Genomic DNA, 113025 nt, shown 5'->3' with positions numbered 1-113025 from the left:
CACGCGCAGCTTTGGCAATGACCGGCGCAGCACCTGTACCGGTACCGCCACCCATGCCGGCAGCGATAAAGCACATATGGCATCCCGCCAACGCGGCCTTGACCTGCTCAATCGTCTCTTCTGCCGCAGCACGCCCGACTTCGGGACGCGAACCAGCGCCCAGACCCTGCGTGATATCGGGCCCCAGCTGAATGCGATATTCCGCCGGAGATGCATTAAGCGCCTGGGCGTCGGTATTGGCGACGACGAAATCGACGCCCTCAACCTTTGCCCCGATCATGTTTGCGACAGCATTACCGCCTGCACCGCCGATACCAATAACCGCGATCTTCGGCTTTAATTCATCAACCACGGGTGGACCGATATTGATGCTCATGACTTTATCCCCCTAGCCTTGATTGGCTTGTTAGAAATTTTCATGCTTCTGACACAAAACAAAACCACACACACTCGAAAATTAACCTTTTTGCACAGCTTTCTGTTAAAAGTTCTCTCGAATGGCCCGTTTTATCCGTTCAAATAGATTCGGCATACCGCCTACCATGTGCTCGCCATGCAATTCATAGCCCGATTTTAGGTCGACACGGTCAAATGCCGCGTATTGGATCAAGCCAACCAACGTCGAAAAAGCAGGGCCGGAATGCGCTTCGGGAATACCGCTAAGGCCTGAAGGTTTTCCGATACGGACTGTGCGACCCAGCGCTCCTTGCATATGTTCGGCAATCCCTTTCAGTTCCGCTCCGCCACCTGTCAAAACGATCTGGTGGCTTGAAGGACCGGAAAACCCCAACGCTTTCAATGCGCGGCCAATTTCGCCAACAATACCGTCAACCCTCTGGCACACGACGGCGTTTAACTGCGCCTTGGTGATTTTAGATGCATGGGCTGCGGCTTCATTGCCGTTTTCATCTGGACCGACGTCAAGAATTTCCTGATGATCGCGCGGGCTGGTGAGTGCGGACCCATGAAAACACTTCAACCGCTCCGCCTGTGCGCGCCGGATGCCAAAAGCGGAGGCAATATCATCGGTGATATCGGAAGCACCTTTTTGTATAGTCTCCAAACCGACTAGCATTCCGCCAATAAATACAGAAACGTTTGTTATCGAAGCCCCAAACTCGACCAATGCGACACCAAGCTCCCGCTCTTCCGAAGTCAGGCACGCAAATCCGGTCGCTATAGGCGCAACAACAATTGCCTCGACATCCAGATGCGCCGCACGAACAGTCATATCAATATTTCTGACGGGGGATTGGTCCGCTAGAACGACATGTATATCCACGCCTAATCTATCGGCATGCAAACCTACGGGATTTGCAACACCGCCAACACCATCCAGCGCATATAGAGTTGGCTGGATATGAAGCGGCATCTTGCCACCTGTCTGAATATTGGCTCTTCCCGCCTGTAAAAGCTGGTCCACATCATCTTGTGTGATGCGGTCACCACCTAATTCGATTTCAACTGGCGCCAGCAGGCTGTCGAGACCGCCAGACGACATACCTACCCACACACGCTCAATATTGATGCCAGCTATGCGCTCAGCTTGCTCGACGGCATGACGAACCGACAATTCCGCTTGCTCGATATCGGCAATACAGCCGCGTGTGACACCACGGCTTTCTCTTTGTCCCGTTCCAAGAACCAATAGCTCGCCGCTATCAGTTTGTCCGGCAATAAGCGCCGATACTTTCGACGAGCCGATATCAATTGCCGATATCAATTTTTCAACACGAGCCGCCTTCATGCTTGTGTTCCACCATTTTTGGATGCGGCACCACTGGTTTCTGCCTTAGTCGGCTCCGATTTTGGAACTTTACGGAAATAGGCACGTTCAGGGTCACGGAGGTCAAAATGGATGATATCGCGCCCCAGTAATCTGTGAATCCCATCCATGCGGGCAAAATTCAATAAAGCCTCGGCCGCAGCTTTTTCCCCTTCGGGCAAAGCTAGTGTTTCGCCGCTTTTGAAGCGCAAGTCCCACCGGCGATTACCGATCCAGCTTGCGCCTGTTACTTGTGATTTCAAGGCGCTTGCCTTGTCTAACAAAATGTTCAAAGCGACCGTATGTCGGTTGGCATCCGCGCCTTCCAGTATCGGCAGATCCCCCCCCTCATCAGGATGGACATTTTGCAATATCGCACCCTGCGCGTCGATCAGCGAAAATTTCCCATCATGTCGCCATATTGCGGCCGGTGTCCGCTCGACAATTTCGACGGCTAAGGTGTCAGGCAATCGGCGCGAAACTCGGGCGTCTTTTATCCAGCCATATTGCATCAAGTCTGCACGCACCTTGTCGATATCGACAAGTGGCATTGCCCTATCTTTTTCGGCCAAAACCAGATCATAAACCTTCAACTGGTCAACCCGCTCCATGCCGGTAACTTCAACCCGCTGCACCTGAAAACCAGCCCGCGCGGCCAGTTCCGAATATTGGAGATATGCTGCTGTTGTAAGGCCGGTCCATTGGGCAGCGGCAAATGCCAATATTGTAAGTGCTGCGATAATTAGCCATGTTGCTGCGCGCTGAATATCGGCTTCGGAAAATGGCAACGCCCGAAATGCACGATCAATTACCGAAACCTGTTGCACTTTTTGCCGAGGCCTTGGTGACTTCGCGTTACGTTTCTTATTTGTATTTCGAGTATTAGTGGCCATTATGCCAACGCCTCTTTAACGATCATGTCGACCAATTGTTCATAACTGATTCCAACATATTTTGCTTGCTCGGGTACTAGGCTAAGCGGGGTCATTCCGGGCTGTGTATTGGTTTCCAGCACAAAAATGCCCTCAAGGCCCAGTTCATCATCCCAGCGAAAATCAGTACGCGACGCGCCTTTGCACCCCAATAGCCTATGCGCTTTCAAGGCAATATCCAGCATCATCTGCGCCACATTTTTGGGTATTTCAGCCGGGCACACATGCTCGGTCAGGCCATCGGTATACTTTGCATCGAAATCGTAGAAGCCGCTCTTAGGTTTCAATTCTGTAACGCAAAGGGCTTTGTCGCCCAAGACCGCCACTGTCAGTTCGCGGCCTTTAATAAAAGGTTCAGCGAGTAATGATTCAAATTCCTGCCAAGGCCCAGTCGAATCCCGCGATATCGGGTAACCATAATTGCTGTCCGTCTTGACAATCGCAACGCCGACCGAGCTACCTTCGTTGACTGGTTTCAATACATATGGCCGCGGCAATGGATCGCCGGAATACAGGCTTTCACTGGCAACCATCGTTCCTTTGGGCATGGGAATTCCGGCTGGCACCAGTCGCTGTTTTGTAAGCTCCTTGTCGATGGCGATCACCGACGTTACCATACCGCTATGGGTGTATTTGATGCCCATCAAGTCCAGCATTCCCTGCACGCTGCCGTCTTCGCCGGGCACACCGTGCAATGCATTGAACACGACATCGGGGCGCAAGGCGGTTAAAACCTGCGCGACATTGCGATCCATATCGATGCGGCTGACCTTATATCCGCATTTTTCCAAGGCATCGGCAACGCCATTTCCGCTCATCAAAGACACGGGCCGTTCGTTCGACCATCCGCCCATCAGAACCGCTACATGGATCAGCGCGCTCATTTCGACACACCAATACGCTGAATTTCCCATTGCAGATCAATGCCCGATTTTGCCTTTACCCGGCGGCGGACTTCTTCACCCAATTCTTCGATATCGGCGCTGGTCGCATCGCCTGTGTTAATCAAGAAATTGGTGTGCTTTTCCGAAACCTGCGCGCCGCCGATTTGCAAACCACGACATCCTGCTTCATCGACCAATTGCCAAGCCTTTTGCCCATCAGGATTTTTGAAGGTCGAACCACCGGTTTTGGAACGAAGCGGCTGCGATGCTTCGCGTGATTCTGAAATACGGTCCATTTCTGCCTGAATATCCGCAGCAACACCGGGCCTGCCTTTAAACCGTGCTGCTACAACGATTGCGCCTTGCGGCAGTTCGGAATGACGATAGCTATAATGCAGGTCTTCGACATTAAGCGTGGCAAGGCTGCCGTCGCGCATCACCACGTCGCAATCGACCAGTATATCCTTCACCTCGCCGCCATAAGCGCCGCCGTTCATCCGGACAAAACCGCCTACCGTTCCGGGAATGGAGCGCAGGAATTCCAGACCGGCAATGTTATTGTCCCGCGCAGTCGATGAAACCAATATGCCCGATGCACCCGCTTCGCATTCAAGAATGAGTTCATCACGCAAGGCAACTTTTGCGAATGCCTTGCCCAAACGAACAACGACACCCTTCACTCCGCCATCCCTGATGATCAGGTTTGAGCCGAGGCCAAGCGCCATGACCGGAATTGCAAGATCAAGCTCGCGCAAAAAGCCCTGCAGGTCGGCGCTGTCCTTTGGTTCGAACAACCATTCGCACGTTCCGCCGGATTTGAACCAGACCAACGGAGCCAGCGCAGCATGTGGCGTCAGTTTGCCCTGAACCCTGGGGATGGCGACGACGGTCATCCGCGCGCGGCCGCTATGGCGTCGGCCAGACCCGCTGCCCATTTCGTGATGTCACCCGCCCCCAGGCAGACCACCATATCCTTGTCCTGCACGATTTCGGCCAGTTTCTGTGCAAGATCCGCCGCATCGGTAACGATTGCTGCGGAACGATGTCCGCGCGCCTTGATGCCGTTGACCAGTGCTTCTGAATCGATGCCCTCTATCGGTGCTTCTCCAGCGGCATAAACCGGAGAAATGAAGACCACATCGGCGTCGTTGAACGCCTGCTGGAAATCTTCCATATGGTCGCGCAGTCTGGAAAACCGGTGCGGTTGCGCAACTGCAATCACCTTGCCTTGGGCACCTTCGCGTGCCGCCGATAACACCGCCCGGATTTCAACCGGATGATGTCCATAATCGTCAATGATCGTGACGCCGCCGACCTCACCGACTTTCGTAAAGCGCCGCTTAACGCCGCCGAATTTATCGAAGCCATGGGCGACGGCACTGTCGTCCATCCCCATTTCGAGGCCAACCGCGACTGCGGCCAATGCGTTCTGCACATTGTGCCGTCCAGGCATGGGCAATTCGATCCCGGTGATCGTGCGTTGTGATCCGTCGCGCGAACGGATGACCACGTCAAACCGATTGCCGCCGGGAAAGGGCGTAACATTTTCCCCGCGAATGTCTGCCTGCGCGGAAAAGCCATAAGTTATGATCCTGCGATCACGGATTTTCGGCAAGATCGCCTGCACTTCAGGGTGGTCGAGACACATGATTGCCGCACCATAAAAGGGTACATTTTCGACAAATTCGACAAAGGCGTCTTTGATGGCGTCAAAACCGCCATAATGGTCGAGATGTTCCGGATCGATATTGGTGACCACTGCAATTGTGCCGTCGAGCCGCAAAAAGCTGCCGTCGCTCTCGTCCGCTTCGACCACCATCCAGTCGCTTGCCCCAAGACGGGCGTTTGAGCCGTAGCTGTTGATGATACCACCGTTGATAACGGTCGGGTCTATGCCGCCGTGATCGAGCATGGCCGCAATCAGGGAAGTTGTCGTCGTCTTCCCGTGGGTCCCCGCCACGGCGACTGTATTTTTGAGCCGCATCAGTTCGGCAAGCATTTCGGCACGACGCACTAACGGTATCCGGCGCTCCAAAGCTGCGTCGCGCTCCGGATTACCGGCCTTAACAGCGGTCGAAGTCACGACCACAGCCGCATCACCCAAATTATCGGCGCTGTGGCCGATCATCACTTTGATGCCCAGTTTTCGGAGGCCATCGATAACATAGCTATCGGCTATATCTGATCCTTGAACCGTATAGCCAAGGTTGTGCATTACTTCAGCAATGCCTGACATACCGATACCGCCAATACCTACGAAATGGATTGTGCCAATGTCGTTTGGAACACCCTTCATTGTGCAGTATCCTTGGCGAGTGCAGGCGACGGCGCGAACGCCGACGTCTGTTCGGCCTTAGACTTGATGGTATGCATGATCGGCGCTTTACCAAATGATTCGACCAGGTCAGCCAAGTCTGAAACTGCCTGTGGTCGTCCGCAAGATTTCGCCGCTTTTGCCGCATTTTCCAATGCACCCGGTTCCAGTGCTATTTTCTGGATTTGTTTTGCTAGTTCCACCGGTGTAAAACCGGCTTGTGCAATTGCGCGTGCGCCACCTGCGTGCACCATTTCTTTAACATTATAGCTTTGATGATTATCGGTCGCACTAGGTAACGGCACCAAAATCGCCGGACGACCCGCACAAGTCAATTCGCCAATGGTCGATGCCCCCGCCCGTGATATCACCAGATGCGCCCACCCCAACCGCGCGGGCAGGTCTGGCAAATAAGTGGCGAGTTCTGCCGGAATGTGATGGGTGGCATAAGCTTGACGTACGGTTTCGATATCTTCGGCGCGGCATTGCTGCGTTACCTGAAGGCGGCGGCGCAGGTTCAGCGGTAGACGGGCAAGGCCATCGGGTACTACCTCTGACAATATTGTCGCCCCTTGGCTACCGCCTGTTACCAGTACGCGGAAGATGCCATCGGCCGACATCGGGGGATATGGCTGATCGCGCAACGCCAAAACCTCTTCGCGCACTGGGTTGCCGATCAGATGAACTTTTTCCTGATAGCGCGGTGATAGGCGCAAAATGTCGGGGTAAGAAGTAGCAATGGCGTTGACTTGACGCGCGGTAAAGCGATTGACGCGACCTAGAACGGCATTTTGTTCGTGAATTATCGTTGGTATTTTTTCCGCAAACGCACCCAACAACGCGGGAAATGCTGGATAGCCGCCAAAACCGATGACTGCGCTGGGTTCAAAGCTGTCATAAAGACGGCGCGCCATGAGCCGTCCTTCGGCTATAGCCCGAACACCGGGAAGCCAACTTCCGGGGCTTTTCGTAATTCGGCCAGCGGGCAATAAATGTGTCGCAATCTTGTCCGGTACACCCGGTATTTTTGCGCCACGTTCATCGGTTATCAGGGCGACATGGTGGCCGCGATTCAGTAATTCCTGCCCCAAAGCGAACGCCGGGATCAAGTGACCGCCAGTACCGCCAGCAGCGAGGACATAATGCCGTGAAATACTCATGGCATCTGTCCCTTCACCATATAGGCCGAACGGTCAAGATACGGGTTGCGCTTCGTCAGTGCCAGTATGAGACCGCAAGTTATCGACAAAGCCAAAATCGATGAGCCACCATAGCTAATGAACGGCAATGTCATGCCTTTCGACGGAAAGACGCCCAAATTGACCGCCATATTTATCATCGCCTGCCCACAGAATTGGGCACCCAGTCCGGTCACTGCAAGGACAATGAATTGATCTTTCTCATCAAGTAGCCGAATTATAATACGCACCAGAATCGCAAAATATAATAAAGCAATAACCATGCACGCCATTAGCCCGAATTCTTCGCCGATAACCGAGAATATATAATCGGTATGCCCTTCGGGTAACGTATACTTCTTTGTACCCAACCCGGGCCCCACGCCAATAAACCCACCGCTGGTCAAGGTAGCCAAAGCCATTTTATCGTGGGTCAAGCCTTCCGTCCCAAAAATCCATGCATCGATTCGCTGTGTTGCGACGGGGTAAAAATTATAGGCAAGGACCAAGCCAACAGCGCCACCAATCACCATCGCCCACATGCGTGATGCGGAAACGCCTGATACCATCATCAAGGCAAACCATGTGCCTGCAAACAAGATTGTCTGGCCCAAATCGGGCTGCGCCATCAGGAAAATGCAGACCAGACCGGTTCCGATACTGCTCAGCAATCGTACAGGAAGACTTGGGTCTTTTAACCGCCAACTAATGACCCAAGCCATTGTCACCGCAAAAAAAGGCTTCAGAAATTCGGACGGCTGAAGTCCGGCTGCGCCGGTTCCGACCCATCTTTGCGAACCATTCACTTCCCGACCGATCACAGGCACCAAGGCAAGCAAAACAAAAAAGATGCAGAAACCGATAACCGCGAACCGGCGGGCCTGTTCGCGCGGGTACATTGATACGACCAGCATCAACGGGACACCGACGACAACCCACATCAACTGACGATAAAAGAAGTATAGCGAATTAAGCTGGGTCGTGGACGATGATAGACGTTGCGCCCCGGCGGGCGATGCGGCTGCGACTGACAAAAGGCCAATCGCGATGAGCACCATCATCAACGCAAGAAGAACGCGGTCCAATTCCCAGAACCACACACCTATCGGAGAACGGTCGCCACGCCCCAGACGATTTGCAAAACCGATTTTGCCCGTTTTGGCGGCAAGTACCCAAGGAACCTCGCTCCGGTCTCCGTTCATAACGCCTCTACAATCGCTTTGAACGCGTCGCCACGCGCTTCGAAGTCTTTGAATTGATCAAACGACGCACACGCAGGTGACAACATGATAACATCGCCGGCCTGCGCTTGAGCCGCAGCCGAATGGACCGCGGCGCCCATCATTTCGCTGCTTTCCACTGGAACATACGGCGCCAGTAATTTTGTAAACAACGGACCGGCCTCTCCTATGGTGTAGGCTTTGACAACATGACCGAAATTGGGGATGCATTCATCAAGATTTTCGCTTTTCGCCAACCCGCCGACTATCCAATGAATACGGGGATAAGCCGCCAATGCAGGTGCGGTCGACGCCGCATTTGTGGCCTTGCTGTCGTTGACAAACAAAACTCCATTCCGCTCCGTCACCACTTCCATACGATGGGCCAAGCCCTTGAAACTGCGCAAGGCTGCTCGACATTGTTGTTCGGTTAAACCAAGTGCTTCCGCAATCGCAACGGCAACCGCGACATTTTGCAGATTATGCGGCCCTTGTAGCGATGGCCATTCCAACTGGCCGGACAGCCTATCAGGATTTGCCAAATGGACAAAATCCCTTCCCCTTTGTGCGGCGACTTCGTCGTAAATTCGGGCCGTATCTTCATCACCCTTACCAAAAATCGAATGTTGCTTGGCAGTTTGCATTTCAAACAAACGCGCCTTCGATCGAATGTAGGCCTCATATCCATCATATCGATCCAGATGGTCTGGCGACAGATTGATAAGCGCGGCGGCGTCACAGGCAAGGCTACGGGTGATGTCAATCTGGTAACTTGACAGTTCAAGAACATATACGCCACCCGCAGGAAGCGGTGCCTGTGACAAAATTGGCAGACCGATATTACCACCCATCCGCACAGGCAGTGCAGCGCTTTTCAAAAGATGGTGTACCAGCGCAGTGGTCGTCGATTTACCGTTCGTTCCGGTAATCCCTACAACGCGATGTGGGGGCAAATCCGCCCGAGCCATTGCAAACAATTCGATATCGCCGATTAACGGAATACCTTCCGAACGCGCCTTATCCGCAATGGGATGACTGTTGACCGGCACGCCGGGTGACACGACGATCCCCGCATATCCCGACAAATCTGCATCCAAAGGATCGGAAATTTTTGCAATATCCGCAACCTTGGCGCGTGCGCCTTCATCATTGTCCCACGCCAGAATTTCCGCACCACCTGCAGCAAGCGAACGCGCCGCAGCAAGGCCCGAGCGTGCGAGGCCCAACAGAGCAAATTTGCGGTTTCTAAAGGCCGGACTGGTAATCATCTGAGCTTGAGGGTTGATAGACCCGCAAGCGCCAGAACGAAAGCCACAATCCAGAATCGGATGACAACAGTAGGCTCTGACCAGCCAAGCTGTTCGAAATGATGATGAATAGGCGCCATGCGGAAAATGCGCTTACCGGTGCGCTTGAACCAAAATACCTGAATAATTACCGAAAGGGCTTCGACAACAAATAATCCGCCGATAATGGCAAGCACAAATTCGTGATGCGCTACAACCGCAATTGCGCCGAGCGTACCACCGAGTGCAAGACTTCCGGTGTCGCCCATGAATACTGCTGCCGGTGGGGCGTTAAACCACAGAAAAGCGAGACCTGCGCCGACAATAGCGCCACACAGCATCGCCAAATCACCTGCGCCCAGGTAAAAGGGAATGCCAAGATAGGCGGCATATTTGGCGTTACCCACCATGTACACAATCAGCATGAAAGCGATGGAGGCAATAATCACTGGCATGGTTGCCAAACCGTCCAGGCCATCGGTCAGGTTAACGGCATTACCGAAGGCCACGATAACAAAAGCCCCGAACGGTACATACCACCAGCCCAGATCAAGCACCGGACCATTTACAAAGGGCAGATAAAGCATACCGCCAGACTGCCAAACGATCAAAGACACCGCGACCCCGGCAATCGCAAATTCAAGAAGCAAGCGCACTTTGCCCGAGATGCCTTTGTGACTGCGCTTTTTCACTTTGTCATAATCGTCCATGAACCCGACAATGCCAAAGCCCGCCATCACCAACAGACACGCCCACACATATATGTTTTCCAAATTCATCCATAAAAGCATCGATGTAGAGATCGCAATCAGGATCATCAGGCCGCCCATCGTCGGCGTTCCTACCTTTGCCAGATGCGTTTGTGGCCCATCGCTGCGAATGGGTTGTCCCTTTCCCTGACGGACGCGCAGCATCCCGATGAATTTAGGTCCGATCAGCAAGCCGATGACGAGCGCCGTTGCAACGGTAGCCCCCGAACGGAAACTTAAATAACGCAACAGGTTCAGGATACCGGGAAACCCTAGATATTCTGCCAATAAATAAAGCATTAGCTTTTCCCACCCACCAAGCCGCTGACAATGGCCGAAAGTCCCATGCTATTGGAACCTTTGACCAGAACCGTATCGGAAACACGTAATTCGCTATTAAGAAGCTCAAGCGCTTCAAGTGCAGAGGCGCAATGCGCGATTTCTTGAACACCGTCGACCCCTGCACGCAACTTCTCGGCGAGAATTTGCATCTCTTCGCCGACCAAAATTGTAAAATCGACTTTTGCGGCGGCCAATGGTTCTGCAAGGGCCAAATGATATTCGGGGCTTTTAATACCCAATTCCTTCATTGTACCAAGCACTGCAATTTTGCGGCCATTAACTTTACCGAGTTCGGAAAGTGTGGCCGACATCGACGCAGGGTTCGCGTTGTAGCTTTCATCGATAAGCAACGCGGTTCCTTGTTGAACTGCAATCTGGTGCCTTGCACCTCGCCCCGCAAGCCCGCCCATTTCAGCCATTGCCAAGCCAGCGGCTGCAAGGTCGCCGCCAACGGCTTCGACCGCCGCTAGTACCGCCAAAGAATTCGATATCCAATGCTCCCCGGGTTGCGACAGACAATAACACATCGTCGCCCGGGACAATTTTGCGGTTATCAGCGTTTCTCCGCTTATTGTGGACACATGATCCAGCAATCGCACATCCGACTTTTCGGAAAAGCCAAAGCCAACAGTACTTTTCGCATATTTTCCTGCTGCTGCATTAAGGCGATCAAAATGCACATTATCGCGCGGGATAATTGCGACACCGTCGTCAGTCAGACCTTCAAAGACTTCTGCCTTGGCATCAGCAATACCACTTTCATCCTTGAAAAATTCAATATGCGCCGGGGCAATGGTAGTCACGATGGCGCAATGCGGACGAACGAGCGCCGTAAGTTCGCGCAGCTCGCCTGCATGGTTCATACCCATTTCAAAAACACCATATTCGGTATCGCGCGGCATTCGGGCCAAGCTGAGTGGAACGCCGACGTGATTATTGTAGCTTTTGACGGAACGATGCGCCTTGCCGCGGGAGGATCGATCCAGCGCCGCAAACAAAGCTTCTTTTGTTCCCGTCTTTCCAACCGATCCCGTGACCCCGACAACCCTGCCCTGCATTCGCACACGCGCCGCACGCCCCAAGGCTTGCAAAGCCTCGAACGTATCTGTCACCAGAATATGGGGGAAATCGACAGGTGCACTTACAATTGCCCCGGCGGCACCATTGGCGAATGCTTTTTCTATGAAAAGATGTCCGTCAGTAGCCTCGCCTTTTAACGCAAAAAACAAGTCGCCCTTGCCGATTTCACGCGAGTCAAACGCCACGCCGTCTGCATCAAAAGCGGCCGACGCAGTTCCGCCTGTCGCCGCCAACAATTCTGCATGATTCCAAAGCGGCATCACGCGGCGCATTCTCGCGCGACTTCGACGTCGTCGAACGGCATCACTCGATCCATGATGATCTGGCCTTGCTCATGCCCTTTGCCAGCGATCAGAACAATGTCGTCAGGCTCAGCATGTTCGATTGCAAATGCAATGGCGTAGCGGCGGTCACCAATTTCATGGGCGCCGGAAGCGCCAGCCATTATATCGGAACGTATCAAAGCCGGGTCTTCGTTGCGCGGATTGTCATCAGTGACTATCGCAATATCGGATTGAGCAACGGCGATGGAACCCATTTCCGGCCGCTTACCCTTGTCTCTATCGCCACCCGCCCCGAAAACCGTTATTAACTTCCCTTTGGTATGGGGCCTCAACGCGGCAATAGCGGCGCTCAGCCCATCTGGTGTATGAGCATAATCGACATAAACAGGCGCGCCACTTTTGGTTATAACCGCCCGCTCCAGTCGTCCGCGCACAGGTTGCAAGCGGGCCAGATGGCCAAGCACATCCTCGACATCGCCGCCGCTGGCCATCACTATACCGGCCGCTACCAAAACATTGGCCGCTTGATAAGCTCCGATAAGCGGCAGCTTAACCTTGGTGACGTCTCCCTGAATCCGCAATTCAAGTGATTGCCCCAATTGAGTCGGTTGGCGGGATAATAATTGGATGCCTTTGCCTTTTTCGCCGACGGTGATGAGGCGTATTTCCCGCTTTTTTGCCCGCGCAATAACCTTATCAGACCATATATCGTCGGCCCAGATCACAGCTGTTCCATTATCGTCAACAACTTCATCGAATAGCCGCATCTTGACTTCGAAATAGTCTTCCATCGTGCCGTGATAATCGAGATGATCCCGGCTCAAATTGGTGAACGCTGCGACTGATACAGGTACCCCTTCACTGCGATATTGCGAAAGGCCGTGGCTCGAGGCTTCGAATATGGTGTGTGTTACACCTTCGCGCGCCAGACCTGACATGTTCGAAAGAAAGGTAACTATATCCGGCGTAGTCAGACCGGTCTTTGCCTGATCGGATGCCGTTGTTATTCCCAACGTTCCTATGGACGCGGCATGATGCCCTGCCATCCGCCACAATTGTCGTGTCAGTTCGGCGGTAGATGTTTTCCCGTTGGTGCCTGTGACCGCTGCTATGGATTGAGGAAAAGGCTGGAAATATTTGGCCGCCAATTGGGCAAATGCGCGGCGGGGCACTTCGTTTGCCACATGCACTGCGCCAATCACTTGCGCTTCAGGCCGCGCGACAATTGCTATCGCGCCTGCGGCAATAGCATCTTGAATAAAATCCTCGCCATTAAATGCCGCGCCTTGAAAAGCGCCAAAAACGGTTCCCGGCGCAATTTTTCGATGGTCAATGGCAAAACCGGTAACGGTTTGTTCGGCGGCTGCACCGTCCAGTTCGGTCAGCAATTGTCCCAGCCGCATTATTATTCTCCCTTTGCCTTCCACAATAAAGGCATCAGTTCGGATACATCAACATCGCGCTTCATATCGGGAATGATACCCAATAGCGGCCCGATCCGGGTAATCGTTTTCTGGACTACAGGCGCGGCGGTATATCCCGCCGTGCGCTGAAAACTTGCTTCGGCGGTCCCTTTAGGTTCGTCAAGCATTGCAAGAACAACATAGCGCGGATTATCCATCGGGAATGCAGCCGCAAAAGTAGCTACGACGAGGCTACGATTATATCCGCCCACACCGGGCTTTTCCGCCGAACCTGTCTTACCCCCGACACGATATCCCAAAGCATCGGCTTTCCGTCCGGTGCCATCCACCACAATCATCCGCATCAATTGACGCATCCGCGCGCTGGTCGCGGCTGAGAACACCCGCCTGCCTGGGATTTTAGCGTTAGCCTTTGTCTTGAACATGGTCGCGGGCCGGTAAATCCCGCCATTGACCATCGCGGCATAGCCACTCGCTAGATGTAGCGGGGTGACAGCGATACTATGCCCATAACCGACTGTCATATTGGTCAGGCGACCCCAGTTTTTGGGATAAATGGGCATCGCTTTTTCTGCCAGTTCAATGTCGGGGCGTATATTGAAATGCATCGTCCGCAACATGGCATCCATCCGCTTAGCGCCGAGATTGTCGGCAATTTGCGCGGTTACGACATTGGAGCTGTGGATCAACGATTCCGGCGTGTTAAGCCAGCGACCGGAAGGATGGGTATCCCGGATTTTGAACCCGCCAATCGCCAAAGGCTTGGTCGCGTCGTATCTAATCGACAAATCACGCACCGTACCCGCATCTAGCGCCGCCGCCACGGTCAATGGCTTAAATGTCGAACCGAGTTCGTAAACGCGGTTCGTTACATTGTTTGTTTGCCGAGAGATCGGATAGCGACCATTTACAATTGTTTCACCCAAATCGGGAATATTGGCGAAAACGGGGCGATTGGGGTTGAAGGTGGGGAGTGTTGCCATTGCCACCACCTCGCCAGTTGCAACATCAAGTACAATTCCAGCCGCACCTTTTGCACCGTTGGACCGCATCCCCGCCAGCAATTCGCTCTCCAAAGCCGCTTGCACCCGCACATCGAGTGCGAGATTGAGTGGCTTTGAGCGCGTTGCTGGATTTCGCAGATGATCGTTCATCACGCGCTCCATGCCCATAGCACCTTTCCCGTCGCGGTTTACGAAACCAAGAACATGGGCGGCCATATCATGCTGCGGATAAAGCCGGGTGGCTTCACGTGGGAATTCGATTGCGATTTCGCCCAAGTCGTGAACTTGTCGCACCTGCTCGGGCAAGGCCCGCTTACGCAGATAGCCAGGCTTATCAGCGATCAGTTTCGAATAAAATTCTGCGGCTGTCGTGTCGGGAAAAATTGCCGCAAGCTGGCTTGCCAGTTCTTTTCGGTCACCCAGTAACTGGTCAGGCTTTACCCAAATAGCGTAGCCATAGATGCTGCGCGCTAACGGGACACCATTTCTGTCCACAATATCCCCACGATCGGGAACATATTCGGTATTGGTAGCGCCATATGCACGCGTACTTTCGAATAAGGCCAAAGTGGCCAAACGCCCGATAAGCAAAAGAACAAACAAACCGAAGGCTGCCAGTAATAAAAGCAACCGCCAAAATCCAAGCGCCGCGAAGGGCGGGGTGCCGACCCCGCTTTTCCTTGTCGTTGTTCGGGCGGCCAATATTGTCATCGACCGTTGCGCTCCCCGTCAGCTTTTGCCGCGATATCGCGCATAAAATCATCTGACAGCAATTTTTCATCCATGCGCGCCAGGCGCTCGGTACGGCTCTGCTGCGCCTTTGGTTTTTCAATTGAAAGCACAGGCTTTTCGACTTCGGATTTTTCAAAATCAGGCTCAGGATCGAAAGCTGCAGCGGAACGTGTTCCGCCCCCTATTACACCCGAAGGGTGTTCGCCAACCGCGACCATTACGGGTTTTGCCTCGGGCATATCGGAACTCAAGCCGGCGAGCGCCGCCTCTCCATCAACAAATTGCGCCGCTGTTGGCGGGGCATAGCCATAAAGCAGTTCGTTCCATTCTTCGAGCTGCTGCAAGCTCGCCCTCGTGCGGATTTCCGCCTGAAGAAAGCTGATTTCGCGCTTTGTATCCAAGATCTGCCGGTCAACCGCGATCAGGTCGCTGTGCACCGCGGCGACGTTCAACGACAATGGATAAAGCAGGATAGCCACCATAAACACCAGCGCCAACCAGCCCAAATTTTTCAATCGTTTCATGGCGAGGCTCATGCTGCCAATCCTCCTTCTGCCCAAGCGGGCGCTGCTGTTCGGGTGGCAGATCGCAATGTGGCCGACCGTGCCCGCGGGTTTTGATTGATTTCGAATTCCGAAGGCCGAACCGCTTTTTCGGCTTTTTCAAAAGTGGATGCAGGGCCGGCACTTGCGACCACCGGTATGTGCCTAGACCCTGCACCCTCCGCGCCACTACGGCGGCGCAGAAACTGTTTGACGATCCGGTCTTCAAGGCTGTGAAAAGTCACCACAGCCAGACGACCGCCCGGCTTTAGCATCCTTTCGGCAGCCTCCAGCCCGTCCGTAAGTTCATCGAGTTCGCGATTTATGTGGATGCGTATCGCCTGAAAAGCGCGCGTCGCAGGATCTTTCGGCGCGCCCGGCTTATGCCCGACCGCTTTGCGGACAACGGCCGCCAATTGCGCCGTTGTCTCTATCGGACGCGCAGCAACAATGGCCCGTGCGATCCGGCGGGAACGATGATCTTCACCAAAACGATAAATGATATTGGCAATTTCGTCTTCATCGGCGTCATTTACAAAATCTGCTGCGGTCATGCCGTCTTGCGCCATACGCATGTCGAGCGGACCGTCCTTCTGGAACGAAAAGCCACGTTCGGCGCGATCTAGTTGCATGGATGACACACCGATATCGAGGACAACGCCATCGACTTCGGCGATGCCGTCAGCCAGCAGCACTTTGTCCAAATCTGAAAAGCAGGCCGAGTAAAGGCGCAAAGCACCTCCACTACGGCCTGCAAGGTCTGTACCTTCGGACAACGCGTCGGGATCACGGTCAAACGCGTAAACGCGTGCGCCGCCTGCCAGTATTGCCTGGCTATATCCTCCTGCACCAAAGGTACCGTCCACAATCTCTGATCCAGGGGTGATGGCCAGAGCGTGAATGACTTCATCCAGCAAAACGGGAATATGCGATGGCTGCGCGTTCATTTGTCGCGCTTCCCGGACTGGGAAAGCCAGTATATCAGCTCATCCTTGACCGCATTATAGCCATCAGGCGCTTCGGCAAGGAAGATGTCGGGATTCCAAAGCATGAAATGGGTAGTGGCGCCGAAGAAAAACGCGCGATCTTCGATTTTACCGAAATGCCGCAGCATCGGGGAAAGTACGAACCGGCCACTGGCTTCAAAGTTTGTTTCAAAAATTGAGGAAGCCGTAACCCCCGCCAGCTCGCGATCAAATTCCACGCCACGGCTTAATGCGCTCTGCCATTGCGCCTCGACATCTGCACGTAATTTCAAACGTTCAGCGCCACCAAATCCTATCAGGCAGGGATGCTTGGGATGGCGGGAAATGCAAACCGAGTTGACTCCGCTCGAAGCCTGAACGCTATCGCGTAACTCTGCAGGTATGGTCGCACGGCCTTTGGCGTCGACTGTCGACACCCCTGAACCTGCATAGACCACCAACGCTGACACGACTTCCACCCACCCTCAACTTCAGGGCGCAGATTAGCGATCACAGCGACAGGATATCGCCATGCGGACGTGCGAACGACCGAAAGAATCAAGAATCCACCCCTTGGATGACTGGGCATACCAAGGGATTTTATGGATGAAAAGAGGGAATTTATGGATCGCTTATCGAAACTAGGCATATATGTTTGTTTTTATTAGATAAATATAAATTTTCCTCTGTTTTTTCTTTCCCCGACTTCTAAATCCGGATGAAAATATTTTCGCATCATTTGTTCTTGCTTTCGGTTGCGTTTTGCAGGCTCGCAAGAAGGTCCATGACCCATTTCAAATTCGGGAATTCATCGGTTCCAGTTACTTTACGGACCCCCTGCCCCTCCCAATAAACCGTATCGAGCAGATCGGCATCAGCGACAAGCAACGCCCTGCCATTACCCACTTTGCAGTCCGCCAATATCCTTCGGTTCAAAATTTCGCAGGTCCCACCAACGCCACCGGCTCTTTCAAGCCATTCACCTGGAGTCTGCGTGCGAAGCGTTAATCCATTGACTTCAAACAAGACAACCTCCTGCTGTTCGGTCATGGGCAGAACAAGTTCCACGCCCCAATGCGAAAATAGGGGGGATAGCAAGCTGGTAAACAGTGGGCGTCGCTTGTCACCGATAGGATAGAGGCTCCCCCATTGCAGGGCCGGGTCGGCAAAGATCAAAAGCCGCCCACCCGAACGGACCCAATTGTCGAGAGTTAAAAGTTCTGCCGGGGTCAACGCCCGGGGTTGCGCCAAAACAAGCACATCAAATTTCTGCGTGCCCAAATTGTCAAAATTATCCAGCGGGGTGACGTCATACTGACGCTGTAAACGCACAAAAGCCGGGTGCGCTTTTGCACCCTTGGCCAGGTCCGCTTCGATGCCGCCTTCGCTCCATTGCAACGGTAAAGTGGTCATCAAACCGACAGCGGGTTTCATGCCGGTTTCTTCGGACTCGAAATACCGCATTGCCGACAGGAAAAAAATGAGCCCTAAAACGATCAATAGCCCGACCAACAACCGCTTTTGTGCACCCGCTGGCGCCAATTTGGATAGGTCGGGCAGTGACATTTACGGTGCGCGGCTGGGGACTTGTCTAATCGATTGTGCAGGTTCTTCTAAGGCTTTTTCAGCACCATCGTCTTTGGCGACAGGTGTCACGCCAAGTTCGGCAAGCGGCTCATCCGGTGGCGCCAAAGGATCAATTTCTGCTTTGGCGTTACCAGCGGCCACAGCGTCAGGTCCGGTTTGAACCCGATCCAGCACCATATTTGCTAGACTGACAAACAGAAGCACCACAACCAACCCGATCACCCCGACCTGAATGCGTTGCATGGCTGATTGGCGAGGTTCTACCATGAGCGATCCTTTTCGTGAGATTGTTCAACGAAGAGCTTCATATGGGAACGATCGTCTCAATTTTCCAGTTGCCAAGGCATTGGCGGCAGGTTTTTCGATTGCATCCAGTCCGGATTGTAAATCGTGGAGAGATAGCGAAAGCCGGTGTCACACAATATTGTAGCGATCCGTGCATCCGGTCCCAATTGTTTACCCAAGGCGACCGCTCCGGCTACGTTTATCCCGGACGATAACCCGAGGCATAGCCCTTCTTCGGACAGCAAGCGGCGAACCCAAAGCATCCCTTCTTCATCAGAAATGCGAAACTGTGTATCTATTGGCGCGCCTTCGAGATTGGCCGTGACCCGACCCTGGCCTATGCCTTCGGCAACCGAGCTACCTTCTGCACGCAGTTCACCGATGGCGTAATAATTATAGAGTGCAGCACCGTGCGGGTCGGTCAAAGCAATGGTCACATTGTTGTCTTTGGCCTTCAGTCCCATTCCAACGCCTGCAATGGTTCCGCCCGTTCCTGCAGCGCACGTGAACCCGTCTATCCGCCCGTCCATTTGAGCCCAAATCTCTTCGGCGGTGGTTTCGATATGTGCTTTACGGTTTGCAATATTATCAAATTGGTTCGCCCAAACTGCATTTTCGGTTTCTTCGGCAATCCTGCGGGATGTGTGGACGAAATGACCCGGATTCGAATATGGCGCCGCCGGAACGAGAACCAATTGCGCGCCCAATGCGCGCAGCGTGTCTTTCTTTTCCTGCGACTGGGTTTCAGGCATTACGATGATCGTTTTATACCCCAACGCATTGGCCACCAGTGCAAGGCCGATGCCGGTGTTACCGGCGGTCCCCTCGACAATTGTGCCGCCCGGCTTCAAAAACCCCTGCTGTTCAGCATCACGCACAATGAACAATGCAGCGCGATCTTTTACCGATGCACCGGGATTTACAAATTCACATTTGCCGAAAATGTCGCATCCCGCAGCTTCGCTTGGTCCGCGCAGCCGAACCAAGGGGGTGTTTCCGATAAGTTCAAGGGTGTTCGGTAAGCAAGTCATAATGGGGCTAGCTAAAGATCTTCAGGGACAACCGCAAGCGGCACTGTGGCCGAGTGGGCTTGGGAAAAAGGCGCGCGTATCATTTGGATGCAAACAATCGGCAAAATGGGTCGTTTCGTCGAATTCCGATTTTGTGTATTGTTATACTATAACATAGTGCGTATTCGTAAGTGGATTTTTCTCGTAAAATGGTATTTTTCAATGACTTTAACGCGCATCGCCTTTTATCCGGTAAGTTTGGCTGCCCTCTCTCTGGCACTTGCCGTCCCTGCGTTCGCACAACAAGACGCCGCTAACACCAGCGAAGACGATTTTCATACCGATAAAGAAATCGTAGTAACCGCACCTTATATCGAACGCCTCGATATCCTGTCCGGAACATCGGCCTTATCTGGCGAAAAATTGGCAGCCGAAACGCAAGGTCAGATCGGCGATATGCTCACACAAATTCCCGGTGTTTCGGCCACAAGCTTCTCACCCGGCGCTTCAAGGCCCGTTTTGCGTGGTTTCCAAGGCAATCGCGTCGCTGTTTTGACGGACGGTATCGGAAATATTGATGCTTCCAATACATCTGCCGACCATGCCGTAACAATTGACGCGCTGACAACCGAACGTATTGAAGTCCTGCGTGGCCCCGCTGTTCTTCTGTTCGGTGGACAGGCTGTGGGTGGCGCGGTCAATGTTATAGACAAGCGCATACCGCGCGCCGTCCCTGAAGAGCCCGTCCATGTGGATGCGTTGCTCGGATATTCGACGGTTTCAAAGGAATATTCAGGTGGCGCATCAATTGATGTTCCATTTTCGGATCGGTTTGTTGCCCATGTCGACGGCAGCTACCGCAAGTCAAAAGACCTGCGCATTGGTGGATATCTGCTATCGCCCGAACTGCGCAGCGAAGCTTTGACTGTAGCCGCCGACGAGGCAGCATTGGGCAATGTCGCAGAAGCTGCCAACGCCCGCGACTGGGCAGATTTCCGGGGCCGGCTGCCCAATAGTGGCGTCGAAACATTGTCCTTCGGCGCGGGTGGCGCGTTTATCGACGATGGTGGCAACCTTGGCATTTCATTCAATGTGTACGACACCGTTTACGGTATTCCCGAAAGACCGGAATTTACAGAACCAGTGGGTGGTGAGGTCAGCATAGATCTTCGCCAGTACCGTTTTGATCTTCGTGGTGAAGTGGAACTGGGCGAAGGGCTGTTCGACAAGGCGCGGATCCGTGCAGGCTATGCGGATTATGTCCATAAGGAACTCGAAGGTTCCGACGTAGGCACCACATTCTTCAGCGAAGCAATCGAAGCGAGATTTGAGCTGACGCAGAATAAGCGCGGTGGATGGCGCGGCGCCAGCGGCCTGCAATTTCAGACCCGCGATCTCGAAGCCGTTGGCGACGAAGCATTTTTGCCACCGACAAGATCAAACCAGCTGGGTCTGTTTACCCTGCAGGAATTTTCAACGGGCAATCTGGATGCCGAAATAGCCGTTCGATTTGACGATGCGCGGCTTGAAGCCCAGTCTTTAGGAATTGAAAGGAAATTCAATAATATATCTGCAGCATTTGGCATCGGATATAATATCGGCGACCTCAAAATTGGTAGCAATATCTCGCGCACGGGTCGCGCGCCATCTGTTGAGGAACTATATTCCGACGGACCTCATGTTGCCACACAATCTTACGAGGTAGGGGATCCTGCTTTACGCAGCGAGCGGAGCTGGAACGGCGAAATCTACGCACGCTATGATAGCACACGCTTCGACTTTACGACGACCCTGTATGCGAACCGGTTTAGCAGTTTCATCTTCGAAACCGATACCGGCAATATCGTCGATGACTTGCCCGAATTCGTCTATTTGCAACGCAAGGCGCGGGTTTGGGGCGTGGAGGCCGAAGCCAGCGCGCAGCTGGGCCACGCTGCGGGGTTCGATGTCGTTATAGATGGTGTCGCCGACTATACCCGCGCAACCATCGAAGGTCAGGGCCCTGCCCCGCGTATTCCGCCACTCCGCCTGCTGGGCGGAATTGAATTGCAAAGCGGTAATCTGGATCTGCGGGGTGAAGTCGAATGGACTGACAGCCAGAAACGAACGGCCAGCTTCGAAACACCGACTGATGGATTTAATATGGTCAATGCCGCCCTTACCTGGCGACCATTCGGAAGGGGAAAAAACATCAGTCTGATTGCGGCAGCAAACAATATATTCGATGTTGAAGCGAGGCGCGCCGCATCCTTCACCAAGGATTTTGTTGCACTTGCGGGACGTGATTTCCGTTTAACGGCGCGCTTCAGCTATTAATTTTACGTAAGCCTCTGTTCAGTTTGACAAGTGCAAAGCTTACGTCTGTCAACCAGGAGAAATTTCATGCGTAAAATAGCAACGGCAATCCTCATTTCTGCTTCAATTCTTTTATCGGCCTGCAACACCGTAAAGGGGCTTGGCGAAGATATTGAATCTGTTGGCGAAGCAGGTGACCGCGCTATTTGAACCTGGATTAAACCTTCGGCCGGGGCGGAACAAATGGCGTCGGTTCGAGTTGATTATGCTGGTCCCCAAACCAGGACATAAACAACCATGGAGGTTTCAATGCGTAAACTCGCAACTGTAATTCTATTATCGGCATCTTTATTCGCTGCGGCGTGCAACACTGTGCAAGGTGCGGGCGAAGACATTGAATCGGTTGGTAAAAAAGGTGAAGAAGTTATCAACTGACGCTTAAATGCGGATCACTCAGCGACGGCCTCGGATGCTTCCGGGGCCGTTTTTGCGCGGCCTCTATGGGTAATCCAGATTGCTATGATGGCCAATTCATACAAAATGCATAAAGGGATCGCGAGCAACAGTTGGGAAACAACGTCGGGCGGGGTCAGCACCGCTGCAATGGCGAACGCGCCGACAATCGCATAGCGCCGCCCACCCCTGAGCTGGGCAAGAGTAATAATCCCTGCCTTTTCAAGTAACATAAGCAATACGGGCAGTAAGAAAGAAATTCCGAAGCCGAAAATGAACTTCATCACGAAATTGAGATAATTATCGACGCCCGGTAGCGCCTCCTGCTCCACACCGCCCACATTACCGCCGAAACCAAGCAAATAATTCAGCGCCACCGGTATCGCCAAATAATAAGCCATCGCTGCGCCAAGTATGAATAACAACGGAGTGGCCAGCAAAAACGGCAAGAACGCACGCTTTTCCTGGGCATATAGGCCAGGCGCTACAAAGCGCCACAACTGGGTCGCAAATACCGGAAAAGAGAAAAAGGCAGCGGCAAAGAATGCTACCTTTATTTCCACAAAAAATGCTTCAAAAATAGCGGTATATATGAGTTTTGTCTGACCAGATGCCAACAATGGCTGTACCAGGAAACCGAAAATCGGTCGGGCGAAATAAATCGACACGCCAAATGTCACGGCAAGTGCCAAAAAGCTCCACAACAAACGGGTCCGTAGTTCGATCAGATGATCGAGTAAGGGCATCTTGCTCTCGTCAAGATCGCTCATGATTTAGATGGCGCTTCGACGTTTGCAGCGGGATTCATCGGCAATTCCGGTTGCGCGGGTGTAGGATCGTCACCGACAAGTTCGGAACGCGGGTCAGCCGGATGTTCACGCATGATGCGTTCATTTTCGGCTTTCCATTTTTTTTCGAGCTCTTCGAGTTCCGACTGTCGGACCATTTCATCGAAGCCGGACCGAAATTGTGCGGCAAAACCGCGCGCCTTGCCGACCCATTTGCCGACCACGCGCAACAATTTTGGTAGATCTTTTGGCCCGATGACAAGCAGCGCGACCAGCACGATAAGCAGAAATTCCGATGACGCGACGTCAAACATTCCAGACCCCCGGCAGCGAGGGCAAGATAAACGCCGATACCATCTGCCTTAACCTTGCGTCTTGTCAGTCTGCTTTTCAGCGTCGATAACTGTTGTCGCACCGATTTGCGGCGGCGCTTTGGGTGCTTCATCCTCTTCGGTCATGCCTTTTTTGAAGCTTTTAATGCCCTTGGCCACATCACCCATCATGTCGGAAAAACGGCCCTTGCCGAACAATAGCAGCACCAAAATGCCGACAATCAGCCAATGCCAGATGCTCAATCCACCCATTTCATACTCCTAACGGGGACGTCCCCGGCAAGGGCAGCAAATACTGCCTGTTCACGCTCATACAGCATTTAGTCATTGTCTTCGACAATTTCCAGTTCGCCATCACTTTCTTCGCCGAATTGCATATCACCCAGCGCCATATCGATAGGATCCAGCAGTCCAGCAGCCTTCAAATCATCAATACCCGGCAGATCTTTGCGTGAGGTTAACCCGAAATGCGTCAAAAACCCCGAAGTGGTTGCGTAAATCAATGGCCTTCCCGGTACTTCACGACGACCGGCCGGCCTGACCCAACCGGCTTCCATCAATACATCAAGCGTACCTTTGGAAATCTGCACGCCCCTTATAGCCTCAATTTCGGCGCGACTGACCGGTTCATGATACGCAATAATCGCGAGTGTTTCGACAGCGGCACGGCTGAGCTTGCGCGTTTCTTCACGTTCACGGCGTAGCAAATGGGCCAAATCCGCCGCAGTCTGGAAATGCCAGCTATTCCCGCGCTGCACCAGTTCGATGCCTCTCCCGCCATAGTGCTCACACAGCTTGTTTAACGCCGCCGGAACGTCAACAGTGTCCCCCACATAATTGCGGATATTTTCTGCCGTCATTGGATGCTCTGCGGCAAATAAGGTCGCCTCTACCGCACGGACATCGGGGTCAAGTTCGATCATCATGCTTTCAACCTTATCTTCAACGGGGCGAACATGGCATCTTGCTGTAAATCGATTGTGCCACGTTTTGCCAATTCCAGTGCCGCAACAAAGCTTGATGCCAACGCAGATTTTCGAAGTGCCGGCTCGGCATGATCTGGAAGAAACGATTCTATCGTGGTCCAATTTACCGCAAGGCCAATCATCGATGAAACGCGATCCAACGCCTCTTCCAGCGTCATAACGGCTCGTTTTTTGACCACATGGAATACTGGCTGGCTGCGGGCTTTGATTTGGCCATAAGCGGTTATCAGGTCGAAATAGTCACATTCCCATGCACGGGCTTTCACCACGCGCAACCCCTCGGGTAAAGCGCGCACAAACACATCGCGTCCCACCCGATCCCGTGCCATGAGCCGCGCACCGCTTTCCCGCATGGCATTCAATCGTTCCAGCCGAAGTTGCAGCCGCATCGCCAATTCTTCTGGTGACGGGTCGATTGTCGGGTCCTTTGGCAACAACAAGGACGACTTAAGGTACGCCAGCCAGGCAGCCATGACGAGATAATCCGCTGCTAGCTCCAGCTTGAGTGTTCGCGCCTGTTCGATAAAAACAAGATATTGCTCCACGAGCGCCAGAATTGAAATCGCACGCAAATCGACTTTTTGGTTGCGCGCCAAAGTCAAAAGGAGGTCAAGCGGCCCTTCCCATCCGTCGATATCAATCGTCAGCACATCTGCAGCACGCTCGTCCGCCTCGCGAAGCGTAATATCTTCTTCAAAAAGCCCGTCGGCGTTCATGCCGCACCGGTCGCCCCGTGTGTCAGCTTGGCGTCGGTATCTGCCAAAGCCAATAATCGATCCCGCTTATCCAGCAAAAACGCTAACCGGTCGGCATCAAACTTCATGTTTGAACCCGTCATCGCACGATCCAGCCGCGCCCGTGCTGCGTCAGTAATTTCCGGCAACCTTTCCGCAATCGCGACCATTTCGTCAAAGCGCCCCCAGCAATTCAAGGCAAGATCCAACCCGGCCGCCACGCAATTCGCCGCCCGCGTCGGCACATCGCCGGTAAGGGCGTTCATATCGAGGTCGTCGCTCATCAACAGGCCGTCAAAACCGATATTTTTCCGGATGATATGTCCAATAACGTAAGGCGACATCGTGGCGGTATTCTGGTCATCCCAAATGTCGTAAACGACATGGCCCGTCATCCCCATCGGGGCCTTGTTCAAGGTGCGGAAAGGTTCCAGATCCTGCTCCAATTCCTCTTCGCTCGCATACACATGCGGCAAATCATGGTGGGTATCGACGACCGACCTGCCTTGGCCGGGCATATGCTTGACCACGCCAATGACGCCGCCTGCGGCAAGTCCGTCGAGAATTGCCTGCCCCAATGCGGCGACCCGCATGGGATCGCTTCCCAGTGCCCGGTCACCGATCGCGGAGTGGGTGTCGGGGACGCGAACGTCGAGGACAGGCAGGCAATCGACGTTTATGCCGACCTCCGCCAATGTCAGCGCTATCGCTTCGGCATTGTTCCGCGCCGCTTCGATCGCCGTTAACGGGGCCAGATCATATAATGCGTCAAAGGCCCCGCCAGCCGGGAAATCGGGCCATTCCGGCGAACGCATCCGCGCTACTCTGCCGCCTTCCTGATCGATCAGGATCGGCACGTCTTCGCGTCCGTGCAACGCCCTGATACTGTCGGTAAGCGCAAGAAGTTGAAGCCGATTTTCGATATTCCGCTTGAATAATATGTAGCCCGCAGGTTCGACATCGCGAAACAGACGCAATTCTTCGTTCGTAAGTATCGGACCCGAAAGGCCAAAAATCACCGGCTTCATACCATCGTTGCTAAGCCGTCGGCGCGATCAGCGCAAGTTTCACACCAGCAGCTTGAACAGTTTAATTGTGCATAACCGGTCTACACACAGTACCGCGTATCAAGGCCAAGGGTCACTACCCTAACGAACGATGAGACAGTTTTCGCCCGCCGCCTTTAGCTTGGCACATAATTGCTGGGCTGCGGCGGCATTGGCGGTCACGGCCTGTAAGCGGAATATCTTGCGGCCACCTTCAACGCTTGCTTCGGCGATGCGTCGGTTGGTCCCCGACAGAAACCCAAAGCGTTTGCCAAATGCAGCCCACGCAGCTTCCGCCTTTGCGGTATCGCCAAATGCACCGAGTTGCACCATAACTGCGCCGGCGGGCGCTGCATTATTTGCTGCTGGTTTAACTGCGGGCGATGACGCCACAGCCAATTTGGGTTCAGCAGCCTTTGGTTGGGGTGCCAACGTGGCCCCTGTTTTCTGCCCTTCACTTGCGGCAAAGGCTGAGTCGCCCTCGCCTTCGAACGTTTTGCCGCCTGTTTCCTCTGGCTTTGCCTTATAGTCACCTTTCGGTGCAGCAATCAATTCGCCCTTGCCAGCCGGAGCGCCGGATTGATTCCGCTGCGCCCAATATATTCCGCCCACAATCGCCGCAAGCAACAACAAGCCGCCCAATACCATAGCGGCAACCTTTAACGGCGATGCCCCCTCATCGTAATCGTAACCGTCAGCCGTCTCCAGCCAAGGCAACCGGTCCGTTTCGTCCAGACCTAGCCCATCGTTACTCCGATTGTCGTTGGTTTCATCGCTCATGCCAAATTCCCCAAATTTCCAACTATAGCTACATGCTGTTTGCGGCTTCTACGCCCATTAAGCGAAGCCCGTTGCGGATAACTTGCCCGATATTCGCCGCCATGAAAAGCCTTGCCCCGGTCAATGCAGGATTCTGTGCCAATATGAAGCGCTTATCCGGCTGGTCGTTCCCCAAATTCCAATAAGCGTGAAATGCCGCCGCTAAATCGCTGAGGTAAAAGGCGATGCGATGTGGCTCACTTGCTTTGGCGGCCGCTTCGACAATGCGCGGGAAATTCGCAGCTTCGCGAATCAAGGCTATTTCTTCATTCCCGAGTAAGTTCAAATATGTCGCATCGCTTTCCATTCCCTCTGCTTGCGCTTTCCGCAGCGTAGATTGGATACGGGCATGAGCATATTGGACATAGAATACCGGATTGTCTTTTGAAGCTTCGACCACTTTGGCAAAATCGAAATCCATCTGGGCATCGGATTTGCGCGTTAGCATCGTGAACCGGACGACGTCTTTGCCGACTTCTTCCACCATTTCCGATAAAGTAACAAAACTGCCCGAACGTTTGGACATTTTGACAGGCTCACCGCCGCGCAGCAAACGGACCATCTGGACCAGTTTCACGTCAAACTGCACTTTCCCTTCGGTCAGCGCATTCACAGCCGCCTTGATCCGTTTGACCGTACCGGCATGGTCAGCCCCCCAGATATCGACCATAGCGTCGACGTTGCGGCTTTTTTGATAATGATAGGCGAGGTCAGCACCAAAATAGGTCCAGCTGCCATTGGATTTCTTGATCGGACGATCCTGATCGTCGCCAAACTGGGTGGACCGGAACAACGGTAACGTTACCGGCTCCCAATCCTCAATTTCCTTGCCCTTTGGCTTTTCCAATTCGCCGTCATAGATCAGGCCACGTGCACGCAATTCAGCTTCGGCGGCATCTGCTTTCCCGGCATCATGCAGTTCGGCTTCCGAAGAAAACAGATCATGATGAATTCCGAGCAAAGCCAAATCGGCTTTTATCATCTCCATCATGTCGGCAACCGCAGATTTGCGGAAGAGAACGAGCCATTCGCTTTCCGGCGCATCCAGAAATTGATCGCCGAATTCCTTCGCCAGCCTTTGCCCGACTGGAATCAGATAATCGCCTGGATATAGCCCTTCTGGAATTTCGATGTCTTGCCCAAGTGCTTCGCGATATCTCAAATGCACAGAACGTGCGAGCGTGTCGACCTGTCCGCCGGCATCGTTGATATAATATTCGCGGATGACCTTGAATCCGGAATATTCCAGCAATGACGCCAGCGCATCGCCGACAACGGCACCACGACAATGCCCCATGTGCATGGGACCTGTGGGGTTGGCAGAGACATATTCGACATTCACCGCTTTCCCGTCGCCAATATGCGACCGGCCATAATTTTCGCCCGATTGACCAATGGCCCGCAATTCATCGATCCATGCCGATGGATGAAGGCGTAAGTTCAGGAACCCCGGACCTGCGATTTCAACCCCGGAAACCGCATCCAGTTTCGCAAGTTCAACCGCCAATATCTCTGCCAAAGCGCGGGGATTGGTTCCGGCCGGCTTTGCCAGTACCATTGCGGCGTTGGTCGCAAGATCGCCATGTGTAGTGTCGCGCGGAGGCTCTAACGTTACATTGCTGCGGTCCAAGTCTGCGGGCAGAGAGCCTTTTGCAACCAAAGCGTCAAGCGCATGATCCACATGCACCGCAAATTTTTCAAAAAGGGTCATAGTCTGTGCCTTTGGCGAAGCGCCGGTTAGCGCGTGACGTTGTAGCGCAGTTGCTCTTCGGTCAGTTGAAAACCGATCAGCATTTCAAAACTCGAACGAACGACCGCGGCGCGCACCTCTGGATCAGTCATTGGGTCAAGCGCTGCATCAGGATCACCCGGCTTGCGTTTTTTGGTGATTTTCTGAACGATTTCGGCGGGCAAGCGAGCGGAGTTTCCATCCACATAGCTTGCCGCCTGCGCCGATGCGGACGCTTTTGACTGGCCGTCTGCAAACTGTAACGTCACTTGTCCAACCCGTTTTGCAACGACGGCGCTGCCGCCTTGTACTACAGTTGAAAAATAAGGGATTGTTACTGTTCGGTCGCCTCGTGGGTCATTGCGGCGTGCCTGCACATCGAAGCTAGCCTGCGAATAAATCTTTTCACCGCTGCTGTTGCAGGTCGGACGGACATTGGTAATCGTTGCAACGACATCAATCGCACTCGCATCCTGATTACCTGCGGCGCTAAACAGGGTAACGTCGCCAGTTCCATCGGGAACCGCAACCGTCGGGCACCCGGTTCGCGTCACACTGATTCCAACGCCTGAAGATAAATCAAGTTCCCCATCCTTGGCGCATCCGGCAATTGACGCCATCATCGTGCCCGCAACAAGGATTTTGACCACAAATTTCATACAGGAATATCCTCAGGATTCTTATTAGGTTCCGCTTAACCGCGTTTCTAAAAGGTCCTTATCCATCCGTTGCGATGCACGCAACAGGGGAAAGGTCTTGGCGGATGCCGCGACATTACCTAAAGGACATTGCCGATGACTGAACAAATTCAAGCCAAGCGCCCCATGAAGCTTCTCCTCGCCGCACCGCGCGGCTTTTGCGCTGGCGTCGACCGTGCAATCAAAATTGTGGAGCTTGCTCTCGAGCAGCATGGTGCTCCTGTTTATGTTCGTCATGAAATTGTGCACAATAAATTTGTCGTCGACAGCCTGAAAGCCCAAGGCGCAGTATTTGTCGACGAGCTCGACCAAATACCGGATGGGGGGCATGTCGTCTTTTCCGCACATGGTGTTCCAAAATCGGTCCCTGCAAATGCGGAAGAACGCGGCCTTGCATATCTGGACGCGACCTGCCCGCTCGTATCAAAAGTTCACCGCCAGGCTGAACGACAGGCCGAAGCCGGGCGACATATTATTTTTATAGGCCATGCAGGACATCCGGAAGTCATCGGAACATTTGGACAGGTTCCTGCTGGATCCATGACGCTTGTCGAAACCGTTGATGATGTTGCAACATTGGAACCTGAAAATGCCGGCAATCTGGCGTTTTTAACACAAACTACCCTGTCTGTTGACGATACCGCAGAAATTGTCGAAGCGTTACAGCATCGCTTTCCTAATATTGTCGGCCCCAAAGGCGAAGATATTTGCTACGCCACATCGAACCGCCAGAATGCCGTAAAAGCCATAGCCAGCGAATGCGACCTGGTATTGGTAATCGGCGCGCCCAACAGTTCCAACTCGGTACGCCTCGTCGAAGTGGCCACCCGTGCCGGTGCCAAGGCGCATCTTGTGCAGCGGGCTGATGGTATCAGCATGAGCTGGTTCAATGGCGTTAATACACTCGGCCTGACAGCGGGCGCTTCTGCCCCCGAACTGCTCGTGCGCGAGATAATTGATGCCTTATCGAACCATTTTTGCCTGGATGAACAGCAAGTCACGACCGCAGAAGAAAGCATAATCTTCAAATTGCCTCGTGAACTGGCCGGCTCGGAGGGCTGAATTGGCGGTTTATACGCATTTGGGACCGGAACAGGTTTCAGAATTTCTTTTGCAATATGACGCTGGTGAACTGATCTCCTTAAAAGGAATCGCTGAAGGCGTTGAAAACAGCAATTATTTTCTGGAAACAACTAAAAATCGTTTTATTTTAACGCTTTATGAAAATAGAGTTGATCCGGCTGACCTTCCTTTTTTCTATGCGTTGTTGAAGCATCTTCACGACGCAGGGTGCAAGGTTCCACGCTTTATTGCGGATCGTAATGGCAAATGGCTGCATGAAATCGCTGGGCGCCCCGCCTGCCTTATCGAATTCTTGCAAGGCGTTTCGGTTACGCAACCTAATCGGTCGCAGGCAGAGGCGACGGGTGCCGCCTTGGGCCAGATGCACACGGCGCTGGCTGATTTCCATCTTATTCGGCCAAACAGTCTGGGTATCGGTGCGTGGCGTGCATTATCCGGTCAATGCACCTCTTCGGGGCTGGATGGCATAAGCACCGGCCTGTCCGGACGGGTCGAGGCTGAGTGCGATTATCTGGAGCGTTATTGGCCCAAGACCCTGCCTGTCGGCGCAATCCATGCAGATTTATTTCCGGATAACGTCTTGATGCTGGGCGATAAGGTTACCGGGCTAATCGATTTCTATTTCGCGTGCACCGACTTTTGCGGATATGATTTGGCCGTCACCCACAGCGCCTGGTGTTTCAATTCGGATGGATCAACTTTCCATCCGGATTTGAGTGCCGGCTTGTTAGCCGGGTACAACCGCCAGTTTGCGATGGATGTACCAACCCGGGACGCTTTGCCATTGTTTCTACGCGGCGCTTGCTTGCGTTTCTTGCTGACACGCTGTTACGATTGGATAAATACACCCGCCAACGCAATGGTTACCCGCAAAGATCCGCTGGCTTTTCTGCGTCGGCTGGATTTTTATAGCGATAAAGACAATATATCAGCTATTTTGGGATGATGGGGGCCGGAATTGAAGCAGGTAGAAATATTTACCGATGGGGCGTGCAAGGGTAATCCTGGCCCGGGCGGCTGGGGCGCAATCGTTCGCTATGGCTCAAGGGAAAAGGAAATTTCAGGCGGGGACCCCGATACCACCAACAATCGAATGGAAATGTGGGCCGCGATCCAGGCGTTAAATATTCTGATCGAACCTTGTCGTGTGCGGATGCACACAGATAGCAAATATGTCCTCGACGGTATCACCAAATGGGTCCACGGCTGGCAGAGAAACGGGTGGAAAAACGCGTCAAAACAGCCTGTTCGCAATGCAGATTTGTGGCATGATTTGATCGAAGCCGTCGCCAAGCACGAAATTGAATGGATTTGGGTCAAAGGCCATGACGGTCACCCCGAAAATGAACGCGCCGACCGCCTCGCAAGCGATGCTGCGGAGGCTGCGCGCGCGCTCTAAATCCTATTCGGGGTCGCGAACTTCAGCGCCGGGGCCATTCTTCAAAATCGACTCAATGGCGTTTTTTGCACCAGCCTTGCTTGCATAGCCTTCGGTCCAGAAAATTGATTCATTGTTATATTTGAAATAGGCGACATGCTCGCCTTTCTTATTTTTTTTGATTTCAAAGTAATGAGCCATAGATCCTCTCCTCTTGACCAGCCAATTCGAAGCTTAGATATCCCTATCCCGGTCCAATTTTACGGCTATGGAAACCACTTTTGATCCGAGCACTCGATAACATTAACAATGACGCGGCATATGCCAAGTAAATCAGTGTAAACGATCAGGAACATACTCGATTGCGTTTACCCCGGCTGGCGGGACTACTGTGTCAACGATCATCGATGCCGCGAGCTTCGCCGTCGCTGGTGCGGTCTGGATGCCAAAACCACCCTGCCCCGCCAGCCAGAAAAACGCTGCATTTTTTGGATCAGGCCCGATGACCGGTTTGCGATCGGGTGCAAAGCTTCGCAATCCCGCCCATTTATGTTCAACGCGGTGAATTTCCCAATCCACGACCTGTTGCAAACGGTCAATCGCAAGCGCGACGTCGATTTCCTCAGGTGCGGTGTCGCACGCCACTGTTGGTGTTTCGTCATGGGGGCTTAACCACAATGTACCGCCGCTGTCGGGCTTGAAATAGAAACTGCCGTCAAGCCCGATTACCAGAGGCAAATTGACCGGTGCCGCAGGCGATACCGACAATTGGGCAATAGTGCGGCGATAAGGCTGGATGCCAAGTGGGCGGACTTGAGCCATTTTGGCAACTTCGTCGGCCCAGGCGCCTGCTGCATTTACCAATATGTCAGCGGTCCAGTTCATGCCCGCCGCCGACACATGCCAACACCCGGCTTTCCACTGAACCGATTGCACACGGGCGTTACATTGCAAATGGATGCCGTGCCGTTTTGCCTGCCGCAGATATGCGCCATGCAATCCGCCGACATCAATGTCGCAACAGTCAGGCTCCCAAAGTCCCGAAATCCAATCGGGCAATAATCCGGGGACATGTTGCTCGATACTTGCCCGCCCCAGCCGTTCAAACCGGACGCCACTGTCGGCAAAGTCGGACAATAATGCATCCGCAAGCGATTGATGTCCTTGCGTTCCCAGATGCAGCGCGCCACGCGGGTGCATAAGAGGTCCATCATGGAACTGTGGTGCGGGATTTGCCAAAAACGAACCGGAGGCAGTGGTCAGCGGCTGTACGGATGGCCCGCCATAGCTTTCATCCCAGAATGCGGCCGAGCGGCCCGTTGAATGATATCCCGGCTGCGCCTCTGCTTCGATCAACAGAACAGATTTGAACGCGGATATTTCGGCGGCAAGGCTTGCGCCAGCAATACCGGCACCGATAATAGCTATATCAAAATCCCTCATTTCAGCGGCGCATAGTGGTCCAGGAACATTTGGATGCGTTCAATGCACTGGTCGCGTACTGCATCCGTCTCGCGCAGCAATTCATGCGCGGCTTCTTTTCCGAATATCAGTGTTTCCGAATGCGGAAGCCGTTTGCTGTCCTTGATAACCCGAGGCGTACTGACCAATTGGTCGGCGATCGTTGCCATTAACAGCACCGGCGTTTTGACCGCTTCAAGCTTGCCCGGTTCATCAAGTGACCGGATTGATGCAATCGCCCGCTCGATCCAGTGCCAGCTGGGCGGCCCCAATTTCACTTCGGGTCGCAATATCCACCATGCAAGCTCATCTTCATATCTGTCTTTATCGCCGGTCAAAATGTTGCCACGGACGTTCATGGGCGACATCGGCTTTTCGTTGACTTTCCACGCAGGCGTTTCTGCCCGCCCGATTATGCACATCAATTTTGCAAAGGCATGGTTTAGCGAAAGCGGCAATCCGCCGGTCTGAATGCCGAGCATCGGCGCACTCAGCAAGACAGCGTCAGGATCAAAAGCCTTTTCAACAAGCGCACGCATCGCCAGATGCCCACCCATGCTGTGCGCCAGGACAACATGGGGGCCCGGAGTTTCGGCTTTCCAAATTCCCCAAAAATAACGCAGATCGGCGATCCATGTTGAAAAATCGTCAATATGGCCAACATGCGGATCATCCAGCAATCGGCCCGACGCCCCCTGACCACGCCAATCTATCGACGTCACCCGCCAGCCAAGCGACGCAAAATAGGCCAATGTTTCGAGATATTTTTCATAATGGTCGCCGCGCCCGGGCAAAAACAGCAATGATCCCCGGGGCTCCCCCAAACCTTGCCAGTCAATCCGCCTGATCGGCCAGCCGTCCTGTGCTTGCCATAAGCTTTCAGTTGCATCGGACGGGATTGCGCGTCGGTTTATCTCAAATTTCTGGGCGTGCATGGTTACCTTTTAGCAAGCTTTGATGGTTAATGCTTGGCAAATGACTAGTGAAACACTCGCTTACGCACTCCTGGGGGGATTGGCAATTGCGCTCGTCGTCTCGGTCTATACAGACGTCAAATATCGTCTTATTTTCAACAAGATAACATTGTCTATCGCGCTCGCCGCACCTGCTTATTGGTACGCGACAGGGGGATTTACTCCCCTTGCAATAGGCGTGCATCTGTTGACCGCGACGATTGTTTTCATCTTCTTTGCAATTGCCTTCCGATTTGGCGCGATGGGCGGCGGAGATGTCAAGCTTTTCGGGGCCTTAGCCTTATGGTGGCCTTGGGTCGATGTCATCCGAATGGTGCTCTATGCTTCGATACTAGGGGCCGTGGTAACCATTGCATTTGTGATAATTCACAACGTGAAACAACAAGATGGGCGCGTTCGCGTGCCATATGGGGTCGCAATCGCCTTTGCTGGCTTATGGATAGCAGGTGAACGGATTTTTAACCATTTTACGTGAAATAGCATTCTTCAAACAGGGGACCTTTCAGGGGACAGTTCGTCATGGATAGGAAAAAAGTTATCTTGCTGGTGGCCGCGCTTTTAATAGCAGCCATTACCGCGTTTCTTGCGCGCAGCATGTTCACCGGAGCGGCAGCGCCCACAGCGGCGGCGGCCAAGCCGGTCGAAACCGGACCCAAGGTCATGGTCGCGACGCGGGCATTGCCGGTAGGTACAATCATCAACGCTGAAAGCTTCCGCTATCAGCCTTGGCCAAAAGAACTGGTGGAAGACGCCTATTTCATTGAAGGTCCGGGGGCCAGCGAAGGTACTGATGGCGCAGCAGCAGCTGGCATCGCACCCGATGAACTGATCGGCACCGTTGTACGCAACGCGATTACTGCGGGCCAGCCGATTACAAAGGGATCTCTCGTAAAACCCGGCGACCGCGGATTTCTTGCCGCGGCCCTTGGACCTGGTATGCGCGCGATTACGGTGCCTGTATCGGCGCTGACCGGTGTTGCCGGATTTATTTTCCCCGGCGACCGGGTTGACCTTGTCCTGACGCAAAATATCGCTGGTCCAGGTGGACCACCGCTTAAAGTGTCGGAAACAATATTACGCAATATGCGTGTTCTTGCGACCGACCAACGTTCAACCAACACGGTGGACGAAGCAGGCAATACCGTTGTCCGCAAATATAAGTTGGTCACAATGGAAGCAACGCCATCAATTGCCGAGCGGATTACCGTCGCGCAATCACTGGGCACAATCAGCCTGTCGCTGCGTTCACTTGCCGATAATGCCGCCGAGTTGGAGCAGGCCTTGGCCTCTGGCGAAGTAAGCATCCCCGAAGGCGCGACCGCCGAACAGGAAGCCGCTATCATGAAAAAGGTCGCACAGCGCCCGATTTCAGGAAAGAGCACTTACACAACAGGCGGTGACGTGTCGCGGTTCCAGCGGAGCAGCATCCCTGCACAAACCCCGCTTGCAATCGCCTCGGAAAATGTCCGCATCCAAAGGCAAGTCCAGAAAGTCGTCAGTTCACAGACGGTCCGCGTGTCACGCGCAGGCGCCGAAACTGTGGTTGACGTAAGCCGGAGACAGTAACATGAAAATGATATCAACAATCAAATCCGGCTTTGCGGCGGCAGTGCTTACCGCAGCCCTGGGCACAACATCACTGGTTGCGATACCCGGCGTTGCCCTCGCACAATCAGCCAAGGATGCGAAGCTTGTCACCTTGGCGATAGGCCGCGGGCAACAGATCAACCTCAGCTCGACCATCACAGATGTGGTTGTCGCCAATCCAAGCGTAGCCGATGTCGAAGTAAAATCTGGCCGCCAGATTTACATTCTTGCCAAAGGCCCGGGCGAAACGAGCATCGTTGCAACCGATGCCGCTGGCCGGACGGTCTATTCCGCAACAGTTCGCGTTGGCGCCAATCTTGACTCGATTGACCAGATGCTGGCGGTGGCAATGCCCGATGCCGATATCAAGGTCACCACAATGAACGGCGTGATCATTTTGACCGGCACCGTGCAGCAGCCTGAAGAGGCATCTGAAGCCGCCGATCTGGTTTCGGCGTTCAGCAGCGGTCAGGCAAAAATTATCAACCGCATCAAGACAGCGACACCATTGCAAATCAATTTGCAGGTTCGCGTCGCCGAGGTCAGCCGTTCGCTTTCCAAGGAAATTTCCGGCAATTTGCTGAGCGGCAAACCTGGCACAAATGGTTCGGGTGATCCCTATTTCTTCGGCCTCGGCCGGGGTCGCGATTTTACAACGGGGACAACAGTAACCTTTCCAGAGGGAACCACCACCGTCGCTGGAATTGGCAAGTTGTTCGGAGTTGACGTGGAAGCGGCTTTCGATTTGTCCGAACGGGCCGGTTTGATTTCAACGTTGGCCAACCCTAATCTGACCACGGTTTCAGGCGAAACCGCCGAGTTTCTGGCTGGTGGGACTTTTCCAGTCGTAACGTCGTCAGACAATGGTGTGTCGGTTCAATATCAATCTTATGGCGTCAGCCTGACCTATACACCGATCGTGTTATCCGATGGCCGAATTTCGCTGCGTGTCCGTTCCGAAGTATCTGATATTTCCTCGCAAGGTGCGGTGCGGGTCGGCGGACTTGAAGTCCCCGCGACTACGACCCGTATGGCCGAAACAACCGTCGAGCTGGGTTCTGGCCAAAGCATGATGATCGCAGGTTTGTTAAGCAATCAGTTGAACAGTTCGGTCGACAAAACACCAGGTGCCGGCGACATTCCGATTTTGGGCGCTTTGTTCAAATCCAATGGTTGGCGTCGCAATGAAACTGAATTGATGATCGTCATTACCCCGTATCTGGTTAAACCAGTGTCGGATAGCGAGATCAAACTGCCAACCGACGGCATCCATTCAGCAAACGATGCAGAACGCGTCCTGTTGGGCAAAGTTCTCGACAAAGACGGTGACAAAAGCCGGCCTATGCCGACCATCGCCCCGGCACCTTCTGGTGGCCCGGAAATGGGTTCGGTCAGTGACGCAGCGCCGGCATTGCCGCAAAAAGGTGACAAAGCAAAAGCGCAAGCCGCGGTTTCAGGCCCCGGTTTCAGTTTCGACCAATAATCCCAGTTCAGGAGAATGACTATGCGTAACATGAAATTCCTGACTGCAGCCGCCGCCAGCATAACATTGGCTGGATGTGCTGCAGGCTCGCTGGGAACGGCCAACACATCGATGTATTCGGTGCACCAACCTGTCGTCGAACGCACCAATTATGCGATTGATCTGAACAGCGATGGCGGCGGCATTTCTTCGGCGGAGCAAACCAGATTAGGTGAGTGGTTTGATGCATTGCAATTGGGTTATGGCGACCGCGTATCGGTCGACTTTGGCTCTGCTTATGCAAACCAATCCGCCGCCAAACTCGTCTCGAAAGTTGCAGCCGAGCGTGGCGTACTGCTCGACGAAGTTGCCCCTGTAACCGCAGGGCAAGTGGCGTCTGGCATGATGCGCGTTATCGTGACCCGTTCGAAAGCATCGGTGCCATCGTGCCCCGATTTCACGACCGATCATGACCGCAATTATAACGCCAGCAACCACAGCAACCACGGCTGCTCGATAAACAGCAACCTGGCAGCGATGATCGCCAATCCAGAAGATCTGGTGCGCGGACAAGAAAACAAGCGGCTTGATACCAATAGCGGCAAAAGAGCGGTCGACACCTACCGCGCCAAAACCGGAGGCAACTAATGAACGCTCCTTGGAAATCCGGCGTCGCCGGAACTCGTGACCCGATTAACGCATATGTTTGCGATGACCTGACGTTAGACGTCATTCGCGGCGTCTGCGAAGAAATGGGCTGGAGCCAGGACAAGGCCTATAAGGGCGGTCTACGCAATGCAATCCAGTCGCTTTCGGTCTCCGCCAGCCCGCAGATATTGCTTGTTGACCTGTCGGAATCTGGTGACCCGATTTCCGATATCAACAGCCTGGCTGAGGTGTGCGAGCCCGGAACGATTGTTATCGCAGTTGGCCAAGTCAACGATGTGCGCTTGTACCGTGACTTGTTGATGTCGGGACTACAGGATTATTTACTGAAGCCATTGAGCCCCGATGCTTTGCGCGATGCTTTTGCCAACGCACAAACCATATTGAACGCACCCAAGCATGAAGAACATTCGGCCGATCGTCCGCATGTTTCGACCGCCGTTATCGGCACACGTGGCGGATGCGGTGCTTCAACAATCGCAGCTTCGCTCGCCTGGACATTCTCGCAAGGGCAAGGCCATCCGACAGGATTCCTTGACCTCGATGTCCATTTTGGCACCGGCGCACTTGCGATGGACCTTGAACCAGGCCGCGGCCTGACCGACGCCATCGACAATCCCAGCCGTATTGATGGATTATTCATCGAACGCGCGATGATAAAGGCGAATGACAAGCTCTCGATCCTCTCGGCAGAAGCGCCGATGAGCAGCCCTGTGCTGACCGATGGAAGTGCTTTCTATCAGTTACAAGAAGAGTTCCGCGCTGCTTTTGAAAACACGGTAATCGACATGCCGCGGAGCATGCTGATCGCTTATCCGCATCTGATGCAAGACGTGAATATGGCAATTGTCACGACTGAACTGACATTGGCTGCCGCGCGTGATACCATCCGTGTTCTGGCATGGCTTAAGCAAAATGCCCCACATTGCAAAACGATTGTTGTCGCCAACAATGTACAAGCCGCCGCACTTGAAATTAGCCGCAAGGATTTTGAAGGCACAATTGAACGCAAAATTGACCTCCTGCTTCCCTCGGACCCTAAAGCCACGGCGCAAGCCGCAAAAGTAGGTCAACCGATTGTGCAGGCCGTGCGTGGTAGCAAACTGTCAATTGGTATTGTCAATTTAGCCGATATGATTGCCGGCAGTGCCGCCGAAGTTGCTGAAGCGGCACCGCAAACGGAAAAATCAAAAAAATCCGTTATGTCTGGTTTCAAGTCGCTGTTGAAAAAGAAATAAACCTCATGCAGTTCGCGGCGTCGATGTTCGGTGCCGCGCCTGCTGATACCGTCGGGCTGAGCAAACAATGATGCAAAATCTTATACTTGCGACAGGTTTCATGCTGGTTCTGGTCCTGATCGCGCTCGCTTTCATTGGGCCTAACATAGGTAAGGCTACCACACGCCGCCTCGGTGCGGTAAAGATGCGTCATTCCGACAGCGCAGATGCGCGTGTCGAACAACAGATGCGTAAGGCTTTGGCCGCGCGTCGTCCGATGATCTTTACCGACGGTCGGAACATCAGCAGAGCCGATAAGTTGAGATTGCGCCTCGCGCAGACCGGCAAGAACTGGACATTTCAGCAATATTTGTCGGCTTCGGGCAGTATCACTGCGCTTGTTATGATTGGTCTGTGGATCAAAGGTGCCCCCCTATATCTTTCTCTTTTCGGCGGTCTGATGCTGGGCGCTGGCCTGCCGCATTTTGTCGTCAACTTCCTGATCGCAAAGCGGATCAAGAAGTTTACGACCAATTTCCCGGATGCAATTGAATTGCTCGTGCGCGGCCTGAAGTCCGGCCTGCCCGTTGGCGAAACGCTGGGTGTGGTTGCAAGGGAAATACCCGGACCTGTTGGTGAAGAATTCAAGATGGTCACCGAAAAAGTCCGCATCGGGAAGTCTATGGAAGACGCGTTGCAAGAAACGGCGGACCGCATGGGGACGGCGGAATTCCAGTTCTTTGTCATTACGCTTGCCATCCAACGCGAGACGGGTGGTAACCTGGCCGAAACGCTGTCCAATCTGGCCGATGTGCTTCGTAAACGCGCACAAATGAAGCTCAAAATACGCGCAATGTCGTCGGAATCGAAGGCATCGGCCTATATCGTCGGATCGTTGCCATTTTTCGTTTTCGGCATGGTCTGGTCGGTGAACCAGAATTATCTGGCGGGTTTCTTTTTCGAACCAAGGCTGATGATCGCTGGAATGATCGGCATCGTATGGATGTCGATTGGTGCCTTTATCATGGCCAAAATGGTCAATTTTGAAATTTAATGTTGGGGGCGGGATAAAGAAATGACCAATCCGGGTGGACCTCAACTTTTAGGCATCGATGTCTTGTGGGTTGCAACGATGTTGTCGGCTGTTGCCGCCGTTGCCGTGATTTTTGCGATATATGCAGCGGTAACCGTTCGCGATCCGATGGCAAAGCGGGTCAAGGCGCTTAGTGACCGGCGCGAACAGCTCAAGGCCGGTATTACCGCCACAACATCCAAAAAGCGCGCAAAGCTGGTCCGTAAAACCGAGACCACGGACAAGATGCGCCATATGCTGTCAAAGCTTCAGGTTTTGCAGGAAGACCAGATAAAAATTGTGCAGCAGAAACTGGCGCAGGCCGGTATCCGCCGCAAAGAACTCGCGGTGACCGTTATTTTCAGCCGCCTTGTTCTTCCCGTTATCTTTGGCGGCGGCGCTGCGCTGTGGATTTATGGCCTCGGCGGAATGTCTGATTACAGCACGTTCAAACGCTTTGGCGCATTCGCCATCCTAACCATTTTAGGGTATAAGGCCGCGGATATCTACCTAGGTAACCTCGTTCAAAAACGCACCGATGCAATCCGCAAAGGCCTGCCCGACGCGCTCGACCTGCTCGTTATTTGCGCGGAAGCAGGCTTGACGGTGGACACATCATTCAATCGCGTGGCCAAGGAATTAGGTCGCGGTTATCCCGAACTGGGCGACGAATTTGCCCTGACGGCTATCGAACTTGGTTTCTTGACTGAACGTCGTATGGCCTTTGAAAATCTGGCTTTCCGCGTCAAACTGGATTCGATCAAGGGCGTAGTCACAACCATGATCCAGACCGAAAAATACGGAACGCCACTGGCTTCGGCCCTGCGCGTACTTTCGGCGGAATTCCGCAACGAACGCATGATGCGCGCTGAAGAAAAAGCAGCGCGCCTTCCGGCCATTATGACGATCCCGTTGATCCTGTTCATCTTGCCGGTGTTGTTCATCGTTATTCTGGGACCAGCCGCCTGTTCGATTGGCGACGCCTTCGCCAAGAAATAAGCGGGTCGCATAAAACCTCTCTCCCGCCTGCGGGAGAGAGGTGATAGCGAAGATAGGCGCGACTTAAGTTTTCGTCCGCACGACCTGTTCGATGGCTCCAAAAATACTGTGCCCTGCATCGTCGCGCACTTCGATCCGGATTGTGTCGCCATCTTTCAGAAAGGGCGTCGTCATTTCGCCGGTCTGAATTTTTTCCACCATGCGGACCTCCGCGATACAGCTATAGCCAAGCCCGCCTTGCGCGACCGGCTTTCCCGGTCCGCCGTCTGTATCGCGATTGGATACCGTGCCCGACCCGATAATAGATCCTGCACCAAGGTTACGGGTCCTCGCCAGATGCGCGATCAACACACCAAAATCGAATGTGCAATCATCCGACGCCACAGCCCGGCCCAAAGGTGCATCATTCAGATCGACCATCAATGGACGATGCAGCTTTCCATCCCGCCAGAAATCGCCAAGGCTGTCAGGAGTTACAAAGACCGGTGAAAGCGCGCTGGCCGGTTTTGACTGGATAAAACCAAAGCCCTTTTCCAGCTCCGCAGGAATAAGGTTCCGCAGGCTGACGTCGTTAACCAGCCCGACAAGACGGATATAAGACACAGCATCCTGTGCCGAAACGCCGCGCGGTACATCGCCGGTTACGGCCACAATTTCGGCCTCCAGATCACAACCCCATTCTTCATTGACCAGCGATATGTCATCTCGCGCGCCCAGAAACTCGTCGGATCCGCCCTGATACATCAACGGGTCATGCCAGAAACTGGCGGGCAATTCTGCCCCTCTTGCTTTTCGAACCAGTTCGACATGGTTGACATAAGCGGAGCCATCCGCCCACTGGAAAGCACGCGGCAAAGGCGCTGCGGCATCATGTTCGTGAAAGCGTTCGCGCGGGATCGCGGCATGTTCCAGATCAGTGGCGAGCGCCTGCAACCGGGGGACGGTTCGATCCCAATCGTCCAATGCCGACTGCAATGTGGGCGCGATATGCCCGGCATCTGCACACCAAGCGAGGTCATTTGAAACGACGACCAGCTTGCCGTCACGGCCCGATTTTAACGACGCGAGTTTCATATGTTACCTCTCCTATTTTGCCCATGATGCCTGCAGTTTACCAAGGCGGCAACCATTTGTAGGGGCGCCTTATTCGCCCCCCGGTTCGATATGGAGCCAATCTGCGTGTTTCGGCGCTTTTTTCGTCCGGTCCCATTCATCCAGCATGGCCGCGGCGACTGATTGCAATTCGGCATATTGTACTTCGGTACCTATGTCACAGGCCAGTTCCAACCGGTGGCCATTAGGGTCGAAAAAGTAAATTGAGCGGAATATGCCGTGATAGGTTGGCCCGAGCACGTCGACCCCCTGAGCTTCGATATGTGTTTTTGCAGCCTTTAGCATGTCAAAGTCGGCAACCTTGAACGCGAGATGCTGCACCCAGGCAGGCGTCTGTTCGTCACGGCCCATTTCGGGCTGGTTGGGCAATTCGAAAAAGGCCAGCACATTGCCCCCGCCGCAGTCCAGGAATATGTGCATATAAGGATCATAGGCCCCGGTGGACGGCACATAATCTTCGGCAAAGGCGTTGGTGTAGGTAAAACCCATGACCCGTTCATACCAGTCCACCGTCGCCTTGGCGTCCTTGCACCGATAGGCGACATGGTGAATGCGTTCCGATTTGAATGGTACCGTCATTGCGATGCCTCCAAAACGCCGCGATCAATCTGGTCGCGTTCTATGCTTTCAAACAGCGCCTTGAAATTGCCTTCACCAAACCCTTCGTCGCCGCGGCGCTGAATGAATTCAAAAAATACAGGGCCGATCTGCGGCTGCGCGAAAATCTGCAGCAACAGACGCGGCTGCCCGCCCTCGGTTGTGCCATCGAGCAATATGCCGCGCTTTTGCAAGGCATCGGCGGGCTGACCGTGCCCCGGTAGGCGTTCGTCCAGCATCTTGTAATAGGTTTCGGGCGGCGCTGTCATGAACGGCACACCCAGCTTTTGAAGATTATCCCAGCAGCCAATCAAATCATCACAAATCAGCGCGATATGCTGGATTCCTTCGCCATTATAGGCGCGCAGATATTCCTCAATCTGCCCGCCGCCGGCCTTGCCTTCCTCATTCAATGGAATGCGTATCTTGCCGTCGGGGGCCGTCATCGCGCGGCTCGTCAAACCGGTATATTCGCCCTTGATGTCGAAATAGCGGATTTCGCGAAAATTGAAGATACGCTCATACCACGCCGACCAATGGGCCATACGTCCGCCATAGACATTGTGCGTAAGATGGTCGATTTTCTGGAAACCGGCACCAACCGGATTGCGGACAATGCCCGGCAAATATTCAAAATCGATATCATAAATCGACAACGCTTCGGGATACTCGAGCGTCGCATAACGGTCCACCAGATAGATGAACGCGCCGCCAATGCCCTTTATCGCGGGAATGCGTAATTCCATCACGCCTGTTTTGCTTTCCACCGGCTCCGCACCGCGCGCCAATGCCTCATCATAGGCCTTGGCGGCATCCTTGACGCGAAACGCCATCCCGCATGCCGATGGACCATGTTCGGCGGCAAAGAACGCGGCGGGGCTGCGCGGTTCATAATTGGCGATCAGGTTAATCTCACCCTGCCGCCAGAGCTGCACATCCTTGGAACGGTGCGACGCGATATGGCTGAACCCCATGCCTTGGAAAACAGGTTCAAACACGCCTTTTTCGGGCGCGGAAAATTCCACAAATTCGAAGCCGTCTAGGCCGAGGGGATTTTCAAACAGATCGGTCATTGGTCGCTCCGGTTATGGAAAAATGTGGCAGGGAGTGCTTTTGAATTTTAGTATCAAATGAAACTATTTTGCACAAGCGGTTTCAGCCCAGTTCTGCAACCCGCGCCCGCAACTGGGCCAGCATATTTTCCAGCGCCCGCGCTTCGCCGCTGCCGAGTATTTTTTCAAGCTCTGCCTCGACCGACAAGGCGAGAGGAACGATCTGGTCATAGAGTTCGCGGCCGGTTCCGGTCAGCGCCAAATGGTGCGAACGTCCGTCTGCGACATTGGGCGCACGACCAATCAGTGCACGATCTTCCAGTGCCTTTGTTGCGCGGTTTACGGTCACCTTGTCCATTGCAGTGGCTTCGCACAATTCGCGCTGCGTTGCCGACACCCGTTCACCCAACACCGCCATTAACCGCCATTCCGGTATTTTCAGGGCAAAGCGTCCGCGATAGGCACGGGCGATAAGATCGCTGATCGCGTTCGAAGTGATCGACAATTGATAGGGCAGAAATTCTGCCAGCTTCAGTTGCTGCTTTGTCCGCGCCATTAAAATTCCACCGAAATCCCTGCCCAAATTGTTCGCGGCATCGCCCTTTCTATTACGCCATCGGCGGCGATTGCTGCATCCACTTGCGTATCGAACAGATTTTCGCCGCGAAGTTCAAGCTGGATTTTCGTGCCGAGCCGATAATAAAGCCCGCCATCGATCGTAAACGCGCTGCCCAAGCGGCGGCTGTTGACATCATCTTCAAACTGCCCGCTGACAAAGCGACCCGACAAATCGGCACGCACCTTTGCCCCGTCATAGCCAATGCCCAGATTTGCAAAATGCCTTGGAACCTGCGCGGGGCGCAATCCGTCAAGAACAGCCGCATTTCCGGTTGCTTTAACCTGTGCATCGACAAGCGCATAACCTGCCCGGACCCAATATGAATTGGCAGTGTAGGAGGCTTCGATTTCCAGCCCCTTACTGTCGATAGCATCAAGATTGCGGCGCTGACGAAACACGCCGCCCGCGGCGACAAAACCGACACCGGGAAAATTGCCGGGGCCATTGCCCAACCCGACATTGGCAATAGCATTATCAAGTGTGTTCGCAAAAAACGTACCGCTTAACTTGACGCCGCCCTTTTCGAATTCCGCGCCAATCTCTGCGCCCTTCAGACGTTCAGGCGCAAGCAATTCGTTGGCCGCAGTCGCATCGGCCCCCACCCGGAATGGCCGGTATAGCTCATTCAGGGTTGGCAATCTCCACGCAAAATACGCCGATCCGCGCAACTTGATGCTGTCGGTACCCCGCCAAACAAACCCGGCGCGGCTGGTCCCTTCCCAGCCGGAGCGGTCAGCAAATTTATCGTCCGACCTTACAGAGCCGCCAATATTCACTTCCTTGCGAAAACCGTCCGCGATACTCCAGTGATCGGCGCGCGCGCCTGCAGTCAGGGTGAGTGCGTCGGTTGGTTCAAGGCTGACCTCGGCGAACAAACCAACGGTGTCGCTTGCCCCTCCGGCGCGGCGATTTCGGCCTGGCGTTAGACCTGTGAAAAAGAAATTCTCGTTGGTTTCGCCCACCGTCCGCCGCCAATCAGCACCCACGCGCAGCTCGGCGTCTTCTCCCAATGGGGGACGGACCTCCAACCGCGCACCCAAGCCGGTTGATGGCACCGAAAACTGGTCGAGCGTTAAACTGACCGAATTCCGGCCAGAACCAATCGCACCAAATCGGTTGGCAAACTGCCGCACCTGCACATAGCCCAGCGCGCTCCATTGCCAGCCGCCCGGCGTGCGGTTGACCACACGCAAGCTGGCATCGACGCCGCTATTCTGGTTATCCGAGAAATCAAAGCCACGGTCCCGTTCATCGGTAAAGGCGCGCATATTGGCTTGCAATTCGGTGTTCGCTGATAATGGCGCAACCGCACGAATGGCGATGCCGCCCTGTTCATAGGCCGCTGCTCGGTCAACAGCGCCGCGTTGCCCTTCGTTGATCGGGATAAAGCCGTCTCCGCGTGTATAGCTGCCTGACACCGAAATGCTGCCGGCGCCCAGGTTTTGTAGGATTGCAGCCTTGGCATCTACGCTGTTGCGGCTGCCATAATGGACGGCACCTTTGATTCGATTCATGTTTTGCAGGCTATCAAGTTCGACCACGCCCGCCAAAGCGCCTGTTCCGGCGGCCACCTGGCCTGCGCCGCGCCGGATGCGAACCGAGGCAAGGTGCAAGGCATCATAACCCGGCCAGCTAATCCAGCCGCCAAACGGATCAGCCTGCGGAACATCATCCAGCAAGAGCTGCGCCCGCGACGACGCATTGCCGCCCAGTCCTCGCAATGTGATACCCTGGCTCGTCGGATTGGCCGAACGTGCATCGGAACGCCGAAACTGTTGCAACCCCGCCGCCTGGGACAAGGCATTTTCAAGGCGGGTGATATTCTCGGCAAGAAATATCTCCGATATCGCGTAACTGCCGTCGCTTTTGGTTGCTGCCAAAGACCCGGTGACGACAATGTGCTCTATGTCTATCGGCATGGGATAATCGGTAGATTTCCGGACGCAGCCATAGGTTGCCTGATCATCCCGATCGCGCACAGGCAAATCGCAACTTTGTGCCCAGACAGGCGCAGCGACCACCAGTAACGGCGCCGCAATCAATATCGCAGTTTTCATGCTTCAGGATTTACCACATCGGGGTGGGCTGCTTTGAAAGCAGGCATTTCTGACAAAGCGGCGTCAATCCGAACCATTTTCGGGAATGCCTCCAATGACGTTTCAAACCGCCTGGCGTTTGCCATTTGCGGTACAAGACAGACATCGGCCAGATTAGGCAAATCGCCTCCGAACAGGCCATCCGCTGGAGCCATGGCTTCCAAAGCTGTAAAACCCTCGACTATCCAATGGCGGTACCAATTGTCGATAGCGGTCTGATCCTGTCCCATTTGGTCTTTGAGATATCTCAGTACACGCAGATTATTGACCGGATGGATATCCGCAGCAATCAACAGGGCCTGCGCCAAGGTTTTCGAGCGATCTGCAGGATTCGAAGAGACCATTGCCGGATCGGGATAGTTGGCATCCAGATAATCTATAATCGCAAGGCTTTGGGTCAGGTCATGCCCGTCAATTGATAGCATCGGTACAAAACCCTGCGGGTTGCGGGCGACATATTCCGGTGATTTATGCTGTCCCTCAACCAGGCTTGTTGGAACAGAACGATATGTCACGCCCTTTAGGTTGAGAGCGATGCGGACACGATAGCTGGCCGAAGAGCGCCAATAATCGAAAAGTATGATTTCGTTCATGTTAGTCGGGTTAGCATGCCGCCATAAAAAGGCAAAAACATTGCGGCAATATGATTGTACGCTATGGACAAAAGAGTGACATTGAGGAGTACGTATGTTTTATCGAAAGTTGTCTACTGCCTGTATTACCGTGGGCTTATTGTCCGCATCGGCCCAAGCCGCCGCGCCAGTTACCGGACGTTGGGTTACCCAAAGCAAAGATGGTGTCGTCGAAATCTACGAATGTGGCGCAACGATTTGCGGGAAACTGGCCAAGTTTCTTGTACCGCCGCCCAATGGCGTAGGCCAAAAAGATATCAATAACCCGAACAAGGCACTGCGTGGCCGGACGTTGCTAGGAATGGACATTCTGTCCGGATTCAAAGAAGCCGGTAATGAGTGGAAGGGACAGATTTACGATCCCAAATCCGGCAAAACCTATCGTTCGATCATCTATAAGGGAAAGTCGGGCAATTTGGTCGTCAAGGGCTGTATTGGGCCCTTTTGTCAGGCACAGAACTGGACACCCGGGCGCTGATTGGCGGCGCGTCGACGGAGCGAAACAGCCGCATATGCTGTTTGAACTGTTCGGGCTGTTCACGCCAATAGCCTTGTTCATACAGCTCGACCAAAGATTGCCGCAGCAGTTCACGCGCTGCGGCAATTTCAGTGGCAGTCCCGCGACCCAATGCAGCGCCAAGGCGTTCGCAGCGATGTTGTAGCTTCGCCAGCGCATTCAATGTCATATGCCATCTCCCGTTAAGAGATTAAACGGCCTGAGCTTTGGCTAATTTAGTTATGAGTCCGATTTCGACGCGAGTGATTCAGGTCAGAACCTATGCGCGCAATTTCCAGCCCGAACGCAGCAATGCGTAACAGATGGTCGCAAGGATGACATTGATCACCAACAACAACAACGCGCCAAATTGCACCGGACTGTCGGCGTTGCCGATGAAGCCGTATCGAAAGCCCGATATGACGTAGAAAAACGGGTTGGCATGGCTGATCGCCTGAAAAGTAGGGGAAAGCTTGTCGACGGAATAAAATGTACCCGACAACAAAGCCGCTGGTGCCACGACAAAATTTGAAACCGCGGCGGCATGATCAAATTTCTCCGCCCAGATTGACGTCATAACGCCAATCAATGCGAGCATCATTGATCCCATCAATCCGAACCACAAAACGGCCCAGAAATGAACCGGGGTGACATTGACATCGGGCCAGAATGCCATCGCCAGCCAGATCGTCCCACCGACCATGAATGCCCGCGTCACCGCCGCCGCAGTTAATGCGGTTAGTACCTCTGCATTGGAAAGTGGCGGCATCAGATAGTCGACAATAGTGCCCTGTATCTTGCCCACAAGCAGGGAAAAGCTGGAATTGGCAAAAGCGTTTTGCATCATGCCCATGATAATCAGGCCAGGCGCAATGAAATCGGCAAAAGAAACGCCGAGTACAGTCGGTTTGACTGCCCCCAATGCGACCGTGAAGATGATGAGATAAAGCAGGGTTGTAATCGCCGGTGCCCAAATAGTCTGGAGCTGAACCTTGAAAAACCGCCGCACTTCTTTCAGATATAATGTATTCAAACCTATCCAGTTGACATGACGGATCTGTTTTACTCCATCGGGCAGTTGAACGATTGGAGTCGAATCCCTATCTGGGCCATGTGCGGTTTTTTGGTGGATACTCATCGCGCAATCGACTATCGGCTTGCAGCTTGAACCGCAAGGCGCAATCGCGCCCGGCAAGCGGGTCGGCAAAATTGAATTTGGGAAAAGAAAAATATGTCCTGGACTGACCAGCGGATCGATCATTTGAAAACCCTCTGGGAAAAGGGGCTTACTGCGAGTCAGATCGCAGAAGAACTTGGCGGCGTTTCGCGTAATGCAGTTATTGGCAAGGCTCACCGGCTGGGCCTGAAATCACGCCCATCGCCTGTTAAGGCTAATGAGCCTGAGAAAAAAGCAGCCGCCAAAAAGTCTTTGGCTGTAAAGCCGGTAGCAATTGCACCCGCGAAACCCCGGGTGGCATCACCTGCTCCTGCCCTTTCTCCTCGCTCAGCGGAAACTCCGTCGTCAACCGGCGAAGCGCCAGCAGAGCGTCCCGCCTCGACGATGCCACGCATCGTCTCCATCGGACCGGGCGGCTTTATGCGTCAAGGGCCCGGCGACCAGCAAGCCCCCATTCCACCCGCACCGCCACGCCGTCTTGTTCCTGCAAAGCCAAGCCCTGAAATGGCAACCAAGACGTCTTTGCTCGACCTGAACGAACGCGTTTGCCGTTGGCCGATGGGCCATCCCGGTGAAGCGGACTTCCATTTTTGTGGCGTAGCCGTGAATCCCGGCTTTCCGTATTGCGTGGAACATTGCGGCCGTGCCTACCAGGCGCAGCTACCCCGCGGAGTCCGCCGTCCACCGCCTCCCATGCCCTTTGGCGGCCCACGGGTTCGCTGAATACAACATACTTTCCTGTGGGCAAATCGATACGGCGCTTGCACGGCTGACTCCGCGCGTCCTATACCAGCGTCATGAGTGATGATCTTTTTGGCGGCAGCGCTGCGGCGACCGCCGCCTCCAACGAATATGATGCCTCGGCGATTGAAGTGCTTGAGGGGCTGGAGCCCGTCCGGCGGCGGCCCGGAATGTATATTGGCGGCATCGACGAACGCGCGCTGCACCATCTGGCATCCGAGGTTCTCGACAATTCGATGGACGAGGCCGTGGCCGGTCATGCCAACCGGATTGAGGTGCATTTGGGCGTTGGCAACCGGCTGACCATCAGCGACAACGGCCGCGGCATTCCTGTCGATCCCCACCCCAAATTCCCGGGCAAGTCGGCGTTGGAAGTCATTTTGACCACGCTGCATTCGGGCGGCAAGTTTTCGGACAAGGCCTATGCCACATCGGGCGGGCTCCATGGCGTCGGTGTATCGGTGGTCAACGCCCTGTCGACTGACACTGTTGTCGAAGTTGCACGCAACCGGCAGTTATACCGCCAGCGCTTCGCGCGGGGGCTTCCTATGGGCAAGCTAGAAGAGCTTGGCCCAACCCCGAACCGGCGCGGAACGACGATCGCCTTCACCCCGGACACCGAAATTTTCGGACCCGATGCAAAGTTCAAACCGGCACGCTTGTTCCGGCTTGCCCGGTCCAAAGCCTATTTGTTCGCAGGCGTCGAAATCCGCTGGCGGTGCGATCCGGAACTGGCGAGCGCGGACGTCCCGGCAGAGGCGGTGTTCCAGTTCCCCGGTGGCCTGTCGGACCATTTGCGCGAACAGCTTGGTACGCGGGCATGCGCCACCACCGACTTTTTCGCAGGGACGCAGGATTTTCCCGACAGTCAGGGACGGGTAGAATGGGCTGTGTCGTGGCCCCTATATTCCGATGGCGCTTATAGCTGGTATTGCAACACCATCCCCACCCCCGATGGCGGCACCCATGAAGCGGGCATTCGTTCGGCGCTGACCAAGGCCCTGCGCGCTTTTGGTGAGCTGGTCGGCCAGAAAAAAGCGGCACAAATCACCGCCGAGGATATTTTCAACGAAGCCGAGCTGATGTTGTCGGTCTTCATCCGGAACCCGCAGTTCCAGAGCCAGACCAAGGACCGGCTCACTTCACCCGAGGCAACCCGACTGGTCGAAAACGCCATGCGCGACCATTTTGACCATTTCCTGACCGACAATATGGAACGCGGCAAAGCGCTGATGGGCTTCATCATGGAGAAGGTCGACGACCGTCTGCGTCGCAAAGCCGAACGCGAGGTCAAACGCAAGACGGCTACATCCGGCCGCAAAGTGCGTCTGCCGGGTAAATTGACCGATTGCGCGTCCGACGACCCTAACGGTACCGAATTGTTTATCGTTGAAGGCGACAGCGCAGGCGGCAGCGCAAAGCAGGCGCGCGATCGCAAGACTCAGGCGATATTGCCGATCCGGGGTAAAATCCTGAACGTTGCATCCGCAACGACCGACAAAATCCGCGCCAATAATGAAATCGCCGACCTACAGTTGGCGCTTGGATGCGGTATTCGCAAAGACTGTAACCCCGACAATCTGCGGTACGAACGGGTCATCATCATGACCGACGCCGATGTCGACGGCGCCCATATCGCGACACTGCTGATGACATTCTTCTTTCAGGAAATGCCCGAGATTGTGAAAGCGGGGCACCTGTTTCTGGCACGGCCGCCACTCTATCGCCTAACGCATGGCAGCCAAAGCATATACGCCGCCGACGACGCCCATCGCGCCGAGCTGGAGGCGACGGTATTCAAGAACAAAAAGGTCGATGTTGGGCGCTTCAAAGGATTGGGCGAGATGAACCCCGGCCAGTTGCGCGAAACGACGATGGACCCCAAAAGCCGCTCACTTATCCGCATTACCTTGCCACATGAATATGAACGGCGGGCCGCTGTCACTGACTTGGTAGACCGTTTGATGGGCAAAAATCCTGAACACCGTTTCAACTTCATCCAGGACAATGCCGCCCAATTGGACGAAGAGGCCATCGACGCGTAGCTTAATTTGGGAGAGAGAAATTGAAGCGATTTTTGCCATTGTTCCTTTTGGCCGCAATGTGCGCCTCACCCGCATCCGCGCTGACTCCAGAACCGACGACCGCAACAGCCGTTAAACCGCTCGACCGGCGGATCGAACAATTACCAGCGGTTCTGTCTGGTGCGATACAATATGAAGACTATTTTTCGCCAAGCTTTTTGGCCGCCGTCCCTGCAATCCAGTTGAAGGCAATTTCCGACCAGTTCATCGCGCAATATGGCAAGCCATTGAAAGTCATTGGCGTGGACCCCAAAGGCCCGGACAGCGCGACAATTAAAATCGAATTTGAAAAGGCCATTGCCACAGCCATCATAACCGTTGAACAGGCTTCGTCTGAAAAGGTCGTTGGCCTGCTGGTGACGGGTTTTGACCTGAAAGGGGATACGCCCGCCAAAATTGATGCGGCATTTACACAATTACCCGGAAAATCAGGGTATCTGGTGGAAAAAATGGGGCCGGACGGCAAACGCACGCAAATTGCCGGACGCTCGACAGGACAGCAATTTGCAATCGCGTCGACCTTCAAACTTTATGTTCTCGCCGAACTCGCATCACAGGTGCAGGCCGGACGGCGCAGCTGGTCAGATGTTGTACCAATTTTGGCCACCAGCCATTCTTCGATCGCGACATCCAATTGGCCGCGCAGCACGCCGGTCACGTTGCAAACATTGGCAACCTGGATGATTTCATCCAGCGATAACAGCGCCACCGATGCGCTGATGCGGGTTTTGGGACGCGATGCCGTGGAGAAAAAGCTAGCCACGATTGGGCATAGCGACCCCGACAAAGCATTGCCGATGCTCAATACGGTCGAAGCCTTTGCCCTGAAAAGCAATCCCGAGCTGCGGCTTCGTTTTCAAAAGGCGACTGAAGCGGAGCAGCGTGATCTGCTGGAAAATGAAGCCGCGGCGCTGGCATTTGATAAAATAGTCCCGTCCAATCTCGGTTCCGGCCCCGTTGCCATCGACAGTATAGAATGGTTCGCCTCACCTTCGGACGTTGCCACTTTGATGCACAATATTCGCCAAACCGGCAGTCAGGTCGCGCTCGAAGTGATGGCGGTCAATAAAGGGGTTAGCCCGGTATCGGCCGACAAATGGCAATATCTGGGATATAAGGGCGGCTCGGAACCCGGCGTTATTTCGATGAGTTTTCTGGCCCAATCCAAAGCAGGCGACTGGTATGCCATCACCGGCAGTTGGAATGATATCAGCAAAGACGTGAATAATGAGAGGTTCGTGGCGTTGATGGCACGTTTACTGGATAGCGTGGCGGGTTAGACAGGCGGTTTAGGGCGGGACTTAGGCCCCGCTCCAGTCCTTGGCCAACATTCCGAAGATCAAACTATCCCTTATACCGATATGCGTTTCCCATTCCGCGCGCAAATGCCCTTCCAGTTGGAAACCCAGCCTTTTCAGCAAAACGACCGATCCATTATTTTCAGGGTCCACATCGGCAGAGATCCGGCGCGCCGACAATTGGCCAAAGGCGAAATCCAGAACGGCTTTGGCCGCTTCTGCGGCATAGCCATGGCCCCAATGTTCGCGTGCCAAAATATAGCCCAGTTCAAAAATGTCTTTCCGGTGTGGCATCAAAATGATCCAGCCAAGGGCCACATCACCGTCGGTCGTGATTGCCCAGCATTTATGATCCGCATCCGGCTCTGCGTTGCATGCGATATATTCGCGGGTCTCTTGCTGATTTTGATGTGGGCCACTGGACCAATAGCGCATCACCAATTCGTCGGACAGGGCATGAAACAATGCCGCCGTATCATCCAAAACAAGCTGGCGTAAAACCAGCCGGTCGGTGATTAATGTCGGGGCCGTCATCCGGTCAGCGCCTCCACTAGCGCCTTCACCTTCTTCTGACGCCATTGCGGCAAGGGTGCGATAATCCAATAGGCAAGTCGGCTATCCTTCGCATTGTCCAACGCTTTCACCCTGCCCGCCGTGATGTCGGCTTCGGCCAATAGATGCGGTACATTTGCACGGCCAAGTCCGATTGCCGCTGCATCAATTGCAAGCCCGGCATCGGAAAGACGTAACGCGGGCAATCCGTCGGCAACCGGACAATGCGGCCAGCTAATCGGCGTGTCGGCCCCGCCTTCGGGCGCACCGACTGTCACAAAGGCACCTTCGGCAAGGCGCACGCCTTCATGCTCGCCCGGCCCATCGGTCAGGCGGATGGCCAGATCAAGGTTGGCTTCGGTAAAATCGATGTCTTCATCAGCGGATATCAATGTAAAGCGCGTTTCGGGATTTGCCTGACTAAATTTTGCAAGTCGCGCGGCCAACCATTTTGCGGTAAAATCACGCGGGGCGGCTATGGTCAGCGAATTGGACGACTGCCCCGCTTGCATAGCGCGCACGGCATCTTCAAACATCAGGAACCCTTGGCGCAAAGCATCCAGTCCTGCGGACCCTTCAACGGTCAATTCCAATCCTTTTGGAGTGCGCCGAAACAGGACAACGCCCAGCATATCTTCGAGCGCGCGTATCTGTTGCCCGACGGCGGCAGGCGTAACGGCCAGCTCATCGGCTGCCTTTGTAAAGCTCAAATGCCGGGCTGCCGCGTCGAGGACGCGCAGACCATTCAGCGGCAAATGCGTCCGTTTCATCGTGCAGTCGCCGGTGCCAGCAATTTGAAACGCGGAATTTCAGCCAGAAATGTGCTGCCGTCGGCACGTATGAAACGATAATGCCCCTCCATTATGCCACTTGGTGTAGCCAGCGGGCACCCGGACACATAGTCATGGCTGTCACCCGGATTAAGCAGCGGTTGTTCGCCAACAACGCCGTCGCCATCGACATGGTTCACCGTAGCGCGGCCATCAGTGATTTTCCAATGGCGGGTTAACAACTGCACCGGTTCATCGCCATGATTTTCGATACGGATATGATAAGACCAGAACCACCGACCCTGCGCGGGTTGGGATTGCTCATTCAGATAGTTGGGCGCCACGCGGACTGTAATGCCATCGGTGGTCGCGCTCGCAGTGAAGAAGGAATCAAGAATATTGCTCATAGACCGGCCACCTTTAATGCCTGATCCAGATCTTCGATCAGATCTTGCGGATCTTCCAGCCCGACGTTGATCCGGATCATACCTTCACCAACACCCATCGCTTCGCGCCCTTCAGGGCCCATGCCATGATGCGTGGACGATGCGGGGTGGCACATCAAGCTGCGCGCATCACCGATATTGTTCGAAATATCGATCAACTGCAAAGCATTCAGCAACTGGTGCGCCTGTTTACGGCCGCCATCGAGGACGAAGGAGAAAATCGGGCCACAGGCTCTCATCTGGCTCATTGCCAGATTATGTTGCGGGTGGCTGGCTAGTCCCGAGTGCAGGATAGTGGGCACGCGGCCTTCCAGAAATTTGCCTACTTTTAGAGCATTTTCTGACTGCCGCATGGCGCGCAGTTCCAGCGTCTCCAACCCCTTATGCACCACCCATGCGTTAAAGGGCGACAGGTTTGGACCAGTATTGCGCTGAAACGGCAATAATATCTCTTCGATCCACTTTTGCGACCCGCACACGGCGCCGGCCAGCACGCGGCCCTGCCCGTCCATCAACTTGGTAGCACTGTAGGCTACGACATCAGCGCCATAATCCATGGGACGTTGCAGCACGCTCGTGGCAAAAGCATTGTCGACAACAGTCGTGATGCCATGCTCTTTTGCGAGGCCGCAAACATAAGCCATGTCGACGATGTCTATCGTCGGGTTCGCCGGCGTTTCAAAGAAAAACACTTTGGTATTGGACTGGATCGCTGCCTTCCACGCGTCATTGTCGCGGCTGTCGATGATGGTCGTCGTAATCCCCCATTTCGGCAGCAGATTGTCCGTCAGCCAGCGGCACGATCCAAAAGCCGCACGCGCCGCCACGACATGGTCACCTTGTTCCAACTGGCACAGAAGCGCCGTCGTCATCGCGGCCATACCCGAGGCCTGAGCGCGGCAGGCTTCTGCCCCTTCCATCAACGCGATGCGTTCTTCCAGCATCTGCACCGTCGGGTTTTGCAACCGGGAGTAAGTCATGCCCTCGGCTTCACCGGCAAAGCGCGCTGCTACGGTTTCGGCATCGTCATAGGTAAAGCCGGACGACAGAAATAAAGCTTCCGACGTCTCACCATGTTCGCTGCGCCATGTGCCGCCGCGGATGGCTTGGGTGGCGGGGCGCCATGTACTGGTGATCGAGCGATTCTGGCCGGTGGTTTTCTTCATGGGTCGCTTTTCGGGTAGCAAAGGGTTCAGGTCAAGGCAGCAAGAACGGCATCGCCCATTTCAGGGGTCGACAATGTTCCTCCCAAATCGGGGGAGCGCGCGCCATGTGCAAGCGCCGCGGCAACCGCCCGTTCGATCCGGTCAGCCTGCGCCGGCTGTCCCAGCGAATAGCGCAACATCATCGCCGCCGACAAAATGGTCGCGAGCGGGTTAGCCTTCCCTTGCCCGGCAATATCCGGCGCGCTTCCGTGGATCGGCTCGTAAAGCCCCTTTTGCCCGCTATCGAGCGAGGCGCTGGGCAGCATACCTATCGACCCGGCGCACATACTGGCCTGATCGGACAAGATATCGCCGAACAGATTGCCGGTCACAATAACATCGAACTGGCCCGGATTACGCACCAGCTGCATCGCGGCATTATCGACATACATATGGCTGAGCGCGACTTCGGGATACTCCTGCGCGGTTTCGATCACCACATCGCGCCACAATTGTGATGTTTCCAGCACATTGGCTTTGTCCACCGAGCACAGCTTTTTACCCCGTGACATGGCGGTTTCAAATCCGACACGGGCAATGCGGCGGACTTCATCTTCATTATAAGACATGATGTCATAGCCTTCGCGCTTGCCATCGGCGGTTTTCCGCATGCCCTTTTCACCGAAATAGACGTCACCATTCAGCTCGCGCACAATGACCATATCGATCTGGCTGGCGACTTCTGGGCGCAAGGCGCTGGCGTCGGCGAGTTCGGGAAACAGTTTTGCGGGGCGTAGATTGGCAAAAAGGCCAAGCTCTTTTCGCAAACCGAGTATCGCCTGCTCCGGACGCAAATGACGTTGCAGCGCGTCGCAATCTGGGTCACCGACGGCACCGAATAAAATGGCGTCGGCGCGTTTGGCCAGATCCAGCGTTTCGGGCGGCAGGGGATGTCCGGTCGTTTTATAGGCTACACCGCCGACGAGGGCTTCTTCAAAATGGAGCGAGTCGAGCGCTAGTGCTTCCAGCACGCGGCGGGTCTGCGCGATGACTTCGGGTCCAATTCCGTCACCGGGAAGCAAAGCAATAAGCACGGGTCCGATATCCTTTTGGCAAATGATATGAAAAGTCCGGTTTCCCTTGCCGTCCCTGCCCCGATTAGGCAACTGCCCTTTTCAATCTGTCCACCAAACGCTCTCTTGCCGCCATCACATCGGCACGGCGGTCCCCCAGAATATGCGCCACCAACCGCTCCCGGTTTTGCGCCATCATGGCCACCGGCGCGCCGTCGCTTGTGCCTTCCTCGGCATAGCCTAATTCAGCGAGCAACAAGGTTTCGTATTGCGCCACAGCCCCTGCCCAAACCCGTGCTGCCGGGGCCAGTTCTATCGCGGACAGCACGCCGTCAAGCGCACTGTGCAGACGCGGATAGGCAAGTGCTTCGGGCAACGTCGCGGCCGTTAGCGCTGTTACCCAGTCAATCGCCGCTATCGCCAAAGGTTCCGATAATAAATGGGCGCGACTGTGCAGCGGTTCTGCAGTTAGCGATGCCAATTGTCCCGGCGTTCGCACCCGCCATTCACCGTTGATGACGTTGCCGGGAATCAGCACAGGCCTTAAATGCCGCCCCCGTGCACCCTGCACATAGCCGGCAAGCAACCCGTCATCGGAGCTGAACGCCCGCACAATGGCCCCAGTTTCGCCGTGGTTCCTGACCGAACAAATGATGGCAGTGGCGATGATGTGCATGGGCCATCATGCCAAGCCCGTGGCTCCAGGGAAAGCGATATCCCTACCCGTCGCTGATTTTGAACAGCGCAGCACCTTCATATTTTTCGGCTTCGGGTTCGTACAATTCGTCAATTTCGAAATGACTTTCGGTAATGTGAAGATCGCTTAATCCCTGCAGATGGAATGCGCCGAGTTTTTTCTCACGCGGCGGTTCGCCATGTTTTTCGAGCGTGATCGCATCGATGAACAGCGCATTATTCTTGGTATAAAGAATATGCGGGGCCAGCTTCATCGCCACACCATTATAAACCGCCGTAACGCATTTCTTGAGTGCGATGGCTTCAAGGAGAAGTTGATTTGTGGACATAGCGCCAAGTTATCGCAGCTGTCATAGCGCGCAAGTGTAAAATGGTGCGCCGCAACACAAATTTGATCCGACTTGCAATATTCGGGATCTGCGATATTCTGACTACCCAACCGAGGAATTTATGCAAGAGATTGCCACCCGTTAATCCAGCGTCTGTGAAATGTTCGCAGACCTGATGATTTAGCCCCGGCCTCGCCATTCGTGCGGGCCGGTCACTAAACCTATTCAACGGGTTAAATTCCATGAATATTTCGAAGCATGAACAACGCGTGTTGCACGCGTTGGCGCAGGGTGGTTCGATCGTCCACCGTTTTAACGACCGCGGCCATATTGTCGAAGTCGACTGTATAAACCGCGATGGCTGGCGCCTTGCCGACTGTACTTTGGCTGTCTTTCAAAAGTTACGCCGCAGAAAATTGATCGGCAGCCAACGCGGCGCACCTTACCGGATCACACGCGCGGGTCTGCACGCGGTCAGGGCGCAACTGGACAACCGCTAGCACACGGCGGCCGCGTGGTTGGCGATTAAGTCCACCATGCGGTCGACCTGCGACGGAGGCAGATCGTGTGCCATCTCATCGATAATCTCCAGTCGGGCACCGGCAATATGGCGGGCGATGTCTTCACTGCCTTCTTTCGGCACCAACGGATCAGCGGCGCCATGCACGACAAGGGTCGGGGTGGTGATCTTCTTAAGCCTTTCTACGCGGCTACCGTCCGCAATAATCGCCAGTAACTGCCGCCGTGTCCCCACCGGATAATAGCCCCGGTCAAACGCCTTGGCGGTCATTTCGGCGTGGACATTCTCCTCGCGGGCCGGATCGGGATAAGAAAACGAACTGACCAGATCGGTGCCGAATGCGACGGCTTCATCACGGCTGGCGTTGGGCGAGCGCTTTACCATAAAGCGACGCTGGATATCGGCGCGCGCGCCGGGAAGGCCAGGCTTACCGCTGGACGACATGATCGAGGTCATACTAAATAGGCGATCCCGGTGGTTCGCAGCCATCAGCTGCACGATCATCCCGCCCATCGACGCGCCGACCACATGCGCTCTTTCAATGCGCAGCGCATCCAACAAACCAATCCCATCCGCGGCCATATCGGACAGAGTGTAAGCGACGCTGACCGGAAGCCCTAAGCGTGCCTTGAACAGCGTCCAGACCAGATGTGGAGCCTGAGCTCCCTCCATCCGCTGCGACATGCCAACATCGCGATTGTCATAATGGATGACGCGAAAGCCCTTTGCGACGAGTCCGTGAATAAACTCGTCCGGCCAAGCAATCATCTGCGCGCCTAGGCCCATGACGAGCAAGATAACGGGTGCGTCGGCTGGACCATTGTCTTCGTAATAGAGGTCGACGTTGTTAGCGTTGATGGCAGGCAAATGGCTTCTTTCTAAAATATATTGATATTGTAAGATATTTGAAGAGCTGAATATTTCAATACATTGCGTTTTATCGCGTTAGCAAAATTGCAAAAATACCAGTCAGCGCAATCAGAACAAATGCCGCCAAACCAATGAAGATCGAAGGGTTGATGTCAAACGTTGCACGCGCTTGTTCCTTTAACCTGTTCAATAATTCAGGCCAGGTGTAGCTGACGAAATCGCCTTGGCTCATAATCCCAATCAGAGTTCCGTCGTCATCAACGACCGGCAGGTGGCGGAAGCGATCGTTGGACATTTGACGCAGCCAATCCAGCAGGTCGTCATCACCCTTAGCAAGCCTCAAGTCTGTTGTCATAATAGCACTGAGTGGGGTCGTTTTGGGATCAAGGCCGGCATTCAGTAATCGTCGCATAAAGTCACGTTCAGTGACGATGCCCAGTGGCTTTTGATCCGGTGAAATCACCACAGCTGCACCATAATTCTTTTCGCTCATCGCCTGAACCGCCGTAAATACATCTTGGTCAGGGCTAAAAGTCATCACAGCCGCCTTGCGACTAAATTCGGGTCGATCTTTGATTTGCATATCAATGCCTCAGGGGGAGTAATATCCCCAGCGCCCTGTTTACGCCGTTGTGGCGTGGCAACAAGTCCAAATATTCGACCGCTGGCCTTAGCGGCCGTGCCTCAAATCATATGATAAAAATCGTGCACCGTTTGCGCGACCGCAGCCGACACGCCGGGCGCTTTTTGTAAATCTTCCAAACTGGCACTCCGCACCGCCTTGGCAGTCCCGAAGTGCATTAGCAGTGCCTTTTTGCGCGATGGACCGATGCCGGGAACTTCGTCCAGAGGACTTGCGGTAATCGCCTTGCTCCTTTTGGTCCGGTGCGCGCCGATGGCGAAGCGGTGTACCTCGTCACGCAGGCGTTGCAGATAGAACAGCACCGGCGCATTCACCGGCAGGGTGATTTCGCGTCCGTCCGGGAAGTGGAAGACTTCACGCCCTTCACGGCCATGGTCCGGTCCCTTGGCGATGGCAATCAGCGGCACGTCGTCAACCCCAATTTCTTCAAGCGCCGCCTTGACCGAACTCATTTGCCCTTTGCCCCCGTCGATCAACACAAGATCTGGCCATTGTCCGCCATCCCGATTGGGATCATCTTCCTGCGCCCTGCCAAAGCGGCGCTGGAACACTTCGCGCATCATAGCAAAATCATCATCCGTCGCGGCCTGCTTGATGTTGAACTTGCGATACTGCCCCTTGATAAACCCTTCCGCTCCTGCAACGACCATCGCGCCAAGGGCATTTGTCCCCTGAATATGGCTGTTGTCATAAATCTCGATGCGTTTGGGCGGTTCGGACAGTTCGAAAAGATCGGCCACTTCCTGCAAAAGCTTGCCTTGCGTGGTGCTTTCGGCCAGTCGCCGGTCCAACGCTTCTTCGGCATTGCGCGTGGCCTGTGCGACCAAACGCACACGGTCGCCACGTTGGGGAACCGCTATTTCGATTTTGCGCTCGGCCCGTTCCGAAAGCGCCTGTGCCAGCAAATCGGCCTCAGCCAATTCGCGGTCCAGCAGGATCAGGCGCGCGGGCGGCACGTCTTCATAAAATTGCGCGAGGAAGCTCGTGAACACCTCATCTTCACCAAGTTCCGAGACATGGGCCGGAAAAAAAGAGCGGTGCCCCCAGTTCTGGCCTCCGCGAATGAAGAATGCCTGAATTCCCATGACACCGTTGCGATGGGCAAGCGCAAAGATATCGGCATCGCCGATGCCCTGTGCGTTGATGGCCTGACTACCCTGAATGAAGGTCAATGCCTTGAGCCGGTCGCGCAGCATAGCGGCACGTTCAAAATCCAGCCCCTCGGCAGCGTTTTCCATTTCAGCAGCAAGTTTCGCCTGCACATCGGATGATTTGCCATCGAGAAAGGCTTTGGCATCGGCCACCAGATCAGCATAGGCGCCATCGTCAATCCGGCCGACACAAGGCGCCGAACATCGTTTGATCTGATAAAGCAGGCACGGCCGGTCACGGTTGTTGAAAAAGCTGTCCGAACAACTGCGTAAAAGAAAAAGTTTCTCGAGCGCATTCAGCGTCTGGTTCACCGAACCTGCGCTCGCAAACGGGCCATAATATTGCCCCTTATGCCGTCGCGCCCCGCGATGTTTCTGTATGCGTGGAAATTTATGATCCGCACGCAACAAGATGAAAGGAAAGCTTTTGTCGTCGCGCAACAGGACATTATAGGCCGGGCGATAGCGCTTGATGAGCTGCGCCTCCAGCAGCAGGGCTTCGGCTTCGCTGTTGGTCGTAACAATCGTCATCGACCGCGTCAGCGCGACCATGCGCCGCAACCGGTTCGGTAACCGGTCAATCTGCACATAATTGTTCACACGGTTTTTGAGCGCGCGCGCCTTGCCGACATAGAGCACATCGCCACGCGCGTCGTGCATCCGGTATACGCCCGGATTGTGCGGCAAGGTTTTCAGGACATTTCGAATAGCCGCAACACCCGACTCCAGGTCCGGCGCATCCGCACCCCTCACCGCATAAGTTGCTTTCTCCTCATTGAAACGGGAGGCAGCATTTGGCTGATCGGGGCGGTCGGCTTTGGACATAGCGGGAGTGATGTAAGCGACGACGTCTGCCTGCACAATGTCATTCCCGCGCCCTGCACAATGTCATTCCCGCGAAGGCGGGAATCGAAGGTCAGAAAGTGCAGCCAATGCCCTGTTGCGTCAAATGGCGATGGTCGCCCATGGATCCCCGCATTCGCGAGGATGACAGATTGTTGCGTTCAAAAGGAGCGTTTAGTTCAACGATGCAATCGACTGGTCAATCAACGACGCATCCGCTTTGGCATCGTGATGCTGTGCAATCAATTGTGCAGCAGCCGCAGCCGCAGCGCTGGCTGCTTTTGCACGGACATCGGCAATGGCGGCGCGCTCGGCGGCGGCAATTTTCTCTTCAGCCGCTTTGGCACGACGTCCGATAAGCGCCGTGGCATCCTCTTTCGCGCGCGCAATGATCAGCTTGGCTTCGTCTTCGGCGGCGGCCTTCATCGCTTCTGCATCGGCAGCAGCTTGTTTGGCTTTTGCTTCATACTCGGACTTGATTGCTTCAGCCTCGGCGCGCAATGTGGTCGCCTGGTCGAGCTGGTCCTTGATACCTGAAATCTGTTTGTCGAGCGCCCCGGCGATCATGGCAGGCACTTTTTTCCAGATCGCGAGCCCGATGACGACAAGCATGGCCAAAGCCACGAGCATCGTTGCATCAAAACCGAGCGCCGATGGCGTTGCGTGTTCTTCGCCGCCATTAGCTTCGGTTGACGCGACGCCCGCTACAACTGGTCCATGCCCCATTGCGGCATGGTCCTCAGCGGTCAATTCTGGAGTTTTTACTGCTTCAGCCATTTGCCATAACCGCCTTCACTGCTGATGCCGCTTGCGCCGAACTTACCTTGGCACCCGATAGCTTTGCGACGATTTCTGCCGCAGCTTCGGCTGCCACTGTTTCAATGCTGGCCATCGCTGCGGAGGTGGCCTTTGCAAGATCGGCTTCTGCCAAAGTCAGCGTTGCTCCCACTTCGGCGTCCGCTTTGGCAAGGCGCTGTTCCGCGTCTTTTGCCGCCTTTGCCTTCGCCTCACCCGATTTTGCTTGTACCACTAATCGAGCGGCGGCCAGATCGGCGGTACCGCTATCGCCCAAATTGTCCGCTTCCGCACGGGCACGCTCCGCCGCCGCAAGGTCATCGGCAATTTTGCGGTCGCGTGCGTCTATGTTCGCTTCAATCTTTGGCAGCATGCCTTTGCCGATCGTAAAATAGATCAGGCCAAAGACAATCAGCAGCCAGAAAAACTGCGACGCATAGGTTTCAAGAATCTGGGCAATTTGGGGCATAATACTTGGCTGTCCTTATGAAGATTGTGCCCTGGCGCGATGCCAGGGCGAAACCGTCAATTAGGCAACGAAGATCAGGATCATCGCAACGACGAATGCGAGCAGACCGAGAAGTTCAGCAGCCGCGAAGCCGATGAACAAACGGCCCTGCTGGCCATCAGCCGCCGCAGGGTTACGAAGCGCGCCCTGAAGGAAGGATCCGAAAACATTACCCACACCACCGGCGGCAAGGCCGGCACCAATTGCTGCAAGACCGGCACCGATCAATTTTGCTGCTTCTGCGTCCATGATAATAACTCCTGTTCAAAACTAAAATGCGTGGTGGAAAACTCAGTGTAAATTGACCGCGTCGTTAATGTAGAGCGAAGTCAAAAGCGCGAAAACATAGGCCTGAATGGCACAGACGAGCAATTCAAGCAGGGTAATGCCGATCATCAAAATGAACGAAGGCAAGCTAACCACCAAAGGCACCCAAGCGGCTTGGGCATTCAGACCGTTGATGACGAAGCCTGCCAACACCTTCATCAGAACGTGACCGGCGGTCATCGCGACGAATAAACGAAGCGCGAGGCTGAATGGGCGGATGAGAAATGAGAAAAGCTCGATCAATGGGATCAGCCAAAGCAGCCACCAAGGTGTTCCGTGGGGCACGAAGAGGCTGAAGAAATGGAGGCCATGACGCCAGAAACCGACGACCAGTACCGTGCCGAAACTGAGCACAGCCAATACGGCGGTCACGGTCAAATGGCTGGTTACGGTGAAGGGGTGGACACCAGGGACAATGCCTACGGGCATCATGCCCATGAAGTTCGCCATGAGGATGAACATGAAAAGCGAAAACACCAAAGGCACATATTTTTTGCCTTCAGGTCCAACGCTGGAAGTCACCATGTTGTTGACGAAACCGGTCACGCCTTCGACAGCCATTTGCCAGCGGCCGGGGACCAGATCGCGCTTCATGCCGCCCCACATAAAGAGCCAGAGGGCGCCGAGTACAATCATCATGAAAAGCGAGGAGTTGGTGAAGGAGACGTCATAGCCGCCAATACTGAGCGGCGCGAGCGGCTCAATCTGGAACTGATACATCGGATCGATTTTGCCGCTTTCGCCTGCCACGTTCACTACCCTGTATATGCGCGTCAAGCGCCCGGACTATTCCGGACGCTCGTTCGAGATCTTTATGATATTCCTGAAGGCGACCGCGATGCCCAAAAACATGCAGACCAACAGAAGCGCAGGGGAAGTGCCGAAAAGCTGGTCGAATAACCAACCAACCAATGCACCACCCGCAGGACCTGCAATAAGCTCCGTCAAAACCCTGTTTCCCTGCCGCATTCCTTTGGCCGGAACCTGATCTTTACCAGAGCGAACCGCTTCGGCTTTTCGCGCCGCTTTCAGCTGCATGTCTAACGAATCGAGCCGAGCGTCACTTTTGCCTTTGCCATCCTGCCCGGAGTTGTTCGAAACCATGCGATTTATCCTCGTATTAAAGGCAAACCACCACGAAATCGGGGCAACCCCGCCTAGGCACCGGCGCTTTAGGAGAGGGATTTAGACAAGTCAACAGCACCACGGCAATAATGTTGCAACGCAAAAGAAAAGAGCCGCGCCATCTCTGGCGCGACCCTGTTTCGTCTGTGCACTTCCCTTAAAATCAAGGGCAGCGCGAATCCAGCTCTGGCTTTCCGGCGTCGCGCGTTTTCCACTGTCCGCCTGGGCTCTGGTATTTTTCACCCGCTACGGTGCGCTCGGCAATCAAACGGCATCCGCTACGTAGCGCCATTTCCTCGACCGTTGCGCCATTGGCCAACGCTTCCTTGGAATATGCCGCCTTGCGCTTGATATTGATATCTTCGACCAATGCCTTGATTGCAGGCGAAGGCGAGGTCACAAAACCCAGATAGCCATCGGCCTTTTCCCCGACGAGTCCGCTTTCGCGCGCGCCTTGATAAGCCGGATCACGCCCCGACTGAAACGCGACCGCACCCGACGCCGTAGCGCCCAGCAACAACGCGGCAATGATCATTTCAACTGACTCTTTCATCAAAATATCTCCGGATTCTCTTCAATAACCTTCTCGGACGCCGCGGCCAGCTTGAACAATATTTCCTGCCGGATTGCGATGTTGAGATTGATCACAATCGGCTTGTCCGGCGCAGTAACTTGTACACAACCGGATAAAACCGAAAGCATGATAGGTGTCAAAACGAGTATCACTTTCCCCATGTTACGGCGAATCGCACTATCCATGCGGTTCGTCAATTGCCCTTGGTTATGCGTCATCGCCGCTTTCCTTTTGCTGAATGGTTCATTCATCCGTTTGTTCATCTTTCTTCGCAGGAATATCTTCGGGAGCCGTCGGTGGAACCCCTTTTTGTTGTTCCAGCAAATATTTCAAATCGCGGTCGGCGACATAAGCCGGATCATAATAGCCCCTGATCGAACCGATGAGTTTCAAAAACTCGGCTTTTACACTGACATTGAATTTAATCGGAATACGCGAAAGCTGCTTCGTGATGAAATTGCGTTTCGCACCACTGCCTTGTTGCAGGCCGGTAAAGCTAATGTCGGTTACAATTTCTCCATCCAGTTCGCCGCCAACGCCGATAGTCAGCGACGAATAGCGGATCGACCGCAAGGCGTTGAAGGCGAAATTGGCAAAAGTGCCCATGTCTTCATAGGCCAGCTCCCCCAGATAGCTTACCTCCCCGCCGCCCGGCCGCGAAACCAGCGCCCCGCCGACAATCCTTCCCCCGTCCTGACTAAATATCATCGGCAAGGTCCCGTCAAAAACGCCGGTCACGCGCAGATTCTGAAAATCATATCCAGCCAGAAATTGTTCCGCGTCCACCCCGGTTACGCGGAATGTCAGGCGTCGTTCTTTTTCTACACCAAAATCAAGCGTAGTCGGTTCAAGTAAAAGCTCACCCCCTGCAAACGGCCAACGACCGGATTCGATGCGGACCTGTTGATCCGGCAGCAATTGATATCTTATGTTTCCGTTCAGCGCGGGGATGCCCGGATTTATCGAAGCGATATTTGCAATTTGGGCGGGGCCTGTTTCCAGACCGAGCAGGTCGGTAAACACGATTTCTGTGGTCAGGCCATCTACAGGCCCGAACGCGGCGGCCAGATTCATGCCCTGTGTCGCAACCCGGCCCGTGCTGCGAACACCCTGACGGTCCCATTCGATGCGGCCATCGCCGGACACAGTACCATCAACATTGGCAAAAACACCAAGCACCAGCGGTGTTAGTAAAGACGGCTGGAAACGTTCGTCAAATCGCAGATTGTCCGTCGCCAAAAGGGCCCGGCCGCTGCTATCGTTCAATTGATGGCGGATATCCACACCGGCGACACGGGTGCCCGTTTCCGGCTCCACCAAATTACCGATGGCCGTGATGATATTATTTTCAAGCATCAGCATCATGTCAGGAACACGTATCGGTTTAAACCGATCCACCTGTTCCGCATCGAGGACTTTCAGGCTGCTGTCCAAAGTCAGGACATTGTTCAAATACCGCCAGTTACCGGCTGCTTCATCAATTAGCAGCGGAACATTGGCTATCTGGCCGGAACCACCTTGCAACGTGCCGTTCATCCCACCAGCGTCAAAACGGCCAGTCAGTGCGGCGACGACAAAATCCGTGGCGCTATCCACTTGGCCAAGAGAAATCGATACATCACGCGCGACAAAGCCTTCATCCAGACTAAACCGGATAGACGCACTTTTCGCTGAAAGGGGTGCGCTGCCGATGCTGCCGCGCACATCAAAGTTCGGCAGGTTGGCGGCCAAGCGTGTTCGCCCATTACGCGACGAAAAAACTGGCCTGCCCGCATCGGGACACAGGCGGATGCTCTGCGACCGTAAGGCGAAATTGGCTATTTTCAGAGAGTCAAAACGGACAGATTGGCAGCTTTCGTACATTGCCAGCCCGGCCCCGTCGTAGCGACCCGACAAAGGCAGTTGCAAGCCACTGACAAACCCGTTCGGCATCGGCCCCGATAGCAAAGCCTGGCCGTTAAAGCGCCATGCGCTACCCGGACTGCCACTGAACGTTAATCCGGGAACCGCCAGCCGAGCGGATCCGCCGGTAAAGGGGGCGACGCTTAACGTGCCGGCCCATTGCGATCCCGAAGACTGGCGCAGGGAAAGCGTTGCATTCGGAACGTTGCGTCCGGTGAGCGCCAATTGGACAGGGGTACCTATGCGCCAATCGGATGCGGATGATTGGATCACCAGTGGGCCATTCTGGCGAAGCTGAACCCCCGAACCGCTCTTGAGTGCCAAAGCCGATATGGTGGCGCCCATTCGCCCTTGGAAATCCCGGAAGCCATCAAATTCGAGATTGCCATCAAAACGATCCCCTGCCCGCTCTATAACGGGTGCGATGCGCGCCACGATCGGCCCCACCGGGGTATCCACCGTCTGGGCAACCAACGCGCGCAGGCTTCCCAATGTCCCGCGATCCAAAGCCCCGCCGGCGACAGCGATATCTCCGCGCGCTGAAAATGCGAATTTGGTGTCGTCAAGGCCACCATAGCCCTTCGCATTCAAGGTGAGACGCGGAACGGTTAGGGGCGCCGACCGCAGCGCCACTTTCTCCAAAGCAAGAGTGAAGTTGGTCCGTTGCACCCCGCCATCGACCGATACAACGCCTTGCGGTGCGGTGGCGGCAACGCCGGGATAGCGGATGGTCGCTGCGGCAAATCCGACATCACCGACCCATCTGTCCAAACGCTCCGACAATTTGATATCCACATCTAGTTTGGGCGCTGAAACTGCAAGCCTTTGCGATGTGCAATCCAAAGAGGATGCGGAAAGCGGACCGATCAGTTGCGGTTGGCGCCATTTCAGTAACAGCTTTCCGTCAAATGCAACCGCTGGCGCGCGACATTCACCTGCTGCGATTGCCGTCGAGCGCAGCGAGAGACGGGCGGCAAACTGGTTACGCAACAACCCGCTTCCGTTCAATCCAACACCAATATTCCCCCATGGTGTCTCGATCCGTGCCTTCGCGTTCTTGATGTCGAGCCCGATGTCGGGCCATTCAAACGGCTCTTCCGATGCGGGATCTCTAAATTTGTCGAGTTCGCCGAACGACAGCTTTCCATCGGCATAGCGCCCACGCAGGGATACGCCCTTGGCACGGACATCACGCAAGCTGGCACCGGAAAAATTCAGGGCGACGTCAACCTCGATTTCGTCGGCCGTCAAATCCGGGCGGGCGGGATCGCCGATGACGAGGTTGCGGATGCGCTGGGTACGAAAGCCAATTTGGTTGATGCTGTAGGTTGCACGGATACCCCTGCTTTCCAGTTCGCCTTGCACAAATCGGTCGGCGATCGTGTTGCGCTGTCCCCAGGCGATCAGCAGCAGGGCAACGAACAGAAATGTAACGGACGCAAAAATGATCCGCTTCCAGCGCCAACCGCGAAAAGCTTTGGGTGCCCCATCATTGGTCAGTTCGGTGTCGGCAGGTTCCTGCATAACCTTCAAATGCGGGAAAGGACATTACGTTGCAACGCCATTCGCGCCGGGTGGCTTGATTGAGCCATAAAAATCTTGGAAAAGGCAATGAATTGCAATAGGATAGCTGCAATGGATGTCGTCGAAGGAATTGAGAAACATCATAATGCGGGCCATCGTGCGCGGTTGCGGACGCGATTGCTTGAGCTGGGCGGTGATTCACTTCTGGATCATGAATTGATTGAATATCTTTTGGCGTTGGTGATCCCCAGAAAGGATACCAAGCCATTGGCCAAGCAGCTTATCGCACAATATGGCGGGTTTTCGGCATTGCTGACCGCCGATGCGGAAAGCATCGCCCGGCAACCGGGCATGGGCGAAACAAGTACGGCGGCGTTGAAGATAGTACAAGCAGCGGCCTTGCGTTTGTTGAGCGAGCCTGTCCGCGAACAACCGGTGTTGGCTTCGTGGCAATCATTGTTGGATTATTTACGTGCTGACATGGCGCATTTGACCATCGAACGGGTACGGACTCTTTATCTCAACAGCAAAAATATGCTGATCCACGATGAGGTGACCAGCGAAGGTTCGATCGACCAAGCACATATTTATACCCGCGAGGTCGTAAGGCGTGCGATAGACCTTGGTGCGGCGGCCATGATATTGGTCCACAACCACCCCAGCGGCGATAGCGCACCCAGTCGTCAGGATATCGCGATGACCAAGGATATAATAAGCGCCGCAAGAAACTTCGACATTGCCGTTCACGACCACATCATCATCGGCAAAGATGGCTTTTCCAGTATGCGGAGTGCCGGGCTCATTTAGCGGGTGGTCAAAACTGTGCGGGTGCAACATAACCGGGTCATGCATTCTCCCCTCCCCATGAAAAAGCCAATCGGTGACAAAGAACTAACGGTCATGATGGCGTCGGTAATGGCGCTCAATGCTCTTGCCATTGATTCCATGCTACCCGCATTTCCTGCCATTGTCGGCAATCTCAGCCTCGCTGAACCCAATAGCATCCAGTATATCATTTCGATTTTCTTGGCTGGCACGGGCATCGGGGCATTGGTCCACGGCCCCTTGTCAGACCGTTATGGCCGCAAACCCATTTTGTTGATCGCAACTGTCGGTGCCGCCCTTTTCTCATTAGCGTGCAGCCTATCGACAAGTTTCGAAATGTTGCTGGCGATGCGTTTCTGTCACGGATTGATGGCCGCGGCGATGGGCGTTTTGGTCGTATCGATCATCCGCGACAAATTTGAAGGCGACGCGATGGCGCGTCGGATGTCCACGATTTTCCTGATCTTCATGATAGTGCCGATCATCGCCCCCACCATCGGGCAATTTGTCCTGCTGTTCGCCGGTTGGCGCACTATTTTTGATCTGATGGCATTCATGGCGCTGGCCGCTGCTATTTGGCTCTATTATCGATTGCCCGAAACGCTGCATCCCGAAAATGTCATCTTGATCAAACCCCATGCGCTAGCCAAAGCATGGAAAAAGGTAGTTACCCACCGCAATGCCACAGGCTATATGCTGGGCGCCGGTATAGTTCAGGGCGCTTTATTCGGCTATCTGAACAGCTCGCCCCAATTATTTGACGAAGTTTTCAACGCGGCGGATTTTTTCACAATCGGCTTTGCCATTGTTGCACTTGGAATCGCCGCGTCCAATTTCGCCAATTCGCGTATTGTCGAAAGATTTGGCGCGCGCCGCGTTTCGCAAACCGCGTTGATCAGTTTTATCATCCTGGGTTCGCTTCAGGTGGCCGCCGCCGAATTTGCACCGGCGTCACTGCCTCTGTTCCTCATTTTGCTGACCGCCAATATGGCAATGGTCGGTTTTATCGGGTCCAATTTTTCGTCCATAGCAATGACGCCCTTTGGCGATGTTGCCGGAGCCGCTTCGTCGTTCCAATCCTTTGCCAAGACGATTTTGGCGGCCGGAATTGGCGCGGCGATCGGTCAGCAATTTGACGGTACTGTCCTGCCCGTCGCGTCGGGATTTGTCCTATGCGGCCTGATCGCGCTGGGCCTTGTTCTATGGTGCGAAAATGGCAAATTGTTCACACGCCCCGGAACGGCTCCAAAAATCCCCAGTAATCCACGCGGGTAATAAAAAAGGGAGGCCGCGAAGCCCCCCTTTTCTTTTGACTGGCGGTGATGCCTTTAATTGTCGTGCACTGGCCCCGGGAACTCGCCCATGTCCGGCGCGTCGTCAATCATCTGGTCGTGTTGCAGGTTCGAATTCCGCATACCGTAGATGAAGTACAACGCAATCGCACCGATCAGGAAGTAGATGAAGAACATCAACACATTATACGGCACTGTCGTAATCAAATAGAGGCAGGACAAGATACCCAAAGCCGGGACAACCGGATAAAATGGTACTGAAAACCCACGCGGTAAATCAGGGGCTGCGCGACGCAGATAGATTACCGACAGGCACACAATGGCAAAGGCCGCCAAGGTACCCACTGAGGTCATGTCGCCCAGCACGTTGATGTCGAAGAAACCGGCAGCAACGGCTGTGATCGTGCCAACCAGCAATGTGTTGATATAAGGCGTGTGGAACCTTGGATGCACCCGCGAGAAAATCTTGGGTAGCAAACCGTCACGCGCCATGGTGTAGAAAATACGCGTTTGTGCATACATCAGAACCAACACCACCGAAGTCAGACCGATAATCGCGCCTACCTTGATTGTTTTCGCAAGCCACGCCCATTGCGGGCCGAAGCTGTCGACAACGACGGCAACCGGATCAGGCACGTTCAGCGACGCATAAGGAACCAGCAGGGTCATGATGGCAGCAACCAGCATATAGATGACCGTGCAGACGACCAGTGAACCGATGATACCAAAAGGCATATCGCGTTTTGGATCCTTGGCCTCCTGCCCTGCGGTCGATACGGCTTCAAAACCGATATAGGCAAAGAACACAATCGATGCCGCACGCATGATGCCATCGACACCAAATTGTCCGTCACCTGTATTTTCGGGAATGAACGGGGTCCAGTTGGTCGCCATATATTCGCCGAGGTTCGAAAGCACGATGAAGCCGCCGACAAGAATGAAGGCCGCAAGAACGCTTACCTTGATTGCAACAATGATATTGTTGACCTTCGCCGATTCCGACACACCGACCATCAACAGCAAAGCGAGAACCATGCAGATCAGAAACGCCGGAAGGTTGAAGATCGCCGTGACCGCAGCGCCATTGACCAGCAAAGGCGCGCCATCGACCATCAGCGCCTGGCCGGTAGGGCCAGTAAATTGCGGAGGTATGACGAGCCCGAAATCCGCGAGCAAGCTGACGACATAGCCACTCCACCCGACCGCGACCACCGACGCGGCTAGGCCATATTCGAGCAGCAACAAAGCCCCCATGATCCAGGCAACAAATTCGCCCAGCGTGGTGTAACTATAGGTGTAGGCGGAACCGGATACCGGCAAGGTCGACGACAGTTCAGCGTAACATAAGCCTGCAAAAGCACAGACAAGGCCGGCAACAACGAAAGACAGCATGACCGCTGGCCCTGCATGGAGTGCGGCCGCGCTGCCGGTGCGGACGAAAATGCCTGCCCCGATAATACAGCCAACCCCCAGCAAAAGCAGGTTCCATTTGCCAAGCGAACGTTTCAATTCGCTGCTGGCCGTTTCTCTTTGTACTTGCGCGATCGTTTTGCGCGCGAACATGCGCTGCATCACGGTTTGCGGTTTACTCGCCATCTTCTTCTCCCCGAAGGATTGTTATTTTGGGGAAACTAACCGCAAATGCGAAGCGCGCAACTTAATTTCAACGAACCAGCATCGGTCCCAAGGGTTTTCCACCAAAAATGTGGACGTGCAGGTGCGGAACTTCCTGATGTGCGTCCAATCCGGTGTTTGCTAAAAGACGATAGCCAGGCCCCACCAGACCCAACTCGCGCGCGACATGCCCAACAGCCCGCGTAAATCCGGCTATTTCTGTATCACTCGCCTTGGCGCTGAAATCATCCCAGCAGACATAGGCCCCTTTGGGAATGACCAGCACATGTTCGGGCGCCTGCGGGTTGATATCGTGGAAGGCCAGTGCCCATTCATCTTCATAGACCGTGCGATTGGGAATTTCGCCACGTAGAATTTTGGCGAAGATATTCTGGTCATCATAAGACTGTGTTGCGTCAATAGGCATAGTTCAATCCGATCTTGCAGCTTTTTCAGTTAGTCCCGATACACCATCGCGTCGATCCAATTCGGCCAACACGTCATCGACTTTCACGCCGCCCTCGGCCAGCAGCACCAAAAGATGGAATACCAGATCCGCTGCCTCGGACGTCAATTTGGCCGGGTCTCCGGAAAGCGCGGCGATTACCGTCTCGGTCGCCTCCTCACCCACTTTCTGCGCGATTTTTTCGCGGCCCTTGGCAAACAACGAAGCGACATAGCTGCTATCCGCCGCCGTACCGCGGCGTCCGGCAATCACCGTTTCCAGCCTGTTAAGCGTATCGCGCATCATATATCCTTTTGCAGGGCCGCAACCATCAAGCGATCTTCGTCCGGTATCAGCCCTTCGAGCACACGCCAGAAGCCGGTGACCGATTCCTGGCCCGCGGCGGCATAGGCGGTCGCAAGGCTGGTCCGCAATGCTTCGAACAACTGGGCTTCGAATGTTTTACCTTCCTCGGTCAGCCTCAAAAGCTTTTGCCTTCGGTCTGCAGACCCGCTGCGTGTCTCGACCAGATTGCGGGCAGACAGATCGTTCAGAACCCGCCCAAGCGACTGCTTGGTGATGGCCAATATTTTCAGCAGTTCGCTGATCGTCAAATCCGGCTGTCGTGCGATGAAATAAAGCGCACGATGATGCGCCCGGCCCAGCCCATGTTCTGCCAAGCCGTCATCAATCGAACGTGTCAGACGCGTGTAGCCGAAAAACAGCAACTCCACGCCCCGACGCACCTCATGCTCGCGCAGGAATAACGGGGAAGCAGCCGGTGTTGCAGGCAAGGAAGATGGGACAGCCATATTGACGTATCTTGGCGCAGCCCATAGGACAGTGCAACCCCTTAAGGGACGATCACAACAAGGTATCGAGAGCAGATATGACCGCTGGTGCATTTCCATTTGAGGCGAACCCGAACCCGATCGACGCCGCCCGCCGTGCAGAATTGCTCGCCGACCCCGGCTTTGGCCGTGTGTTTACCGACCATATGGTGACCATCCGCTATTCCGACGACAAGGGTTGGTATGATGCAAAAGTCGGCCCGCGCGGCCCTTTGACGCTCGATCCGGCCACCGCAGTCCTCCATTATGCACAGGAAATTTTCGAAGGATTAAAGGCCTATCGCCTTGCCGATGGTTCTATGGCGCTGTTCCGCCCCGAACAAAATGCGCGTCGTTTCCAACGTTCAGCCAAGCGGTTGGCCATGCCGGAATTACCGGAGGAATTGTTTCTGCAGTCCTGCCACCAACTCATCGAAGTGGACCAAATTTGGTTCCCGCCAGTCGAAGGCGGCTCCATCTATCTGCGCCCCTTCATGATTGCCAGTGAAGTGTTCCTGGGCGTCAAGCCTTCGGCTGAATATCTTTACATGGTCATCGCGTCGGCCGCCGGTAATTATTTCAAAAGCGGTGCGCCTGCCATAAAGATATGGGTGTCCGAACATTACACTCGCGCCGCGCCGGGGGGCACGGGCGCGGCCAAATGCGGCGGCAACTATGCATCCAGTCTGGTCGCCCAATCCGAAGCCATCCACAACGGATGCGATCAAGTTGTTTTCCTAGACGCTGCGGAACATCGCTGGATTGAAGAATTGGGCGGTATGAACCTATTTTTCCTGTTTGACGACGGAACGCTGATTACACCGCCGACGGACGGCACGATCCTTGAGGGCATCACCCGCGAATCCATCATCATATTGGCCCGCGAACAAGGCCTGGATGTGCGCGAAGAGCGCTACGCCATCGACCAATGGCGCGACGATGCGACCTCCGGAAAACTGGTCGAGGCCTTTGCGTGCGGCACCGCTGCGGTTGTGACCCCGGTGGGCAGTGTGCATAGCCAAAGCGGCAGTTTCACGATCGGCGCCGGCGGTCCAGGGCAAATAACCCAACAATTGCGGGCAAAGTTGGTCGATATCCAGCGCGGCACCGCACCCGATCCTCATGGGTGGGTGCAACCGGTAATTTGATCGAAAATTCCTGCTTTTCGGCAATTGCCATTGTCGAAACTCGCGTTATAAGGCCGCCGCAGCAGACAAGGCGGAACCCGCCTTATTGCGTTAAATGCCAAGATGATGGGGCGTCGCCAAGCGGTAAGGCAGCGGCTTTTGATGCCGCCATTCGCAGGTTCGATCCCTGCCGCCCCAGCCATCTTCGCATTTTAAACCGCTTCACATATCAGCAATCTTTGTAAATGGTTGTAACAACCTTGGCCGGGTACTGGCGCACGGCACTATTTCCCTATAATCGGGCCCTTGAGGGACACTTATTATAAAAATAGTTCCATTGGGTAGGGCCAAGCATATGCGTGTTGTAATTGCCGACGACGAAACGGATGTGGTCGCATTTCTGAAATCGATTGTAGAAGAAATGGGCCATATCGCAGTCAGCTATGCGGATGGGAATATTTTGGCGCAGGCATTGATGCGCGAAACTTTCGATCTGGTCATATTGGACTGGAACATTCCGGGGAAAGACGGAATCGCCCTGTTGAAATGGATGCAGACCGCCCTGCCCGAACATCCGCCCGTCATTATGATGACCAACCGTTCGGCCAAAAATGACATCACCGATGCGTTAAACGCAGGCGCAGACGATTATATCACAAAGCCGGAAGACCGGTCGGTCGTTGCGGCCCGCATTAACGCGATGTTGCGACGCAATGCAGGTGCAGGCGCGTTTGATGCAGAGGCTGTGTACGGTAAATACCATCTCAACCGGCTGGACCAAAACGTCACGGTAAACGCGCAAACTATTACAATGACCGCCAAGGAATTTGAACTGGCGGACCTGTTTTTCCGGAACGCAGACCGTACTTTATCGCGTAATTACATCATGGAAACGATCTGGCGCACCAACGCCGTGCTGGCCACTCGCACGCTCGACATGCATATTTCGCGCGTGCGGGCGAAGCTTGATTTGCAACCCGAAAACGGATTTCGGATTTTTACCGTCTTCGGCTATGGCTACCGTCTGGAGACTTTAGCAACAAGCAACTGACGGGACAATTTATGCGGCCAACCATCAAACGGTTTGCAACAGCATTTTTCATTTTCATTTTTGGCCTTTGCGGAACAGCAACTGTCGCCGGGCAAGACGATGATCCGCCAATCCGCTATGTCGTCCGTAAAGGTGATACTTTGATATCACTTGGCGACCGTTATTTCAGGACACCGCAAAGCTATCGGATAGTCCAGCGTCAAAACAGGATCATCGACCCGCACAAAATTCCAGTGGGCAAGATACTCATCGTCCCGCGCAATTTGTTGAAGTATCGCCCTGCGGTGGCTGAATTGCTGTCCGTGCGCGGTCAAGTCACGAGCGGCGAAGGCAAATTGTCGACCGGGCAGAAACTGCCCGAAGGCACCGCCATCGAAACGGGCTCATCTTCCTTTGCTACGTTGGTTCTCGATGATGGCTCACGCATTTCCCTGCCATCAAACAGTGCGGTCCGCATCCGGCGGCTGCGAACTTATATTTTGGGTAATGTCCTTGATTATGACTTCGATGTGGCGCGCGGTGGAATTCGGTCCACGGTTGTAAAGCAAAAATCACCAGGTGACCGGTATCGGGTTCGCACACCAAAGGCGGTCTCGGCCGTTCGCGGGACAGATTTTCAATCGCGCTTCGATGCCGATAACCAGAATGATTTTGCCGAAGTCGTCGAAGGCGGTCTTGCCGTAAATGCAGGCGGTGGCAGCGAACGGTCGTTGCCCGCCGGAAACGGACTTTCGGTCAAAGCGGATGGCGGGGTGATCACCGAAACGTTACTGGCTCCGCCAGAATTGCGCGCGCCAGGTAAATTACAGTCGGACAAAATTGTACGCTTTGCCGCGTTGGCGAATCTTCCCATCCGCTACACCATCGCTGCGGATTCCGGCTTTATCGAACAGGTCGCGGATACCATTGCGCCAGATGGAAATGCAGAATTTGCTGATCTGCCCGACGGAAATTATTTCGTGCGCGCACGGGCCATTTCCGCAAACGGACTTCAGGGTATTCCGGCGACCTTCACCTTCAAACGTCGCATGAACAGCGTCACGGGCAGCGCCGGCAAGGAAGATGCAGGCTATATCTTTCGCTGGCGAGCCGAAGGACAGGGCACGCAAAAATTCCATTTTCAACTTTTCCGGAACGCCGTCGATACGATTGCAATGGTGGATGAAGCCGGTCTGGATACACAAATGATTACGTTGTCCGACTTGCCACCGGCCGATTATTTCTGGCGCGTGGCTTCGGTGCAATATATCGATAGCGAAGTCGTGATTAGCTGGACACCAATCGAGAAAATCACGGTATCGGCCCCTTGATTGTCGCGCCGAATTATCAGAGCGGTCACGGATAAGTGCCTCGGTGAATTTGCGGCTCCGCCTTGCGATCGAATGGGTGTCGATCGGGCTGTTTGCGACGTCAATAGTATGCGCCGCGCTTTTTTGGCGTGGAACGGCATCGTTCGACAATTTGCTCTATGACCGGCTAAGCGCCGTTCAGCGGCCGCAGGCGGATCGCGACATTTTGCTTGTCACAATTGACGACCGCAGTCTGGCCACCCTAGGCAAATGGCCGTGGGATCGGAACATCCACGCCCGTCTGATTTCAAAGATACAACAAAAGCAGCCGCGTGCCATTGCGTTTGACATATTGTTAAGCGAACCCGGCGAGCCGCAAGCTGACCGAAATCTTGCGGCCGCAATGGCATCAGGGCCCGCCGCAGTGTTTATTCCCCACCACTTCATTACGCCGGGTAATGATGGGCGTAACTATGATGCCGTGCTTCCGGCCCCTGTCTTTAGAACCGCAGCAAACGGTCTGGGGCACGTCAATATTCAATTCGACGATGATGGGATTGTCCGCCGAACCTCGCTTTGCTTCAAACCGGAGGATGGCGGCAAAGCCCTGCCTCATCTGATGACGCGGCTTTTGGAAACGCAACGAAAGGATGCGGCGAACCACCAGTGCGACGATGCCCTGCTGATTCCTTATGCAAAGCGCGGCAGTTTTGCCGAAATTTCTTACGCCGATATTCTGGATAATGATGTGCCGGACGCTTTGGTTCGCGATAAATATGTTATCATTGGCGCAACCGCCGCAGGAATGGGTGACAATTTCCCCACGCCAAATGGAGAAGGCGGCGTCCTGTCAGGGGTCGAAATAATGGCCAATATTTTGGCTGCTTCACGCCGCGATGACTTTGCCCAACCTTTGCCCGAACTATGGAATTACGCCCTTTCACTGGCCCCCCTGTGGCTGTTGATGATTGGCTTTTTGCGCTTTCGTCCCCGCGTCGTGCTGATCGCTTCACTGGCTTCGCTCGCGGGCATATTGGTCATCAGCGTTGGATTATTATCAAATCGCATCTGGTATCCGCCCAGCACCGCTATGCTAGGTATTTTAATGGTCTACCCGCTCTGGGGCTGGCGCCGGTTGCAAGCGATGAGTGACTTCATGGATGTTGAGCTGCGATCATTGGAGCAGACTGGCGAAGCCCGGCCCTTGCCGATCCCGCAGAATCCGGCAACCGACATGGTTGGACGGCAAAGCGAGGCCCTTGCCAGCGCGATAAACCATATGCGCGACCTGCGCCGTTTCGTGTCGGACACGCTGGCCGACCTGCCCGACCCTATGTTCGTGACAGACCCACAGGGGCGGGTAACCCTGACGAACAAATTGCTAGATGAACGTTTGGACCAGGATATCGCCGGCTGGTTACTGAACGACGCACTCGAATTGATGGTGATCGCAGAGCAACGCGCGAGCGTGGATGATTATATCGGTCAACCACAAGCGCGTGGTCAGGAATTTGTACGTTTTCTGTCACCGACCGGTCTGACCTTTGTGATGCGCCGCTCGGAAGTACGCAGCGATGCGGGCATTTTGCATGGCCATATCCACTATCTCACCGACATAACCGCCCTCGCCAAAGCTGAAGAAGATCGCGAGGAGGTGCTGCAATTATTGTCGCATGATATGCGCGCACCGCAATCGACAATCATTGCCTTATTGGACGGCCCAATGGATGCCGATGCCAGGAAAAGGATTGAACGCAACGCAAGGCGGACCATAGAATTGGCGCAAGACTTTGTCGAAATCGCCCGCATGGGGGAAAGCGATTTTGTCGGCGAAGACGTACTATTGGTCGATCTCGTTCGCGAATCTGCTGATAGCTTATGGCCACTGGCGCATGAACGCGGCATCAGCTTTTCATTCCACGACACCAGTGACAGCGCCTTTGTCTGTGCCGAACCTGATAGCCTGCATCGTGCGGTGTGTAATCTTATCGACAATGCAATCAAATTCAGTCCGGATAATTCCGTTATCCGGGTCGAAGTGTCCCGTCATGCCGGAGCGCACGTTGCCGTCGCCATTTCAGATCAGGGTTCGGGAATTGATGTGGACTTATTGCCAACATTATTTTCCCGATTTGCATCGGTCCGGCATCAACAGGGGCGCGTCCGGGGCGTGGGGCTTGGCCTTGCATTTGTCCATGCGGTCATCACCCGTCACAAGGGCATGGTTACTGCACAAAATGGAGAGAATATTGGCGCCCGGTTTACAGTCATTTTGCCGGAGGCAAAGGACCCGAAGGCGAGATAAAGCTTATCAATCCGGGCGCTGGGGCGTGGGGCTTACCGAAAATGTTATTTTTCCCTTGGCTGGTTGTGCAAGTATTTTCGCTAGAAGGAATAAGGGAATAAGGAAGAAGACGGCAACTCTTGCCGTACCGCACAACCTCTTATTCCTCTTTTCCTTTTTCCTTCTAGCGAAAAAATTGGCACGACATCGCAGTTCACAATCTACGCGAACAGACTCAAAAACCTATTCGACAGCGTTCCGCCGAACAAGGTAACTTCCGCGAGGCTTGCCCAAATCTGTCAAAGCCGTGTTGACCATAAATGGCAGCGCGTCTGTCAGGGGCATTTTGCAGTGATATTCCGCTACACGGCTGCGGTAAATTTCGATGCCGTCGCCGATCCTGGTCATTGTTAGCCCGAGACGAAATTCCTTATCCGCGCAGCTTTGCAATGGCTTATGGCGTTTGGCCGCGGACAGGTTTGCTTGTCCCGCGCTTGTCCCCAACGCCAATGAAGCATCGCGTGAATCAAGTGTGACTTGGAGCAAAAGACCCCCGTCTTGTGCAGGCGTAAATCCGCGTGAAACAAGGGCGTCCCGGGCAAGGGTATAAGCCTGTTTCAAATCGGCCGGCGCATCTTCGGCGGCTGCGCCACTAAAGGACTGGACATTTAATGCGCTCAATCCTGCGCTATCGATGCGCGTTTCGACGCCCGACGAGCAAGCCGATACCAACAGGGCGACACTTAAGGCACATAATGTATAGCGCATCGCGATACCAATGCTCACGCTGCTTGTCTGGCGCGTTCGTTCAGTTCCTGATTTAACATTTCAGCAAGCAAAAACGCCAGTTCAAGGGATTGTGCCGCATTCAAGCGCGGGTCGCAATGGGTATGGTAGCGATCTGCCAAACCTTCATCAGTCACCGCGACAGCACCGCCTGTGCATTCGGTCACATTCTGGCCCGTCATTTCGATATGGATGCCACCGCCAAAGCTACCCTCTGCCCGATGGACAGCGAAAAATCCGCGCACTTCGGCCAATATGCGTTCGAAGGGCCGGGTTTTGTAACCGCTGGCCGATTTCACCACATTGCCGTGCATCGGGTCGCATGACCAGATGACGGGATGGCCTTCCTGTTGCACAGCACGAATCAGCTTGGGCAGACCGCTCTCAACCTTGTCATAGCCATAGCGCGAAATCAGGGTTATCCGCCCCGCCTCCCGCGATGGATTCAACGTGTCGAGCATCCGTAACAAGGCGTCGGGTTCCAGGCTGGGTCCGCATTTAATCCCGATAGGATTGCCGATGCCGCGCAGATATTCGACATGCGCCGAACCTTCAAACCGCGTCCGGTCACCAATCCACAGGAAATGCGCCGAGGTGTCGTACCACCGGTCGGTCAGGCTGTCCTGTCGGGTCATCGCCTGTTCGTAGGGCAGCAGCAAAGCCTCGTGGCTGGTATAGAAACTCGTCCCTTTTATCTGCGGAACCGTTTCCGGTGTGATGCCGCACGCTTCCATGAACGCGAGAGCCTCACCAATGCGGTCTGCTGTTTCTTTGTATTTTTGCGCCCAAGGCGAACGCCCCATATAATCATGGGTCCACGCATGAACTTGCTGCAAATTGGCATATCCACCGTTGGAAAAGGCACGCAGCAAGTTTAGTGTCGATGCCGCCTGACTATAGGCACGCACCATACGCGCAGGGTCGGGTTCGCGACCGGCTGCGTTAAATTCGATGTCATTGATAATGTCGCCGAAATAGCTGGGGAGTTCAACGCCATCTATTGTTTCTGTGGGGGTGGAACGCGGCTTGGCAAATTGCCCCGCCATCCGGCCGAGCTTGACCACGGGTACCTTACCGGCAAAAGTCAGAACCACAGCCATCTGCAAGATGACGCGGAACGTGTCACGGATATTGTTAGGGTGAAATTCCGCAAAGCTTTCGGCACAGTCGCCGCCCTGAAGCAGAAATGCCTTGCCTTCGACCACTTTGGCAAGATCAGCGGTCAGGTTGCGTGCTTCCCCTGCAAACACCAGCGGCGGGTAATTGCGAAGCGTTTCTTCGGTCGCGGCAAGCGCGGCTGAATCCTGATATTCGGGCATGTGAATGCCCTTGGCGTTTCTCCAACTATCCGGCGTCCAATCCGTCGCCATGCCCACTACTCCAGCTTTAATCATTTCAAAGGGGCGCTCTTTAGGCTCATTTTCTATGCACTAGCAAGCAAAAGCGGCAATTTTCCGTCAGTTTCGCAATTTGCAACTGTGTCGTAAACTTTTAGTAGGATAACCGCCAAATTCCCTGTTGGCAAATTTGCAAAAAGACGTCTATCAGACCGGCTGAATCGCCCTGACAAAGAAGATGAAATTTCGTTCGATGTCAGGATATCATGGGGTTTCGACGGTATTGCGGGCATCACATCCGCGTCGGTAATAAGGGCAGCATATGGCTACGGTCAAAAAGACAACAGGCACTACTAGAGCTCCGCGGAAAAAAGCGTCTGAAGCTTCAGCCGAGTCAACAGCGACTGCGGCCGTTGCCTCTGCAGAAGATACAGGAACGCCCCACAGCGGCGACGAAGGCGTGCGCCGCCGCGACTTCATCCATATCGCAACGGTCAGCTTCCTCGGTGTCGGCGTAGCAGCTGTCGCAGTTCCCCTTGTGTCGCAAATGAGCGCAAGCGCAGATGTTCTCGCAATGGCCTCGATTGAAGTGGATGTGGCGTCAATCCAAACGGGCCAGTCAATCAAAACAAGCTGGCGCAAACAACCCGTTTTCATTCGTAACCTTACGGCCGAAGAAATTGCCGAGGCGAACAAGGTAAGCGTTGGTTCGCTTCGCGAGCCGCAGACTCTGGCCGAACGGACACAGCCGGGTAAAGAAAACTGGCTGATCACCCTTGGCGTCTGCACGCATTTGGGATGTGTCCCGCTTGGTGCGGCTTCGGGTGAAGTTAAAGGTGAGTATGGCGGCTATTTCTGCCCTTGCCACGGTTCGCATTATGATACCGCCGGTCGTATCCGCAAAGGCCCGGCTCCGCTGAACCTTCAGGTTCCAGAATATGTTTTTCTTTCCGACACAGTCGTGAAAATAGGTTGAGGAGCTAAGATAAGATGAGCTTCCCTTGGGCAAATGAGTATAAACCACAAGGCGTTGTGACAAAATGGGTAGACGAACGTCTGCCTTTGCCGCGCCTGGTTTATAATGCGATTGGTGCGGGCTATCCTGTGCCACGCAATCTGAATTATTTCTGGAACTTTGGCGTTCTCGCCGGTGTTGCTCTGGTTATCCAGATTGTAACCGGTATCGTCCTTGCCATGCATTATTATGCTAGCGTCGATGGTGCGTTCAATTCGGTCGAACATATCATGCGCGATGTGAATGCGGGCTGGTTTATCCGTTACGCACATATGAACGGGGCAAGTTTCTTCTTCATCGTCGTATATATCCACATTTTCCGCGGTCTTTTCTATGGTTCGTACAAAGCACCTCGGGAAATGATCTGGTTGCTCGGTGTTGTCATCTTCCTGCTTATGATGGCAACCGCGTTCATGGGCTATGTACTTCCTTGGGGCCAAATGAGCTTCTGGGGCGCGCAGGTTATCACCGGGTTCTTCTCCGCAATTCCTTTGGTTGGTGAGCCTTTACGGCAATTGTTGCTCGGTGGCTTTGCTCCCGATCAGGCGGCATTGAACCGGTTCTTCTCGCTCCACTATCTGCTGCCTTTCGTAATCGCAGGTGTAATCATCCTCCACGTTTGGGCTTTGCACATCCCCGGATCGTCAAACCCGACCGGCGTAAGCGTGAAGGGCGAGCAGGATACTGTTCCATTCCATCCTTATTACACGGCTAAGGACGGCTTTGGTCTTGGCGTTTTCCTGATTGGTTTCGTTGTCATCACGTTCTTCGCACCAAATCTGCTTGGTCACGCGGACAACTATATTCCTGCTAATCCGCTGTCGACACCGGCCCACATCGTTCCTGAATGGTATTTCCTGCCATTCTACGCAATCCTTAAGGCTTTCACCGTCAACTTCGGCATACCGTTCACGGGCATCGTACTTATCGAAGCAAAGCTGATGGGCGTGTTGGCAATGTTCGGCTCTATCTTGCTGCTGTTTTTCTTGCCTTGGCTTGACACTTCGCCCGTTCGTTCAGGGCATTATCGTCCGCTGTTCCGCAAGTTCTTCTGGTATGGCTTAATCCCCAGCTTGCTCGTTCTTACTTACTGCGGCGCGCAACCACCCTACACACAATGGGTTGTCTTGAGCCAGATTGCTTCCGCCTATTATTTCGCACATTTTTTAATCATCCTGCCAATTGTTTCGCGCATTGAACGGCCGCTTCCGCTGCCCAATTCAATTACCGAAGCCGTAACTGGCAAGCCGCTGCAAACAGCGACCGCATAAAACAGGGAAAGCCGCTACAATGGTTCGTTTAATAGCTTTTTTGGTAGGCGTGTTTTTCAGCGGAATGCTGGTCATCAGCCTTGCTGACACCGTCATAGGTGCGATCAAGGAACCCGCTGTTCCAACAGCGGAGCATGAATTCCACAAGACGCCGAAAGCGGTGAGTTTCGCACATGACGGTCCGTTGGGTAAGTTCGATACCGCACAGTTGCAGCGCGGGCTGAAAGTATATGCGGAAGTTTGTTCGGCATGTCACAGTCTTAGCCTCGTCTCTTTCCGCGATTTCGCGGCATTGGGCTATGACGAGGAACAGGTTAAGGCCATTGCAAAAGGTTGGAAAACCGAAGTTCCTTCAATCAACCCCGAAACCGGGGAACCTGCAACCCGTCCCGCTATTCCTGCGGACAGAATTCCTTCGCCTTTTGCGAACGAAGTTGCTGCGCGCGCTGCAAACAACAACGCGTTACCGCCTGATCTTTCGTTGATTACCAAGGCGCGTGCGAATGGCCCTGCTTATGTATATTCATTGCTGACTGGTTATGAAGATGCCCAGCCTGCGGAACTTTTGGAAAAGTTTCCTGATGCCAAGACGCCTGACGGATTGAATTATAACCCGTATTTCGCAAACCTTAACATCGCAATGGCATCACCATTGGCCGCTGACGATCAGGTGACTTACGATGACGGCACCAAAGCCACACAGGCGCAAATGGCCAAGGACGTTTCCGCATTCCTGACGTGGACGGCAGAACCCAAGATGGAAAACCGGAAAAGTGCGGGTTGGGCCGCTCTGGGCTTCCTCATCATTTTCACGGTCTTGGCCTGGATGTCATACAAGAGCATTTGGGCCGAAAAGAAACATTGATAAGCCCGTTGATATTTCAAAATTCAAAAGGGGCCGCGATTTGCGGCCTCTTTCTTTGCAATCGCCCCGTTGACGACGGCGCAACTTGCTGGCAATAGCGGCCCGTTCATTGCTCAAACCAGAGCGCGGGTATAGCATAGTGGTAATGCACTAGCCTTCCAAGCTAGCTAGAGGGGTTCGATTCCCCTTACCCGCTCCAAATTCCTCACTTTGATACACATTGCGACAATGCAGCCATTGCGCTGACAAAGCATTGCGACATATTCTATCTATAAATTGCTCATCCGGTCCGTTGGCCGGACATGAAGACAAGGAAACATGAGATGGATAATAGCAAGATTGTTGGCGCGATTTTAGCGATTTCGCTAACTTCAGTGGCGCTCTATGCTGCGCCCGGTGTCACCACACAGCAGGACGGCGACAAAATTGTGACTAAGGCAGATGCGATATCTGCTGCCGATGCACGCTTTGCTAAAATGGACGCCAATAACGACGGTCAATTGAATGAAACCGATCGAACAGCGATGATGAAGAAACATTTTGCTGAAATGGACGCCGACAAAAATGGCGCGATCAGTGAAGCCGAGTTTATAACTGCGTCCCGGGCCCGTGCCACAATGCGCGGTGACCGCCATGCAAAGCGAATGAAACGAACCGGACCACATGATGGCCATGTAGGCATGGGCAAAGGCCATAGTGGACCAAATGGTGGCGGAATGAAAATGCTGGCTATGGCAGATACCGATGGCGACAAATCAGTAACGCAAGCCGAATTCCGCAAGGCCGCTGAAGTCCGATTTGCCAGAGCCGATAACAATAATGATGGTACCATTTCGGATACCGAACGCAAATCAATGCGAAAAGATCGCTGGTCGCGCCAAACACCCCCTGACACAAAGTAGAACACTTAATTGGCCAGGTTATTACTTAATGTTGTTATGACCGTGCCGACATTTGGCCGGCGGAGTTTCCCCTTCCTCCACCGGCCATTTAGCGTGCTTCACGGCAAGAGCTATAGCAACTGCACCTATGAATAAGTCCCGCCCCCACCTCTTGCTCGTTGATGACGAACCCTCAATTCGAGAGCCACTTGGCAAGTATCTTGAGCGCCAGGGATTTCGCATAACAGACGCGGCCGACGCATCAACGGCCCGGTCTGCCTTGCTTTCTTACGATATCGACCTTGTGTTGTTGGACATCATGATGCCCGGCGAAGATGGGCTTAGCCTTTGCCGCCACATCTCGGCCAACGACGGCCCGCCAGTCATTTTGTTGACCGCAAAATCTGAGGAAACAGACCGGATTGTAGGACTGGAGATTGGCGCGGATGACTATGTCGTCAAACCATTCTCGCCGCGTGAATTGGTGGCCCGCGTCAAAGTAGTTCTGCGCCGGGTTTCTTCGGGTAAACCGAAATCGGATCGGATGGGAGAACGGTACAGCTTCGCTGGTTGGACATTAAACAGTGTGCAGCAAACCTTGCACGACCCGCAAGGCGTACTTGTGCCGCTTTCATCGGGCGAACACAGAATGTTGGAGGCGCTGGTCAGCCGCGCTGGACAGATACTTTCCAGAGACCATTTACTGGATTTAACACGCGGTCGTGAAGGTGGCCCTTTTGATCGAGCGATCGACAATCAAGTCAGCCGTTTGCGACGAAAGATTGAAGCGGAGCCGAAAGATCCGCAGCACATCAAAACTATTTGGGGCGGCGGATATCGGTTCTCAACAGAGGTAAAACGGTTATGATTCCGGAGCGGATCGCCCGTTTTTGGCCACGAAACCTCTATGGACAAATATTGCTGGTGGCGGCGTCTGCGTTGCTTGTCGCGCAGATGATCAACGCGACCCTGCTCATGATGGGCGTTCGGAATCGCGCCGCTTCCGAAACAGCCGCGATGGTCGTAAGTCGTGTCACAAACCAGATCGAACGCTTGGAAGCCGAAGGCACACCAATTGCTCAGCGAGACCAGTGGTCAAAATTGGGTCGGCCCCTGAAACGTGGCCATCAAAAGCGTTATTCCCCCGTCGCGATTGGGCTATATAATGGACCCGTCATAATCGAAAGCGCCAGCGAACAGCATGAATTGACGGAACGGGCGCAGGAGTTCCTGAGTCAGGGGGATATAGCCCTGACAAATGTGAAAATTTTCTCAGCTCCTGTGCATTTGTTGCCCGCACAGCTACGCGAACCGCCATTGCGACGCTGGCAAGCTGGCCGGTTTCGATCACCCGATCATCAAAAACCCAAAACAGCCATATTGTTGTCAGCGCGCTTACCCGACGGCAGATGGATCAACGCAGCAGGCCTGGTTCGACCTTATGAAAATGCTTCGGTCATCGCACTTCTGTTGCAGACGCTTACGCTTTTCATCGCAGTTATGATACCGCTGGCGCTGGTGGCTCGCAGGATCGCAAATCCCCTAAACCAGTTAACGGCCAGTGTTCAGAAGTTTGGATTGTCTAATGAAATCAATGAACTTCCCTCTGCTGGACCCGACGATGTCAGGCAATTGATTGAGGCATTTAACGCCATGCAATCTCGGGTATCTACGTTGTTGGGCGAAAAGGATGTGATGCTAGGTGCCATCGGGCATGACCTAAAAACGCCTTTGGCGGCCCTTCGTGTTCGCATTGAATCAGTCGAAGATGAGCCGGAACGGGAGAAAATGGCATCGACCATTGATGAGATGGTTACGATTCTGGATGACATATTGACACTTGCGCGGCTCGGCAAGTCGGGCGAAACAGCACAGTCTGTGGATATAGGCGCTTTAGTGGAAGCTATCGCGCAAGAATTTGATCCAGTCGAATATCGCGTGCCGGACCATCGCTTTATCGCCACTATTCGTCCGGTACTAGTACGTCGGGCGCTTCGTAATTTGATCGACAATGCAATCATTTATGGGAAAATAGCTCGAATTGAGATTCTCGAGAAAGCGGGATCCATTGAAATTATCATTAGCGATCAAGGAAGCGGAATTGAAGCATCCTTGATCGATAATATGTATGAACCGTTTACCCGAGCAGAAAAATCACGCAGCAGGTCCACAGGCGGTTCTGGCCTCGGTCTGACTATCTCCCGCGCTATAGCGCGCGCGCACGGCGGGGATCTTGTTCTTATAAATCGCGAAGAAGGCGGATTAAAAGCCACATTTTCAGTCAAAAAGTAACTGTCGGCCTCCGGTCGCGTGGATGTGGGATCGCGTCCGGAGGCCGATGTTTTATGACGTGATGGGTTGAACCCTTCAACGCCTGCCGACCACGCAGAAAGCCATTTCAGATGGACCAGTATCGCGGCTTGCGCCGCTCAAGAAATGGCTGTCCAACCGGTCTAACAAGTAAAACGGCAGCTTCGGTCCTAAGTTTATCAATTTTTGAAAATTATTTCATACCACTCAAATCCAGTTGCAAACCGGAAAGTGGACGCACCAAAAAAACTTATCCTATTGGTTGCGATTTCCATGAACCGCTGTTTTGATATTCCGGTTTCACGTTGGTCGCTTGCGGTAAATTATCTTTTGTTTCAGACATACTTTCAAATTTTGAAGGAAGTTCCTGCGAATAATCCGGATGAAAATAAACAGCTGCTGCGGTTGTGCGTGCTGCCGATTGCGCCTGCTGTTCAGCCAACAGTCGTGCCGCTGCAAATTCTTTTTCATATCTTTGTTGCAGTATTATAGGGTCAAGATCATCAGTCGCCGATGCCTGAAGTGATCGCGGCTTGGGACCAGGAAATGGTTCAATGCCTGCATGTGTCCTGAAGAAAGCTGAAAAACGACCAGCATTACCTTTCCAACTGTAAAAACGGTGGGCGCCAATGGTTGAAACAAAATTCAAGCTGGGTGCCCAATAAGGATATACGTACGTCGCGTGATAATGCGTAGCCATGCCGACCGGCGCATATACGTAACCCGCCAAAGCTTGCGCCGCGACATTTTGGGCGCGCTGCCAGGAAATTCTGGCTGGCACGCGTGCCATTGAGCCATCGCAGCTGTAACTAAATTGACACCCTGTGGCCCGCTCTGACCCTTGATAGATTACACCACACACACTGTTGGGAAATGTCGGGTGCCGCATCCGGTTCAATATAACCTGGGCAACAGCACGCTGCCCTGCATCAGGTTCATTCGCCGCTTCATAATAAATGGCATCCGACAGACATTTCAATGCACGATTATGCTCAACGGTCCCCGCACGAAGCATAAAAGGCCGCGCCGCATTTTCGGAAGGAATGGCTAGCTCGCCTTTTTGCGAGATATCGGGCAAATCTGATACCACCGGAACAGCCGCAGCCTCGTTATCGAGATAAAAAAAGGCAGATCCTGGAAAATTCTCGTTCGGCAATTCAGCGTGCCATTTCAACTGAATGACCTTTGCATCGCCTTTTGATGTTCCAAATGGTGCTATTTGGGCAACCGAAGGCACTAACGCCAACAAAGCAAATGCCAAAAGAACCAGCACAATCTCCCGTGTACCAATCAAGCGTCGATGTGGAACATTGCGAATTCGTCCTTTTTGCGGAGAGCTCGCTTCATTGATGTGTTCATGTATCATGAGGTGCTTTGCAAAAACGGCGTAAAAGGGCGTGACAGACAGCGCCATTACATGAAATCTGTGCAGTCTGCGCCTGCGTATTTCGCGCTGTGCCAGCGTGGGACGCCAACCTCTGAACTTGTTAATTGTTGTAAAATATACTCTGTTATGAACTGCTTATAACAAGACCAGCGACCGCAGATGCGAGGATAAGTGCACGCAACATACGACCTTTTCGACCGAGTCGTAAGATAGTCCGAACCACCCCATCAAAGCTTTCGCCGGCCCGGACTTGCTGCACCATCATGTTAAAGTCTGGTCCCTCAAGCATTTCATTTGAATAACGCAACCGTTCAACCACTTTACGCCTTACAAATGCCGATGCGCCCGCCTGATCAAATAGCTGATCAAGTTCGTCATGTTGCGGCAAACAAGGCCTACCATCAAACAAGCTGCTATGACCATCGCACCGTCTAATATAGTCCAGCCACGCAACGGCAGCGGCCTTTGCTTGTTCGCCCGCATGTTTCTGGCTAATCTGTTGCGGACTACGACGGTACAGCAATAGCCGGTCTGGCAAGTTACATATATCGGTTATCAAGGCAGCGCGTAGCCATAAGTCATAATCTTCCGCATGACGAAAAGCGGCGCGATATCCCCCCAATTCGCGGATAATGGCCGTACGCATCATTACCGAGGGATGGCAAACGGGAGGACCGTTTTTTAGCCAGTCACTCGCAGCCGATGGAGAAAGCGGATATTCCTCTGTTGCCTTTATTATTAGGCCTTCTTCGTTCAAATCATGGGTATTACTGCCCAATACCCCGATTTCAGGATTGGTCCGCATGAATGCGACCTGCTTCGAAAAGCGGTCAGGCATAGCGATGTCATCGCAATCCATTCTTGCAAGCAACGGCGCACGCGCTTCCGCCACAAGCTCGTTCAGGCTAAAAACCAACCCCCGGTTTTCACGCTCGATTAGCCGAATACGGCTGTCGGCAGCAGCAAGATTTTGCAAAATCTCCGAACTGCCATCGCTAGATCCATCATTAACAACCAGAAATTCAAAATCGTCAAAACGCTGCTGTAAAATGGATTGGATGCTGGCGTAGAGATACGGCGCGCCATTGTAGACGCTCATAATTACGGAAACGGTGGGCGCTGTTGCCATCAGCACCACATAAGCGCTAATCGTCACAAATTCGTTTCCAGCAGGCAGGATTTTCTATGCGTATTGCGCTATTTCAACCAGATATCGCCGGAAATGTGGGAGCGATATTAAGGATATCGGCTTGTTTTGGCGTACCATGCGATATTATCGAGCCATGCGGCTTTGCCTTTTCGGATCGTGCTTTGAAGCGCGCAGGTATGGACTATGCGGCCAAAGCCATACTGGCTCGCCACGCCGACTGGTCAGAATTTAGAGGTTCGATCGCGCCATCAAGGCTGGTGCTTATGACAACAAAGGCGTCAGTGTCGCTGACGTCTTTTGAATTTCGGCCCGATGACGTTTTACTGATGGGGTCGGAAAGCCAGGGCGTTCCCGCCGAAATACACCAGCTTGTGGATGCCCGCGTGTATATTCCCATGCGCCCTGAATTTCGTTCCTTGAATATTGCGGTATCGACTGGCATCGCTTTGGCAGAGGCCTTAAGACAAACAAATCAATTTCCGGGAGAAGATGCGTGACACTCACCCTAGACACCCGCCAGCAGGCTGCGCGTGCATGGTTTGAAACACTGAGAGACCGGATTTGCGCTTCATTTGAAGAAATTGAACGAGAAGCCGGTTCGGATTCAGAATTTGAATATACCCCATGGGATCGGACCGACCATGGCGGTTCGCCTGGTGGTGGCGGTGTGCGCGGTGTTATGAAAGGCAAGGTTTTCGAAAAAGTCGGTGTCAATGTATCGACCGTTGGCGGCAGTTTTAATCCGGAATTTGCCAAAACCATTCACGGTGCCGCCGAAGATCCGACTTTCTTTGCAACCGGAATCAGTCTCGTCGCGCATATGTCCAACCCGCATGTTCCCGCCGTACATATGAATACGCGCTACCTGTTCACCACCAAAAGCTGGTTTGGCGGCGGAGCAGACCTAAATCCGCCGATTCCTTATGAAGAGGATACCGCAGATTTCCATGCACGACTGCGTGCGGCATGTGCGCCTTATGGTCCTGAAGTCTATGAAAAATATCGCGCATGGGCTGAAGATTACTTCTGGATACCACATCGGGGCGTTCATCGCGGCGTTGGTGGCATATTCTACGATCATCTCGAAAACAGCAGCGACGCGCTATTTGAACAAAATTTCGCTTTGACCCGCGATGTTGGTGAGGCATTTCTGGATATATTCCCCAAGCTGGTACGCCGCCGGATGAACATGGAATATACACCAGAGCAAAAGCAGGCCCAGCGGCGGTGGCGCGGTCTATATGCAGAATTTAATTTGGTATATGACCGGGGCACAACCTTTGGTTTGAAAACCGGCGGTAATGTGGATGCTATATTGATGAGTCTGCCTCCGGAAGTGGTTTGGGACTGAGACTTTATGCCTTTTAAACCCATTGATCCCGGATTCATTGGTACCATCGTCACATCATTGGAAATGCTGCACCGACCACCTTTGCGCGCTCAACCCATTTCGGACTTGAGCCTTGCGCGATGGGAAAATCCGTCTGCCGAAAAATATCGGATGCTGTATCGCCGGGTAGGTGAGCCTTGGCTCTGGTGCTCCCGCCTAACCCTAGATGAGACCGCGCTTTGTGAAATTATACATGACCCGCAAGTCCGCATTTGGGCCGTTATCGATAAACGCGGGGTTGAATTGGGTATAATTGAATTGGATTTCCGGGTTAAGGAGGAATGCGAAATTTCATTCCTTGGCCTTGTGCCAGAACTTTCCGGCAAAGGTCATGGCAGGTGGCTGATGACCATGGCGTTGCAGTTCGGGTGGAGCGAACCAGGTGTTGCCCGTATGTGGCTGCATACCTGCACGCTCGACGCACCAAACGCGCTTGCATTTTACATGAAATCGGGTTTTGTACCCTTTCAGCGGCAAATCGAAACCTTTGCTGACCCCCGACTGTGTGGCCTGATAGATCGCCACGCCGCGCCTCAGATTCCATTAATTCCATGAACGTCACTTGGGAAGTTACGGAGGGCCTTACTCCTTATCCGGACGCAGTAACCCGCATGGAATTACTGCAAGCCGACATCCGGGAAAAAGGCGCGCGGGAATTGGTGTGGCTGCTCGAACATCCTCCCTTGTATACAGGTGGAACGAGTGCGGACCCTGCAGAGCTTCTCAGTCGACAATTTCCGGTTTATAATAGCGGCCGCGGCGGACGATATACCTACCACGGTCCGGGACAGCGCGTTGGCTATGTCATGTTGGATCTTGCGAAACGGGGCAAAGATGTGCGGTGCTATGTTCATGCCTTGGAAGGCTGGGTAATTGACGCATTGGCGCAGTTCGATGTGCGCGCACGAAGGGCCGAAGGGCGTATCGGTATTTGGTGCGACACGCTCGGCGGACAAGAGGCGAAAATCGGTGCAATTGGCGTGCGTATCCGACGCTGGGTTACAATGCACGGCTTTGCAGTCAATATTGCTCCTGATCTTAGCCATTTTGCCGGAATTGTTCCGTGCGGCATCGCGGAATATCCTGTCACCAGCCTCGCCGAGCTGGGGATCAAAGCATCGCTTTCAGAATTTGACGCGGCCTTGTTTTCGACTTTTCCGAGATTCCTTAACACCGTTGCCGATGTATCGGACGCATTTTGCGATTCACTGCCGCCTGAGGAGATATAATGATGCGTACCAACTACATAGTCGCAGCTATTTTAATTCTGGGTTTATCGGCCTGTAGTGACACCAAAGAAGACAAAAAGGTTACCGAAACGCGCGTGGACGATTTGGAAAATCTCGAAGGGACAATTAGCGACGATATAATAATCACAGACACCTCAACCGATGAAGGCCCATTAGAAGCTGCACCGCCTGTGGAGGTAAAGGAAAACGCTAAGTCTGGAGAGAAGCCAGAGGAGAATGCAGACGTACCTGCGCCAGAAGTCGCAGTTGAAAAAGCAGCAACCGAATGAAACTGGCCGATCCTTTGTCATTGCCATGCGGCGCGCAACTGCCAAACCGCATCGCTAAAGCGGCCATGACCGAAGGGCTTGCCGATAAAGACGGACAGCCAACCCCGGAGCTGGAAAAGCTGTATGGAATTTGGTCGGATGGCGGCGCTGGGTTGCATCTGTCGGGTAATATCCAAATCGATCGCGATCACCTGGAACGGCCCGGCAATGTCATAATTGACAGGATGCCTACGCCAGAAATGCGCGAAGCACTAATGCGCTGGACGGCAGCCGCGACAAGGGGTGGCAACCATTTCTGGGCGCAGATCAGCCATGCGGGTCGGCAGACTATGAAACCTGTCAATCCCCGCCCAAAAGCGCCGTCTGCAGTCAAACTGGTCTTGCCGGGGGGCCAATTCGGCGTACCAGTTGCCCTGACTGAAACAGAAATTCTTAATTTAATCAGCCGTTTTGGCCAGGCTGCTCAGATATGCAAAGAAGTCGGCTTTACAGGTGTGCAAATCCACGCGGCGCATGGATATTTGATATCCCAGTTTTTAAGCCCGCGCAGCAATCTTCGCGAAGATCGCTGGGGCGGCAGCCTTGAAAATCGAGCTCGTTTCCTGATGTTTACAATCAATACGGTACGTCAGCTGGTTGGACCTGCATTTCCTATATCCGTCAAACTTAACAGCGCAGATTTCCAAAGGGGCGGTTTTGCTTTTGAGGAAAGTATCCAGGTTGCTCGCTGGCTACAAGATGCTGGCGTCGACCTCATCGAGATTTCGGGCGGCACATATGAACAGCCTAAATTGCTCGGTATCGAGGGGTTGGAGGCAGCAGAACCTCAAAATATAGCCGAGACAACACTCGCTCGCGAAGCCTATTTCGTGGATTTCGCCAAAGCTATGAAAGACGAGCTGTCTATACCGCTCATGGTTACAGGCGGCTTTCGGAGTGCGTCAGCTATGGAGCAAGCACTCAAGACGGGTGCAGCCGACGTTATCGGCTTGGGCCGCCCACTTTGTGTGCTTACTGATGCACCGAAAAGACTTCTGAGTGGTATGGCGATATTACCAAAAACCGAAACGCAGCTGGCGTTGCTGCCGGATTGGCTCGCAGGATTACGTAAAATAAAGCTGATCCGCGCCATTGATGGGTTCGCGGTGCAATATTGGTATTATAGCCAAATCTATGCCTTGGGTCGCACGGGCCGAACCAATTTGGAAATGTCTGTCTTTTCCGCGTTGCGCGAGGTCGAAAAATACCAAAAGAACTGGTTGCGAGAACGAAGGTCTTAGTCGCCCTCACCAGGATCTGCTGAGAAATATTTATCGAATTTTCCTTCTTCGCCTTTATGCTCATCGGCGTCAGCAGGTGGTTCCCGGCTGCTGGTAATGTTCGGCCATTCCGCACTATAAGTTGCGTTAAGTTCAAGCCATTGCTCCAGTCCACTTTCAGTGTCGGGCAAAATGGCTTCAGCAGGGCACTCTGGCTCACATACGCCGCAATCGATGCACTCGTTCGGGTTGATGACGAGCATATTGTCGCCTTCGTAGAAACAATCCACCGGACACACTTCAACACAATCCATGTATTTGCAGCGGATGCAGGCATCGGTAACAACATAAGTCATCGGTGGAATTCTCCCAAACGCAGCGGCGGGTTGTCCGCTTCACTGTCCCTGCCTATTGTCAGATGCAGGGTCAAGTCAACGCAGTTATGCGTCTTTGTGCAAATTTTTAATCGATGAGCTGATAGCACGACTTTGCCTCCGCTGCGGGACCACGGCGCAAAGGCATAGAGAGTAGCTTAAAAGTTACTGCCCCTTCGCCTTGAGGCAATGTCACAATATCGCCGATACAAACGGCAGCGCTGCCCTTTTCGATCCTGCGCCCGTTAACCCGGATATGCCCTTCGTCAGTCCAGCTATGGGCCAAGCTGCGGCTTTTCGCGATCCGCAGAAAAAATAGCAATTTGTCGATGCGGATCGCAGTCATCGGCATGATTATGACAGTTTCAGTCCCTTCAACGCCGCCAATTGCAACGCCAACGCAGAAGGAGGTGCGACTTCTTTCGGCTTATCCGCTTTACGATCAGATATGCCGCCTGTCTTGGCTTTGGACTGAGGCCTTGCACGATCAGGCTTTGCGCGATGCCTAACTTGCTCCGGTGGGCGGGGTTTGGGAAGGCCAATCCAGCGCCAATGTGTAAGGTGCACAGGTTGTGCAACCAAATCGGGTCCTGCCGGAACATTTTCCTCACTTAACGAAGCGCATTCTGTGCTGGAGCTTTCTACTTCCGAATTAATATCAATTCTTTCGGCAGGCGCGTCCGCGGACCGAAATCCGGCATCACGCATTAACGCTTTCAAACCGGCATCGCTCAGGCCCAAAGAAGTCGCAAAGGCCATATCCAAACTAAAAACATTGACCTGCCCACGTGCTTCATGCGCCTTTTTTATGACCCGTTCAGCAAGATCGATACGGACATATTCGTCGCCAATTCGGCGAAAACCTGCATTGCGCGCTTCACCGGGATGGGCGAATTTCCATTCTTTCAAATGGACCGCGCTTTCCGGGGGAAGTTTGGTCATTGGCCTGCCATCCCGAGCGGCAAACAGAGCAGCTCGCCACTTTGCAGCGGCCGGTTTCAATGCAGCATGGTGGTAGATATCAAGAGCCCCGAAAACGATACCGCCCTTTCGCGCTGCACCGCGCGCTTCTTTAGGTAATGCGGCGATGGCTTCGGCGAGATAGTGTCGACCTGCAATACCGCCGGCCTCCGCTAATTGTACAGCGAGAGCCCTCACATTGCCGTCGACATCGGCCTGTTGCGCCAGTTCTTGCAAACCGACGATACCGCCCATCGCTTTCGCCAATTGCCCCTCTATCCAGTTTTCAACCCTTCCAGAAATCTCCCGCAAGGCATCGCTTTCAAGCCCGGACACAGCTTTGACCGGTTCAAACACAGGTTGCATAAGGCTGCGTCCCTTGACCAAAAAGCCAAGCAATTCGTCTTTCCAGTAAATGGCAGGCTTTCCATCTGCGTCCGCGCAGAGTGCTAGTTCACTCTCCTCTGCCATTCCTACTTCCCTTGCTTTTTGCCGTAAATATCCCGCCAGATGCCGTTCCGCCGCTGCCAATAATAGCTTACGGTCACCCGCTTTCGTTTTGGGATCAACCCGAAACGTGAAGCCCTGTAAAGTTCCAATGTCCTCGCCATCGACAAAAACCCGACCATCTGTGTCAATTTCTACCGGGAAGAGTCCGCCGTCACCAGCATTTTTACGCAGCAACATCGACGTCCTTTTATCGACGAATCTTTGTCGCAAGGCATCGTGCAAGGCATCCGAAAGTTTTTCTTCCAAGCCACGTGCGCGGTCGGCCATTGCAGTTGGGTTGGCCAGCCAGTCTGCGCGATGCGCGATATAAGTCCATGTCCGAACACCGGCGATACGTGCCGACAAAGTGTCAACATCGCCCTGTATACTTTCCAGCCTTGCCAGTTCGTTCATATAGAATGACTGTGGAAGAACCCGCTCACCTTGCCCTAAATGTTGCCATAAGGATGCAACGAAGCGGCTATGATGTTCTTCACCCATTTGGCGAAAATCCGGAAGGCTTGCGACCTCCCAAAGCCGCGCCACATCGACTGGATAGCGGACCAAAGCGATCACTTCGTGCATTTCCGCCAACCGCTTCAAAACCGCAAGGTCAATCGCTTTTGGCGCAGGCAAAAGACCGGGACGGTGAGGTTTAGTCTCCAGCCCGGCTATCAGAGATGCGACGGAGTCAAGCGCAGGCTCCGCTTCACGCCAATAGAGCCAGTCAAGATTCGGAAAATTATGGTTTTCTATGGCCAACACTTCTTCTGGCGAGAACTCGCTGCCTTCACCCGCCAATGTCCCGAAACTTCCGTCGCGTTGATGTCGGCCGGCGCGCCCTGCAATCTGGGCCATTTCAGAAATCGTTAAACGTCGACGACGCATTCCGTCAAATTTGGACAGACCCGCAAAAGCGACGTGCGCCACATCAAGGTTCAAACCCATGCCGATGGCGTCGGTAGCAACCAAATAATCGACCTCGCCTGATTGGAACATGGCAACTTGGGCATTGCGCGTGCGCGGACTAAGCGCCCCCATGACGACCGCTGCCCCGCCGCGCAAACGGCGCAAAGTTTCTGCAACAGCATAAACCTGTTCAATCGAAAAAGCGACAATTGCAGAACGCTTGGGAAGACGGGACAGCTTTTTTGCTCCGGCATAACTTAGCGTGGAAAAACGAGGACGCGAAGTTATCTCTGCTTCGGGCAATAAGCTTCGGATGAGGGGACGGAGACTTTCCGATCCCAATATCATGGTTTCTTCACGCCCGCGCGTGTGCAGAATTCTGTCCGTAAAAATATGCCCACGTTCGGGGTCTGCACCTAATTGCCCCTCGTCTATCGCAACAAAGGCAAAATCTTTTTGAATCGGCATGGATTCTACGGTGCAGCAATACCACCGCGCCTGCGGTGGCTCGATCCGCTCTTCTCCGGTTATCAGGGCGACTTGATGCACGCCTTTGATTGCAACGATGCGGTCATATATCTCCCGCGCTAATAATCGCAGGGGAAAACCCATCATGCCACTGGAATAAGCACACATCCTTTCGACGGCCAGATGGGTCTTGCCGGTATTTGTGGGGCCCAAAATAGCCGTAAGAGAAACGCGATCTTTGGACAAATTTCAGACGCTGGACGAACCTGCTACCAATTCTTTCAAGATAACTGACGTGTCGGCCAATTGTTCAGCCGTAAAGCGCATTCGACCGGTAACCAACGATTTCCCCTGGACATAATCCTTGGTCGTATTCACGCAATCAAGCGCGATGACGCCTCCGCTTTTTTGATAAATTATCGAAAAACTGCGATCTTTGGGGTCTCCGCGAACGACATAAGAGTCATACCCTACTGATAGGCCCACTGTTTGTAGGCGTAAATCATATTGGTTCGACCAAAACCACGGTACAGCGTGATAAGAGGTCATCTCGCCAACGATACTCTTGGCAACGGCATTGGCCATGTCATTGGCATTTTGCACGGATTCGACCCGCATCACCGCACCGTCTGCAAAGCTGTTGGCATGTGCCGCGCAGTCGCCGATAGCAAAAACATCAGTAAGCGATGTGCGGCAAAATTCGTCAACGTCGACTCCCGCACCACCTGATGCCCCCGCGTTCAAAAGTGGGGCCACCGCCGGTATAATGCCTATACCTACGATCACCATTTGCGCCGCAATACGCTCTCCATCTTCAAGAAGTACACCGTCGACATGAAGATCGCCCGTCAATGCTGTAACCGTAACGCCCAACCGCACATCCACGCCATGCGCGCGATGCTCTGCTTCAAAAAAGCGCGACAGTTCCTCGCCGGCCACCCGCGCCAGAACTCGATCCAGCGCCTCAAGAATAACCACCTGCTTCCCCATTTTGCGTAAGACCGCAGCAGCCTCCAGTCCGATGTAGCCTCCACCGATAATCGCAACGGTTGAAACATCATCCAATTCAGAAATCATTCCATCAACGTCGGATTTGTTTCGCACGACATGGACGCCGGGTAATTGCGCCCCTTCACACAGTAATCTGCGCGGGGAACCGCCCGTGGCCCAGATCAGCTTATTATACCCTAGAGTTTCACCATCCAAAGTTGTCACATTGTGCGCGGCTGGATCCACAGTTTCGACGCGTTTGCCCAGTCTCACTTCAACAGAACGCTCGGACCAAAAGGCAGGTGGCCGTAACAATATCCTTTCAAATGCCTTGTCTCCGGCAAAATAATCTTTCGATAAAGGGGGGCGTTCATAGGGATATTCCAGTTCATCACTGAATATTGCTATACTGCCCTCAAATTTTGCTTGCCGCAGCGCAATGGCAGCCTGCGCGCCGCTATGACCGCCCCCAACAATCAGAACGTCATAATGTTGCATTTGAACGCACCCTTTTACCGCATTTTGTCAATAAACGGTAGGCAGATGGCATTGATAATACCAGCCCTAAGCTTGCGAGTTTGGCAAATAGATGGCAGTACGGGTGCATGACATCCCATATGAACCTAGATTTTGCACTCGGTGAAAACGCCGAGATGATCCGCGACACCACCCAGCGATTTGCGAATGATAAAATTGCTCCGCTTGCGGCCAGAATAGATGCCGAAGACTGGTTCCCGCGCGACCAACTGTGGACCGCGATGGGCGATCTTGGGCTGCATGGCCTCACCGTCGAGGAAGAAGATGGCGGCCTTGGCCTCGGCTATCTGGAACATGTCGTTGCTGTCGAAGAAGTAAGCCGCGCGTCTGCATCAATTGGCTTGTCCTATGGCGCGCATTCCAACCTATGCGTCAATCAAATCCGGCGTTGGGCATCGCCAGAACAAAAGGCAAAATATCTTCCCAAGCTGATTTCCGGTGAACATGTCGGAAGCTTGGCTATGTCAGAAGCCGGCGCCGGGTCAGACGTTGTTTCGATGAAATTAAAAGCCGATGCCGTTCAGGGCGGATATGTTCTGAACGGAACCAAATTCTGGATCACCAATGCGCCTTATGCCGATACGTTGGTCGTCTATGCCAAAACTTCACCTGAAGCTGGCTCGCGCGGCATAACCGCGTTTCTGATTGAAAAGGATATGGAAGGCTTTTCGATCGGTCAGAAGATTGATAAAATGGGCATGCGCGGTTCACCAACAGCCGAACTGGTCTTCAACGATTGCTTTGTCAGCGAAGGGCAGATTATCGGACCACTCCATGGCGGCGTTGGTGTTTTAATGTCCGGGCTGGATTATGAACGTGTGGTCCTAGCAGGGCTGCAGCTTGGTATAATGCAAGCGTGTCTGGATGTTGTTCTACCCTTCGTACGTGAGCGAAAGCAGTTCGGTAAGCCGATTGGGGCATTTCAATTGATGCAAGGGAAAGTCGCCGACATGTATGTCGCGCTTAACTCAGCCCGCGCCTATACCTACGCCGTCGCTCGTGCGTGTGACTCGGGACAGACGACACGGTTCGATGCCGCAGGAGTTATTCTGCTCGCATCGGAAAATGCGGTAAAAGTCGCGGGCGAAGCCATTCAGGCTCTAGGCGGCGCAGGCTACACAAAAGATTGGCCAGTTGAACGGCTATTCCGTGACGCAAAGTTGCTCGATATTGGTGCAGGCACAAATGAAATCCGGCGAATGTTGATCGGGCGCGAACTCATCGGAGCGGCATGAACGGCCCCATCGAATGGATCGCAGCAATCGGCACAATTTTAGCAGCTTCATTGGTGGCGGCAGACTACAGTCGTCGGGTTACAGGTGCAGGCTTTCTTCTTTTTGCGTTCGTGTCGTGCTTGTGGGTATATTCGGGATTTACCGCGAAAGATGGCCTGCCACTTGCGATACAAAATGCAGTGTTACTGCTGATCAATCTATTTGGTGTCTGGCAGTTTCTAATCAGCCGGAAGAAGAAAATGGAAATTAAGAAGGCCGAAGAATTAGCTGATCAAGCCAAAAAGGAAGTGGCGGAGGAAGCCCGCCAATGAATGCCCGGCCTATATTAGGTATTATCGCTTGCAACCGGATTGTGGGAACGGAGACGGCACAGGCCGTTATGGATCGTTATATCCGTGCGGCTATGATTTATGCCGATGTCGCTGCGCTCATCGTACCTTCATTGCCGGACTTAATGTCCGCTGCTGAAGTTGCCCCTAGGTTGGACGGTATCTTATTGACCGGCAGCCCGTCCAATGTCGCAACCCGTCGGTACAACGAAGATGGTGGCGAAGGTCCCTTTGACGACTCCCGTGACGAAATCGCTTTATCGATGGTCGATCGCATGATTGATGCACAGAAACCTGTCTTCGGAATCTGCCGGGGTTTTCAGGAAATCAATGTAGCTTTGGGTGGAACATTAAGGCGCGACACAAGTGCAAGCGACGATCTTATTCGCCATCATGCCCCGGATGATGTCAGTTTCGATGCGATGTTCAGCCACCGTCATCCTGTCGAAATTGTCGACGGCGGTTTGCTTGCCGATGCCTTTTCAAAAACAAGCCTGAATGTAAATTCGGTCCACTATCAAGGTATCGGAAGATTGGCCGACGGCTTGTTGATAGAAGCCCGCGCGCCCGATGGTTTGATCGAAGCCTATAGCGCCCGACCCAACGGGGCGCCCTTACTGGCCGTGCAGTGGCATCCTGAATGGGGCACTGAAAATGACCCGGATTCGCAAACCTATTTTCACCTGCTCGGAAAGGCGTTAAGAGGGGAATTATGAACTTTTGTGTGACACGTTATAACCGCTACCAGGCCCGGATAGGCTTTTCACCCTGATATCCTTTTGAATCACGCAGGAACCGGTGACGCGCAGAATTTTCGTCTTCAGCATCTACCGTGAAATTTCAGCGCACTCTTTGCACCCGTGCAAACCCATTTCAAAGGATAGAATTATGCCCCGCAATTACGACATCGCCGAACTTCGTCGCCTCGACATCGCCCATCATCTACCAGCGCAAGCCGATTGGCAGGAAATCGAAGATCTAGGCGGCAGCCGGATCATCACCCATGCCGACGGATGTTACATCCATGACGGGGACGGCAATCGCATTTTGGATGGTATGGCGGGTCTGTGGTGTGTCAGTGTCGGTTATGGCCGCGATGAACTGGCTGATGTCGCGCGCGAACAGATGCTGGAGCTGCCATATTATAACAGCTTTTTCAAAACCGCGAATCCGCCTGCGGTGATGTTGGCTGACAAGATCGCCAGCCTGACCGGTGGTCGCCTACCTCATGTGTTTTTTAACAGCTCTGGTTCCGAAGCGAATGACACCATCTTACGCATGGTGCGCCATTATTGGCAAGTGAAGGGCGAAAGCAGCCGGACAATCTTCATTAGTCGGCACAATGCCTATCATGGTTCGACTGTTGCTGGCGTAAGCATGGGCGGCATGAAGGCGATGCATGGACAGGGCTTCCCTGCCCCCGGCATCTTGCCCCTCGCAGGGATAGAGCATGTTCGCCAGCCTTATTGGTATAATGAGGGCCGCGATATGACTCCCGAGGATTTCGGTACAGCTTGCGCTCAGGCTATCGAAGACAAAATTCTCGAAGTCGGACCCGAAAATGTGGCCGCCTTTATTGGTGAACCCGTGCAAGGTGCAGGCGGCGTAATCATTCCTCCCGCCAATTACTGGCCGCAGGTCGAAGCCATCTGTCGTAAATATGGTATCCTGCTGGTTTGTGACGAGGTCATTTGCGGCTTTGGCCGGACCGGTAATATGTGGGGTCATGAAACAGTTGGCGTTAAACCTGATATCATCGCAATGGCGAAGGGTCTTTCGTCAGGTTACTTGCCTATTTCTGCTGTAGCGGTCAGTGCCGAAATTATCGCGGTTATGAAAACCGGGGGAGATTTCGTGCATGGATATACCTATTCCGGTCATCCCGTTGCATCCGCAGTCGCTTTGCGGAACATCGAAATTATAGAACGCGAAGGATTGGTGGAACGGACGCGCAGCGAAACTGGACCATATCTGGCAAAGGCTCTCGCGACCTTGAACGACCATCCACTGGTTGGCGAGGCGCGTTCCGTCGGGCTGCTTGGCGCAGTTGAGATTGTAGCGGACAAAACGACAGGTGCCCGCTTTGGCGGATCGGAGGGAACCGCAGGACCATTGGTGCGCGACATCTGTATCCGCAACGGCTTAATGGTTCGCGGCATTCGCGACAGCATTGTCATGTGCCCGCCACTTATCATCTCTACGAGCCAAATTGACGATCTTGTCGGCATAATTTCGAAATCGCTGGATGAAGCGGAACCGAAATTAAGGGCGATCTGACCGTTTCCGGAATAATGTTCCGGATGAAATAGACCCAAATATACCGCGAGATCACATGACCCATATTTCTATAAAACGTGCAACAATTGCACTCATATTGACACCCGGCCTGGTTTTAGGGGCGGCACCTGTCGCTGCGGCCACCCCAGACGGCGCCAAAGCCAAGCCACCGGTCCTCACATGCAACATCACTACGCCTGAAGGATTATCCTATTCTGTCATTAAAGCCGGAAAGGGCGAAAAGCCCGGGGCGGATGCCAAAGTAAAGGTCAATTACAAAGGTATGCTGACATCTGACGGCAGTATGTTTGATTCCGGCGAGAGCACTGAATTCAAGGTCGGGGCCGTTATTCCCGGCTTTGCCCAGGGCCTGCAACTGATGCAACCCGGCAGCAGCTTCCGTTTCTGCATTCCTTCCAAACTCGGATATGGTGCAAACGGTTCCGGGCCGATTCCTGCCAACGCTGATTTGGTATTTGAAGTTGACCTTTTGTCGTTCACTTTACCGCAGCCAAAACCGGTTATACCTGTCGCAGAGCGCACTTGTGACAAGACCACCGAGTCCGGTTTACGCTACTTTGTCATTCAATCAGGAACAGGAAAAACTCCCACCACGTCCGATATGGCTTTGGTCGATTTTGCGACATTCGATGCAAAAACAGGCGTCACACAGGATCAACGCGAATGGGAAAAGATTACATTGGCGCAAGCTACGCCCGTATTCGTCGAAGCATTGAAATTGATGAAAGGTGGATCAAGCTACACCTTCTGCATACCACAGCCAAAAACCGAAGTGGCGAAAGATGTGTCGACACCAGAAATCAACATTAAATTAAATTTGATCGATGTGCGGCCTGCACCGGAATTGGATTTCTAGCTCAAGAGGACGACCGGGCTGTCGGCGCGCCAGTGCATGCTGACTTTGTCTTCCCAGGTGAAATCTTCCTGATCATGGCGGGACAGGTTAGGCCGCGATACGCGGATAATCTGCCCGCCTTCGAGCTGGATTTCGTAAAGCGTAATATCTCCCAGATAACTCATGCCCTTGATGGTGCCGCGGGCGAGGTTATGTTCGTCGGGCGCATCTTGTGCAGCAGCGCGTATGGCGTTTCCTTCTCCGGGAACGTGGAGATAGATTTTCTCGGGCCGTAATGCGACCCAAACGTCAGCCCCATGTGGGCCGGTGACGCCGTGATTGAGATAGACTTTGCCCAAGCCCGGGCAATCAACCGCAGCCTTGTCCGGTTCGTCCAATGTCAATTTGCCTTCAAAAATATTCACTGACCCTACAAAGTCCGCGACGAAGCGGTTGGCGGGATATTCATAGAGGTCGGATGGTCCGGCCAGTTGCGCGACCTCACCTTTATTGATGACCGCTACGCGGCTGGCCATCGACAGGGCTTCGTCTTGGTCATGGGTTACGGTGACGAAAGTAATCCCGACCTTGTCCTGCAAGTCCGAAAGTTCAAATTGCATCTGCGCGCGTAGCTTTGCATCAAGCGCCGAAAGCGGTTCATCAAGCAGCAAAACCTTCGGCCGCATGACGAGGCTGCGGGCCAAGGCCACACGTTGCCGCTGTCCACCCGACATTTGGTCAGGCATCCTGTCCTCGAAACCGCCCAGCTTCACCAGCTCCAGCGCCTCTGCCACGCGGTCCCGGATTTCGCCCTTGCCAACACCGGCAATGCGCAGGCCATAACCCACATTGTCAGTAACATTCATGTGGGGAAAAACGGCGTAGCTTTGGAACACCATGTTGACCGGCCGCTTATTCGGCGGGACAAGACTCATATCCTGACCGTCGATGATGATCTGCCCTTCGGTCGGCATTTCAAAACCGGCGATCATACGCAACAAGGTTGTCTTACCGCAACCGGAGGGGCCGAGCAGCACGAAAAATTCTCCGGCCAGAATGTCGAGGCTGATGTTATCAACTGCTGTGACCTTGCCAAAGCGTTTGGATACGTTGCGGATCTGAATGATAGGCTGTTTTGTTTCGGTCATTAGTGAGTCTCCGCAATACCCTTCACCCCTTGCAACTTCAGCGCAATGAAGGTGAGGATGACGGTCAAAAGTATGAGCAAAGTCGAGGCGGCGTTTACTTCGGGAGTGACTGAAAAGCGCACCATGGAATAGACCTTAACCGGGAACGTGATGGTATCGGGGCCGCTGGTGAAAAATGTAATTACAAAATCGTCGAGACTGAGCGTGAAGGCCAGCAACGCCCCAGCTACAAGGCCCGGTCTGATATGCGGCAAGAGGACGTCGCGAAACGCTTGCCACTCAGTGGCACCCAAATCCTTCGCTGCCTCTTCCTCTTCTTTGTTAAAACTGGCCAGCCGCGCGCGCACAACCATAGCTACGAACGGAAAGCAGAATGTGATGTGGGCAATGGTAATTGCCGACAGATTAAGTGGCCAAATGAGGTCGGTTGGCCAATCGACCTTTGCGAAGAAGATGAGGAACGCGACGCCAAGGCAAATTTCCGGCACGATAATCGGCAGCGACATTGTGCCCTCTAGGAGGCCCTTGAACGGAAAGCGGAACCGCCAGAGCATGACGGCGGCTAAAGCCCCGATAACGAGGCTAACGATCGTTGCCAGAAAAGCGATCGTCAGCGAATTTACAAGCGCTTCAACCAGACTGTCGTTGTTAAGCGCTTTCTCATAATATTTAAGCGTGAAACCTTTCCAGACGACATTGCGCTTGCTGTCGTTAAAGCTGAAAACCATCAACACGAGCAAGGGTGCATATAGGAAAAGCATCGTCAACCCGACCCAGCTACGCATCCATAATTTGCGGGTATATTCAAGCGGCGCAATAGGTGCAGAGCGGAACAGAGCCATCAGCGCACCTCCTTCGTCTTGTTCGCTTTCATCGATTGCAAGGCAATCAGGATGAACATGGCGTAGATTAGCAGGAACGACAGCGCCGCGCCAAAAGGCCAGTCATTTGCGCGTTTGAATTGCCGTTCAATGACATTCGCGATCATCTGGCTATCGGTACCACCCATAAGATCGGGCGTCAGATACGCCCCAAGCGCGGGGATGAGTGTAATCATGACCCCCGCGACAATGCCAGGCGCGGCAAGCGGCACGACAATCTGCATGAATGTCTTGAAATGCCCTGCCCCAAGGTCAAGGCTAGCCTCGATCAGGCTTTTGTCCATCCGGTCGAGCGCAGAATAGAGGGGCAGCACCATGAATGGCAAATGCACATAGACCAGCCCCAACACGACAGCGAAATTGTTATAGAGCAACTGCACTGGTGTCCACGCTTCCAACGGTTGCATTCCAACCAAAGTCCGCAACCAACTGGCACTCTCCCAAAGCCCGCCCAACCCTTTGTTTATATAACCGTTGGTGCCCATCAACGCCATCCATGCATAGGTACGGATCAGCAAATTGGTCCAGAACGGCAACATGATGCCAAGTAACAGCCAAGGCCGCCATTTTGGAGCGGCAAAGGTTATGGCCATTGCGACGGGAAATCCGATAATCAGGCAAATGAGTGTGGTAAGGGCCGCAACCGCAAGGCTTTTGAGAAAAATCGAAAGATACAACCATTCGATGGCGCGTTTATAATTATCCAACGTTCCTGAAATATCGATGTCGGCAGGTCCTGCATTCTCGCCAAAACTGTACAGCCAGACGATGGCCATGGGCGCCACAAAGAATAAGGCGAGCCAGAACACCGGCACCGACGCAATCGCGGCAAACGGCTTCTTCTGGCTTTTCCAGTCTTGCAACGCCCCCGACACCGTTTAAGCCGCCCGTATACGCGTAAATGCCTCCTCGTATTTCGGCTGAAGCTCAGGATTGAACTTCGCATATTCGCACATCGCCAGCACATCGGCGGGTGGGAATATCACGGTGTTGTTTTTATATTCCTCCGGCATCAACGCCTTGGCGGCGTCGTTGGGCGTGGGATAGAGGATGGTTTCGGTGATTTTTTTACCAGCCTCGGCATCGAGCAGATAGTTGATAAATGCATGGGCGTTCTTCGGGTGCGGCGCACCTTTGGGAATGCACAGATTGTCCGAGTTAAGTTGACTACCCTCTTTGGGGATGATGAAGCCGATGTCGGAATCCTCAACCATCGCCTGCGCGATATCGCCATTATATTCCAGCACCAGATCGACTTCGCCCTTCAGCAGCAAATCCTGACCATTGTCTTCATGGAAGGATTTGATGTTCGGCTTTTGCTTTATCATCATGGCCTCGATGGTCTTCAAATCGTCATCAGTAAGACCGTTGACCGACTTGCCCATATATTTGCCGTAAAGCCGGAACATATCCCCTGCTTCGGACAAGACTGCGATACGGCCTTTATATTCATCGCTATCGAACAAGACTTTCCAGCTATCAGGGGTGCCGTTCACCTTTGACTTGCGGTAGCCTATACCGAGCGCCAGCCAGGTGTAAGGCATCGAATATTTTCGCGCCGGATCATAAGGAACATCCTGATAATCTTTCGCCACATTTTTGAAATTAGGGATCTGCGCCTGATCCAGCGGCATTAGCATATCTGCGGCCGCCATCCGCTCAACAAAATCATTGGACGGGACGATGACATCATATCCCTGATTACCAGCGCGCAGTTTTGCGAACAATTCGTCATTGCTGGCGAACAACGTCATGTTCACATCAACGCCTGAACTGTCCTTATAATCTTCCAAAGTGGTCTCACCAATATAAGTGTCCCAGTTATAAAAGTTCAGCTTTGCCTCTTCGCCATTGGCCAGTTTCTTGGCTTCCTTTTCACCACACCCGGCAAGTGCACCGGTTAAGCTGAACCCGACGGCAGCTACGCCCATGCCTTTTAACATTGCGCGACGATTATTGCCTGCTTGCAAAAATGTTTTAAAATCCATCTTTTTTCTCCGGCTGACCCACTTGATTTAATTAACTATGCTGGACCAAATTCAGCTTTAGGAAAAGCCTTTTTTTCCGCCCCTTGCAAGCGGCATGGCGCTGTAATTTTATTACATTCCCTCACAATAAAATATGATTGAGAACCTTATTTAGGCGGAACAATATTGGCGGTTTCGGCGTCGATTGCAGCTTGGACAGACCTATAGAAAGCCTCGCGCTGTTGCCCCACTTTATCATCGGTTGCTTTCGGCCAGTTGCTGTTGGACGCGATCACAAGCTTTCGTTTGGGGTCGATAAATATGCCCTGTCCAAAAATGCCCTGCGCCGCATAGCTGCCGTCATCATATGTCCACCATTGAAAGCCATAACCCTTTCCGGGATCTCCAATGCTAGCCTGTTTGGTTGTCGCAGCCGCGATCCAGTCATCGGGCAAAATCGATTTGCCTTTCACGGCAGCACCACCCAGCATGAATTGCCCGAAACGCGCGAAATCGCGGACCGATGCCTGAACGCAGCAGCCGCTAATTTCATGCCCTGTTGCCCCAAGCAGCCAAGTAGCGTCTTGCTCCATCCCAAATGGCACCCAGACTTTTTCAGATAGATATTCGGACAGTTTTTTGCCGGTTGCCGAACTGACCAGCACCCCGATCAAATTGGTTTCACCGGTCTTGTAAACCCACTTGGATCCTGCCGGAGCTTCCCTAGGCAACGTCCGCATATAACTGACTGTTACATCCATGCCATCTTTGGCCTTATGCTGGTTGAACAGCGCAACATCCGATTTGGGGTCGGCGTAATCTTCATTCCATTTTACGCCTGACGTCATGGTCAACAATTGGCGGATGGTAACATCATCATAGGCCGAACCCTTAAGGTCCGGAATATACGCGGAAACCTTGTCCTCAATGCTTTTGATATAGCCATCCTTGATAGCCGCCCCGACAAGCGTCGAAGTAAAGGATTTAGCGACTGAAAAACTAGTCCATTTGCCATCGCCAGAAAAGCCGAGGCCGTATTTTTCATACCGGATTTTGCCGTCGTGAACAATTACCAGCCCAGCCGTGCGCTGCGCCTTCATATAAGCGTCGACGTCTGTGCCGATTTTAATGGGGGTGCCTTTTGGAAGAGCGTAAACATCATCGCCAGATTCGATGATATTGGATTTGGCGAGAATGGGTAGCCGGTCCAAAGTCCGAAATGCAGCGTCGCGTTGGGCGGTGTTCCAGAACAGCACATTGGCGTCGGTAGGAAGGCTGGACACCAGCGCTTTTATATCGTCATCTGTTGTGGCCCAAAATCCCCCCGCTGCACCACCAATTACCAGAATTATTGCCAAAATCAGCTTTTTCATCGCACCCCGACCCCTCTTTTCACATTACTGCTTCACCAATGTCACTTGTGCAACATTGATGCCTCCACCCCGAAATCCGCCCTCACAATACATCAGATAATAGCGCCACAGGGAAATGAATTTTTCATCGAAGCCGCTGGGTAAGCTTCCCTGCTCCACCGCTGCATCAAAACGGGTGCGCCACCGTTTGAGCGTTTCGGCATAATGGAGCCCGAAGTCGTGCTGATCCCGCCATTCCAGACCATTTGCGTGTGCTATTGCACGAAACCTGCTTTCGGACAGCAACATGCCACCGGGAAAGATATAGTGCTGGATGAAGTCAGTGCCAAGGGCATAGGCATCGAATACATCGTCTTCGATCCGAATGTACTGGATGGCTGCACGGCCACCGGGTTTCAAGCAGCGGGACAGGGTTGCAAGATAGTCGGGCCAGTATCTCTGCCCCACCGCTTCGACCATCTCGACACTGGCAATGGCATCGTATTTTCCGGTGACATCCCGGTAGTCTTTTGACTCGGCTGAAGCTTGGGGGGCCATTTTAAGCCGGGCGTCGGTGTAGGATTTCTGGGTTGCGGAAAGGGTAATCCCGTGATATTTAACACCTTGTTTTTGAACAGCTATTTCCGCCAAACTACCCCATCCGCAGCCGATTTCGAGCAGCGAATCCCCCGCTTTTAGCTCCAAACGCGCCAGCAGCGTTTCGATCTTGCGCGCCTGTGCCTCTTCAAGGCTTTCTTCCGCACATATCGGCTCGGCAAACAGCGCGCTGGAATAGGTCATGCTGCGGTCCAGCCATGCCGCGTAAAAGTCGTTTCCGAGGTCATAATGGAACTCGACATTCCGGCGCGCGCCGCTGCGGCTGTTGGCGCGCAACCTGTGCACTATCTTGCCGATATATTTGGCCAGCCCGGATGACCGCCCGACATTGCCCAGCTTGACCCTGTTCCGCATAAACAGGTCGAATATCAGAACCGGATCTGGGCTGCTCCACTCGCCGGCCGCCCATGCTTCGTACCAGCCGATCGACCCGCCGCGCACCAGCCGAAACAGAGCATTCCAATGGTGGATAGTGATCTGCGCCGCCGGCCCCGGACCACGCCCCCCAACAATCCGCACCGAACCGTCGGGCAACACGCCCTCGACTGAGCCAAAGTCAAACCCGTCGTCGATACGGTCGACAATCCTGTCAAACCCGCGCGCGAAAAGGCCACCAGTGAAGGCCCGCAACCCAGTGTTGCGGGTCAAATGGCGGCCTCTTTTTGCATCGGGAGCATTCATGCCCGCGCCTATGCTACAGGCCGGACGGCTTTGCAATTACTCCGCACCAGAGTGTTTATTTCTTGCGCAATTCGTCCCGGATTTCGGTGAGCAAATCGACATCGGTAGGCCCAGTCGCAGCCGCAGGTGGCGGCATGGCTTTGTTTGCCTGACGCACGATCATGAAAATGACAAAGGCCAAGATAATGAAGTTGATCAACGCGGTTATAAAGCTGCCATAAGCGAACACATTGGCACCCGCCGCCTTTGCCGCGACCAATGACATGCCTGTGGTGATTTTTTCGGCCCCGCCCAACACGATATATTTGCTGCTGAAATCAACTCCGCCGCCGGTTGCCAGCGATATTAGCGGCATGACCAGATCGTCCGTCATCGATGTCACAATTTTGCCAAAAGCTGCGCCGATAATCACCCCGACCGCGAGATCGAGTACATTACCGCGGGCTATAAAAGCCTTGAATTCACCTAACATGTAAACACTCCCATTTTTGAATAACCCCGCGCCGAATTGTCATATTTCGCAAAGAAACGATAGCGGTCATTGCGTAAAATCTTCACGCGCCTTATATGAGTAATACACAGGGTAGTTGCCCCTTAGAGGAGTTCTATTGATGCGTACCAATTATGCGAAATTTCTTTTGGTTCCGGTCGTGGCAGCATCGCTCGCCGGGTGCGGTATCAACAGCGTCCCCACCGCAGAAGAAGGCGCCAAGGCCAAATGGGCCGATGTTCAGGCCGCGTTTCAGGAACGCTCCAATTTGATTCCAAACCTCGCCAATATCGTCAAGGGCGCCGCAGCGCAGGAAAACAAGACGCTGACCGAGGTTATCGAAGCGCGCGCCAAAGCCACCGCGCCGAACATTCAGGTCAATGATAGCGATTTGAGCGATCCCGCCAAAATGGCGGCGTTCCAGTCCGCCCAGAACCAATTGTCGGGCAGCCTCGCGCGCCTGTTGGTATCGGTCGAGCAATATCCGACACTGAAAAGCCAGGAAGGCTATCTGAAGCTGCAGGACCAGTTGGAAGGCCAGGAAAACCGCGTCCGTATTACCTTGCGCGATTATAATGAAGCGGTGCGGGTATATAATACGACGATCCGCACTTTCCCCGACATCATCGGTGCCAAGATCATCCACGGCGCAAAGCCGATGGTTCCCTATCAGGCGACCACGCCGGGCGCGGACACAGCGCCCAAGCTTGATATGGCCCCCACCAGCTAAATTCCGATATTCAGGAAACACAAATGAAAAAGGCCATCGGCCTTCTCGTCGCGGTGCTACTGGTCCTCACCGGCCAGTCGGCGCTCGCGCAGACATTCCCCAAATTGACCGGCCGTGTGGTTGATCAGGCCAATCTGCTTGATCCGGCGCAAGAGGCCGCGCTCATCGCAAAGCTGGAAGGTCTGGAAACCCGCACCAACCGGCAATTGGTGGTGGCCACGCTGGCCAGCCTCGAAGGTTATGAGATATCGGACTATGGCTACCGCCTCGGCCGAAGCTGGGCCATTGGTCAGGATGGTAAGGGCGAAAGCGAGAAGGACAATGGCGCGATTTTGATCGTCGCGCCGAATGAGCGCAAAATGCGGATCGAGGTCGGCTATGGCCTTGAACCTGTTTTGACCGACGGGTTGTCCTCAACGATCATCCGCAACGACATCACCCCCCGCTTTAAGGATGGCGACTTTGCCGGCGGCATTAACGCTGGTGTCGACCGCATCGTCACGCAACTGGAACTGCCCGCAGACGAGGCGGCCAAGGTTGCCGCCGAAGCGCAGAAGAACCAGAAGGACGATGAAGGTTTTCCCCTAGGCGCGCTGATATTCCTCGGGTTCCTGTTCTTCTTTGTCCTGCTGCCGATGATGCAAAGCATGAAAGGCGGCGGTCGCAAGCACCGGCGCGGCGGCGTTGGTCCCGTGATCTTATGGGGTGGCGGCGACTGGGGCGGCGACTGGGGCGGCGACTGGGGCG

At 53.9% G+C, this 113025-nt stretch carries 119 protein-coding genes and 2 tRNA genes (1 of these 121 only partly in view); 45 read left to right on the top strand and 76 right to left on the bottom strand.

What is annotated here, in order from left to right:
• From ftsZ to ACEW72_RS06280, 19 genes are all read right to left on the bottom strand, one after another.
• Positions 1-376, bottom strand: partial view of a cell division protein FtsZ gene (gene ftsZ / locus ACEW72_RS06370; protein WP_373475542.1) — the beginning only. Its footprint begins 1118 nt before the window's first position; 376 of the gene's 1494 nt are visible here — the first part of the coding sequence; it begins with the start codon at positions 374-376; its stop codon lies beyond the left edge, outside the window.
• Between the two features lie 105 nt (positions 377-481).
• Entirely contained in the window at positions 482-1747 is a 1266-nt protein-coding gene (ftsA, locus tag ACEW72_RS06365; protein ID WP_373475541.1) for a cell division protein FtsA, read from the bottom strand.
• Positions 1744-2592 carry a cell division protein FtsQ/DivIB gene (locus ACEW72_RS06360; protein WP_373475540.1) on the bottom strand — a complete coding sequence of 283 codons (849 nt, stop codon included), beginning with the start codon at positions 2590-2592 and terminating at the stop codon, positions 1744-1746. Before ACEW72_RS06360 ends, ftsA begins: the two co-directional genes overlap by 4 nt.
• A gap of 65 nt (positions 2593-2657) precedes the next feature.
• Positions 2658-3581 carry a D-alanine--D-alanine ligase gene (locus tag ACEW72_RS06355; RefSeq protein ID WP_373475539.1) on the bottom strand — a complete coding sequence of 308 codons (924 nt, stop codon included), beginning with the start codon at positions 3579-3581 and terminating at the stop codon, positions 2658-2660.
• On the bottom strand, positions 3578-4474 hold the full coding sequence (gene murB / locus ACEW72_RS06350) for a UDP-N-acetylmuramate dehydrogenase (RefSeq protein WP_373475538.1): 897 nt from the start codon (positions 4472-4474) through the stop codon (positions 3578-3580). The genes ACEW72_RS06355 and murB overlap by 4 nt, the downstream gene beginning before the upstream one ends.
• A complete protein-coding gene (gene murC / locus ACEW72_RS06345; protein WP_373475537.1) occupies positions 4471-5877 on the bottom strand; it encodes a UDP-N-acetylmuramate--L-alanine ligase in 1407 nt (468 codons plus the stop codon). The genes murB and murC overlap by 4 nt, the downstream gene beginning before the upstream one ends.
• On the bottom strand, positions 5874-7055 hold the full coding sequence (murG, locus tag ACEW72_RS06340; RefSeq protein ID WP_373475536.1) for an undecaprenyldiphospho-muramoylpentapeptide beta-N-acetylglucosaminyltransferase: 1182 nt from the start codon (positions 7053-7055) through the stop codon (positions 5874-5876). Before murG ends, murC begins: the two co-directional genes overlap by 4 nt.
• The gene (locus tag ACEW72_RS06335) at positions 7052-8275 is read right to left on the bottom strand and encodes an FtsW/RodA/SpoVE family cell cycle protein (protein WP_373475535.1); all 1224 of its coding nucleotides are present in this window, start codon (positions 8273-8275) and stop codon (positions 7052-7054) included. Before ACEW72_RS06335 ends, murG begins: the two co-directional genes overlap by 4 nt.
• Positions 8272-9561, bottom strand: coding sequence for a UDP-N-acetylmuramoyl-L-alanine--D-glutamate ligase (gene murD, locus ACEW72_RS06330; protein WP_373475534.1), 1290 nt, complete (start codon positions 9559-9561; stop codon positions 8272-8274). Before murD ends, ACEW72_RS06335 begins: the two co-directional genes overlap by 4 nt.
• Entirely contained in the window at positions 9558-10628 is a 1071-nt protein-coding gene (mraY, locus tag ACEW72_RS06325) for a phospho-N-acetylmuramoyl-pentapeptide-transferase (protein ID WP_373475533.1), read from the bottom strand. Before mraY ends, murD begins: the two co-directional genes overlap by 4 nt.
• Positions 10628-12013, bottom strand: a complete 1386-nt coding sequence (gene murF / locus ACEW72_RS06320; RefSeq protein ID WP_373475532.1) for a UDP-N-acetylmuramoyl-tripeptide--D-alanyl-D-alanine ligase — start codon at positions 12011-12013, stop codon at positions 10628-10630. The genes mraY and murF overlap by 1 nt, the downstream gene beginning before the upstream one ends.
• A complete protein-coding gene (locus ACEW72_RS06315) occupies positions 12010-13437 on the bottom strand; it encodes a UDP-N-acetylmuramoyl-L-alanyl-D-glutamate--2,6-diaminopimelate ligase (RefSeq protein ID WP_373475531.1) in 1428 nt (475 codons plus the stop codon). Before ACEW72_RS06315 ends, murF begins: the two co-directional genes overlap by 4 nt.
• 2 nt (positions 13438-13439) lie before the next feature.
• Positions 13440-15173 carry a peptidoglycan D,D-transpeptidase FtsI family protein gene (locus ACEW72_RS06310; RefSeq protein WP_373475530.1) on the bottom strand — a complete coding sequence of 578 codons (1734 nt, stop codon included), beginning with the start codon at positions 15171-15173 and terminating at the stop codon, positions 13440-13442.
• Positions 15170-15730, bottom strand: coding sequence for a hypothetical protein (locus ACEW72_RS06305; RefSeq protein WP_373475529.1), 561 nt, complete (start codon positions 15728-15730; stop codon positions 15170-15172). Before ACEW72_RS06305 ends, ACEW72_RS06310 begins: the two co-directional genes overlap by 4 nt.
• Positions 15727-16683 (bottom strand): 16S rRNA (cytosine(1402)-N(4))-methyltransferase RsmH, encoded by a 957-nt coding sequence (rsmH, locus tag ACEW72_RS06300; protein ID WP_373475528.1) that lies wholly within the window; start codon positions 16681-16683, stop codon positions 15727-15729. Before rsmH ends, ACEW72_RS06305 begins: the two co-directional genes overlap by 4 nt.
• Entirely contained in the window at positions 16680-17180 is a 501-nt protein-coding gene (locus ACEW72_RS06295; protein ID WP_373475527.1) for a division/cell wall cluster transcriptional repressor MraZ, read from the bottom strand. The genes rsmH and ACEW72_RS06295 overlap by 4 nt, the downstream gene beginning before the upstream one ends.
• Before the next feature lie 256 nt (positions 17181-17436).
• Positions 17437-18267 carry a Gldg family protein gene (locus ACEW72_RS06290; RefSeq protein WP_373475526.1) on the bottom strand — a complete coding sequence of 277 codons (831 nt, stop codon included), beginning with the start codon at positions 18265-18267 and terminating at the stop codon, positions 17437-17439.
• Complete coding sequence (locus tag ACEW72_RS06285) at positions 18268-18555, bottom strand: hypothetical protein (protein ID WP_373475525.1); 288 nt, start codon at positions 18553-18555, stop codon at positions 18268-18270.
• A gap of 56 nt (positions 18556-18611) precedes the next feature.
• Positions 18612-19604: a cysteine synthase A gene (locus ACEW72_RS06280; protein ID WP_373475524.1), complete on the bottom strand. Its 993-nt coding sequence runs from the start codon at positions 19602-19604 to the stop codon at positions 18612-18614.
• 156 nt (positions 19605-19760) lie between these two features.
• Here ACEW72_RS06280 and ACEW72_RS06275 point away from each other — a divergent pair, with 156 nt between their 5' ends.
• The 3 genes from ACEW72_RS06275 (at position 19761) to ACEW72_RS06265 (ending at position 22313) form a co-directional block, all read left to right on the top strand.
• Positions 19761-21899: a TonB-dependent receptor gene (locus ACEW72_RS06275; RefSeq protein ID WP_373475523.1), complete on the top strand. Its 2139-nt coding sequence runs from the start codon at positions 19761-19763 to the stop codon at positions 21897-21899.
• 66 nt (positions 21900-21965) lie between these two features.
• The gene (locus ACEW72_RS06270; RefSeq protein WP_373475522.1) at positions 21966-22088 is read left to right on the top strand and encodes an entericidin A/B family lipoprotein; all 123 of its coding nucleotides are present in this window, start codon (positions 21966-21968) and stop codon (positions 22086-22088) included.
• 99 nt (positions 22089-22187) lie between these two features.
• Positions 22188-22313 carry an entericidin A/B family lipoprotein gene (locus tag ACEW72_RS06265; protein WP_373475521.1) on the top strand — a complete coding sequence of 42 codons (126 nt, stop codon included), beginning with the start codon at positions 22188-22190 and terminating at the stop codon, positions 22311-22313.
• A 14-nt stretch (positions 22314-22327) separates the two neighbouring features.
• Here ACEW72_RS06265 and tatC read toward each other — a convergent pair whose 3' ends face one another.
• The 9 genes from tatC to ACEW72_RS06220 all read right to left on the bottom strand — a co-directional run bounded on the left by tatC (position 22328) and on the right by ACEW72_RS06220 (position 29424).
• Positions 22328-23101 (bottom strand): twin-arginine translocase subunit TatC, encoded by a 774-nt coding sequence (gene tatC / locus ACEW72_RS06260; protein WP_373475520.1) that lies wholly within the window; start codon positions 23099-23101, stop codon positions 22328-22330.
• Entirely contained in the window at positions 23098-23433 is a 336-nt protein-coding gene (gene tatB / locus ACEW72_RS06255) for a Sec-independent protein translocase protein TatB (protein WP_373475519.1), read from the bottom strand. The genes tatC and tatB overlap by 4 nt, the downstream gene beginning before the upstream one ends.
• Positions 23434-23481: 48 nt before the next feature.
• Positions 23482-23703: a twin-arginine translocase TatA/TatE family subunit gene (locus ACEW72_RS06250; protein WP_160353229.1), complete on the bottom strand. Its 222-nt coding sequence runs from the start codon at positions 23701-23703 to the stop codon at positions 23482-23484.
• Between the two features lie 68 nt (positions 23704-23771).
• Positions 23772-24377 (bottom strand): SMC-Scp complex subunit ScpB, encoded by a 606-nt coding sequence (scpB, locus tag ACEW72_RS06245; RefSeq protein WP_373475518.1) that lies wholly within the window; start codon positions 24375-24377, stop codon positions 23772-23774.
• A complete protein-coding gene (locus ACEW72_RS06240) occupies positions 24374-25153 on the bottom strand; it encodes a ScpA family protein (protein WP_373475517.1) in 780 nt (259 codons plus the stop codon). Before ACEW72_RS06240 ends, scpB begins: the two co-directional genes overlap by 4 nt.
• A complete protein-coding gene (nagZ, locus tag ACEW72_RS06235) occupies positions 25150-26199 on the bottom strand; it encodes a beta-N-acetylhexosaminidase (protein ID WP_373475516.1) in 1050 nt (349 codons plus the stop codon). Before nagZ ends, ACEW72_RS06240 begins: the two co-directional genes overlap by 4 nt.
• Positions 26200-26319: 120 nt before the next feature.
• Entirely contained in the window at positions 26320-26997 is a 678-nt protein-coding gene (locus ACEW72_RS06230; protein WP_373475515.1) for an SPOR domain-containing protein, read from the bottom strand.
• Between the two features lie 28 nt (positions 26998-27025).
• On the bottom strand, positions 27026-28747 hold the full coding sequence (gene argS / locus ACEW72_RS06225) for an arginine--tRNA ligase (RefSeq protein ID WP_373475514.1): 1722 nt from the start codon (positions 28745-28747) through the stop codon (positions 27026-27028).
• Between the two features lie 26 nt (positions 28748-28773).
• Positions 28774-29424 (bottom strand): hypothetical protein, encoded by a 651-nt coding sequence (locus ACEW72_RS06220; RefSeq protein WP_373475513.1) that lies wholly within the window; start codon positions 29422-29424, stop codon positions 28774-28776.
• 135 nt (positions 29425-29559) lie between these two features.
• Between ACEW72_RS06220 and ispH the strand changes: the two genes are divergently transcribed.
• From ispH to rnhA, 3 genes are read left to right on the top strand one after another with little or no spacing between them, the layout of a single operon-like run.
• Positions 29560-30525: a 4-hydroxy-3-methylbut-2-enyl diphosphate reductase gene (gene ispH, locus ACEW72_RS06215; protein ID WP_373475512.1), complete on the top strand. Its 966-nt coding sequence runs from the start codon at positions 29560-29562 to the stop codon at positions 30523-30525.
• 1 nt (position 30526) lies between these two features.
• Complete coding sequence (gene thrB, locus ACEW72_RS06210) at positions 30527-31492, top strand: homoserine kinase (protein ID WP_373475511.1); 966 nt, start codon at positions 30527-30529, stop codon at positions 31490-31492.
• 12 nt (positions 31493-31504) lie between these two features.
• A complete protein-coding gene (gene rnhA / locus ACEW72_RS06205; protein WP_373475510.1) occupies positions 31505-31945 on the top strand; it encodes a ribonuclease HI in 441 nt (146 codons plus the stop codon).
• A 3-nt stretch (positions 31946-31948) separates the two neighbouring features.
• Here the strand turns inward: rnhA and ACEW72_RS06200 are convergent, their stop codons facing one another.
• The 3 genes from ACEW72_RS06200 to ACEW72_RS06190 form a co-directional block, all read right to left on the bottom strand.
• Positions 31949-32125: a YegP family protein gene (locus ACEW72_RS06200; RefSeq protein WP_373475509.1), complete on the bottom strand. Its 177-nt coding sequence runs from the start codon at positions 32123-32125 to the stop codon at positions 31949-31951.
• A 132-nt stretch (positions 32126-32257) separates the two neighbouring features.
• Complete coding sequence (locus tag ACEW72_RS06195) at positions 32258-33367, bottom strand: NAD(P)/FAD-dependent oxidoreductase (protein WP_373475508.1); 1110 nt, start codon at positions 33365-33367, stop codon at positions 32258-32260.
• Complete coding sequence (locus tag ACEW72_RS06190) at positions 33364-34320, bottom strand: alpha/beta fold hydrolase (RefSeq protein ID WP_373475507.1); 957 nt, start codon at positions 34318-34320, stop codon at positions 33364-33366. Before ACEW72_RS06190 ends, ACEW72_RS06195 begins: the two co-directional genes overlap by 4 nt.
• A 40-nt stretch (positions 34321-34360) precedes the next feature.
• Here ACEW72_RS06190 and ACEW72_RS06185 point away from each other — a divergent pair, with 40 nt between their 5' ends.
• The 7 genes from ACEW72_RS06185 (at position 34361) to ACEW72_RS06155 (ending at position 41362) form a co-directional block, all read left to right on the top strand.
• On the top strand, positions 34361-34834 hold the full coding sequence (locus tag ACEW72_RS06185; RefSeq protein WP_373475506.1) for a prepilin peptidase: 474 nt from the start codon (positions 34361-34363) through the stop codon (positions 34832-34834).
• A gap of 44 nt (positions 34835-34878) precedes the next feature.
• Positions 34879-35925 carry a Flp pilus assembly protein CpaB gene (gene cpaB / locus ACEW72_RS06180; protein WP_373475505.1) on the top strand — a complete coding sequence of 349 codons (1047 nt, stop codon included), beginning with the start codon at positions 34879-34881 and terminating at the stop codon, positions 35923-35925.
• A gap of 1 nt (position 35926) precedes the next feature.
• The gene (locus ACEW72_RS06175) at positions 35927-37429 is read left to right on the top strand and encodes a type II and III secretion system protein family protein (protein ID WP_373475504.1); all 1503 of its coding nucleotides are present in this window, start codon (positions 35927-35929) and stop codon (positions 37427-37429) included.
• Between the two features lie 21 nt (positions 37430-37450).
• Complete coding sequence (locus tag ACEW72_RS06170; protein ID WP_373475503.1) at positions 37451-38056, top strand: CpaD family pilus assembly protein; 606 nt, start codon at positions 37451-37453, stop codon at positions 38054-38056.
• Positions 38056-39312 carry a CpaE family protein gene (locus ACEW72_RS06165; RefSeq protein WP_373475502.1) on the top strand — a complete coding sequence of 419 codons (1257 nt, stop codon included), beginning with the start codon at positions 38056-38058 and terminating at the stop codon, positions 39310-39312. Before ACEW72_RS06170 ends, ACEW72_RS06165 begins: the two co-directional genes overlap by 1 nt.
• A 67-nt stretch (positions 39313-39379) precedes the next feature.
• Positions 39380-40345 (top strand): type II secretion system F family protein, encoded by a 966-nt coding sequence (locus tag ACEW72_RS06160; RefSeq protein ID WP_373475501.1) that lies wholly within the window; start codon positions 39380-39382, stop codon positions 40343-40345.
• A gap of 21 nt (positions 40346-40366) precedes the next feature.
• The gene (locus tag ACEW72_RS06155) at positions 40367-41362 is read left to right on the top strand and encodes a type II secretion system F family protein (RefSeq protein WP_373475500.1); all 996 of its coding nucleotides are present in this window, start codon (positions 40367-40369) and stop codon (positions 41360-41362) included.
• 63 nt (positions 41363-41425) lie between these two features.
• Here the strand turns inward: ACEW72_RS06155 and ACEW72_RS06150 are convergent, their stop codons facing one another.
• The 6 genes from ACEW72_RS06150 to maiA form a co-directional block, all read right to left on the bottom strand.
• Positions 41426-42436 carry a fumarylacetoacetate hydrolase family protein gene (locus tag ACEW72_RS06150; protein WP_373475499.1) on the bottom strand — a complete coding sequence of 337 codons (1011 nt, stop codon included), beginning with the start codon at positions 42434-42436 and terminating at the stop codon, positions 41426-41428.
• A 69-nt stretch (positions 42437-42505) separates the two neighbouring features.
• A complete protein-coding gene (locus tag ACEW72_RS06145) occupies positions 42506-43054 on the bottom strand; it encodes a VOC family protein (RefSeq protein ID WP_373475498.1) in 549 nt (182 codons plus the stop codon).
• The gene (gene hppD, locus ACEW72_RS06140) at positions 43051-44145 is read right to left on the bottom strand and encodes a 4-hydroxyphenylpyruvate dioxygenase (protein WP_373475497.1); all 1095 of its coding nucleotides are present in this window, start codon (positions 44143-44145) and stop codon (positions 43051-43053) included. The genes ACEW72_RS06145 and hppD overlap by 4 nt, the downstream gene beginning before the upstream one ends.
• An 82-nt stretch (positions 44146-44227) precedes the next feature.
• Positions 44228-44680, bottom strand: coding sequence for a MarR family winged helix-turn-helix transcriptional regulator (locus tag ACEW72_RS06135; protein ID WP_373475496.1), 453 nt, complete (start codon positions 44678-44680; stop codon positions 44228-44230).
• Positions 44680-46800 carry a TonB-dependent receptor gene (locus ACEW72_RS06130; protein ID WP_373475495.1) on the bottom strand — a complete coding sequence of 707 codons (2121 nt, stop codon included), beginning with the start codon at positions 46798-46800 and terminating at the stop codon, positions 44680-44682. The genes ACEW72_RS06135 and ACEW72_RS06130 overlap by 1 nt, the downstream gene beginning before the upstream one ends.
• Complete coding sequence (maiA, locus tag ACEW72_RS06125; protein WP_373475494.1) at positions 46797-47432, bottom strand: maleylacetoacetate isomerase; 636 nt, start codon at positions 47430-47432, stop codon at positions 46797-46799. Before maiA ends, ACEW72_RS06130 begins: the two co-directional genes overlap by 4 nt.
• 94 nt (positions 47433-47526) lie before the next feature.
• Between maiA and ACEW72_RS06120 the strand changes: the two genes are divergently transcribed.
• Entirely contained in the window at positions 47527-47949 is a 423-nt protein-coding gene (locus ACEW72_RS06120) for a DUF2147 domain-containing protein (protein WP_373475493.1), read from the top strand.
• On the opposite strand, the gene ACEW72_RS06115 is transcribed toward ACEW72_RS06120, so the two are convergent.
• Both ACEW72_RS06115 and ACEW72_RS06110 read right to left on the bottom strand, forming a co-directional pair.
• Positions 47894-48157, bottom strand: a complete 264-nt coding sequence (locus ACEW72_RS06115; protein WP_373475492.1) for a hypothetical protein — start codon at positions 48155-48157, stop codon at positions 47894-47896. The two genes, ACEW72_RS06120 and ACEW72_RS06115, sit on opposite strands and share 56 nt — an antisense overlap.
• 90 nt (positions 48158-48247) lie before the next feature.
• Positions 48248-49105: an ABC transporter permease gene (locus ACEW72_RS06110; RefSeq protein WP_373475491.1), complete on the bottom strand. Its 858-nt coding sequence runs from the start codon at positions 49103-49105 to the stop codon at positions 48248-48250.
• 93 nt (positions 49106-49198) lie between these two features.
• Here ACEW72_RS06110 and ACEW72_RS06105 point away from each other — a divergent pair, with 93 nt between their 5' ends.
• The 3 genes from ACEW72_RS06105 (at position 49199) to ACEW72_RS06095 (ending at position 53249) form a co-directional block, all read left to right on the top strand.
• Positions 49199-49867, top strand: coding sequence for a GcrA family cell cycle regulator (locus ACEW72_RS06105; protein WP_373475490.1), 669 nt, complete (start codon positions 49199-49201; stop codon positions 49865-49867).
• A gap of 74 nt (positions 49868-49941) precedes the next feature.
• Positions 49942-51930 (top strand): DNA topoisomerase IV subunit B, encoded by a 1989-nt coding sequence (gene parE, locus ACEW72_RS06100; protein WP_373475489.1) that lies wholly within the window; start codon positions 49942-49944, stop codon positions 51928-51930.
• A 20-nt stretch (positions 51931-51950) separates the two neighbouring features.
• The gene (locus tag ACEW72_RS06095) at positions 51951-53249 is read left to right on the top strand and encodes a serine hydrolase (RefSeq protein WP_373475488.1); all 1299 of its coding nucleotides are present in this window, start codon (positions 51951-51953) and stop codon (positions 53247-53249) included.
• A 21-nt stretch (positions 53250-53270) separates the two neighbouring features.
• Here the strand turns inward: ACEW72_RS06095 and ACEW72_RS06090 are convergent, their stop codons facing one another.
• The 7 genes from ACEW72_RS06090 to ACEW72_RS06060 all read right to left on the bottom strand — a co-directional run bounded on the left by ACEW72_RS06090 (position 53271) and on the right by ACEW72_RS06060 (position 58278).
• Positions 53271-53801, bottom strand: a complete 531-nt coding sequence (locus tag ACEW72_RS06090; protein WP_373475487.1) for a GNAT family N-acetyltransferase — start codon at positions 53799-53801, stop codon at positions 53271-53273.
• Positions 53798-54589 carry a LysR family transcriptional regulator gene (locus ACEW72_RS06085; protein WP_373475486.1) on the bottom strand — a complete coding sequence of 264 codons (792 nt, stop codon included), beginning with the start codon at positions 54587-54589 and terminating at the stop codon, positions 53798-53800. The genes ACEW72_RS06090 and ACEW72_RS06085 overlap by 4 nt, the downstream gene beginning before the upstream one ends.
• The gene (apaG, locus tag ACEW72_RS06080) at positions 54586-54996 is read right to left on the bottom strand and encodes a Co2+/Mg2+ efflux protein ApaG (RefSeq protein ID WP_373475485.1); all 411 of its coding nucleotides are present in this window, start codon (positions 54994-54996) and stop codon (positions 54586-54588) included. The genes ACEW72_RS06085 and apaG overlap by 4 nt, the downstream gene beginning before the upstream one ends.
• Entirely contained in the window at positions 54993-56201 is a 1209-nt protein-coding gene (locus ACEW72_RS06075) for a PLP-dependent aspartate aminotransferase family protein (RefSeq protein ID WP_373475484.1), read from the bottom strand. The genes apaG and ACEW72_RS06075 overlap by 4 nt, the downstream gene beginning before the upstream one ends.
• Before the next feature lie 26 nt (positions 56202-56227).
• Positions 56228-57274, bottom strand: a complete 1047-nt coding sequence (gene leuB / locus ACEW72_RS06070; protein WP_373475483.1) for a 3-isopropylmalate dehydrogenase — start codon at positions 57272-57274, stop codon at positions 56228-56230.
• A gap of 64 nt (positions 57275-57338) precedes the next feature.
• Positions 57339-57929: a DNA repair protein RecO gene (locus ACEW72_RS06065; protein WP_373475482.1), complete on the bottom strand. Its 591-nt coding sequence runs from the start codon at positions 57927-57929 to the stop codon at positions 57339-57341.
• Between the two features lie 43 nt (positions 57930-57972).
• The gene (locus ACEW72_RS06060; RefSeq protein ID WP_373475481.1) at positions 57973-58278 is read right to left on the bottom strand and encodes a hypothetical protein; all 306 of its coding nucleotides are present in this window, start codon (positions 58276-58278) and stop codon (positions 57973-57975) included.
• A 242-nt stretch (positions 58279-58520) separates the two neighbouring features.
• Between ACEW72_RS06060 and ACEW72_RS06055 the strand changes: the two genes are divergently transcribed.
• Positions 58521-58778 (top strand): YjhX family toxin, encoded by a 258-nt coding sequence (locus ACEW72_RS06055; protein WP_373475480.1) that lies wholly within the window; start codon positions 58521-58523, stop codon positions 58776-58778.
• Here the strand turns inward: ACEW72_RS06055 and ACEW72_RS06050 are convergent.
• From ACEW72_RS06050 to ACEW72_RS06000, 11 genes are all read right to left on the bottom strand, one after another.
• Positions 58775-59665, bottom strand: coding sequence for an alpha/beta fold hydrolase (locus ACEW72_RS06050; RefSeq protein WP_373475479.1), 891 nt, complete (start codon positions 59663-59665; stop codon positions 58775-58777). The genes ACEW72_RS06055 and ACEW72_RS06050 overlap by 4 nt on opposite strands.
• A gap of 70 nt (positions 59666-59735) precedes the next feature.
• Positions 59736-60251 carry a CBS domain-containing protein gene (locus ACEW72_RS06045; protein WP_373475478.1) on the bottom strand — a complete coding sequence of 172 codons (516 nt, stop codon included), beginning with the start codon at positions 60249-60251 and terminating at the stop codon, positions 59736-59738.
• A 101-nt stretch (positions 60252-60352) separates the two neighbouring features.
• Positions 60353-62287: an excinuclease ABC subunit UvrC gene (uvrC, locus tag ACEW72_RS06040; protein ID WP_373475477.1), complete on the bottom strand. Its 1935-nt coding sequence runs from the start codon at positions 62285-62287 to the stop codon at positions 60353-60355.
• A gap of 192 nt (positions 62288-62479) precedes the next feature.
• Positions 62480-63082 (bottom strand): F0F1 ATP synthase subunit B, encoded by a 603-nt coding sequence (locus ACEW72_RS06035; RefSeq protein WP_373475476.1) that lies wholly within the window; start codon positions 63080-63082, stop codon positions 62480-62482.
• Positions 63075-63569, bottom strand: coding sequence for an ATPase (locus ACEW72_RS06030; RefSeq protein ID WP_373475475.1), 495 nt, complete (start codon positions 63567-63569; stop codon positions 63075-63077). The genes ACEW72_RS06035 and ACEW72_RS06030 overlap by 8 nt, the downstream gene beginning before the upstream one ends.
• 60 nt (positions 63570-63629) lie before the next feature.
• Entirely contained in the window at positions 63630-63857 is a 228-nt protein-coding gene (locus tag ACEW72_RS06025; RefSeq protein ID WP_123153826.1) for a F0F1 ATP synthase subunit C, read from the bottom strand.
• Positions 63858-63899: 42 nt separating this feature from the next.
• Positions 63900-64655, bottom strand: a complete 756-nt coding sequence (locus tag ACEW72_RS06020) for a F0F1 ATP synthase subunit A (protein WP_373475576.1) — start codon at positions 64653-64655, stop codon at positions 63900-63902.
• A gap of 66 nt (positions 64656-64721) precedes the next feature.
• Positions 64722-65039 (bottom strand): AtpZ/AtpI family protein, encoded by a 318-nt coding sequence (locus ACEW72_RS06015; RefSeq protein ID WP_373475474.1) that lies wholly within the window; start codon positions 65037-65039, stop codon positions 64722-64724.
• Positions 65040-65223: 184 nt separating this feature from the next.
• Entirely contained in the window at positions 65224-65613 is a 390-nt protein-coding gene (locus ACEW72_RS06010) for a YdbL family protein (protein ID WP_373475473.1), read from the bottom strand.
• Positions 65613-65852 carry a YnbE family lipoprotein gene (locus ACEW72_RS06005; protein ID WP_373475472.1) on the bottom strand — a complete coding sequence of 80 codons (240 nt, stop codon included), beginning with the start codon at positions 65850-65852 and terminating at the stop codon, positions 65613-65615. Before ACEW72_RS06005 ends, ACEW72_RS06010 begins: the two co-directional genes overlap by 1 nt.
• A gap of 25 nt (positions 65853-65877) precedes the next feature.
• A complete protein-coding gene (locus tag ACEW72_RS06000; protein WP_373475471.1) occupies positions 65878-69060 on the bottom strand; it encodes a YdbH domain-containing protein in 3183 nt (1060 codons plus the stop codon).
• Between the two features lie 111 nt (positions 69061-69171).
• Between ACEW72_RS06000 and radC the strand changes: the two genes are divergently transcribed.
• Together radC and ACEW72_RS05990 are read left to right on the top strand one after the other, a co-directional pair.
• Positions 69172-69867, top strand: coding sequence for a DNA repair protein RadC (radC, locus tag ACEW72_RS05995; protein ID WP_373475470.1), 696 nt, complete (start codon positions 69172-69174; stop codon positions 69865-69867).
• A gap of 57 nt (positions 69868-69924) precedes the next feature.
• Complete coding sequence (locus ACEW72_RS05990) at positions 69925-71160, top strand: multidrug effflux MFS transporter (protein ID WP_373475469.1); 1236 nt, start codon at positions 69925-69927, stop codon at positions 71158-71160.
• A gap of 53 nt (positions 71161-71213) precedes the next feature.
• Here ACEW72_RS05990 and ACEW72_RS05985 read toward each other — a convergent pair whose 3' ends face one another.
• The 4 genes from ACEW72_RS05985 to ACEW72_RS05970 form a co-directional block, all read right to left on the bottom strand.
• Complete coding sequence (locus ACEW72_RS05985; RefSeq protein WP_373475468.1) at positions 71214-72773, bottom strand: amino acid permease; 1560 nt, start codon at positions 72771-72773, stop codon at positions 71214-71216.
• Positions 72774-72840: 67 nt separating this feature from the next.
• On the bottom strand, positions 72841-73218 hold the full coding sequence (locus ACEW72_RS05980; protein WP_373475467.1) for a histidine triad nucleotide-binding protein: 378 nt from the start codon (positions 73216-73218) through the stop codon (positions 72841-72843).
• 3 nt (positions 73219-73221) lie between these two features.
• Positions 73222-73539, bottom strand: coding sequence for a phosphoribosyl-ATP diphosphatase (locus ACEW72_RS05975; protein ID WP_373475575.1), 318 nt, complete (start codon positions 73537-73539; stop codon positions 73222-73224).
• Positions 73539-74048 carry a MarR family winged helix-turn-helix transcriptional regulator gene (locus tag ACEW72_RS05970; RefSeq protein WP_373475466.1) on the bottom strand — a complete coding sequence of 170 codons (510 nt, stop codon included), beginning with the start codon at positions 74046-74048 and terminating at the stop codon, positions 73539-73541. Before ACEW72_RS05970 ends, ACEW72_RS05975 begins: the two co-directional genes overlap by 1 nt.
• A 77-nt stretch (positions 74049-74125) precedes the next feature.
• Here ACEW72_RS05970 and ACEW72_RS05965 point away from each other — a divergent pair, with 77 nt between their 5' ends.
• The 5 genes from ACEW72_RS05965 to ACEW72_RS05945 all read left to right on the top strand — a co-directional run bounded on the left by ACEW72_RS05965 (position 74126) and on the right by ACEW72_RS05945 (position 79838).
• Positions 74126-75214, top strand: a complete 1089-nt coding sequence (locus ACEW72_RS05965; protein WP_373475465.1) for a branched-chain amino acid aminotransferase — start codon at positions 74126-74128, stop codon at positions 75212-75214.
• Between the two features lie 106 nt (positions 75215-75320).
• Positions 75321-75395 (top strand) — tRNA-Gln (locus tag ACEW72_RS05960).
• 153 nt (positions 75396-75548) lie between these two features.
• On the top strand, positions 75549-76244 hold the full coding sequence (locus ACEW72_RS05955) for a response regulator transcription factor (RefSeq protein ID WP_373475464.1): 696 nt from the start codon (positions 75549-75551) through the stop codon (positions 76242-76244).
• Positions 76245-76255: 11 nt separating this feature from the next.
• The gene (locus tag ACEW72_RS05950; RefSeq protein ID WP_373475463.1) at positions 76256-77554 is read left to right on the top strand and encodes a FecR domain-containing protein; all 1299 of its coding nucleotides are present in this window, start codon (positions 76256-76258) and stop codon (positions 77552-77554) included.
• A gap of 43 nt (positions 77555-77597) precedes the next feature.
• Complete coding sequence (locus tag ACEW72_RS05945) at positions 77598-79838, top strand: CHASE2 domain-containing protein (RefSeq protein ID WP_373475462.1); 2241 nt, start codon at positions 77598-77600, stop codon at positions 79836-79838.
• A gap of 222 nt (positions 79839-80060) precedes the next feature.
• Here the strand turns inward: ACEW72_RS05945 and ACEW72_RS05940 are convergent, their stop codons facing one another.
• Both ACEW72_RS05940 and ACEW72_RS05935 read right to left on the bottom strand, forming a co-directional pair.
• On the bottom strand, positions 80061-80603 hold the full coding sequence (locus tag ACEW72_RS05940) for a hypothetical protein (protein ID WP_373475461.1): 543 nt from the start codon (positions 80601-80603) through the stop codon (positions 80061-80063).
• A complete protein-coding gene (locus ACEW72_RS05935; RefSeq protein WP_373475460.1) occupies positions 80600-81973 on the bottom strand; it encodes a class II 3-deoxy-7-phosphoheptulonate synthase in 1374 nt (457 codons plus the stop codon). The genes ACEW72_RS05940 and ACEW72_RS05935 overlap by 4 nt, the downstream gene beginning before the upstream one ends.
• A 289-nt stretch (positions 81974-82262) precedes the next feature.
• On the opposite strand from ACEW72_RS05935, the gene petA reads away from it, so the two are divergent.
• From petA to ACEW72_RS05900, 7 genes are all read left to right on the top strand, one after another.
• Positions 82263-82916, top strand: a complete 654-nt coding sequence (gene petA, locus ACEW72_RS05930) for a ubiquinol-cytochrome c reductase iron-sulfur subunit (protein WP_373475459.1) — start codon at positions 82263-82265, stop codon at positions 82914-82916.
• A 14-nt stretch (positions 82917-82930) separates the two neighbouring features.
• Complete coding sequence (locus ACEW72_RS05925; protein WP_373475458.1) at positions 82931-84226, top strand: cytochrome bc complex cytochrome b subunit; 1296 nt, start codon at positions 82931-82933, stop codon at positions 84224-84226.
• A 19-nt stretch (positions 84227-84245) separates the two neighbouring features.
• On the top strand, positions 84246-85091 hold the full coding sequence (locus ACEW72_RS05920) for a cytochrome c1 (protein ID WP_373475457.1): 846 nt from the start codon (positions 84246-84248) through the stop codon (positions 85089-85091).
• A gap of 125 nt (positions 85092-85216) precedes the next feature.
• A tRNA-Gly gene (locus ACEW72_RS05915) sits at positions 85217-85290 on the top strand.
• Positions 85291-85414: 124 nt separating this feature from the next.
• A complete protein-coding gene (locus tag ACEW72_RS05910; RefSeq protein ID WP_373475456.1) occupies positions 85415-85993 on the top strand; it encodes an EF-hand domain-containing protein in 579 nt (192 codons plus the stop codon).
• 127 nt (positions 85994-86120) lie between these two features.
• Positions 86121-86840, top strand: coding sequence for a response regulator (locus ACEW72_RS05905; protein ID WP_373475455.1), 720 nt, complete (start codon positions 86121-86123; stop codon positions 86838-86840).
• Positions 86837-88264, top strand: coding sequence for a sensor histidine kinase (locus ACEW72_RS05900; RefSeq protein ID WP_373475454.1), 1428 nt, complete (start codon positions 86837-86839; stop codon positions 88262-88264). Before ACEW72_RS05905 ends, ACEW72_RS05900 begins: the two co-directional genes overlap by 4 nt.
• Positions 88265-88532: 268 nt before the next feature.
• Here ACEW72_RS05900 and ACEW72_RS05895 read toward each other — a convergent pair whose 3' ends face one another.
• Both ACEW72_RS05895 and ACEW72_RS05890 read right to left on the bottom strand, forming a co-directional pair.
• On the bottom strand, positions 88533-89648 hold the full coding sequence (locus ACEW72_RS05895; RefSeq protein ID WP_373475453.1) for a cell wall hydrolase: 1116 nt from the start codon (positions 89646-89648) through the stop codon (positions 88533-88535).
• A 145-nt stretch (positions 89649-89793) separates the two neighbouring features.
• Positions 89794-90825 carry a glycosyltransferase family 2 protein gene (locus ACEW72_RS05890; protein WP_373475452.1) on the bottom strand — a complete coding sequence of 344 codons (1032 nt, stop codon included), beginning with the start codon at positions 90823-90825 and terminating at the stop codon, positions 89794-89796.
• Between the two features lie 29 nt (positions 90826-90854).
• Here ACEW72_RS05890 and ACEW72_RS05885 point away from each other — a divergent pair, with 29 nt between their 5' ends.
• From ACEW72_RS05885 to ACEW72_RS05860, 6 genes are read left to right on the top strand one after another with little or no spacing between them, the layout of a single operon-like run.
• Positions 90855-91316: a tRNA (cytidine(34)-2'-O)-methyltransferase gene (locus tag ACEW72_RS05885; RefSeq protein WP_373475451.1), complete on the top strand. Its 462-nt coding sequence runs from the start codon at positions 90855-90857 to the stop codon at positions 91314-91316.
• The gene (gene hemF / locus ACEW72_RS05880; RefSeq protein WP_373475450.1) at positions 91313-92170 is read left to right on the top strand and encodes an oxygen-dependent coproporphyrinogen oxidase; all 858 of its coding nucleotides are present in this window, start codon (positions 91313-91315) and stop codon (positions 92168-92170) included. Before ACEW72_RS05885 ends, hemF begins: the two co-directional genes overlap by 4 nt.
• A gap of 6 nt (positions 92171-92176) precedes the next feature.
• Positions 92177-92764 carry a GNAT family N-acetyltransferase gene (locus ACEW72_RS05875; protein WP_373475449.1) on the top strand — a complete coding sequence of 196 codons (588 nt, stop codon included), beginning with the start codon at positions 92177-92179 and terminating at the stop codon, positions 92762-92764.
• On the top strand, positions 92761-93438 hold the full coding sequence (lipB, locus tag ACEW72_RS05870; RefSeq protein WP_373475448.1) for a lipoyl(octanoyl) transferase LipB: 678 nt from the start codon (positions 92761-92763) through the stop codon (positions 93436-93438). Before ACEW72_RS05875 ends, lipB begins: the two co-directional genes overlap by 4 nt.
• The gene (locus ACEW72_RS05865; RefSeq protein WP_373475447.1) at positions 93438-93728 is read left to right on the top strand and encodes a hypothetical protein; all 291 of its coding nucleotides are present in this window, start codon (positions 93438-93440) and stop codon (positions 93726-93728) included. Before lipB ends, ACEW72_RS05865 begins: the two co-directional genes overlap by 1 nt.
• Positions 93725-95008 carry an NADH:flavin oxidoreductase/NADH oxidase family protein gene (locus ACEW72_RS05860; RefSeq protein WP_373475446.1) on the top strand — a complete coding sequence of 428 codons (1284 nt, stop codon included), beginning with the start codon at positions 93725-93727 and terminating at the stop codon, positions 95006-95008. Before ACEW72_RS05865 ends, ACEW72_RS05860 begins: the two co-directional genes overlap by 4 nt.
• Here the strand turns inward: ACEW72_RS05860 and fdxA are convergent.
• The 4 genes from fdxA to ACEW72_RS05840 form a co-directional block, all read right to left on the bottom strand.
• Entirely contained in the window at positions 95005-95343 is a 339-nt protein-coding gene (gene fdxA / locus ACEW72_RS05855; RefSeq protein ID WP_160353301.1) for a ferredoxin FdxA, read from the bottom strand. The genes ACEW72_RS05860 and fdxA overlap by 4 nt on opposite strands.
• 106 nt (positions 95344-95449) lie before the next feature.
• Positions 95450-95713 carry an RNA-binding S4 domain-containing protein gene (locus tag ACEW72_RS05850; RefSeq protein WP_373475445.1) on the bottom strand — a complete coding sequence of 88 codons (264 nt, stop codon included), beginning with the start codon at positions 95711-95713 and terminating at the stop codon, positions 95450-95452.
• Positions 95714-95715: 2 nt separating this feature from the next.
• Entirely contained in the window at positions 95716-98400 is a 2685-nt protein-coding gene (locus ACEW72_RS05845) for a helicase-related protein (protein ID WP_373475574.1), read from the bottom strand.
• Positions 98401-98436: 36 nt separating this feature from the next.
• Entirely contained in the window at positions 98437-99675 is a 1239-nt protein-coding gene (locus ACEW72_RS05840) for an NAD(P)/FAD-dependent oxidoreductase (RefSeq protein WP_373475444.1), read from the bottom strand.
• A gap of 107 nt (positions 99676-99782) precedes the next feature.
• Here ACEW72_RS05840 and ACEW72_RS05835 point away from each other — a divergent pair, with 107 nt between their 5' ends.
• From ACEW72_RS05835 to ACEW72_RS05815, 5 genes are all read left to right on the top strand, one after another.
• Positions 99783-100949, top strand: coding sequence for an isovaleryl-CoA dehydrogenase (locus ACEW72_RS05835; RefSeq protein WP_373475443.1), 1167 nt, complete (start codon positions 99783-99785; stop codon positions 100947-100949).
• On the top strand, positions 100946-101260 hold the full coding sequence (locus ACEW72_RS05830) for a hypothetical protein (protein WP_373475442.1): 315 nt from the start codon (positions 100946-100948) through the stop codon (positions 101258-101260). The genes ACEW72_RS05835 and ACEW72_RS05830 overlap by 4 nt, the downstream gene beginning before the upstream one ends.
• Positions 101257-101994 (top strand): gamma-glutamyl-gamma-aminobutyrate hydrolase family protein, encoded by a 738-nt coding sequence (locus tag ACEW72_RS05825; RefSeq protein ID WP_373475441.1) that lies wholly within the window; start codon positions 101257-101259, stop codon positions 101992-101994. Before ACEW72_RS05830 ends, ACEW72_RS05825 begins: the two co-directional genes overlap by 4 nt.
• A gap of 172 nt (positions 101995-102166) precedes the next feature.
• Positions 102167-103555, top strand: coding sequence for an aspartate aminotransferase family protein (locus ACEW72_RS05820; protein ID WP_373475440.1), 1389 nt, complete (start codon positions 102167-102169; stop codon positions 103553-103555).
• A gap of 55 nt (positions 103556-103610) precedes the next feature.
• Entirely contained in the window at positions 103611-104432 is an 822-nt protein-coding gene (locus ACEW72_RS05815; RefSeq protein WP_373475439.1) for an FKBP-type peptidyl-prolyl cis-trans isomerase, read from the top strand.
• Here the strand turns inward: ACEW72_RS05815 and ACEW72_RS05810 are convergent.
• The 7 genes from ACEW72_RS05810 to mscL all read right to left on the bottom strand — a co-directional run bounded on the left by ACEW72_RS05810 (position 104429) and on the right by mscL (position 111530).
• The gene (locus tag ACEW72_RS05810; protein ID WP_373475438.1) at positions 104429-105559 is read right to left on the bottom strand and encodes an ABC transporter ATP-binding protein; all 1131 of its coding nucleotides are present in this window, start codon (positions 105557-105559) and stop codon (positions 104429-104431) included. The genes ACEW72_RS05815 and ACEW72_RS05810 overlap by 4 nt on opposite strands.
• The gene (locus tag ACEW72_RS05805) at positions 105559-106401 is read right to left on the bottom strand and encodes an ABC transporter permease (RefSeq protein ID WP_373475437.1); all 843 of its coding nucleotides are present in this window, start codon (positions 106399-106401) and stop codon (positions 105559-105561) included. Before ACEW72_RS05805 ends, ACEW72_RS05810 begins: the two co-directional genes overlap by 1 nt.
• A complete protein-coding gene (locus ACEW72_RS05800) occupies positions 106401-107315 on the bottom strand; it encodes an ABC transporter permease (protein ID WP_373475436.1) in 915 nt (304 codons plus the stop codon). The genes ACEW72_RS05805 and ACEW72_RS05800 overlap by 1 nt, the downstream gene beginning before the upstream one ends.
• Before the next feature lie 3 nt (positions 107316-107318).
• Positions 107319-108428, bottom strand: coding sequence for a PotD/PotF family extracellular solute-binding protein (locus ACEW72_RS05795; protein WP_373475435.1), 1110 nt, complete (start codon positions 108426-108428; stop codon positions 107319-107321).
• 146 nt (positions 108429-108574) lie between these two features.
• Complete coding sequence (locus ACEW72_RS05790; RefSeq protein ID WP_373475434.1) at positions 108575-109780, bottom strand: serine hydrolase domain-containing protein; 1206 nt, start codon at positions 109778-109780, stop codon at positions 108575-108577.
• Positions 109781-109804: 24 nt separating this feature from the next.
• A complete protein-coding gene (locus ACEW72_RS05785; protein WP_373475433.1) occupies positions 109805-111058 on the bottom strand; it encodes a class I SAM-dependent methyltransferase in 1254 nt (417 codons plus the stop codon).
• Between the two features lie 55 nt (positions 111059-111113).
• Positions 111114-111530, bottom strand: a complete 417-nt coding sequence (gene mscL, locus ACEW72_RS05780) for a large conductance mechanosensitive channel protein MscL (protein WP_373475432.1) — start codon at positions 111528-111530, stop codon at positions 111114-111116.
• A 139-nt stretch (positions 111531-111669) separates the two neighbouring features.
• Here mscL and ACEW72_RS05775 point away from each other — a divergent pair, with 139 nt between their 5' ends.
• Entirely contained in the window at positions 111670-112278 is a 609-nt protein-coding gene (locus tag ACEW72_RS05775) for a LemA family protein (protein ID WP_373475431.1), read from the top strand.
• Positions 112279-112301: 23 nt separating this feature from the next.
• Positions 112302-113025: YgcG family protein (locus ACEW72_RS05770; protein ID WP_373475430.1), on the top strand; the 724-nt coding region annotated here is incomplete at its 3' end.

Source organism: Sphingorhabdus sp. (assembly GCF_041737645.1).
GTDB lineage: Bacteria > Pseudomonadota > Alphaproteobacteria > Sphingomonadales > Sphingomonadaceae > Sphingorhabdus_B.
This window is presented reverse-complemented; position numbering and strand designations above follow the sequence as displayed.

Bases quoted from the DNA above. Each gene is read 5' to 3' on its own strand.
- ftsA (WP_373475541.1), bottom strand. From the start codon at position 1,747: ATGAAGGCGGCTCGTGTTGAAAAATTGATATCGGCAATTGATATCGGC.
- ACEW72_RS06355 (WP_373475539.1), bottom strand. From the start codon at position 3,581: ATGAGCGCGCTGATCCATGTAGCGGTTCTGATGGGCGGATGGTCGAAC.
- murB (WP_373475538.1), bottom strand. From the start codon at position 4,474: ATGACCGTCGTCGCCATCCCCAGGGTTCAGGGCAAACTGACGCCACAT.
- murC (WP_373475537.1), bottom strand. From the start codon at position 5,877: ATGAAGGGTGTTCCAAACGACATTGGCACAATCCATTTCGTAGGTATT.
- murG (WP_373475536.1), bottom strand. From the start codon at position 7,055: ATGAGTATTTCACGGCATTATGTCCTCGCTGCTGGCGGTACTGGCGGT.
- ACEW72_RS06335 (WP_373475535.1), bottom strand. From the start codon at position 8,275: ATGAACGGAGACCGGAGCGAGGTTCCTTGGGTACTTGCCGCCAAAACG.
- murD (WP_373475534.1), bottom strand. From the start codon at position 9,561: ATGATTACCAGTCCGGCCTTTAGAAACCGCAAATTTGCTCTGTTGGGC.
- mraY (WP_373475533.1), bottom strand. From the start codon at position 10,628: ATGCTTTATTTATTGGCAGAATATCTAGGGTTTCCCGGTATCCTGAAC.
- ACEW72_RS06315 (WP_373475531.1), bottom strand. From the start codon at position 13,437: ATGCGGCTGGGACAATTGCTGACCGAACTGGACGGTGCAGCCGCCGAA.
- ACEW72_RS06310 (WP_373475530.1), bottom strand. From the start codon at position 15,173: ATGACAATATTGGCCGCCCGAACAACGACAAGGAAAAGCGGGGTCGGC.
- ACEW72_RS06305 (WP_373475529.1), bottom strand. From the start codon at position 15,730: ATGAGCCTCGCCATGAAACGATTGAAAAATTTGGGCTGGTTGGCGCTG.
- rsmH (WP_373475528.1), bottom strand. From the start codon at position 16,683: ATGAACGCGCAGCCATCGCATATTCCCGTTTTGCTGGATGAAGTCATT.
- ACEW72_RS06290 (WP_373475526.1), bottom strand. From the start codon at position 18,267: ATGTCACTGCCCGACCTATCCAAATTGGCGCCAGCGGGTGCACAAAAG.
- ACEW72_RS06285 (WP_373475525.1), bottom strand. From the start codon at position 18,555: ATGGTAGAACCTCGCCAATCAGCCATGCAACGCATTCAGGTCGGGGTG.
- ACEW72_RS06280 (WP_373475524.1), bottom strand. From the start codon at position 19,604: ATGACTTGCTTACCGAACACCCTTGAACTTATCGGAAACACCCCCTTG.
- ACEW72_RS06270 (WP_373475522.1), top strand. From the start codon at position 21,966: ATGCGTAAAATAGCAACGGCAATCCTCATTTCTGCTTCAATTCTTTTA.
- ACEW72_RS06265 (WP_373475521.1), top strand. From the start codon at position 22,188: ATGCGTAAACTCGCAACTGTAATTCTATTATCGGCATCTTTATTCGCT.
- tatC (WP_373475520.1), bottom strand. From the start codon at position 23,101: ATGAGCGATCTTGACGAGAGCAAGATGCCCTTACTCGATCATCTGATC.
- tatB (WP_373475519.1), bottom strand. From the start codon at position 23,433: ATGTTTGACGTCGCGTCATCGGAATTTCTGCTTATCGTGCTGGTCGCG.
- ACEW72_RS06250 (WP_160353229.1), bottom strand. From the start codon at position 23,703: ATGGGTGGATTGAGCATCTGGCATTGGCTGATTGTCGGCATTTTGGTG.
- scpB (WP_373475518.1), bottom strand. From the start codon at position 24,377: ATGATGATCGAACTTGACCCCGATGTCCGTGCGGTAGAGGCGACCTTA.
- ACEW72_RS06240 (WP_373475517.1), bottom strand. From the start codon at position 25,153: ATGAACGCCGACGGGCTTTTTGAAGAAGATATTACGCTTCGCGAGGCG.
- nagZ (WP_373475516.1), bottom strand. From the start codon at position 26,199: ATGAAGCCGGTGATTTTTGGCCTTTCGGGTCCGATACTTACGAACGAA.
- ACEW72_RS06230 (WP_373475515.1), bottom strand. From the start codon at position 26,997: ATGAGCGATGAAACCAACGACAATCGGAGTAACGATGGGCTAGGTCTG.
- argS (WP_373475514.1), bottom strand. From the start codon at position 28,747: ATGACCCTTTTTGAAAAATTTGCGGTGCATGTGGATCATGCGCTTGAC.
- ACEW72_RS06220 (WP_373475513.1), bottom strand. From the start codon at position 29,424: ATGAAATTTGTGGTCAAAATCCTTGTTGCGGGCACGATGATGGCGTCA.
- ispH (WP_373475512.1), top strand. From the start codon at position 29,560: ATGACTGAACAAATTCAAGCCAAGCGCCCCATGAAGCTTCTCCTCGCC.
- ACEW72_RS06200 (WP_373475509.1), bottom strand. From the start codon at position 32,125: ATGGCTCATTACTTTGAAATCAAAAAAAATAAGAAAGGCGAGCATGTC.
- ACEW72_RS06195 (WP_373475508.1), bottom strand. From the start codon at position 33,367: ATGAGGGATTTTGATATAGCTATTATCGGTGCCGGTATTGCTGGCGCA.
- ACEW72_RS06190 (WP_373475507.1), bottom strand. From the start codon at position 34,320: ATGCACGCCCAGAAATTTGAGATAAACCGACGCGCAATCCCGTCCGAT.
- ACEW72_RS06185 (WP_373475506.1), top strand. From the start codon at position 34,361: ATGACTAGTGAAACACTCGCTTACGCACTCCTGGGGGGATTGGCAATT.
- cpaB (WP_373475505.1), top strand. From the start codon at position 34,879: ATGGATAGGAAAAAAGTTATCTTGCTGGTGGCCGCGCTTTTAATAGCA.
- ACEW72_RS06175 (WP_373475504.1), top strand. From the start codon at position 35,927: ATGAAAATGATATCAACAATCAAATCCGGCTTTGCGGCGGCAGTGCTT.
- ACEW72_RS06170 (WP_373475503.1), top strand. From the start codon at position 37,451: ATGCGTAACATGAAATTCCTGACTGCAGCCGCCGCCAGCATAACATTG.
- ACEW72_RS06165 (WP_373475502.1), top strand. From the start codon at position 38,056: ATGAACGCTCCTTGGAAATCCGGCGTCGCCGGAACTCGTGACCCGATT.
- ACEW72_RS06160 (WP_373475501.1), top strand. From the start codon at position 39,380: ATGATGCAAAATCTTATACTTGCGACAGGTTTCATGCTGGTTCTGGTC.
- ACEW72_RS06155 (WP_373475500.1), top strand. From the start codon at position 40,367: ATGACCAATCCGGGTGGACCTCAACTTTTAGGCATCGATGTCTTGTGG.
- ACEW72_RS06150 (WP_373475499.1), bottom strand. From the start codon at position 42,436: ATGAAACTCGCGTCGTTAAAATCGGGCCGTGACGGCAAGCTGGTCGTC.
- ACEW72_RS06145 (WP_373475498.1), bottom strand. From the start codon at position 43,054: ATGACGGTACCATTCAAATCGGAACGCATTCACCATGTCGCCTATCGG.
- hppD (WP_373475497.1), bottom strand. From the start codon at position 44,145: ATGACCGATCTGTTTGAAAATCCCCTCGGCCTAGACGGCTTCGAATTT.
- ACEW72_RS06135 (WP_373475496.1), bottom strand. From the start codon at position 44,680: ATGGCGCGGACAAAGCAGCAACTGAAGCTGGCAGAATTTCTGCCCTAT.
- ACEW72_RS06130 (WP_373475495.1), bottom strand. From the start codon at position 46,800: ATGAAAACTGCGATATTGATTGCGGCGCCGTTACTGGTGGTCGCTGCG.
- maiA (WP_373475494.1), bottom strand. From the start codon at position 47,432: ATGAACGAAATCATACTTTTCGATTATTGGCGCTCTTCGGCCAGCTAT.
- ACEW72_RS06120 (WP_373475493.1), top strand. From the start codon at position 47,527: ATGTTTTATCGAAAGTTGTCTACTGCCTGTATTACCGTGGGCTTATTG.
- ACEW72_RS06115 (WP_373475492.1), bottom strand. From the start codon at position 48,157: ATGACATTGAATGCGCTGGCGAAGCTACAACATCGCTGCGAACGCCTT.
- ACEW72_RS06110 (WP_373475491.1), bottom strand. From the start codon at position 49,105: ATGAGTATCCACCAAAAAACCGCACATGGCCCAGATAGGGATTCGACT.
- ACEW72_RS06105 (WP_373475490.1), top strand. From the start codon at position 49,199: ATGTCCTGGACTGACCAGCGGATCGATCATTTGAAAACCCTCTGGGAA.
- parE (WP_373475489.1), top strand. From the start codon at position 49,942: ATGAGTGATGATCTTTTTGGCGGCAGCGCTGCGGCGACCGCCGCCTCC.
- ACEW72_RS06090 (WP_373475487.1), bottom strand. From the start codon at position 53,801: ATGACGGCCCCGACATTAATCACCGACCGGCTGGTTTTACGCCAGCTT.
- ACEW72_RS06085 (WP_373475486.1), bottom strand. From the start codon at position 54,589: ATGAAACGGACGCATTTGCCGCTGAATGGTCTGCGCGTCCTCGACGCG.
- apaG (WP_373475485.1), bottom strand. From the start codon at position 54,996: ATGAGCAATATTCTTGATTCCTTCTTCACTGCGAGCGCGACCACCGAT.
- ACEW72_RS06075 (WP_373475484.1), bottom strand. From the start codon at position 56,201: ATGAAGAAAACCACCGGCCAGAATCGCTCGATCACCAGTACATGGCGC.
- ACEW72_RS06065 (WP_373475482.1), bottom strand. From the start codon at position 57,929: ATGCACATCATCGCCACTGCCATCATTTGTTCGGTCAGGAACCACGGC.
- ACEW72_RS06060 (WP_373475481.1), bottom strand. From the start codon at position 58,278: ATGTCCACAAATCAACTTCTCCTTGAAGCCATCGCACTCAAGAAATGC.
- ACEW72_RS06055 (WP_373475480.1), top strand. From the start codon at position 58,521: ATGAATATTTCGAAGCATGAACAACGCGTGTTGCACGCGTTGGCGCAG.
- ACEW72_RS06045 (WP_373475478.1), bottom strand. From the start codon at position 60,251: ATGCAAATCAAAGATCGACCCGAATTTAGTCGCAAGGCGGCTGTGATG.
- uvrC (WP_373475477.1), bottom strand. From the start codon at position 62,287: ATGTCCAAAGCCGACCGCCCCGATCAGCCAAATGCTGCCTCCCGTTTC.
- ACEW72_RS06035 (WP_373475476.1), bottom strand. From the start codon at position 63,082: ATGGCTGAAGCAGTAAAAACTCCAGAATTGACCGCTGAGGACCATGCC.
- ACEW72_RS06030 (WP_373475475.1), bottom strand. From the start codon at position 63,569: ATGCCCCAAATTGCCCAGATTCTTGAAACCTATGCGTCGCAGTTTTTC.
- ACEW72_RS06025 (WP_123153826.1), bottom strand. From the start codon at position 63,857: ATGGACGCAGAAGCAGCAAAATTGATCGGTGCCGGTCTTGCAGCAATT.
- ACEW72_RS06020 (WP_373475576.1), bottom strand. From the start codon at position 64,655: ATGTATCAGTTCCAGATTGAGCCGCTCGCGCCGCTCAGTATTGGCGGC.
- ACEW72_RS06015 (WP_373475474.1), bottom strand. From the start codon at position 65,039: ATGGTTTCGAACAACTCCGGGCAGGATGGCAAAGGCAAAAGTGACGCT.
- ACEW72_RS06010 (WP_373475473.1), bottom strand. From the start codon at position 65,613: ATGAAAGAGTCAGTTGAAATGATCATTGCCGCGTTGTTGCTGGGCGCT.
- ACEW72_RS06005 (WP_373475472.1), bottom strand. From the start codon at position 65,852: ATGACGCATAACCAAGGGCAATTGACGAACCGCATGGATAGTGCGATT.
- ACEW72_RS06000 (WP_373475471.1), bottom strand. From the start codon at position 69,060: ATGCAGGAACCTGCCGACACCGAACTGACCAATGATGGGGCACCCAAA.
- radC (WP_373475470.1), top strand. From the start codon at position 69,172: ATGGATGTCGTCGAAGGAATTGAGAAACATCATAATGCGGGCCATCGT.
- ACEW72_RS05990 (WP_373475469.1), top strand. From the start codon at position 69,925: ATGAAAAAGCCAATCGGTGACAAAGAACTAACGGTCATGATGGCGTCG.
- ACEW72_RS05985 (WP_373475468.1), bottom strand. From the start codon at position 72,773: ATGGCGAGTAAACCGCAAACCGTGATGCAGCGCATGTTCGCGCGCAAA.
- ACEW72_RS05980 (WP_373475467.1), bottom strand. From the start codon at position 73,218: ATGCCTATTGACGCAACACAGTCTTATGATGACCAGAATATCTTCGCC.
- ACEW72_RS05975 (WP_373475575.1), bottom strand. From the start codon at position 73,539: ATGCGCGATACGCTTAACAGGCTGGAAACGGTGATTGCCGGACGCCGC.
- ACEW72_RS05970 (WP_373475466.1), bottom strand. From the start codon at position 74,048: ATGGCTGTCCCATCTTCCTTGCCTGCAACACCGGCTGCTTCCCCGTTA.
- ACEW72_RS05965 (WP_373475465.1), top strand. From the start codon at position 74,126: ATGACCGCTGGTGCATTTCCATTTGAGGCGAACCCGAACCCGATCGAC.
- ACEW72_RS05955 (WP_373475464.1), top strand. From the start codon at position 75,549: ATGCGTGTTGTAATTGCCGACGACGAAACGGATGTGGTCGCATTTCTG.
- ACEW72_RS05950 (WP_373475463.1), top strand. From the start codon at position 76,256: ATGCGGCCAACCATCAAACGGTTTGCAACAGCATTTTTCATTTTCATT.
- ACEW72_RS05935 (WP_373475460.1), bottom strand. From the start codon at position 81,973: ATGGCGACGGATTGGACGCCGGATAGTTGGAGAAACGCCAAGGGCATT.
- petA (WP_373475459.1), top strand. From the start codon at position 82,263: ATGGCTACGGTCAAAAAGACAACAGGCACTACTAGAGCTCCGCGGAAA.
- ACEW72_RS05925 (WP_373475458.1), top strand. From the start codon at position 82,931: ATGAGCTTCCCTTGGGCAAATGAGTATAAACCACAAGGCGTTGTGACA.
- ACEW72_RS05920 (WP_373475457.1), top strand. From the start codon at position 84,246: ATGGTTCGTTTAATAGCTTTTTTGGTAGGCGTGTTTTTCAGCGGAATG.
- ACEW72_RS05910 (WP_373475456.1), top strand. From the start codon at position 85,415: ATGGATAATAGCAAGATTGTTGGCGCGATTTTAGCGATTTCGCTAACT.
- ACEW72_RS05905 (WP_373475455.1), top strand. From the start codon at position 86,121: ATGAATAAGTCCCGCCCCCACCTCTTGCTCGTTGATGACGAACCCTCA.
- ACEW72_RS05900 (WP_373475454.1), top strand. From the start codon at position 86,837: ATGATTCCGGAGCGGATCGCCCGTTTTTGGCCACGAAACCTCTATGGA.
- ACEW72_RS05895 (WP_373475453.1), bottom strand. From the start codon at position 89,648: ATGATACATGAACACATCAATGAAGCGAGCTCTCCGCAAAAAGGACGA.
- ACEW72_RS05885 (WP_373475451.1), top strand. From the start codon at position 90,855: ATGCGTATTGCGCTATTTCAACCAGATATCGCCGGAAATGTGGGAGCG.
- ACEW72_RS05875 (WP_373475449.1), top strand. From the start codon at position 92,177: ATGCCTTTTAAACCCATTGATCCCGGATTCATTGGTACCATCGTCACA.
- lipB (WP_373475448.1), top strand. From the start codon at position 92,761: ATGAACGTCACTTGGGAAGTTACGGAGGGCCTTACTCCTTATCCGGAC.
- ACEW72_RS05865 (WP_373475447.1), top strand. From the start codon at position 93,438: ATGATGCGTACCAACTACATAGTCGCAGCTATTTTAATTCTGGGTTTA.
- ACEW72_RS05860 (WP_373475446.1), top strand. From the start codon at position 93,725: ATGAAACTGGCCGATCCTTTGTCATTGCCATGCGGCGCGCAACTGCCA.
- fdxA (WP_160353301.1), bottom strand. From the start codon at position 95,343: ATGACTTATGTTGTTACCGATGCCTGCATCCGCTGCAAATACATGGAT.
- ACEW72_RS05850 (WP_373475445.1), bottom strand. From the start codon at position 95,713: ATGCCGATGACTGCGATCCGCATCGACAAATTGCTATTTTTTCTGCGG.
- ACEW72_RS05840 (WP_373475444.1), bottom strand. From the start codon at position 99,675: ATGCAACATTATGACGTTCTGATTGTTGGGGGCGGTCATAGCGGCGCG.
- ACEW72_RS05835 (WP_373475443.1), top strand. From the start codon at position 99,783: ATGACATCCCATATGAACCTAGATTTTGCACTCGGTGAAAACGCCGAG.
- ACEW72_RS05830 (WP_373475442.1), top strand. From the start codon at position 100,946: ATGAACGGCCCCATCGAATGGATCGCAGCAATCGGCACAATTTTAGCA.
- ACEW72_RS05825 (WP_373475441.1), top strand. From the start codon at position 101,257: ATGAATGCCCGGCCTATATTAGGTATTATCGCTTGCAACCGGATTGTG.
- ACEW72_RS05820 (WP_373475440.1), top strand. From the start codon at position 102,167: ATGCCCCGCAATTACGACATCGCCGAACTTCGTCGCCTCGACATCGCC.
- ACEW72_RS05815 (WP_373475439.1), top strand. From the start codon at position 103,611: ATGACCCATATTTCTATAAAACGTGCAACAATTGCACTCATATTGACA.
- ACEW72_RS05810 (WP_373475438.1), bottom strand. From the start codon at position 105,559: ATGACCGAAACAAAACAGCCTATCATTCAGATCCGCAACGTATCCAAA.
- ACEW72_RS05805 (WP_373475437.1), bottom strand. From the start codon at position 106,401: ATGGCTCTGTTCCGCTCTGCACCTATTGCGCCGCTTGAATATACCCGC.
- ACEW72_RS05795 (WP_373475435.1), bottom strand. From the start codon at position 108,428: ATGGATTTTAAAACATTTTTGCAAGCAGGCAATAATCGTCGCGCAATG.
- ACEW72_RS05790 (WP_373475434.1), bottom strand. From the start codon at position 109,780: ATGAAAAAGCTGATTTTGGCAATAATTCTGGTAATTGGTGGTGCAGCG.
- ACEW72_RS05785 (WP_373475433.1), bottom strand. From the start codon at position 111,058: ATGAATGCTCCCGATGCAAAAAGAGGCCGCCATTTGACCCGCAACACT.
- mscL (WP_373475432.1), bottom strand. From the start codon at position 111,530: ATGTTAGGTGAATTCAAGGCTTTTATAGCCCGCGGTAATGTACTCGAT.
- ACEW72_RS05775 (WP_373475431.1), top strand. From the start codon at position 111,670: ATGCGTACCAATTATGCGAAATTTCTTTTGGTTCCGGTCGTGGCAGCA.